Here is a 114651-nt window from a genome sequence, read left to right as displayed (position 1 = left end):
GACCGCGCGCAGGATCAGGGTGGGGAGAGCCGAGTAGGCGAGGGTGGTGCCGGTGGCGACGACCGTCGCGCCCAGGATGATCATCCAGAGGTCGCGGCTGTCGGCGATGCGCACCGCGTAGCCGCAGGCGATGACGGCGGCCCCGAGGGCGAGCGTGATCCGTGGGCCGCGGGACGCGGAGATGCGGGCCGAGACGGGCGAGAACAGCAGCATGGTGATGCCGCCGGGCAGCAGGCACAGGCCGGTGGCCACGATCGACAGGCCGAGCCCGTATCCGGTGGCCTTCGGCGCCTGCACCAGTTGGGCCGTCACCAGGGAGTTGGCGTAGAACGCGAACCCGGTGAGCAGGGCCGCCACGTGCGAGAGGCCCACGCGCGGCCGGGAGACCAACCGCAGGTCCACCAGCGGCAGTTCGGTGCGCAGTTGCTGCCACCACCACACGCCGAGTACGGTCACGGCGGCGACGAACAGGGCCAGCACCGAAGGACTCCCCCACCCCCACTGCCCGCCCTGGGACACCCCGAGCAGGAGGCAGACCAGTCCGGCGGCGAGTCCGAGGGCGCCCAGCGTGTCGAAGCGGCCCGGTTGCCGGACGGGCGACTCCTTGACCGCCCACCACACGGCCGCCACACCCAGTGCGCCCAGGGCGCTGGTCAGCCAGAACATGGTGTGCCAGTCGGCGTACTGCACGACCAGCGCGGCCAGCGGCAGGCCGAGGGCCGCGCCGATGCCGACGGTGGAGCTCATCAGGGCCACCGCGGAGCCACGGCGCTCCGGCGGCAGTTCGTCGCGCAGGATGCTGATCGACAGCGGCACCACGGAAGCGGCGGCGCCCTGGAGGGCGCGGGCCGCGATCAGCACGACGATGTCGGACGACAGGGCGCACATCACCGAGCCGACGGTCATCAGGGCGAGGGCCCCGGTCAGCACCCTGCGCTTGCCGTACATGTCGCCGGCCCGGCCGAGGACGGGGGTGAGGACGGCGCCGGACAGCAGGGTCGCCGTGACCAGCCAGGAGACCGCGCCCGCCGAGGAGTTGGTGAGGCGGGGCAGGTCGGGCAGCAGGGGGACGACCACCGTCTGCATGACGGCCATGAGGATGCCGCCGAACGCCAGCACCGGGATCGCGAGCCGGTCCCGCAGGGCCCTCCGGGCGGAGGGCTCGGCTATCGGTGCGGGCTGGTCCATCGGCGCTCCATGCGAAAAAGAAAGGGTGAATGGCAATTCACCATAGCTGGTGAATTGCCATTCACCCAAGGTGGGGCCGGGGCGGGGCCTACTTGCGGGAGGCCAGCGCCCGGGCGTGCACCGTGCGGGCGACCTTCGGTCCCAGCCAGCGCTTGAACCTGCGCAGCGCCTCCAACTGTCCGGCCGCCCGGTCGATCCGGTAGTAGAGCTGGGGCGGCACGTAGGGCAGCAGCGGCGAGTGGCGCTGGCCGAGCAGGGCGAACATCCGCTCCGGCGGCAGGTGCATGTAGCGCTGCAGGTTCTCGTACCACTGGGCGCTGTAGCGGGCCGCGCTCTGGATCGACAGGAGGGCCGCCTTGCGTTCCCGCTCGTAGTGGGCGAGGGCGTCGGGCAGGTCGGGGTGCTCGCGCAGCGCGTCCGCCAGTGCGATGGCGTCCTCCAGGGCGAGCGTGGTGCCGGCGCCGATCGAGTAGTGCGTGGTGTGGGCGGCGTCGCCGACGAGGACGAGGTTGTCGCGGTGCCAGGTGCGGTTGGTGAGGGTGCGGAAGTTGAGCCACTGGGCGCTGCCGTCACCGGTGGAGCGGCCGATGAGGGCGTGGCCGTCCAGCACGTCGACGAAGAGCTTCTCCAGGAGGGCCAGTCCGTCGGCCTCGTTCGCGGTGTCGAGGCCGAGCCCGGTCCAGGTCTCGGGGGCGCACTCGACCACGCAGGTGCTGCGCTCGGGGCTGAAGCCGTAGCCGTAACACCAGATCCAGCCGTGGTCGGTCTCCACGAAGGCGAAGGTGAAGGAGTCGAAGACCTTGCTGGTGCCGAGCCAGATGTAGTGGTTGCGGCCGGGCCGCAGCTCGGCGCCGAAGTGGTCGGCGTGCCGGGTGCGCAGGGCGCTGTTGACGCCGTCGCCCGCGACGACCAGGTCGGCGTCGGGCAGGTTCCCCTCGGTGATCTCGTGCTCGAACTCCAGCCGGACGCCCAGCGAGCAGGCCCGGGCGGCGAGGATCTCCAGCAGCCGGTGCCGGCCGATGCCGAAGCCCTCGTCGCCGGGCTGCCGTGTCGTCAGGTCACGGACGCGGGCCGTGCCCTCGTTCCAGGTGACGGAGTGCTCGGAAAGCGCGCGGGCCGATTCGGGGTCGAGTTCGTGCAGCTTGTCGCGCAGTCCGCGCCAGTAGGTGACGCCCCAGCCGTAGGTCGAGCCCTCCGGATCGCGCTCGTACACGGTGATGTCGTGGGACGGGTCCTGCCTCTTCAGTAGGATCGAGAGATACAGGCCGGCGGGCCCGCCGCCGACGCAGGCGACCTTCACACGCACCCCTATGAGCTACCCAATGCGGTCAATTGGCAACGCAGAGTAGCAGGAGATGGATGCGGCTCAGGGACGCTCGGGAACGCGTCAGCCCGACCGAGCGACACCGCTCAGAACTCGACCGATCGGACCTCGACCACTCAGAGCAAGACCGATCGGACCTCGACCGGTCAGGCCTCGGCCGTGGCGCACTCCGGGTGACCCCAGCTCTGCCCGTTCTTGCTGATGGGCTCGCCCGCGGCGTAGGAGCGGCCGCAGGAGCATCGGCCGGGGAACTTGGCCTTGATGGTGCGCGAAGCGCCCCCGCGCGGCTTGGTCGCCGCGGAGTTGCGGCGCGGGGCGCCCTTGGACTTGGGGGTGTCCGGGGAGGGCGGCGGCTCGGGTGAGCCGAGTTCGCTGCTCGCGGGTTCCTGGACGATGGCCGCCTGGCTGGCGGCGCGGTCGGCGAAGTCGTTGAGCGGGTCGCCGTCGACCTGGTGGGCGGGGACGTAACGGAAGTCGACCGTGCGGCCGGCGAGCAGCTCGTCGATGCGGACGACCAGTTCCTGGTTGGCGACGGGTTTGCCGCCGGACGTCTTCCAGCCGTTGCGCTTCCAGCCGGGCAGCCAGGTGGTGACCGCCTTCATGGCGTACTGCGAGTCCATCCGCACCTCAAGGGGCACGTCCGGATCGGTCGACGTCAACAGGCGTTCCAGCGCGGTCAGTTCCGCGACGTTGTTGGTGGCCTTGCCGAGCGGTCCCGCCTCCCAGCGGGTCGGGGTCTCCGTCTCGTCCGCGACGACCCAGGCCCAGGCCGCAGGTCCCGGATTTCCCTTCGAAGCGCCGTCGCACGCGGCCACCACACGTTCACCCATGCGCCCGATCATGCCATGGCCGCGAGGGGCGTTCGGCCGGACGCTCACGTACCGGGCTCCCGCGCGGGCAGCCCGCGCAGGAGTACGTCGAGGAACAGGTCGAAGCGGGGTGCGTTCGGGCCCATGTCGTGCCCCAACTGCTGGGAACCAAGCCACTGCACGACCCCGAGTCCGAAGATCTGCCAGCTCTGCTCGGCCATGTCGTCGGAGACACCGGCGAGTTGGAACGCCGAGACGACGCGGTCGCGCAGCCGTCCGAAGGCGTGCGGGTTGTGGCGGTGCGGCATCGCCACGTGGGCGGCGTATCCGGGTACGGCGAGGAACTGGTCGTGCATCCGCCAGGCGAGGTCGGACAGCCACCGCCGCCAGGTGTCGGCGGTGGGCTCCGGCGTCGGGAGGATGCGTTCGACGACGACCTCGCTGACGAGGTCGAGAAGCTCGTCGCGGGTGCCGACCCAGCGGTAGAGGGCCGAGTGGGAGACGCCCAGCCGCTCCGCGATGTCGCGCATCGTCACGGTCCGCAGGTCGCAGCCGAGCGCGGCCTCCACGATCTGCTCTCGGCTCAGGCGAGCGGGGCGGCCGAGCCTGGGTGTCTTCGCGTCCACGGAAGCAGTCTACGAATCCGTCCGACTTACTTAGTGACCATCGGTCACAAATACATTAGGGTCACCTTACTTACCTGTGGGACCTACCTGTGGGATTCATCTGTGAGGAGGGGCGCTGATGTGGGTTCTGGCCGGTCTGATCGCCGCCGTGATGTTCGTCGTGCGCAGGATCCGGCGGGGCGGGTCGAAGGGATCAGCCGGCGGCGGGGCCGCGGTGTTGCTGCTCGCGGCTTTCGGCGTCGCGCTCGCGCAGACGATCGTGCTCGCCGCACTGACGGTGTTCGCCCGCGAACTCGACGTCTCCGCGACCGGTGCGACCTGGCTCCTGACCGCCTTCATGCTCGCCTCCGCCGTCGCGACGCCCGTGGCGGGGCGGCTCGGTGACCTGTTCGGCCACCGTCGTGTCATCGTCACTGGTCTCGCGCTGCTGCTGGCCGGCTCGGTGGTGTCCGCGGTGAGCACCCACCTGGGCTCGTACACCGGAATCGTGGCGGGCCGGGTGCTTCAGGGGCTCTCCGGCGGTGTCTTCCCGTGCGCCTTCGGGCTGGCCCGCCAGCGCGTGCCCGCCGAGCGGCTGGGCGGTGTCGTCGCGGCGCTCAGCGCGATGTTCGGCGTCGGTGGAGCGCTCGGCCTGGTCGCCGCCGGTCCGCTCGTCGACGTCACCGGCCCTGCCGCGCTCTTCTGGCTCGTCGCCGCCCTGGCCCTCCTGGCGCTGGCCGGCATGATCCGTGTGCCGTCGTCGTCCGCGCCGGCTTCCCCCGCGGGCCGGGTGGACCTCGCCGGAGCAACCCTGCTCGCGGGCACCCTGGTCGCCCTCCTGCTCGCCGTCAGCCAGGGCCGCGCATGGGGTTGGTCCTCGCCGGGGATCATCGCGCTGTTCGGCACCGCGGTCGCGCTCGCCACCGCATTCGGGGTCGTCGAGCGGCGGGCCGCGGCCCCCCTGGTCGACCTGCGCCTCTTGATCGGGCCGCGACTGCTCACCACGAACGTGGCCACCCTTGTGGTGGCCGTGGGGATGTTCGCCGCGGTCACGCTCCTGCCGCTGTTCGTCCAGACGCCCACCGCCCTCGGGTACGGCTTCGGCTACTCCCCTGCCCGGACCGGTCTGTTGATGGCCCCGATGGCCGTCTGCATGCTCCTCGCCGCGCCGCTCGCCGCGCGAGTCTCGACCGCCCGGGGCACGCGGGCCGTCTTCCGGGCGGGCGCGGTCCTCGCGGCGATCGCCTTGGCCGGCCTCGGAGTTCTCCACGAGCACATCGTCGAGGTGGTCGTCTGGTGCGCCCTCCTGGGTCTGGCCTACGGCCTTGCCTTCGCCTCGCTCGGCGGCCTGGTCGTCGGCGCCGTCGGCCAGGAGCAGACCGGTGCGGCCACGGGCATCAACACCATCCTGCGCACCGTCGGCGGCGCGATCGGCTCCGTCCTCGCCGCCGTGATCGTGGCATCGTCGGCGACCGCGCCCGGACGACCGGCGGCGGAATCGGGCTACACCACCGCGTTCCTCGTCTCCGGCGCGATCGCACTCGGCGCGGCCGCTATGACCGCGGCCCGTGGCTCTGTGACCACCGACCCGGTGGAAGCGATCCTCTAGACGCCTCTAGACGTCCACGCTCGACGGCATCTCCCCTGCGGTGGTCGTGACGTCGATCACCGAGAAATTCGCGCCCTGCGGATCGCTGAGCGAGGCGAACCGGCCGAACGGACTGTCCATCGGGCCGAATCGGAGGATGCCGCCCTGCTTGGTGGCCTTGGCGACGGCGTCGTCGCAGTTGTCCACGGTGAAGTAGACGTTGATGTACGGCGGTACCTCGGGCGGGAATTCGTCCGTCATCCGCATCCGGCCGAGGACGGTGTTCTCGCCGAGGTCGAACATACGGAAGTCGACGTTGTCGTCCTGCACCTGCTTGGCCGTGTAGCCGAACACGGCGGGGAAGAACGCGTCGGACTTCTCGGGTTCGCGGGTGAAGACCTCGGCCCAGCAGTACGCGCCGGTCTGTTCGGGCGTCGCCTCGAAGCCCTCGTGGAGGCCGCCCTGCCAGATGCCGAAGACGACACCGCTCGGGTCGCGGGCCAGACACATGGTGCCGAACTCGCCGACCTGCATGGGCTCCATCAGGATCTCGCCGCCGTTGTCACGGATCCGGCCGGCGGTCGCGGACGCGTCCGGCGAGGCGAGGTAGAGGCACCACTGCGACTGGCTCTCCTGGCCGGGCATCGGCGGCACGACCGCGGCGACGGCCTTGCCGTCCGTATACGCCTGGGTGTAGTTGCCGTACTCCGACGAGGACTCGCCGAAGGTCCAGCCGAGGACATCGCCGTAGAAGCTCTTGGCGCCCTCGACGTCACCGAACATCGCGTCGGTCCAACAGGGGGTTCCCTCAGGTTGTACGGCCATGATCGCGGCCCTCTCCCGAATCGGTGGTTGGTCCGTTTCCTCACGCTAGTCATCCGTCCGGCCGAGCGCGCGCCGAACGCGGCGGTCCGTCCCAGAATGGACGGAAGGCCCTTCGACGCGACGGACGGGGTGCGGGATGGCGGACGGAACGATGCGCGCGTGGTCGGTGGTGGAGCCGGGGCCGGTCGAGGAGGGGGCGCTCCGGTTCGTCGAGAAGCCGGTTCCGGTGCCCGGTGACGACGAGTTGCTGGTGCACGTGCGCGCGTGCGGGGTGTGCCGGACCGATCTGCACGTCACCGAGGGCGATCTGCCGGTGCACCGGCCGGGGGTGACGCCCGGGCACGAGGTGGTCGGCGTGGTCGCCGGGCTCGGGACGGGGGCCCGCGGTTTCGCCGTGGGCGACCGGGTGGGCGTGGCCTGGCTGCGGCGCACGGACGGGACCTGCGGGTACTGCGCGCGTGGGGCCGAGAACCTGTGCCCGGCGTCGCGCTACACCGGCTGGGACGCGGATGGCGGTTACGCGCAGTACACGACCGTGCCAGCGGCCTTCGCCCATCCGCTGCCCGACGGGGTCGACGACGTGGCGCTCGCCCCGCTGCTGTGCGCCGGCATCATCGGCTACCGCGCGCTGCGGCGAGCGGCCCTGCCACCGGGCGGACACCTCGGCCTGTACGGCTTCGGGGGCAGCGCCCACCTGTGCGCGCAGGTGGCACTGGCCGAAGGTGCGACGGTGCACGTCATGACCCGCGGTACGGCCGCCCGACAGCTGGCGCTCGACCTGGGCGCCGCCTCCGCGCAGGACGCGTACGCGAGCCCGCCGGAGCCGCTGGACAGCGCGATCCTGTTCGCCCCGGTCGGCGACCTGGTCCCGGTCGCCCTACGCGCCCTCGACCGCGGCGGAGTCCTGGCGATCGCCGGCATCCACCTCAGCGACACACCACCGCTGCACTACGAGACCGAGCTGTTCTACGAGAAGGAGGTGCGCAGCGTCACCGCCAACACCCGTGCGGACGCGAGGGAGTTCCTGGAGCTCGCCGCCCGGCACGGCGTACGCGCCACCACGCACACCTACCCCCTCTCGCGGGCGGACGAGGCGCTGAACGACCTCAAAGCGGGCCGTTTCGACGGCGCCGCCGTACTGGTGAACGACCTGTTCTGAGCGCCACGGGTGGCACGTCACCGGCGTGCGAGCGCACCGCCGCCAACTGCCTGCCCCCGCACCGGAGTTTGTGCCTCGGGGACACGAAACCGCCCCCTTCGCGCTGTACCGGGCTGATCGCCACCCCTGTTGCCTTGTACAGGCGGTGCGTACCTGTCAGCCACCGCTTCGTCGCCTTCAACTCCGACCACTCCGCTCACCCCTGTACGCCCTCAGGGAGGGAATGTGTCCGCCCCCGAAAGCGTCCCCGACCCCGCAACCGACGAACCCGTCCCCGCATCCACCGCGCCGGACCTCACCACTCTCAGCACCCAGGCCGCGCGCCAGCTCGCCACGACGACCAAGTCCGAACCACAGATGCAGGCCATCAGTTCGCGATGGCTGCTCAAGTCCCTGCCGTGGGTGGACATCAGGGGCGGCACCTACCGGGTCAACCGGCGCCTCCAGTTGCGGATCGGGCGCGGCCGGGTGCAGTTCGAGCAGAACGGCGCCGACAACATCAAGGTCATCCCCGAGACGCTCACCGAACTGCCCGTGCTGCGCGGCTATCAGGACATCGATGTCCTGAGGGAGATCTCCACCCGGTTCCGGGCGCGCGAAGTGCGGGCCGGGCAGGTCGTGTTCGAGGCCGGGCAGCCGGTCACGGAGACGTACCTGATCGTCCACGGCCGCTTCACCCGCTACACAGAGGGCAAGTACGGCGAGGAGGAGATCGTCGGGGTGGTCGCCGACGGCGACCAGATGGGCGACGAGGCCATCGGGCAGTCCGATCCGCTGTGGCTGAGCTCGGTACGGGCGGAGACGTCGGGCGTGCTGCTCGTGCTCCCCTGGGACGTGGTCCGGGAGTTCACCGACCGGGTGGCGTCGCTCGCCGAGCACCTGGAGGCGTACGCCGAGTCGCAGCGGCTACCGATGAACCGCAAGGGCGAGGCCGATGTGCCCGTGCAGGCCGGCCACGTGGGCGAGCCGACGATCACCGGCGGCTTCGTCAACTACGACCTCGCTCCGCGCGAGTACGAACTCTCGCTCACCCAGACCGTGTTGCGGGTCCACACGCGCGTCGCCGACCTCTACAACGACCCGATGGACCAGACCGAGCAGCAACTGCGCCTGACCGTCGAGGAGATCCGCGAGCGCCAGGAGTGGGAGCTGGTCAACAACCGGGAGTTCGGGCTGCTGCACAACATCGACTACGGCCAGCGGGTCAGCACCTTCACCGGTCCGCCGACCCCGGACGACATGGACGAACTGCTCGCCATGCGCCGCAAGACCAAGGTGTTCCTCGCTCATCCGAAAGCGATCTCGGCCTTCTTCCGGCAGTGCAACCGGCGTGGCCTGGTGCCCGGCACGGCGAGTGTCGACGGGCACGAGGTCCCCGCCTGGCGGGGTGTCCCGATCTTCCCGTGCAACAAGATCCCGGTCAGCCGGCAGCACACCAGCAGCATCATCGCGCTGCGCACGGGCGAGGCCGACCAGGGGGTCGTCGGGCTCTACCAGACCGGCATCCCCGAGGAGTTCCAACCGGGCCTGAACGTCCGGTTCATGGGCATCGACACCGCCGCGATCATCAGCTACCTGGTCACCGCCTACTACTCGATGGCCATCCTCGTGCCCGACGCGGCCGGGATCCTGGAGAACGTCCAGATCGGCCGGACGGCCGACTGACCCGGTGGAGTACGGAATGAGCACGCCCACGTCCACACCGTCCCTGCCCGGCCCGCCCAACCTCGCCCGCACCGTGCGCGCCCGGCGCAGTGGGGTGGTCCCGGGGCTCAGGTACCGGTCCGCCGTTCCCGCCGATCCGGAGAAGGTCGCCGAGGTCGACCGGCGCCTTGAGGCCTGGGCCCGCGGCCTGGACCTGTTCCCGACCGCCTGGAAGGGGGACTTCTCGGGATTCCAGTTCGGCCGGGCCGTGGTCCTCCAGCATCCGGGGGCGGCCGACCTGGAACGGCTCACCGTGGCCGGGCAGTTGCTGCTCGCCGAGAACCTCGTCGACAACCTCTACTGCGAGGAGGACGAGGGTCGCGGCGGATCGCACCGCGGACTGGGCGGTCCGCTGATCATGGCCCAGTCGGCGATCGACCCGTACCACGGCACGCCCGCGCTGGAGGCCCAGTGGCGCGAGGGCATGCAGGCCGACGGTCCGCTGCGCTCGTACCACTGGGCGGTCAAGGACTACGCCGGCTTCGCCACGCCCAGCCAGACCGACCGCTTCGTCCACGACATCGCCCGTCTGCACCTGGGATATCTCGCCGAGGCCGCCTGGGCGGAGACCCGGCATGTGCCCCAGGTGTGGGAGTACCTGGTGATGCGGCAGTTCAACAACTTCCGGCCCTGTCTGTCGATCGTCGACGCGGTCGACGGCTACGAGCTGCCGGAGGCGGTCTACGCCCGTCCCGAGATCCAGCGGATCACGGCGCTCGCCTGCAACGCCACGACGATCGTCAACGACCTCTACTCGTTCACGAGGGAACTCGCCAGTGTCCCCACCCACCTCAACCTCCCGCAGGTCATCGCCGCCAACGAGCGGTGCGGGCTGAAGGCCGCCTATCTCAAGGCCGTCGAGATCCACAACGAGATCATGGCCGCGTTCGAGGACGAGTCCGCCCTCCTGGCCGCCGTCTCCCCGCTCGTGGAGCGCTACGCCCAGGGTCTGTCCGACTGGGTGGCCGGCAACCACGAGTGGCACGCCACCAACACCCACCGCTACCACCTTCCCAACTACTGGTAGGCGCAGCTCCGATGAACGATCAGCAGGACAAAGAGGAGTCACCGTTGACCATCGCCGCCGCCGGCACCCGCAACGCTCCGGTGCCGACCCAGTCCACGTACCAGACCCGCGTCGCGGACTACTGGAACGCCGAGGAGAACCCGGTCAACCTGGAACTCGGCAGGATCGACGACCTCTACCACCACCACTACGGCGTCGGACCAGCCGACCGGTCGGTGCTCGAAGAGACCGACGACGCGCTGCGGCGGGAGCGGATCACCGCCGAACTGCACCGCCTTGAGCACGCCCAGGCCGAACTGCTCGCCGCCCACCTCGGCCCGCTGACCCCCGCCGACCGCGTCTTCGACGCCGGCTGCGGACGCGGCGGCGGCAGCGTCGTGGCGAACCTGCACTACGGCTGCCACGCCGACGGCGTGACGATCTCCGCGAAACAGGCCGCGTTCGCCAACGAACAGGCGCACCAGCGGGACATCGACGACAAGGTGCGCTACCACCACCGCAACATGCTCGACACCGGCTTCCCGACCGGCGCGTACGCGGCGTCGTGGAACAACGAGTCGACCATGTACGTGGAGTTGGAGCTGCTGTTCGCCGAGCAGGCCCGGCTGCTGCGCCGCGGCGGCCGGTACGTCGTCGTCACCGGCTGCTACAACGACACCTACGGACGGGCCTCGCGCGAGGTGTCGCTCATCAACGCGCACTACATCTGCGACATCCACCCGCGCTCGGAGTACTTCCGGGCGATGGCCCGCAACCGTCTCGTCCCCGTCCATGTGCAGGACCTCACCGCGGACACCATCCCCTACTGGGAGTTGCGCAAGGAGGCCGACCACCTGGTCACGGGCATCGAGGACACGTTCCTGAACGCGTACAAGAACGGCAGTTTCCAGTATCTGCTGATCGCGGCCGACCGGGTCTGAACTCCGGTCAGGCCCTGGGGCGTTCGCTCGTTCCGGTGACCCTGGACACCGCCTCCGGGAGGGTGATCGCCGGATCGAACAGCCTCAGTGAGCCGTGGGCGTGCAGCAGCCGCAGGGTGCGCTCGGGGCACAGCAGGGCGAACGCGCCGCCGCCGGCCAGGACGCGGCGGCGCAGGCGCAGCAGCAGGTTCAGGCCGGTGGAGTCCACGAAGGTCACGGGGCGCAGGTCGACGATATACGCCCGTGCGCGCAGGGCCACGACGGAGTCCAGCCAGCTGCGCAGTTCCACGGTGCCGGCGAGGTCGATGTCGCCGTGCAGCTCGGCGAGGAGCAGCCCGTCGGCCGCGGGCAGCGGCCCGGCGCCGCGCGGTGGCCAGCAGGCCCTGCTCACGGGTTCCAGAATGTTCTCGTGCACGTGCCTCGGTCCCCGTCCCCTGCGTACCCCGTCGCGGGCCGGTGCGAGGGCTGCTCCATCCCCGCCTCGCACCGGCCCGCGCCGGGACTCCCCCCGGTCGGCTCCCCCTTGAACCGTGGGCGATTACTGTTCTACCTTCGCCACATGGTCGGGGCATCAACGGCCGCTCATCAGCGACACAACGACCGGGCGGCAGATGGGCCGGGTGATGCGGAATGCGTCCGCACCTCGCACTGATCGAGGACGAGCCCGACTTCGCACTGATGTGCCGTTCCTATCTGGAGCGGGCCGGTTTCGTCGTCACCTGGGCCATGGACGCGCGCGCCGGGAAATCCGTGCTCTACGAGGGCGGCGTCGATCTCGCCGTCCTCGACCTGGGCCTTCCGGACGGCAGCGGCCTCGAACTGCTGCGCGCGCTGCGGTCCACGAGCCGGCTGCCGGTCATCGTCGTTTCGGGGCGCGCGGCGGAGGCCGACCGGGTGGCGGGCCTGGAGATCGGCGCCGACGACTACCTGGTCAAGCCATTCTCCCAGCGGGAGTTGGTGGCCCGTATCCACGCCGTGCTGCGCCGCTCGCAGCCGCCGGACGCGGCGACGGTGCTCCAGGTCGGCTCGCTGCGCGTCGACACCGCGGCCCGGCAGGCGTCCGGCGGGGAGGTGCACCTGGTGCTGCGCCCCAAGGAGTACGCGCTGTTGGAGATGCTGGCGGCGGCGCCCGGCCGGGTGTTCTCGGCCGCGCAGGTGCTGGAGCGGATCTGGGGTTCGTCCTGGCAGCAGCCGGCGACGGTGGTGGAGCACGTGTACCGGCTGCGCGGCAAGCTCGCGGACCTGCCTCCGCCGGCCCCGCGCATCACCACCGTCCGGGGCTACGGCTACCGCCTCGACCCCTGAGTCCCCCGCACCGGCCCCCGGAGGTCCGACCGTGCCCGATGTCCCGGACTTCCGGCTCCTGTTCGACGCGACCCTGTCCCCGCTGCTCGTCCTGGACCGCGACTTCAGCATCGTCGAGGTCAACCGCGCCTACCTGACGGCCACCCGCACGCAGCGGGACATCGTCGGGCACCCGGTCTTCGACGTGTTCCCCGACAACCCGGACGACCCGTCGGCGGACGGGGTCGCCAATCTGCGGCGGTCGTTGGAGACGGTGCGGGCGAGCGGGCGTACGGACACGATGGCACTGCAGCGGTACGACATCCCGACGGATGAGGAGGGTGTCTTCGCCGAGCGGTACTGGAGTCCCGTCAACTCGCCGGTCCTGGACGCCGAGGGGCGGGTCGCGTACGTCATCCACCGGGTCGAGGACGTCACGGAGTTCGTGCATCTGCGCCGGGTGGGGCGCGAGCAGCGGCGGGCGGTCGCCGACGCGCAGATGCGGGCCGAGGGGATGGAGATCGACCTGTTCGTGCGGGCGCGGGAGATCCGCGAGGTGAACGAGCAGTTGAGCTGGGCCAATGCCGAACTGGACGCGGCGGGGCGCCGGTTGCGAGAGGAGCAGCGGGCCAAGGACCGGTTCATCGCCACGCTCTCGCACGAGCTGCGCAACCCCTTGGCGGCCGCCTCCGCGGCGACCGAGCTGCTGGCCCTCGACATTCCGGACGGCCATCCGGCACTGTCCGTCCTGGAACGGCAGTTGGGCACGCTGGCCCGGATGAGCAACGACCTGCTGGACGGCACGCGGGCGGTGACCGGGCACCTGGAGCTGGTGCGCGAGCCGGTCGACCTGCGCTCGGTCGTGGACGGGGCGTGCGCCGACATCCGCGGCCTGTTCGGGCACGAGGGCCGCACGCTCGGCGCCGTGCTGCCGCCGGATCCGGTGATCGTGGACGGCGACCGGCTGCGACTGGCCCAGGTCCTGACGAACCTGCTGTCCAACGCGCTCAAGTACACCCGGCCGGGCGGCCACACGGAGGTCGGTCTGACCGCCCGGGACGGCCGGGCCCGCCTCACCGTGCGGGACGACGGAATCGGGTTCGAACCCGGCCAGGCGGAGGAGCTGTTCGGGGTGTTCATGCGGGCGGCCCCGGCCGGCCCCGACACCCCGGAAGGCCTGGGACTCGGGCTCGCGGTCGTACGGACGGTGGTCGAGCTGCACGGCGGCGAGATCACCGCGCACAGCGAAGGGCCGGGCAAGGGCGCCTCGTTCACGGCGCTCCTCCCGACCACCGACACCACGGCCCCGCAACAGCCCCGCCCCGCGCCCGTCCGAGCCGCCCCACGCGCCCTGTCGATCCTGATCGTCAAGGACAACATCGACCTGGCCGCCACCTACCGCACCCTCCTGGAACGGCAGGGCCACCAGGTAACGGCGGTGCACACGGGCACGGACGCCCTCAACGCCACCGAGTCACGCCCCTTCGACGTCGTCCTGTGCGACCTGGGCCTGCCGGACATGGACGGCTACGCGATCGCCCGCGCACTGCGGTCCCGGCCGGACGGCACCGACCTCCGCCTGATCGCGGTGTCCGGCTTCAGCCAGGGCACCGACCGCGCACTGTCCCGGGCGGCCGGCTTCGACGCCCACCTGACCAAGCCGCTGCCCCTCACCGACCTGCTGGATCTCCTGGAGCATCTCGGCGAGAGCTGACCGGAGCGTCTCGGCAAGGCCTCAACTGCCGCCGTACGTCTTCCCCCTTGGGTCCCGCTGTGCTTGCCTGGTGAGCCGATTTCGGGCTCCGGGGCGGGAGTTGCTGCATGCGGAAGCCGTGGATCGTGGGGGCGCTGCTGTCCGCAGTGCTGCTGCTAGGCGCGTGCGGGGACCCCTCGTCCGGAGCGGCGGCGGCGCCGCCGACCCCCACCCTGCCGGGTACGGCCGCCGCGACCACGCACCAGCCACAGCAGGCCCCCGCCTCCCCCTCCACCTCTCCCCGCGCCCGTCCCGCCGTGGCACCCCGGGTCCTCTACCTCGGCGACTCGCTCGCCATGGAGGCCCAGAACGTGCTCGGCCAGGAACTCCGACGGGACCTGGGAGCGACGTACACGAGCGCCCCGTACTCGGGGACCACACCGTGCGACTACCTGGAAGGCACCGGCGAGAAGTCACTCGTACCCAACGCCGCCAAGGCGGCCGCCCTGGTCCGCGCGCAGCATCCGGACTACGTGGTGCTGCAGTTCTGGGGCAACGCGTGGGCCTACACGTGGTGCATGGACGGGATCACCTACGACGCCGCTCGGAAGACGTACTTCGCGCGCTACGAGGCCGACATGCGCAGACTCACCGCGCAGATCGCCGACGCGGGCGGTGCGCGGCGCCCGAAGATCGTCTGGGTGCTGCAGGGCCCCGACCCGATCACGCCGGACCGGGTCCGGCGGGTGAACGCCCTCTACGAGAAGCAGGCCGCCGCCTCGGGCGACCTCGTCGCCGACGCGGGCGCCACGGTGAGCCCGGCCGGGGCCCGGTACACCTGGTCCCAGTACCTGCCGTGCACGGCCTACGAGCACGGCCACCCCGACTACTGCACCGATCCCGGCGACGACCGGACGGCCCTGCACCTCGACAAGGACTACCTGCACTTCTGTCTGGTCCCGACCACGTCCACGCCGAAGCCGTGCCCGGTCCGCTCCCCCGGCATCCTGCGGATCGGCCGGGAGATCACGCGGGTGATCGGCGAGGACGTGTCCTAGCGCCGAACTCGGTGGACACGGGCGTCGCCGCGCGCTGGGATGTCTCCTCATGTGCGCCATGAAGATGCATGCGGACGAGGTCGACATCCAGGCCTCACTGGTCCGCCGGCTGATCGCCGAACAGTTCCCCGAGTGGTCCGCTCTGTCCGTACGCCGGGTGGAGTCGGCGGGGACGGAGAACGCCATGTTCCGGCTCGGCGACGACATGGTCGTACGGCTGCCCCGGCATCCGCGCGCCGTCGCCGCCATCGAGGACGAACTGCGGTGGCTCCCCGAGCTGGGCCCGCGACTGACCGCCACCGTGCCCCAACCGCTGGGGCGAGGCGTGCCCGGGGAGGGGTTTCCCTGGCCGTGGGGGGTCTACGGCTGGCTCGCGGGCCGCAATCCCGTCGCCGGGGCGGTCGACGAACCGGCGCGACTCGCCGCGGACCTGGCCGAGTTCGTCCACGAGGTGCGCCTGATCGACGCCCTGGACGGGCCGCCGGGGTTCCGTGGCGTGCCACTGGCGAGGCGCGACGAACCCACCCGTTCGGCCATCGCTCAGCTCGCCGGGACCGTCGACACCGACGCGATGACCGCCCTGTGGGAGGAGGCGCTGCGGGCCCCGGTGCACACCGGTCCGCCCGTCTGGGCCCACGGCGACCTGTCGCCCGGCAACGTGCTGGTGGACCAAGGGCGCCTGAGCGCCGTACTCGACTTCGGCGGGGCGGGAGTGGGGGATCCCGCGGTCGATCTCATGGTCGCCTGGAACCTCCTTCCCGCCACTGCCCGGGACGCCTTCCGTACGGCCGTGGGCGCCGACGATGCCGAGTGGGCACGCGGGCGTGGCTGGGCACTGTCGGTCTCCCTCATCCAGCTGCCGTACTACCGGGACACGAACCCGGTGCTCGCGGAGAACTCCCGGCATGTGCTCGCCGAGGTGCTGGCCGAGGTGGTGTAGCGGCCTTCGGGTGCTTCGCCCGTACGGCCCCTCCCGGCGTGCCGACGCCCTGAGCACCGGCGGGAATGGGGGCAGCGGACGGCCGGACGGAACCGGGAGGCCCCATGAGCGCCCCGCAGGATCCCGGCTCGCTCGGGTCGCGGCCCGGCCGGATCGCCCGCGCCACCGCCTCCGCCGTCCTCCTCGTGCTGACCTGCGTCCTGGTCCCAGTGGCCCTGCTGGCCACCTGGGTGCACGACATCGCCCTCGACACCGACCGTTACGTGGCGACCGTGTCCCCACTGGCGACCCGCTCCGGTGTGCGGGACGCGGCCGTGCGGCGGATCACCGACGCCGTCGCCGTGCGCGTGGACGGCACTCAGGCCGTCGGCGACATCTCCACCTGGCTGGAGTCCCAGGGTCTGCCGCCCCGGGCCGCGGCCGCCGTGCGGATGCTGGGTCCGCAGGTGGACGATGCCGTGCACGAGGCGGTGAAGAAGGTGGTGACCCGGGTCGTGCGCAGCGACGCCTTCGCGAAGGTGTGGACGTCCGCCAACCGGACCGCCCACGACTCGGTGGTGCACGCCCTCACCGGCGAGGGCCGGGGCGCGGTGGGTGTCGACCAGGGCACGGTCACGTTGGACGTCGGGGCGGCCGTCGACCGGGTGAAGAAGGAGCTGGTGGCCGAGGGACTGGCGCCGGCGGACAAGATCCCCCGGGTGGACAAGCAGCTGGTGCTCCTCCGGTCCGAGCAGCTGGATCAAATCCGGGGCGGCGCGCGACTGTTGGACGTGGTCGGCAACTGGCTGCCCGTCCTGCTGGTGGTGCTCGGCGCGTCGGGTGTGCTGCTGGCCCGCGGCCGTCGGCGAGCCCTGGCCCGTACGGCGCTGGGGGCGGCCTTCGCGGCGCTGCTCGTGGGGATCGCCCTCGTCGTGGCGCGCCGGTACTACCTCGACCATCTCCCGCCGCAGATCCAGTCGCCGGCCGCCGCCGCGGAGATCTTCGACACCCTGCTCCGCTTTCTGCGGGTCAGTCTGCGCACGGCCGTCGTGCTGGGCGTGGTGATCGCGCTGGGCGCCTATCTGATCGGCCCCGGCAGACTGCCGGTCGCCGTCCGCAGAACGTCCGAGCGCACCGCGGACTCGGCGGCGATCTGGGCGTACGGCCATCAGATCCACGCCGGACGTGCCGGAACCCTCGCGCAGGCGCACCGCCGCTGGATCACGCTCGGCGCGCTGCTCGTGGTGGCCCTGGTCTTCGCGCTGTGGAACGACCCGACGGTGCTGACCGTCGTACTCCTCGCACTGGTCCTGCTGGCCGTCCTCGCCGTGCTCGCTCTGCTGGCGGCCGGCGGCCGGGCCGCCCTCGCCGCGGACGCGGAGGGGTCGGGCCGGTCGCCGGAGGCCACCGAGCCGTAGGGCTACTCGCCCGCGAAGGCCTTCTCCAGGGCGGCGATGTCGAGCTTGCCCATCTTCATCATGGCGCCCATCGCGCGGGTCGCCTTCTCCGTGTCCGGGTCGCTGATCATCGCGTCGAGACCGTCGGGCACGACCTGCCAGGACAGGCCGTAGCGGTCCTTGAGCCAGCCGCAGGGGCCGGGCTCGCCGCCGCCTTCGATCAGCTTGGTCCAGTAGTAGTCGACCTCCTCCTGGTCCGCGCAGAAGATCATGAAGGAGACCGCCTCGGTGAACTTGAACTGGGGGCCGCCGTTGAGCGCGAGGAACTTGTGGCCGTTGGCCGTGAACTCCACGGTCAGCACCGTGCCGGCCGGCTGCATGGCGCCCTCGGTGTAGCGGGCCGCCTTGCCGACGCTGGAGTTCTTGAAGACCGAGACGTAGTAGTGCGCGGCCTCCTCGGCCTGGCCGTCGAACCAGAGACACGTGGTGAATCCGTCGGTGGTCATGTGTACCTCCTGGGCGGTGGAACGGGGTCGATGGAGCGCGGTCTGCGGAACGCGGTCACCTGTGTGGAACGCAGTTATCTGTATCGACCGGTCCGAGCCCCCGAACTCATCGGTCGAGCGGGATTCAATCCCGGTGGCCACACCCCCGCCCCGAACTAGGCTCGCCACCATGACGTCTTCGCCTGCCGACAGCATCCGCCCGTTCCGCATCGACATCCCGCAGCGCGACCTCGACGATCTCCGCGACCGTCTCGACCGCACCCGCTGGCCGGACGAACTGCCCGGCACCGGCTGGGCGTACGGCGTGCCGGCGGACTACCTGCGCGAACTCGTCGGTCACTGGCGGCACGCGTACGACTGGCGGGCCGCGGAGGCACTGCTCAACGAATGGCCGCAGTTCACGACCACGATCGACGGCTCGAACGTCCACTTCGCGCACATCCGCTCGCCCGAGCCGGACGCCACCCCGCTGATCATCACCCACGGCTGGCCGGGCTCGATCGTCGAGTTCCTGGACGTCGTCGGACCGCTCACCGACCCGGCCGCGCACGGCGGGGACCCGGCCGACGCCTTCCATCTCGTGGTGCCGAGCATCCCCGGCTTCGGGCTGTCCGGGCCTCCGGCCGACCTCGGCTGGGAGGCAGGGCGGATCGCCGACGCGTGGGCCGAGCTGATGGGGCGACTGGGCTACGAGCGGTTCGGGGCGCAGGGCGGCGACTGGGGCGCCGCCATCTCCCGCGAGCTGGGCCGGGCCCACCCCGACCGCGTGATCGGCGTACACCTGAATCTGTTGCCGGGCGGCCAGCAGTCCACCGAGCCGACCCCCGACGAACTGGACACGCTCAACACGGAGGAGCAGGAGCGGGCGCTGCTGTCGTGGCGCCGGTGGACCGAGTGGTCGCGCGAGGGCACCGGATACGCCGTCCTGCAGTCCACCCGCCCACAGACCGCGGCGTACGCGCTCACCGACTCGCCGGTCGGCCAACTCGCCTGGATCGTCGAGAAGTTCCAGGAGTGGACGGACTCGGACCGGCTGCCCGAGGAGGCCGTCGACCGGGACCGGATGCTCACCAACGTGATGCTGTACTGGCTGACCGGCACGGCCGGTTCGGCGGCCCGCATCTACTACGAGCGGGCCCACGCCACGGGCCGCGCCGCCCTCCCCACCGAGCCGTCCACCGCCCCGACCGCCGTCGCCGTCTTCCCGGCCGAGCCCCAACTCCCCCTGCGGCACAAGGCGGAGCGGACCGAGAACCTGGTCCGGTGGACGGAGTTCGACCGGGGCGGGCACTTCCCGGCGATGGAGCAGCCGGACCTGCTGGTCGCAGATGTGCGGGCGTTCTTCGGGCAGGTGCGCGAGAAGGACTGAGCCTGGCGAGTCGGTCCGTGGTGCCGAGGACTTCGCCTGCCACGCGGCGAAAGTCCTTGATCGCCTGGTAGAGGATCCGCTCTCGTTCGGCGGCGAGGGCGGTGCCCTCGGCTTTGCGGGTGGTGTTTCCCTCGCGGGCCAGGGCGATGAAAGTGCGTATCTTCTCCTCGGCATCGGACAGGTTCGGATCGCCCGGACGCAACGCGTCGAGGACGGCGTCCATGGCGATGTCGCGGTCATGGAGCGCGCTCAGGTAGCCGGCGTACCCGTCGCGGCGGTGCTGGCGGCGCCACTGATCGTGCTGCGACCGCGCCTGTGCCCGACCGCTCACGATCGCGGTGCCGAGGGTGGCGGCAGAGCCGACGGTGGCGCCGAGCAGCGCGGCGAGTCCCGCGTCCATGGGCTCAGTCTGTCGTTGCGCGTGCCCGTTGAGGTCGGCTCTGCCCCTGGCGAATCTGCCACCGGCAGAGAAATCGCATCGACGCGCGGACCTGGGCCAAGAGTGGAGTCGACGGCAACACCGCCTCGACAGGAGAACCGATGACTTCACTCACCGCACCCCGGGCCGAGGAGGGCGACACCCCGCCCACCCGGTTCGACGACCATCTCGCCGCCCAACTCCTGGGCCAGCGGATCGTGTTCCTCGGTACCGAGGTCAACGAGGCCTCCGCCAACCGGATCTGCGCCCAGCTGCTCCTGCTGTCGGCGGAGGATCCGCGCACCGACATCGGCCTGTTCATCAACAGCCCGGGCGGGTCGGTGCACGCGGGACTCGCCATCTACGACACCATGCGGCTGATCCCGAACGACGTCTCGACGCTCGCGATGGGCTTCGCGGCCAGCATGGGCCAGTTCCTGCTCAGCGTCGGCGCGGCCGGCAAGCGCTACTCCCTGCCGAACGCGCGGATCATGATGCACCAGCCGTCGGCGGGGATCGGCGGCACCACCGCGGACATCGAGATCCAGGCGGACAACCTGGACTTCACCAAGCGGACCATCGAGCGGATCACCTCGGAGCACACCGGACAGAGCCCGGAGACGATCTCCCGGGACGGTGACCGCGACCGCTGGTTCACGGCCGAGGAGGCCAAGGAGTACGGCATGGTGGACCGGGTCCTGGAGTCGCTCGCCGACATCCGCCCGGCCGCCGCACGACGACGGATGGGGCTGTGACATGGGGACCTACACGATTCCGAACGTCGTCGAGCGGACCCCGCAGGGCGAGCGGTCCTACGACGTCTTCAGCAAACTGCTGTCCGAGCGCATCATCTTCCTCGGCACCGAGATCGACGACGGCGTCGCCAACGTCGTCATCGCCCAACTCCTCCATCTGGAGTCGGCGGCCCCGGACAACGAGATCGCGATCTACCTCAACTCCCCCGGCGGCTCCTTCACTTCACTGATGGCGATCTACGACACGATGACCTACGTACAAGTGCCGATCTCGACGTTCTGCGTCGGACAGGCCGCGTCGACCGCAGCCGTTTTGCTGGCCGGCGGGGATCCGGGGCGGCGCTTCGTGCTGGAGCACGCGCGCGTGCTGCTCGGGCAGCCCGCCAGCGGCGGACGGCAGGGCACGGTCTCCGATCTGGCCCTGCAGGCCAAGGAGATGGTCCGGATCCGCTCGCAGGTCGAGGAGGTGCTGTCCCGGCACACCCACCACGACATCGCGACCCTGCGCGCGGACATGGACCGCGACAAGGTGTTCACCGCGCAAGAGGCGGTGGCGTACGGGCTGGCCGACGAGGTGGTGAGCCGACGCCTGGCACGGGTCTGAGGCGCCGGCCCGCGGGCGGTCTCAGGCGACCAGGCACAGTCCGTTGTACGACGAGGTGGACGCGCCGCGACTCCTGAGCTGCCGGCGGCTCTCGATCCGGGTGAGCTCGCCGTGCGCCAACGACAGCAGGTCGCCCAGGCCGAGGCCCAGAGCGTTGGCGGCGGCCGCGAGGACCTCGGAGGAGGCCTCCTTGCGGCCGCGCTCCACCTCGGAGAGGTAGGGCATGGAGATCCGGGCCGCGTCGGCCACGTCCTTGAGCGTGCGCTCCTGCGCGAGGCGCTCGCGCCGCAGGACGTCACCGACCAGGTCGCGCCACAGAGGTTCCCTCGGCGCAGGGGCCACGGGGGCAACCGGTGCCCCGGGGGCCCGCCCCGGCGCTGGGGAGTTGGCCGGCCGCGCGGGGCGCAGGGGGATGACTCGGGCTTCGTTCGGCGCTTGGCTGCTCACCCTCTTCAGCCTAAATATCTTCGACCCCAGGGGAAGAGGTAGGCGTTCTGCTCTGGGAGAATCCGGTAACTGACGACCGCCGCGACCACGGGCATGGGTGTCCCCGAGCCTGCCACTTCACCCATTTTCCGTTTCCACGACGGTTGTTGGGCATGGGACGCCGAACCCGGGGTACCCGCTCTGCGAAGGAACCGAGGCCGGCGGACCGCCGCCGGGCCGAGACTTTCGTGGGAGAGGTAATGGACACCGCCGTGAACCGGTCAAAGGCACAGGTCGTGGAGAGGACCGCCGGGACCAGCACGGGTGGCGCACCGCTGCCGGGAATCGCCGAGCCGCGGGCCGTCGCCCCGCGCGACGCGCGCGAGCTGTCCCGCCAGTTCTTCCAGAGGCTCAGCGAACTGGAAGAAGGCACACAGGAGTTCCAGTACGCGCGCAACACGCTGATCGAGATGAACATGTCGTTGGTCCGATTCGCCGCCGGGCGGTTCCGGGGGCGCGGCGACGACATGGAGGACATCGTCCAGACCGGGATGATCGGCCTGATCAAGGCGATCGACCGGTTCGAACTGTCCAGGGAGGTCGAGTTCACCTCGTTCGCGCTCCCCTACATCGTCGGCGAGATCAAGCGGTTCTTCCGTGACACGACCTGGGCGGTGCACGTACCGCGCCGGCTCCAGGAGTTGCGGGTCGAGCTGGCCAAGGCCCGCGAGGAACTCTCCAGCCGACTGGACCGCGAGCCGTCGGTCGCCGAACTCGCCACCCTCATGAACATCTCCGAGAACGAGGTCATCGAGGGCCAGATCGCCTCGAACGGCTACAACTCCTCATCCCTGGACGCCGCGCTCACCGGCGACGGAGCGGAGGGCGGCGAGTCCGTCCTCGCCGACTTCATCGGCGTGGAGGAGGACGGGCTGCGACTCGTCGAGGACTGCCAGTCACTCGCCCCGCTGATGGCCGAACTCGGCGAGCGCGACCGGCAGATCATCCACATGCGGTTCGTGGAGGAAGCCACCCAGGCGGAGATCGGCGAACGGCTCGGCTGCTCGCAGATGCATGTGTCCCGCCTGATCAAGCGGATCATCTCGCGACTGCGCGAGGGCATGCTGGGCGAACTCGACTGCGCCTGACAGCAACACGGGCTGAACACACTGGAGTGACCGTCTCAGCCGCCGGCCAGGCGGCGGGGGCGGTCACTCGGTATTTGGGGGCGGACAATCTCCGCCTTTGGGCGGGCAGATACTCGCCGCGTGGAACCTCGCCGGTGAACGGCCGCGCGGTCGCCGGTGAGTGGCAGCACAGCGACAGCGCGCACTGCGCGGTACGGCGGCGTCACTCGCCGCCGTAGAACAGCGGTCGGCTCACTCGCCGTTCAACGGCAGCACAGCGCTCACGCGCTTGCCGACCGGCACCCGCTCGACGCTGATCCGGGCCGCCAGCGCGTGGACTATCTCCAGGCCGTGCCGGCCGATGCGCTGCGGGTCCCGGGCGAACCGGTGCGGGAGCGCGGCGCTGCTGTCGCAGACGCACACGGTCACCGCCATGTCGGTGCCCTCCAGCTCCAGGATGTACGGCCCGTTGCTGTGCCGGTCGGCGTTGGTGACCAGTTCGCTCACGACGAGCAGCAGCTCGTCCCGGACGCGGTCGTCGATCATGGCGCACCACTCGGTCCGGAGCTGCTCGACGAAGAGCGCGGCAAAAGACCGTGCTTCGGCGATGCATCCCGGTTCACCCGTGTAGTGCGCGGCGCGCCGCAGCGGTTCCACGGGTACGTCGAACCCCGTCGGTACCACTGCCCCGCCCACGTGCTCGGTCATGCGTTTCTCTCTCGGAAGCCGGACTGGCCGGACGCTGTTGCACCAGTGCTCGTACCCCGAGCCGCGCCGCGCAGTCCCGGTGTGTCCCGTTCGTCTCAGAACGCCGGTGTGGTGGCGGACGACCCCGGAGCACTGTACGTGGACGGGGGCCCCGACGCGGAGGAGCTCGCGGCCGTCGTGTCCGCCGTGTCCGGGGCGAACGGCTCCTGCGAGGCCGACGACCCCGAGGAACCCGACGACTCCGGCTCGCTCGTGGGCGGTTCGGAGGACGGCGTCTGCGAGGAGGGCGACGAGGGCGGGGCGGTCGACGTCGGCGGGCACGGGCTGCCCGAAGGGGTCGGGGTGCCGAGGCTCGCGGTGGGCGAGGAGACGCACGGGGACGGCGACGGGGTCGACGGAGACGAAGGCGTGGTCGGTGTGGACACGCTGACCGACGGGGAGGGGTGGTTCACCGGCGGCCGGGTGTGCTCGTCCTTGTGGCCGGTGTCGCCGCGGTGCCGGGCGATCCACTGGTCGTGGTGGGGGTCGTAGATCACGAAGATGTTGATGATCTGCGGCGCGGGGGTGACCACGACGACGTTCGAGGAGCGGTACGAGGCCCAGGAGTCGCCCGTCGGCTTCGGTGCGGTCTGCTGGGCGACGGGCGGGGTGAGCGGGTTGCCGCACGCGCAGCGGACCCGGGGCACACCGTGGCCGTCGACCAGGACGGCGGTGCCGGTCTGGAGCACGGCCTGGTAGCTCGTCGCGGCGCCGTTGCGGTAGCCGTGGTTGGTGACGCGGGTGTCCATGCGCAGCTGCACGGGCGTGAGGGAGCGCAGGTAGGTGGGGACCTGGGCGGGCTGGATGCCCTCGACCGAGGCGAACGCCTGGTTCTTCGACGGGGTCGCCTGGAGGGACTTGATCTGCTTCTCCACGTCGCAGGCGGAGACGTTGAGGCTGCCGCCGTAGAGTCCGGCGGCGCCGCCGTCGACCCCGCGCACGGCGTTCGCGGGCGTCGATTCGGTGGCCGGGCTCGCGGAGACGGGTGCGGCCGAGCTGTCCTTGGCCGTCGACTCCGTGAACGGGTCGGGGCCGGTCTTGGCCGCGGACTGCAGGAAGACCTCGCCCCCGCTGCCCGAGGCGCTGTCCGAGCCGCCGTCGGATCGGGTGAACACGAGACCCAGCACCACGGCGCCCACCACGACGGCGGTGAGGACCGCGACCCGGGGCGCGGACTTCCACCAGGGGCGGTGGGGTTCCGGCGAGGGTGTACCGCCGCTGCTGCCGGGCGGTTGGGAGGGCGGGCCCGAGGGCGGCTGGGAGGGGCCCGACAGGGGGCCGGAGGGCGGGCCTGTGGGGCGGCCGGATGACGGCGGTTCGACGCTCACGAGGTCTTCTTCCCGACGCGGTTCCTGCGGCTCGCCCCGAGTTTGCCGCAATGTCATGCATTGAGACCATTGTGTGCTCCGGTTCGGTGTAGCTCGCAAGCCGACGCGGACGGCCCTCCCGGCGGGCGGGCCGCGCGGAGGCTGTCTAGCGTGGCGAGAGTGAGCCTCCGAACCCCCTCCCACCAGGCATTCGCCCGCCACGGCTGGCTCCAGGCACTGGCCGCGGTACTGGCCCCGATCCTTGCGATGGGGGTGGTCGCGGCGCTGGGGCTGTGGGCGGCCGGGGCGGCGGATCTTCCGGACGGCGCCCTCCCGCGGGTCGTCGCGGCGACGGTGGTCACTGCGGTGGGCGGCACGATCGAGCTCTCGGGGAACGCCGGCGGGCTCGCCGACACCAAGGCGGGCCTGACGGTCATCCCGCTCTCCGTCACCCTCGCAGGCGCTCTGGTCCTCGCGGCGGGCTTTCTACGGCCGCTGCGGCACCGGGCGGTCGCCGGGGCGCCGGAGCTGGTCGGCTGGGCCCTGAGGATCGCGGTGCTGTGGCTGCTCGCGCTCCTCGGCCTGGCCTTCGGCGCCCGCCAGACCTTCACGCTCTCCCTCGGTGACAGCACACTCGGCGATCTCGGCGACCTCTTGGACGCCTCCCCCAAGGTGGGCTTCACGACGGACGTACCGCAGACCTTGTCCTTCGGTCTGCTGTGGCTTGCGGGCGTGCTGCTGCTGGCCCTTCTGGTCTCGCGCGGGGCACCCCTGCCGGGGCGCCTGCTGCGCTTCCAGGAGTCGGTGCGGCCGGCCGCGTACGCCATGGTCGTGCTGCTTCTCGCCTACGTCGCTCTGGGCGCCGTCATCGCGCTCGTCACCGCGGCGACGAAGGGGCATGCCCCCGAGACGCTCGCCGTGATCCTTCTCGGCCTGCCGAACCTGGTCTGGCTCGCCCTCACCCTCGGCCTCGGCGTCACCTGGAACGGCCGCGTGGAGGGCCCGTTCGGTCTGCCCATGCCGCACGTCCTGGACGAGGTGCTGCGCACCCCGGACGTCTCCACGCTCAACGTGCGCACCCTCGCCCAGTACGACGGCAACGTGTGGTGGCTCGTGGCCGTCGACGCGGTCCTGCTGCTGGCCGCGGCCTTCGTGATGGCGGCCCGTTCGCCCACCCGGGTCCGGGCCTGGCAGCACGCCCTGCACATGGCCGTCGCCCTGGCGCTGACGGTCCTGATGATCTGCCTGGTCGGCCGCGTCTCCGCCCACTACGGCCTCTCGGTCCTCGGCATCGGCGACCTGGGCGGAGACCTGTCCGGCGACCTGTTCCTCAAGCCCGAGGTGTGGACGGCCCTGGGCTTCGCCCTCGCGTGGGGGCTGGTGACGGGCTTCCTGGGCGGACTGCTGGCGAAGCCTGTGCGGCGGCGGGGTGCGCGGGACAAGGCGCGGGAAGGCTGACGCCGTCCATCACCGGCGAGCCCGGAGAACCTACGCGGTCACAGCACGGGTTCCGTCAGGTGGTGGCGGCGCGGAACCTTGCTCAGCTCTGGTGACACGTTCCTCAAGGGCCCGGATGCGGTCGTGGAGATCGATCAAGGTCACGCCGTTGGCCACCATGCCGGGGCGCTGCCAATGCCTCCGCACGAGTCGACATGTCGGTCCTCGGTCACGTCCGGAGCCGGTCCTTCCAAGGTTCCTGAAGCGTCCCTCCGAAGACCGGCTCCGCCCAGCGCGGTGGTGGGGAGAGGCGCTCCGCCCCCTTGTCCACGACCCTCAGATCCACCTCCGTCGGCGGATGGGCGCCGGGCACTTCGCCGGTCGTGGCGGAGCGCAGGGCGGTGATGAAGGCTCCACAGGAGTCGTGGCGGTCGTCAGGGGACTTGGCGAGGGCCTTGGCGAAGACCGCGTCGACCGGGGTGGGGAGGTCGGGGCGGGAGTCGGTCAACGGGGGCGGCTCGTCGTACTGGTGGGCCCACAGGAGCGCCATGTCGTCGTCGCGGCGGAAGGGTGGGCGGCCCGCCATGGACTCGTAGACGACGCAGGCCAGACCGTAGACGTCGCAGCGGCCGTCGACCGGGCGGCCGGAGATCTGTTCGGGTGCCACGTAGTCGAGGGTGCCGACGAACTGGCCGACCGAGGTGAAGCCGGTCAGGGACAGGGACTTCTTGGTCAGGCCGAAGTCGGTGAGGTAGACGTGCTCGGGGTGGTCGCTGTCGGTGCCGCGGGCGACCAGGATGTTGCCGGGCTTCACGTCCCGGTGGACCAGGCCGTGGTCGTGGGCCGCGTCCAGCGCGGAGGCCACCTGCGCGGCGATGCGCAGGGCGGCGGAGGGCGCCAACGGACCGCGCCGGTCAAGGAGATGACGCAGGTCGCTGCCTTCGACGTAGCGCATGGCGATGTACAGGACACCGTCCGTCTCGCCCGCCTCGAAGACGGGCACGATGTGCGGGTGGTCGATGGCCGCGGCGGCCCGGGACTCGTGGGTGAAGCGGAGCCGGAAGGTGTCGTTGCGGGCGAGTTCCGGAGCGAGCAGCTTGAGCGCGACCGCGCGGTCCAGGCGCAGGTCGCGGGCGCGGTAGACGACGGCCATGCCGCCCCGGCCGATCTCCTGCTCGATGCGGTAGCCGGCGACCTGCCGGCCGATCAGCTCGGAGGGGCGGCCCGAGAAGAGGCTCGTGTCACGGGCCATCGGGGCTCACCACCTGGGTGGGGGCGTGGCCGGGGTCCGGTGCCACGGCGCGGGGTTCGTCGTCGGTCGCGTAGGTGCTGAGGCGGGTTCCGTCGCCGTAGACCCAGCGGCCGTGGTCGGTGTCGTAGAGCCATACGGACTCGCCGTCGACGACGATCCCGATCCGCAGTCCCCTGGTGCGGACGCGGAAGGATTCGCCGTCGAGGCCGCCGCCGGCCAACTCCTCGACCGCGACCCGGTAGTGGGCCAGTGTCTGTTCGGCGCGGGCGAGCAGCGGGCGCGGGTCGGCGGTGCGGGCCTCGGGGTCGCCGGTGGTAGGCGGGTCCTGCGGTACGGCGACCAGGTGGCGGCCGTCGACCCAGGCCGACCAGCCGTTGGCGCAGCGGACGTGTCCCCAGTCACCGCGCCGTTCGACCAGCTGGACCGGCAGGAGCGGGTCGAGGGGCATGGTGGGCCGGTCCGGGCCGGGGGCCTCCCAGGCGGGCATGCCGTGCTGGGGGACGACATGGGTGGGTCGGAATCCGGGGGTCGTCATCGCGCCGCCACCCCTACTTCCGCATCACGGCGGGCTCGTGCCGGCGCAGCAGCCGGGAGACCGCCAAGCCGAAGACCGCCGACAGGACGATGAGCATGCCGATGTTGAGCAGCCACACCCCGGCCGAGTGCCGGAACAGCGGGTCGCCGGTCAGTTCGCCCGGCACGATCCGGGACAGTCCGACGGTCCCGGCCATCGCGCCGAGTGCCCAGCGCGAGGGCACCAGCCAGGACAGCTGCTCCAGGCCGGGCACGCCGTGCAGCTTCAACAGGGCGCCGCAGAAGACCACTTGGACGATGGCCAGCAGCACGAGCAGCGGCATCGTCACCTCCTCCTTGCGCACCAGCGCCGAGACCAGCAGGCCGAGCATCATGGCCGTGAACGCCAACAGGGCCACCGCGACGGTGATTTCGACAAGGGGTGACATCACCACGCCTTCGCCGCCGGGCGCGTTGAGGTCGACGCCGAGCAGCGCCACCAGGGTCAGCACGACCGCCTGCAGCACGGTGATGGTGCCGAGGACGACGACCTTCGACAGCAGGTACGCCGATCTGGACAGGCCGACGGCCCGCTCGCGCTGATAGATGGTGCGCTCCTTGACGAGTTCGCGCACGGCGTTGGTCGCGCCGGTGAGGACTCCGCCGACGCACAGGATGAGCAGCGCGTTCATCGCGGTCTCCTGCGTCAGCTTGCTGCCTGCCAGGGCGCGGGCCATGGCGCCCATCACGAACGGCAGCGCGATCATGATGGCGAGGAAGGTGCGGTCGGCGGCGAGGGCGGCGGTGTAGCGGCGGATCAGGGTGCCGAGCTGGGCGCTCCGGCTGCGCGGGCGTGGCGGCGGGGTGATCACGACGGGCCCGGACCGGTCCACGCGGGGCTGCGCCGAGGAGTCGGCGACGTACTGCCGGTGGGAGGGCGAGACGCGGAAGTCTCCCGACCAGTCACGGTCGCGGTCCCGTTCGAAGGCCTCGAAGGCCTCCGGCCACTGTTCGAAGCCGAAGTAGGCGAGGGCGTCCTCGGGCGGGCCGTAGTAGGCGACCTTGCCGCCGGGGGCGAGGACGAGGAGACGGTCGCAGACGTCGAGGCTCAGCACGCTGTGGGTGACGACGATGACCGTGCGGCCGTCGTCGGCGAGGCCGCGCAGCATGTGCATCACCGAGCGGTCCATACCGGGATCCAGGCCGGAGGTCGGCTCGTCCAGGAAGAGCAGAGACGGTTTGGTCAGCAGCTCCAGGGCCACGCTGACCCGCTTGCGCTGCCCGCCGGACAGGCTGTGCACGTGCTGTCCGGCGCGCTCCTCCAGACCGAGTTCGCGGATCACCTCGTCGACCCTGGCCCGCCGCTCGGCTTTCGCGGTGTCCTGCGGGAAGCGCAGTTCGGCGGCGTAGGACAGGGCGCCGCGGACGGTGAGCTGGGCGTGCAGGATGTCGTCCTGGGGGACCAGGCCGATGCGCTGGCGCAGTTCGGCGTAGTCGCGGTAGAGGTCGCGGCCGTCGTAGAGGACGGTGCCGTGGTCGGCGGGGCGCTGGCCGGTGAGGGCGCCCAGGAGCGTGGACTTCCCGGCGCCGCTGGGGCCGACGACCGCGAGCAGGCACTTCTCCCCCACGGGGAACGACACATGGTCGAGCAGGGTCTTGCGGCCCCGGTCGACGGCGACCGTGAGGTCCTGGACGTCGAGCGAGACCTCGCCGGTGTCGACGTACTCCTGGAGCTCGTCGCCGACGAGGCAGAACGCGGAGTGGCCGATGCCGACGATGTCGCCGGGGCCGAGCGGTGCGCGGGTGACGGGCAGGCCGTTGAGGAAGGTGCCGTTGTGGCTGCCCAGGTCGACGATCTCGTAGGTGCCGTCGGGCAGCGCGCGCAGTTCGGCGTGCCGACGGGAGGCGACGAGGTCGTCGACGATCAGGTCGTTGTCGGGGCCGCGGCCGATGCGGACAGTGCGGGCGGGCAGCGGCCGTATGGTGGTGGGCCGGCGGAAGGTGCCGGTGAGGCCGGGCATGGAGACCGCGGAGGGGCGCTCCGGGGCCGGTGCGGGGCGGTCGACCAGGATGGCGCGGGGGCCGTCGGAGGGGTTGCCGAAGCGGATGACGCTGCCGGCGCCGACGCCCCACTCGTGGACGCGGCGGCCGTCGGCGTAGGTGCCGTTCGTGCTGTTCTCGTCCGCGAGGGTCCAGTGGTCGGCCTCGGGGCGCAGCACCGCGTGGTGCCACGAGACCCGGGCGTCGTCGATGACGATCTCGCACATCGGGTCGCGACCGACGTGGTAGTCGTGGCTCGGACTCATCACCGTGGAGCCCGTGTCGGTCTCCAGGACGAGTTCGGGCGCGCTCGGCGCGATCACCCGCTCTGCCATGCGGGAAATTCTACCGATTCGTACCCATGTGCGCCCACCGCGGCCGGCGGGACCGTCGATCAGCCGACGGACACGTACAGTCCCGGCCTCATCCGTTGCATCCGCAGGGCGTCGATCGACTCGGCCATCAGCTCGTACTCGGTGGTGTCGTCATAGAGGGCGATCCGCACCAGCCGCCCGGCGGCCAACTCGTTGGCGACCAGCTCCTGTTGGGTGACATCCCCGCACCAGGCGCGGAGCACGGCGGGCACGTCGAGCACGGTGTCGGCGACGGGGACGAGGGAGCTGGGCGGGAAGTGCTCGGCCTCGGGGAGCGGGTCGAGGCGGTCGGCGATCCAGTTCGCGCGGTCACGTAACCACCACAGGGCGAGAGCGAGGGTGGGGGCGCGATAGGTGCCCAGGGGTACGCCGATGCGCTCGCCCGCGCAGGTGCCGTATGCCGTCACGTGGCATAAGAACTCGTCATGCACGTTCGCTCCCCCGTCGCTTCCTACGCCTGTCGGCAGGCCTCGCTTTCGGTGCGGCTCATGTGCTGTGCTGCGGTGTCGCTCAGGGTTTACCCAACTGCTGTGTGTGATCGCTTCTACGCTCGATGTGAAGTTCCTAACACTTGAGTATGTTCACTTGCGAAACACTGTCACCACGGATTTCCGGCCACTCTCCTGGCATATTCGCAGGTGGAGTTGGCCGAAATATGGGGGGTCCTGCCATTACCTGAGGGGTAATCGACGGACGGTGCGCGGCCGGGCAGGGTGGTCGTACCGGGTCGCCGAGAGCGCGACCACGGGCCCTGACCAGCAACGACCCCCTCGATGGAGGCTGATCGCCATGTCCGCGAACACCGACCGTTACGAGATTGCCGCCGCCCGTTACTTCGAGGCCTGGAATGCGGCCGCGCCCGAGGAGTTGGCCAAGGCGGTCGCCGCCGCGTGGACCGCGGACGGAGGTTACACCGACCCTCTGGTCGACGTCAGCGGGCACGAACAGATCGCGGCCGTGATCGCGGGGGCGCACGAGCAGTTCCCCGGGTTCGCCTTCCGGCTCGCCGGCGCGGTGGACGGTCACCACGACACCGCCCGGTTCTCCTGGGAGTTGGTGAACGAGGCCGACGGCTCGGCGCCGGTGGCGGGCTTCGACGTGGTCACGCTGGACGCGGACGGTCGGATCCGCTCCGTGCTCGGTTTCCTCGACCGGGTGCCCGCCGGGGCCTGAGGGCCGGCGTCCGCGATGAGTTCTCCCGCTCCCGGTGGTCTCCTGAGTACACGGCCGCGCGCCCGACCGCGCGCCCGGCCGCCGGGAGCGAGGAGACGATCATGACGACGACCGAGAAGCTGGCCGAGGAGTTCACCGCCGTCCTGCGCAAGAGTCCGAACGAGGGCGGCTGGACCTATCTGGTCTGGCCGAGGTCGGTGGAGTTCTTCGGCACCCGCGGGCTGGTCAAGGTCCGCGGCACGATCGACGGGCACCCCTTCCGCAGCTCGTTCATGGCGCTGGGCGACGGCACCCACAAGCTGCCCGTCAAGGCCGACCTGCGCAAGGCCATCGGCAAGGTGGAGGGCGACCAGGTGACCGTACGCCTCGAAGAGCGACTCAACTCCTAGCCGCGGACTCCTCCCGATACCGTCGCGGCGCCACGCCGACCGTCCGCTTGAAGGCGTTGCTGAAGGCGCTCTCGGAGGTGTAGCCGACGGAGCGGGCGAGTTCCGCCACGGGGGCGGTGTCCTGTCTCAGGGACCGGGCGGCCAGACTCATGCGCCAGTTCAGCAGGTACGTCAGCGGCGGCACCCCGGCCGCCTCCTTGAACCGTACGGCGAACGTGGTGCGGGACATCGCCGCCGCCCGGGCCAGCTCCTCCAGCTGCCAGGGGTGGGCCGGGTCGCCGTGCATCAGGCGCAGCGCGGGAGCGAGCCGTTCGTCGGCGAGCGCCCGCAGCCAGCCGGGCGGCAGCCCTTCCGCCTCGGTCAGGCAGACCCGCATCACCTGCACGAACATCAGCTGCGAGAGGTGGTCCGAGGCGAACTCGACCCCGGCCCGGCGCGTCTTCATCTCCCCCGCCAACTGCCCGATGAGCCACCGCAGCGCCCCGGCCTCGGCCGAGTCGGCCCGTACGTGGACGAGCTCCGGCAGGGCCCGGCGCAGCAGGTCGCCGCGGTCCCGGCTCAGGTCGATGTGCCCGGACACGCAGACGACGTCCGTCTCGCCCTCGCCGAGCCTGCCCATACGGGTGACCGGGTCCACGGTGACGTCGACGGAGTCCAAGGGCTTGATGCCGGGCCGGCTGCACAGCACGTACGGTTTCGCGCCGTCGGAGACCACGATGTCGCCCTCGGCGAGCCGCACGGCTTCGCCGCCCGCCTCGCGGATCAGCAGGCATTCGCCCCGCACCAGGGCGTTCACCTTCAGCCGGTCGCGACCGCGCAGGTTGACGGCCCAGTCCCCGCCGGCCGTGAAGCCGCCGGAGAGAACACTGTGGGCGTCGGCGACGGCAAGGGCGTCGGACAGCGGGTCTGCGGACATGCTCGAACTATCACGCAAGTAATGCGGATCCTCAAGCATTCATCGTGCGGATCCGGCGTCCTACGGTGGTCCGGACGGCTCACATCGAGGAGAGACCAGACATGACCACCGCACAGCAGCCCGTGCGTTCCGGCTTCGGCGCCACGTCCACCGCCGAGGAGGTGATCAAGGGGATCGACCTGACCGGCAAGGTCGCGATCGTCACCGGCGGCTACTCCGGCATCGGGCTGGAGACGGCTCGCATCCTGCACGACGCCGGCGCCGAGGTCGTCGTACCGGCGCGGGACCCGGAGCGGGCCAGGGCCGCGCTGAAGGACGTGCCCGGAGTCGAGGTCGAGCACCTGGACCTGCTGGATCCGGCGTCGATCGACGCCTTCGCGGAGAAGTTCCTGGCGTCCGGGCGGCCGCTGCACATCCTGGTGAACAGCGCCGGGATCATGGCGACGCCACTGACGCGGGACGCGCGCGGGTACGAGGTGCAGTTCGCGACGAACCACCTGGGCCACTTCCAGCTGGTGGAGCGGCTGTGGCCGGCGCTCGTGGCGGCCCACGGCGCTCGGGTCGTGTCGGTCTCCTCGCGTGGCTTCCGCTTCGCCGGCGTCGACTTCGACGACCTGAACTTCGAGCACCGGCCCTACGAGCCGTTCGTGGCCTACGGCCAGTCGAAGACGGCCAACGCGCTGTTCGCCGTGGAGCTGGACCGGCGCGGGCGGGCCGAGGACGTGCGGGCCTTCTCCGTGCACCCGGGCACGATCATCGACACCGGGCTCGCCAAGCACCTCTCCGATGACGTCCTGCGCGCGAACGGCGCCATGGACGAGGAGGGCCGCCCGGTCCGCGATCCCGACCGCCAGTTGAAGACGGTCCCGCAGGGAGCGGCCACCAGCGTCTGGTGCGCGACCAGCCCCCAGCTCGACGGACGGGGCGGGGACTACTGCGAGAACTGTGACATCAGCCCGCTGGTCGCCGCCGAGGACGAGGACGCCTGGCGGGCCGGCGCGGCGACGCCCGGCGTCCTCGGCTATGCCGTCGACCCAGAGCTGGCGGCCCGCCTCTGGGAGGTCAGCGAGCGCCTTACGGCTTGACGATGGCGTCGATGCGGGCCAGCTCGTCGGCGTCGAAGTCCAGGGCGCGGGTGGCCGCGACGCTGTCCTCGATCTGCTGCGGGCTGCTCGCGCCGACCAGGGCGGAGGTCACCCGCCCGCCGCGCAGCACCCAGGCCAGGGCCAGCTGGGCGAGGGTCTGGCCGCGCCCCTTGGCGATGTCGTCGAGGGCGCGCAGCCGGCCCACCAGGTCCTCGGTGACCGCGTCCGAGTTCAGGAACGGGCTGTCGCTCGCCGCCCGGGAACCCTCGGGGATGCCGTCGAGGTAGCGGGAGGAGAGCAGGCCCTGCTCCAGCGGGGAGAAGACGATGGAGCCGACCTGGAGTTCGTCGAGGGCGTCCAGGAGGCCCTCGTCCTCGGGGCGGCGGTCGAGCATCGAGTAGCGCGGCTGGTGGATCAGCAGCGGGGTGCCCAGCTCGCCGAGGATGCGCGCGGCCTCACGGGTCTGCTCGGCCGAGTAGTTGGAGAGGCCGACGTAGAGCGCCTTGCCCTGCTGGACCGCCGTGTGCAGGGCGCCCATCGTCTCCTCCAGGGGAGTCTCCGGGTCGGGGCGGTGCGAGTAGAAGATGTCGACGTAGTCCAGGCCCATGCGGCTCAGGCTCTGGTCGAGCGAGGACAGCACGTACTTGCGGGAGCCCCACTCGCCGTACGGGCCGGGCCACATCAGGTAGCCGGCCTTGGTGGAGATCACCAGTTCGTCCCGGAGGCCGGTGAAGTCCGCCTTCAGCGCCTCGCCCAGCGCGGCCTCGGCGGCGCCGGGCGGCGGGCCGTAGTTGTTGGCCAGGTCGAAGTGCGTGACGCCGAGGTCGAAGGCGCGGCGCAGGATGGCCCGCTGGGTCTCGACGGAGCGGTCGGGCCCGAAGTTGTGCCACAGGCCCAGCGAGATCGCGGGAAGCTTCAGGCCGCTGCGTCCGGTGCGCCGGTAGGGCATGTCCGCGTAGCGGTCGGGATGTGCGGTGTACAACGCGACTCCAGAGGGGTTGGCACACGAAAAGACGGTTCCGGGGAACCGGGTACCCACTCTCGCGCGACCTGCGGGCAGTGGTCCAACAGGAGAATGCGATGGAACTAAGCGGCTAGGCTTCTCAATCATGGAACTGCGCCATCTCCAGCATTTCGTCGCGGTCGCCGAGGACCAGCACTTCACCCGGGCCGCCGAACGCCTGCTGGTGTCCCAGTCGGGCCTGTCCGCCTCGATCCGGGCACTGGAGCGGGAGCTGCAGACGCCCCTGTTCGTACGGACCACGCGCCGGGTGACGCTGACGGAGGCGGGGCGGGCCCTGCTGGGCGAGGCGGAGCGGATCCTCGCCCAGGTGCGGTCGGCGCACGAGGCGGTCGCGGCCGTCCAGGGCGTACTGCGGGGCACGCTCGCGCTGGGCACCGAGCAGTGCATCGCGGGCGTGCACGTGGCAGAACTGCTCGCCGCGTTCCGGCACCGGCACCCGGACGTCGAGATCAGGCTGCGGCAGGCGGGCTCGGGCGAGCTGGCGGAAGAGGTCGCCGCCGGGCGGCTCGACCTCGCCTTCGCCTACCGGACGCAGGCGGACACCGACCAGCTGCGCTCGGTGGCACTGACCGCCGAGCCGATGACGGTGCTGTGCCACCCGACCCACCGGCTGGCACAGGACGGCGCGGCCGTCACCCCGGACGACCTCGGCGGCGAGGTGTTCGTCGACTTCCACCCGGACTGGGGCCCGCGCCGCACCACCGACACCGCGTTCGCCGCCGCCGGCGTGCGACGCACCGTCGCGCTGGAGGTGAACGACGTGCACAGCCTCCTGGACCTGGTGGACGAGAACCTCGGCATCGCCGTCGTGCCCCGGCACTTCCGGCACAAGCGGGACCGGCTCACCGCGCTGCCCGTGAAGGGCACCGGCGAGACCGTCTACGAGACCGTTGCCCTGCTGCCTCCGCCCCAGGCGACCAGTCCCGCGGCCCGGGCGCTGATGACCCTGCTCGAAACAGGGGGGCTGGCAACACCCCCTGAGGGTGTCCACCCCTCCTGACCGGGCCCGTTCCCGAAAGCAGACTCGTGACTGTTCCTCACGACAACTGCGATCAGGAGTACGGGACATGACCGACCACACACGACGGAACGTGCTGCGCGGCGCGGCGGCGATCACGGCGGCGAGCGGGCTCATCGGCACGGGAAGCCTCCAGGCGGCGGCGGTTACCCGCAAGCCGGAGGTGACGACGCGTCACTTCCCGTTCCTGGAGGGCGCGTTCAAACCGGTCACCGAAGAGCTGACCGCCTTCGACCTGCCGGTCACCGGACGCATCCCGCGCGACCTCGACGGCCGCTACCTGCGCAACGGCCCCAACGTGCTGGGCCTGGAGGATCCGCGCGCCCACCACTGGATGCTCGGCGACGGCATGGTGCACGGCGTGCGGCTGCGCGACGGACGCGCCGAGTGGTACCGCAACCGGTGGGTGCGCTCCTCGCAGGTCACGCAGAAGCTGGGCGAGCCCTACCCGGGCCCGGTGCCCCCGGACGACTTCCCCTGCAACACCCACGTGATCCCCTACCGGGGCCGGATCCTGGCGCTCCAGGAGAGCGGACCGCTGCCGTACGAACTCGACCACGAGCTCAACACCGTGGGCACGTACGACTTCCGGGGCACGCTCGAAGGGGCCTTCACCGCGCACACCAAGTTCGACGCGGTGGCCGGCGAGCTGCACGCGATCGCCTACTACCCGACCTGGGACCACGTCCGCCACCACGTCATCGACCACACCGGTCGGGTCGTACGGACCACGAAGATCCCGGTGGCGGACGCGCCGATGATGCACGACTTCGCGCTCACCGAGAAGTACGTCGTGATCTTCGACCTGCCGGTCACCTTCGACATGGCGGCGGCCGAGCGGGGCGACCTGGTGCCGTACGTCTGGAACGATCAACACCCCATGCGCGTGGGCCTGTTGCCCCGCAAGGGTGGCGCCGTGCGCTGGTTCGAGGTGGACCCGGTCTTCTACTCGCACACGCTCAACGCCTACGACGAGGGCTCCTCCGTGGTGGTCGACATGACGACCTACCCGGCGCCCTTCTACGTCGCCGGACGCGGCACCGACGGTCCCTCCAGCGAGGGCACCGCCTCTCTGGAACGCTGGACGATCGACGTCCCGGGCGGGCGGGTGCGGACCCGGACGATCGACGACCGGCCCCAGGAATTCCCGCGCGTCCGCGAGGAGTTGGTGTCGCGCCGGCACCGGTACGCGTACACGGCGGCGTCCGCCGAGATGACGGCGGCGTATCTGGCCGCCGACGGGACGCCGGACAGCGCCTTCAGCAACGCCCTGATCAAGCACGACCTGCTGCGCGGATCCACCCAGGTCCACCGGCTGCCGCGCGGCGCGGCGGCGGGCGAGGCCGTGTTCGTCCCGCGCCGGGGCGCCAAGGCCGAGGACGACGGCTACGCGATCGCGTATGCGCACAATCCGGACCGCGGGGCGGCGGACCTGGTGATCCTCGCGGCGCAGGACTTCACGGGCGAGCCGGTGGCGCGGATCCATCTGCCGGGGCGCGTGCCGCTGGGTTTCCACGGGAGCTGGATTCCGGACGCGTGAGCGATCGCGATGCGCAATGGTGGTGGCATGCATGCAAAGGACATCCTCATCGACTCCTACAGCCGCATCCAGGAAGAAGTCCACAACACGGTCGAAGGGCTCGCCCCCGACCTCCTCAACACCCGTCCCGCGCCCGACGCCAACTCCATCTCCTGGCTGGTCTGGCACCTCACCCGGGTCCAGGACGACCACGTCGCCGACGCCTTCGGGATAGAGCAGGTCTGGCTCACCCAGGACTGGGAGAAGCGGTTCGCGCTCGACCTGCCCCGCCACGACATCGGATACGGCCACAGCGCCGCGAAGGTCGCCAAGGTGCGGGTCGACGACGGCGAGCTGCTGACCGGCTACTACGACGCCGTCCACGCGCAGACCCTGGGGGTGCTGCGGGATCTGGCGGGCAAGGACCTCGAACGCGTCGTGGACGAGCGCTGGGATCCGCCGGTCACCCTCGGGGTGCGGCTGATCAGCGTCCTGTCCGACGATCTCCAGCACGTCGGACAGGCCGCCTATCTGCGGGGGCTGCTTCAGAGCGAGGCGGAGTAACCCGGCAGGACCACGTCCTCGATGAGGGCCCTGCGCTCGTCGAACGGGATGAACGCGCTCTTGACCGCGTTCACCGTGACCGTGCGCAGGTCCTCGACGGTCCAGCCGGCCTCCTTGACCAGCAGCGACATCTCCCGGGTCATCGTCGTACCGGACACCAGACGGTTGTCGGTGTTGAGGGTGACCCGGAACCCGAGGTCCTTCAGCGCGGTGATCGGGTGCTCGGCGATGGAGGTCGCGGCACCGGTCTGCAGGTTGGACGTCGGGCACATCTCCAGGGCGATCCGGCGGTCGCGGACCCAGCCGGCGAGCCGGCCGAGCTTGCCGTCGACGATGTCCTCGGTGATCCGGACGCCGTGCCCGATGCGCTGGGCGCCGCAGACCTGAAGAGCCTGGTGGATGCTCGGCAGACCGTGCGCCTCGCCGGCGTGGATGGTGAAGGGCACGCTCTCGCGCCGCAACCGCTCGAAGGCGTCGAGGTGGTCGGCGGGCGGGAAGCCGTCCTCGGCACCCGCGATGTCGAAGCCGACGACGCCCGCGTCCCGGAACGCCACGGCCAGGTCGGCCGCCTCACCGACACGGTCGAACATCCGCATCCCGCACAGCAGGGTACCGACCCGCACCGGGGTGCCCGCGGCCGCCGCCTTGGCCATGCCCGCCGCGAGCCCTTCCTGGACGGTCTCGACGACCTCGGGGAGCGTGAGCCCGCCCTGGGTGTTCAGCTCGGGGGCGTAGCGCACCTCGGCGTAGACCACGCCGTCCGCCGCCAGGTCGAGGACGTACTCCTCGGCCGTGCGCAGCAGTCCCTCGCGGGTCTGCATCACGGCGAGGGTGTGCTCGAAGGTGGCGATGTAGCGCACCAGGTCCCCGGAGTTGGCGGCCTCGAAGTACCAGGCGGCCAGCTCGTCGGGGTCGGTGGTGGGCAGGGTGTGTCCGACCGCGGCCGCCAGCTCCACCACGGTGGCGGGGCGCAGGCCGCCGTCGAGGTGGTCGTGCAGGACGGCCTTGGGCAGGCGGCGGAGAGCTTCGGCGTCTATGCGCGTAGATGACATGTGCGGTCGTTCCTCGATCGTTCGGCGAGCAGGTGCGGACGGTGAGCGGGATCAGACGGCGGGCTGGAGCAGGTCCCAGCGGTTGCCGTACAGGTCCTGGAAGACGGCGACCGAGCCGTAGCTCTCGTGCCGCGGCTCCTCCAGGAAGGTCACTCCGGCGGCGAGCATCCGGGCGTGGTCGCGGGCGAAGTCGTCGGTGTGCAGGAAGAACCCGACGCGCCCGCCGGTCTGGTCCCCGACCCGGCCGCGCTGCGCCTCGTCCTTGGCGCGGGCCAGCAGCAGGCCGGTGCCGTGGCCGCCGGTCCCGGGCTCGACGACGACCCAGCGGGAGCCGTCCGGCCGCGGCTCGTCCTCCACCAGCCGGAATCCGAGGGCCTCGGTGTAGAAGCGGATCGCCTCGTCGTAGTCGTCGACGACGAGGGTGACCAGGGCGATGCGACTCATCGGGACCTCTCTGTGCAGGTGCGCGTACAGGCGCGGGCGCGGGCGCGCGGGCGATTGACGGGTGAGGTTATACGTAAAACGCGACGCACGACAAGTATGCCCCACGGGTCGTCCGACCCATGGGGCAAGCCTGGGCGAGAAGGCGGTCAGTCCGTGTAGAACAGCCTGGCGGGAGAGTCGACCAGGATCTGCCGGCGGTCCGCCTCCTCGGGTGCCCAGTCGGCGAGCAGGTTGAGCAGTTCGCCGGTGTCCCGTTGGCCGTCCGTCAGGTGCGGCCAGTCCGATCCCCACACGAGGCGGTCGGGTCGGGCCGCCACGAGCGCCCGGCCCAGGGGCTCGACGCTGGACAGCGGCTTGTCCTTGGCGATGCGGTAGGCCCCGGAGAGCTTGATGTAGCAGCTGCCCCCGTCCAGGACCCGCACCAGCCGGTCGAAGTCCGCCCGCGTCAGCCCGTCCGACTCCTTCATGTATCCCATGTGGTCGATGACGAAGGTGTCCTCGAGGTCGGCGAAGAACGGCAGCAGATCCCGTACGACCGTCCCCGGTGTGTAGAACTGCAGGTGCCAGCCGCGCGGACGGGCCCGGTCGGCCATCCTGCGGACGTACGCGACGATGTCGGCGGTCGGCCAGGACGCCCGCGCGAACAGGTCGAGACGGATCGCCCGCACGCCCAGCTCGTGGTACTCGTCCAACTCCTTGTCGGTGGCGTCCTCTTCGATGCGTACGACACCGCGGCAGCGCGGGCCGGCCTTCTTCAGGACGTCGACGAGCAGGCTGTTGTCGGTGCCGTAGTAGGTGGGCTGTACGAGGACCATGCGCTCGATGCCGAGCCATTCGGTCATCCGCAGATACTGGTCGAGCGTGCCGTCGGGGAATCCGTACAGCGGGTCGGGGACCGTGGGATATCCGGGCTCGAAGACGTGGAAGTGGGTGTCGCAGCTGTTCGGCGGCACCTTGAACCGGGGCTTGGTGTTGCTCTCGGCGGCGCGCATGGGGGCCGGCTGGGGAAGGTCTGCGGTCATCGTCCGTCCTGACTGTCGGGGGGATCCGGGGATGCGCGGGGTGCCGCCGCTACGGGCGGAACGCGGAGAGTGCCTGCTGGGCGTGCGCGTGCGCGGCCTCGTAGAGCAGGGCGCTGTCGGTTCCGGTGATGCGCAGCGGGCACACGCCCAGGGGGACGAGGGTGTCCAGGAGCGCCGGATCGCCGATGCCGCCGAGCACCATGAGCTTGCCGTGCTTGTGGCAGGCGTTGGCCAGCTTCTCCACGGCGTCGCGGACGCGCGGGTCGCCGTACTGCCCCGGTACGCCCAGTTCGGCGGTGAAGTCGTTGGCGCCGAGGGCGAGCATGTCCACGCCGTCCAGGGCGGCGATCTCGTCCGCGGGCGATGGCGCTCGCTATGGGATCGAAGTTGACGGTCTCGGGCGCGTACTTCTCGCTGTAGACCGTCTTCACACCGAGCTTGGTGAGCGCCTTGCGGAACTCCTCGATGGTGACGTCGGTGTTGGGGTCGTCCTGGGTGGGATAGGCGGCGGTCTTGGGCCGCTGGTCGGCCGGCAGCGACTTGATGTACTGCACGAACTGGTCCGGCAGGTCCAGCGAGGTGCTGGGCTGGGCGAAGAACAGGTAGTCGTAGCCGCGGGTGAAGATCTCCTCGGCGCCGCCGGAGGGCTCGACGTAGAGCATCTTGTTGCGCTCGGCCACGGCCGAGGCCGGCAGGTTGAGCTTGGAGGAGAAGGTGCCGAGGAGCAGGTCGGAGCGCTCCTGGCTGATGAGGCGGTTGTAGTTGGTGACGACGGTGTTCTGCTCGAAGCCGTCGTCGAGCACCTTGAGCTCGACCTTGCGGCCCAACAGGCCGCCTTTCTCGTTCAGTTGGTCGAGCCAGACCTTGTAACCCTCGTACGCCGGCTTGGAGGCGTCGGCGACCGGGCCCGACAGCGGGAGCGAGGCACCGATCTTGATGGAACCGCTGCTCGATCCCGTCCCCGAGCCGCACGCCGTGGCGACCAGCAGCACCGCCGCGGTCGCGCTGAGCAGGGCTGTGGGTCGTCCGCTTCGGCCGAATCCTGGCATGACATTCACCTCGAGTTGGTGATCGTGATGGCGAGACGGAAGGCGGCGACCGGAAGCGGTGACGGCTCGTCAAATACGGTTCCGGAGGCGACCGTTGGCGCATGTCCCGTGCGCGTTGAGCGTCTCCCCGGACGTGCCGACACGCCCGGTGATGAGTCCTTCGGCCGGGGCTGCCGCGGGCACCCTTGCCGCTGATGTGCAATGTATACATTGCACGCGAAGACTCGACAAGGGATCGGACAAGGCTTGCCGCAAAAGGCTCGGACTCTAAGATCCGGCGGCGCGAGGCGCCCGGTGCACGCGTCGCGGGACGGGCTCACCCGTCGGCCGGCAGCTCACCCGACGGTCAGCGGGGGCCTTCCCCGTACATCGCCGCCGCTTCCCGGACGTGCTCGGCCGCCGCGGCCTCCGCCCGCTCGGGGTCACCGTCGACGATGGCGCTCACGATCGCGTCGTGCTGGCGGGGTGTGAGGTCGCGGCGCCGATTGATGTTGCTCAGGCTCACGATGGCGAACCGGGCCCAGATGCGGTCGAGCGTGTCCACCAGCAGAGGGTTGCCCGAGAGGCGGGCCAGCGTCATGTGGAAGTCCAGATTCGCCCGCCAGGCGCCTGCCGGATCGCTGGACTCGGCCTGCTCCTCCACTCGACGGGACGCCTCCTTCAGCCCACTGAGCTGCATGGGGGACAACTGCCCGTCACGCTGCGCGGTGGCGGCGAGTTTGGCGGCGAGCGCGTCCAGCGCACCGTGCAACTGCGTTGCGTGCAGCATCTCTTGAGGGGAGAGCGAGCTGACGACCACTCCCCTGCCCGTCGAGCTGACGAGACCGTCGCTCTGCAGTCGGCGCAGCGCTTCACGGACCGGGGTCCGGCTCATGCCGAGGTCGTCGCAGATGCCCAGCTCGGTGAGCCGGTCGCCAGGGGCGTAGTGCCCGTCCAGCAGCCGCTCGCGCAGCCGCCGATAGGCGATCTCGGCCTGGTTGTGCATCCCTGGACGTTCTTCGGAACGGTCACCGGCAGAAGGCATGCACAACGTATACATTGCATCCATTGCCGCGGGCAACGCCCGGCCCGACTCCTGCCCGGATGTTACGCCGAACCGTCGTGCCGCAGCGGGCGCCCAAGACGCCCGCTGCGGTCGTGACGCTGCGGACCGCCGTCAGCAGTAGAGGTTGGCGCCGGGACTGACGCCGAGGATGGACGTGATGCGGTTGTAGGCGTCGACGCGGCTTTGGACCTGGGCGGGGTTGCGGCCGTCGCATTCCAGGGAGCCGTTGATGGAGCGGATGGTCTGGCCGAAGCCGGCACCGTTGACCATGGCGTTGTGGGGGGTCATGGTGCCGGGTCCTGACTGCGTGTTCCAGTACCAGAGGCCGGTCTTCCAGGCGACGGCCGAGTTGTTCTCGACCTGCCAGGGGTTGCCCAGGAGGTCGATGCCCAGGGCGTCGCCGGCGGCCTTGTAGTTGAAGTTCCAGGAGAGCTGGATGGGGCCGCGCCCGTAGTAGGCGGCCTGTCCGGCGGGGCAGCCATACGACTGGCTCCAGTCGCAGTAGTGGGGGTAGTTGGCGGTGTTCTGCTCGACCACGTACACCAACCCGCCGGTCTCGTGGTTGACGTTGGCCAGGAAGGCGGCGGCTTCCTGCTTCTTGACGGTGTCGGAGCCGGTGTTCGCGAAGCCCGGGTAGGCCGAGAGCGCGGCGGTCAGGCCGCTGTAGCTGTAGAACGAATTCCGGCCCGGGAACATCTGGTTGAACTGCGCCTCACTCACCACGAACCCTGCGGCGGAAGCGGTGGGGGCCGACTGGAGGACCAGTGCGGAGCTTCCGAGGGCGAGCGTGGTCAGGAGTGCGGCGATGCGATGCCTGAACAAGGATCAACTCCTTTACGGAGCACGGCCGCACCCGGCGAGGGGTGCGGCCGCGGTGGGGGGTTGTGGTGCCACACTCAACTCCTTTGGTCTGTACCAGTCAAGGGTGTAGACCAGTCAACTGCCGTAGCGAATGCAAAAAGTGGGGCCCCGAAGGGCCCCACTCGGATGCGCTCGGACGCGGTCGGTCAGCTCAGCGGCTTCTGCAGGACCGCCTTGCGGTGGCTGAACGTCTCGATGGAGTAGCGGCCGTGGTAGTTGCCCATGCCGCTCTCCCCCACCCCGCCGAACGGCAGGTCGGAGACGGTGAGATGGGCGAGCGGCAGGCCGTGGCCGACAGCGCCGGAGGACGTCTCGTCGGCGATCCGGGACCTGGTCTCGTCGGACTCGGAGAAGACGTACAGGGCGAGGGGCTTGTCGCGGTCGTTGATGAAGCCGATCGCCTCGTCCAGGCCGGGCACGGTGACGACGGGGAGGATCGGGCCGAAGATCTCGTCCCGCATGACCGTCGACTCGGGGTCGACGTCGGCGAGGACGGTCGGCGCGATGTACTTCACCGCACGGTCGTTGTCACCGCCCAGGACCACGCGGCCCGAGTCGAGCAGGCCGGTGAGCCGGTCGAAGTGCCGCTCGTTGATGATCCGGCTGTACGCGCCGGAGGCCTTCGGGTCGGCACCGAAGAGCCCGTCGACGGCCTTGACGAGGGCCGCCTCCAGGGCGGTGGCCGTCGCCGGGTCGGTCAGGACGTAGTCGGGGGCGACGCAGGTCTGGCCGGCGTTGAGGAACTTGCCGCGCGCCAACCGGTCGGCGACGACGTCGAGATCGGCGTCACGGTCGACGAACGCCGGGGACTTGCCGCCCAGTTCGAGGGTGACCGGGGTGAGGTGCTCGGCGGCGGCGCGCATCACGACGCGGCCGACGGCGCCGTTGCCCGTGTAGAAGATGTGGTCGAAGCGCTCGGCCAGCAGGGCCGTGGTCTCGGGGATGGCGCCCTCGACGACGGCGACCGCGTCCGTGTCCAGGTACTCGGGGATCAGGCGGGCCAGCGCGGCGGAGGTGGCGGGCGCCAGCTCGCTGGGCTTGACGACCACCGCGTTGCCCGCGGCCAGCGCGCCGACGACCGGGGTGAGCAGGAGCTGGAGCGGATAGTTCCAGGGGGCGATGACGAGAACGACGCCGAGCGGGTCGTACTGCGTCCACGCCGTGGTGTCGGCGCCGAGACGCTCCGGTACCGGGGCGGGCTCGGGGCGCAGCCAGTCGGCGAGGTGGTCGAGGGTGTGGTCGATCTCGCGGACCGTGAACCCGATCTCGGTGCGCTGGGACTCGTCGGCGCTCTTGCCGAGGTCGGCGTGGAGGGCCGTGGCCAGGTCGTCGGCGTGCTCCGTGAGCATCTCGCGGAGCCGGCGCAGCTGGGTGGTGCGCCACTCGACGGGCTTGGTGCGGCCGGTACGGAAGGTGGCGCGCAGCCGGGCCACGATGTCGGCGGGCTGCTCGGGGGTGGACTGGTTCACGGTGCCTCGCTGGTGGTGCGCGGGCCCTGCCGGGCCGGGACGGGTGCGGTCGGTGCTACTCGATGTAATTAGCAACCATTAAGGTACAGAAGTCATTCCGGATCGCCGAAGACCACGGCCTGAGTTCCCCCGGTCACCCAAGGTGGCGTCAGGCCGAATCCACGGCCGCCGTCTCTTCGAGCGTGTCCAGCAGCCGGCCCAGCAGCGCCCGCAACAACTCGTCGTCGCCCTCGTTCAGCACCGGCCACCGGGTACGGACCTCGCGGCTGAGCCGGCGCCAGTACGTCTGGCCGCGTGGCGTGAGGTGGGCGAGGATGCGGCGGCGGTCCAGGGGGTCGACGCGGCGGTAGACGAGGTTCTGGTCGACGAGGTGGTCGACCAGCTTGGTGAGCGTCGGCGCGGGCAGAAATGCGGCTTCGGCCACCGCCGTCATGGAGTGGCCCTTGCCGTCGGAGAGCAGGGTGAGCACCCGCCACGCGTCCAGCGAGCAGCCGTCCTCGTCGAGCACGGACTGCAGTCGCCGCGCGGCCACACGCTCCGCACGCGTCAACAGCTGCATCAGGTCCTGGGGTTGACGCGCAGATGAGGCAGGCATCGTTCTCCTCGGTCCCGGGGTGGATCCATCGTACAAGTGCCGTCCCGCAGGCCACAGATACCGTCCCCGCACCGACCGCACCACGAGACGGGCTGGAGTTCACCGGGCGGACCCGGAATCATGACCGCATGTTCCAGCTCGACCCCCACCCGCTCGACTGGTTCACCGTCGACGACACCGTGATCAGCGTGGCCCTGGTCTTCCCCCTCCAGGGTGCCGCCGGAATCTTCGGGCCCACCTGCGAGTTGTGCGCGCGGCTGGCCGCCGAGGAGGTCAACCACGCGGGCGGGGTGCTCGGCAAGGAGCTGCGCCTGCTGCCGGTGGACGGCGGTGCCGAGCCGAATGAAATCGCCGACCGGGTCGAGGCGTTGGTGGACCTGGGGGTCGTGCAGGGGGTCACCGGCTGGCACATCTCCTCCGTGCGGCAGGCACTCGCGCCGCGCATCGCGCACCGGGTGCCGTACGTGTACACGGCGCTGTACGAGGGCGGTGAGCACACCAACGGCGTCTTCCTCACCAGCGAGACGCCGGACGCCCAACTGCGGCCCGCTATACGTCTGTTGGCCCGGGAACGCAAGGTGCGCAGCTGGTTCGTGGTCGGCAACGACTACGTCTGGCCGCGCCGCACCGCGCAGGCCGCGCGCGGCTACGCCCACGAGTCGGGGGGCCGGATCTGCGGGCGGGCCTATCTGCCGCTCGGCACCCATGACTTCGACGACGTGCTGCGCCGTATCGAGCACTCCGAGGCCGACGCGGTGCTGATGCTTCTGGTGGGCAGTGACGCGGTGCGCTTCAACCGCGCGTTCGCCGCGGCCGGACTCGACGCGCGCTGTCTGCGGCTGAGCACGTTGATGGACGAGAACATGCTGATGGCCAGTGGTCCCACGGCCACCGCCGATCTCTACAGCACCGCCGGGTTCTTCGCCTCGCTCGCCAACCAGGACACCCTCGACTTCCACGGCCAGTACGCCGGCCGGTTCGGCATCGACGCTCCGGCGCCCGGCAGTCTGGGCGAATCCTGTTACGAGGGCGTCCTGTTGCTCGCCGCGCTCATCACCCGGGCCAGAACGCTGGACGTCACGGCGATCGGCGCGACGGCCGACTCGGTGTCCTACGAGGGACCGCGCGGCTTACTGCGGCTGCGCGGCAGTCATGTCCGGCAGCGGATCTATCTGGCGCGGGCGGACGGGGTGGACTTCGACGTGCTCACGCAGCTGGACACCGTACGGCCCTAGACGCTGGATCTGCCGGGGACGTCGGACACTCCGGACCCGGTCAGCCGGCGTCGAGTGCCCGCCGGGCGGCTTTCAGATGCGCCCGCTCCGCCGGGCTCCCGGTCAGCTCGGCCGCCGTCTCGTAAGCCCGTGCCGCCTCCTGCGTGCGGCCCAGGCGGCGCAGCAGGTCGGCGCGGACCGCGTGGAAGACGTGGTAGCCGGTCAGGTCGAGGGCGTCGACCAGGTCGAGGGCCGGGGTCGGGCCCGCTGTCTCGGCCACGGCGACCGCCCGGTTGAGGGCCACCACCGGGCTGGGGGCGACCGCCGTGAGCTGGTCGTACAGCCGCAGGATCTGGCCCCAGTCGGTGGCCTCGGCGGACTCCGCGTCGCTGTGGACGGCCTGGACGGCGGCCTGGATCTGGTACTGGCCCGGCTGGTTGCGGCGCAGACAGCGGCGGACCAGGGACTGCCCCTCGGCGATCAGCTCGCGGTCCCAGCAGGCGCGGTCCTGCTCGGGGAGGGGTACGAGCTCGCCGTGCTCGCCCTGGCGTGCGGTCCTGCGGGATTCGACGAGGAGCATCAGCGCGAGCAGGCCGGTGACCTCGGGCTCGTCCGGCATCAGCTCGGACAGGAGGCGGCCGAGGCGTACGGCCTCCGCGCACAGTTCGGGGTCGCCCGCGTATCCCTCGTTGAAGATCAGGTAGACGACGGCGAGGACGCCCTTGAGCCGGTCCGGGAGGTCGGCGTCGCGGGGCACGCGGTAGGGGATCCGGGCGCCCCGGATCTTCGCCTTGGCGCGGACGAGGCGTTGGGCCATGGTCGGCTCGGGCACCAGGAAGGCGCGGGCGATCTGGGGTGTGGTGAGTCCGCCGAGCAGGCGGAGGGTCAGGGCGACCTGGGCCTGGGGGGCGAGCGCGGGGTGGCAGCAGGTGAAGATCAGGCGGAGCCGGTCGTCGCGCACGGGGCCCTCCTCGACCGGTGCGTCGGGCGCGTTCACCAGGGCGGCCTCGGCGTGGCGGGCCTCGCGGGAGGACTCGCGGCGCAGCCGGTCGATCGCGCGGTTGCGCGCGGTGGTGATGATCCAGCCGGCCGGGCTGGGCGGCACACCCGTCTCCGGCCAGCGCTGGACGGCCGTGGTGAAGGCCTCCTGGACCGCTTCCTCGGCGAGGTCGATGTCGCCGAGGAAGCGGACCAGGACGGCGACGGCGCGGCCGTACTCCGCACGGAAGACGGCCGCGACGTCGACGGGTTCGGGCATCAGGCGTCGTCCTGGTGCATGAACGGGCGCACCTCGATGGGCAGGGTGGTGGCCCAGGTCGCCTTCCGGCCCCATTCCAGGGCCGCGTCCAGGTCGGGTGCCTTGATCAGGCAGATGCCTCCCAGGTACTCCTTGCCCTCGGCGAACGGCCCGTCGGTGATCAGGACGTCGCCGTCCTTGGGCCGCAGCACCGTGGCCGTCTCGGGGCCGTGCAGGCCACCGGCGAAGACCCAGGCGCCGGCCTCCCGCAGCTCCGCGTGGAAGGTCTCGATGTTGCGGAAGATCTCCGCCATGGCCTCAGGACCGGGCGGCGTTCCTTCGGTCGGTGTGATCACGCTGAGCAGGTAGTGCTGCATGACGTCCTCCGTCGTGTCGTGTCGTTCGTGGTGTCGTGTCCTTCTCTCACCTCCTACACGAACGACACAGCCCCGGATCGACACCTCGCGCGACGAGATCGCGAGAATCCTTTCCATGACCGTCGAAACCCATCCCCTCATCCCCGTGGCCAGGTCTCTCGCGGACGACCTCCTCGCTCCGCGCGCGGCGGAGGTCGACCAGGGGACCGTGCCCGCGAGCCACATCGAGGCCATCAGGCGGTCGGGGCTGCTCGGGGTGAGCGCGCCGAAGCAATACGGCGGTGCGGGCGCCCCGGACTCCGTGGCGCGGGAGATCGCGGAGATCCTGTCCGGGGCGTGCTGCTCCACCTGGTTCGTGCAGACCCAGCACCACACGCCGGTACGGATGCTGGCGAAGTCCGCCCTCCCGGTCCGGGAGCGGCTGCTGCGCCCGCTGGCGACCGGTGAACTGCTGGCCGGCATCGCGTTCGCGCACGTCCGGGCCTTCCCTAAGGTCCCGGTGCGGGTCACGCCGGAGCGCGGCGGCTGGCGCTTCGACGGGACGGTGCCCTGGTACACGGGCTGGGGCCTCAACGACGTGATGCTGCTCGCGGGTGTGACGGACACGGACGAGGTGGTGTTCGCCTTCACCGAGGCGCGCGAGCAGCCGGGCCTCACGCCCTCCGCGCCGATGCGCCTCGCCGCCCTCACCGCGTCCGTCACGGTCTCCCTGGAACTGGACGGCCTGTGGCTGCCCGACGACGCGGTGGTGCTGCGCACCCCGCAGGAGAAGTTCGCCCTGGTCGACCTGCCCCGTAACACCAACGCCTCCCCCGCCGTCTTCGGGGTGGCGTACGCGGCACTCGGTCTGCTGGCCGGTGCCGGTGAGGAGGAGGCCGCGGGAGCGCTGCGCGGGCGGCTCGACGAAGTGCGGCGCCAGGTCTACGAGTTGGCCGAGCACCCCGTCCCGCACGAGCGCGTCGCGGAACGGCTTGCACTCAAGACACGGGCGTACGACCTCATGCGCGCGGCCACGACGGCGGCGGTCGTGGCCCGCGGCGGCCGGGCGATGGACCTGCGCGAGCCGGCCCAACGGCTGGCCCGGGAAGGGATGTTCCTGCTGGTGCAGGGGCAGACCGTCGAGGTGCGACGGGCGCACCTCGACGCGCTGGCGGAGATCTAGCTCGCGAACGGCACCTGTGCCGACGGCGCGGACTGCTTGCCGAACGGGTGCTGCCACAGCCCCTGTTCGGCCAGGCGCGGCAGGACGCCCTCACCGAACCAGTACGCCTCCTCCAGGTGCGGATAGCCGGAGAGCACGAACTCGTCGATGCCGAGGGCGTGGTACTCCTTGATCCGCTCGGCGACCTCGTCGTGGCTGCCGACCAGCGCGGTGCCGGCGCCGCCGCGCACGAGCCCGATGCCCGCCCACAGGTTGGGATGGATCTCCAGGCCGTCCCGGTTGCCGCCGCCGTGCAGGGCGAGCATCCGCTGCTGTCCCTCGGACTCACTGCGCGCGAGCCCGGCCTGTACGGACTTCACGGTCGCCACGTCGAAGCCCGCGAGGAGCCGGTCCGCCTCGGCCCAGGCCTCCTCGGAGGTGTCACGGGTGATGACGTGCAGCCGGATCCCGAAGCGCAGCGTGCGGCCCTGCTTGGCCGCGAGCCCCCGGATCCAGGCGATCTTCTCGGCGACCTGCGCGGGCGGCTCGCCCCAAGTGAGGTACACGTCCACGTACTTGGCGGCCACCTCCCCGGCGATGGGCGACGATCCCCCGAAGTACACCTCGGGGACCGGGTCCGGCACGCGGGCCAGCTTGGCGTCCTCGACCTGGAGGTGCTCACCGTGCAGGTCGACGGTCTTGCCCTCCCACAACTGCCGCACGATCTCCAGGAATTCGCCGGTACGGCGGTACCGGTCGTCCTTGTCGAGGAAGTCGCCGTAGGCCCGCTGCTCGTGGCTCTCCCCGCCGGTGACGACGTTGAGGAGCAGCCGTCCGCCGCTCTGCCGCTGGAAGGTGGACGCCATCTGCGCGGCGAGCGTCGGTGAGACGAAGCCGGGGCGGAAGGCGACCAGGAACTTCAGGCGTTCGGTGTTCTGGCTGACCATCGCGGTGGTCAGCCACGCGTCCTCGCACCAGGCGCCGGTCGGGGTGAGCGCGCCCACGAAGCCCAGGTCCTCGGCGGCACGGGCGATCTGGCTCAAGTAGGCGACGGTCGGCGGCCGGTCCCGTCCGGAGACGGTGGCCGGGGTGCCGTGGCCGCCACCGACGACGTGCCGGCTGTCGCCGTTGGTGGGCAGGAACCAGTGGAAGGTGAGGGACACGGGGTCTCCGTTCGGTGGGTCGGGCCAGGGCTCTTGTGGAAGGGCCCTAGAGGAGGCCGTGGCGGGGTGGCCGCGTGCCGTTGAGCACGTACCGGCCGATGTGCTGGATCTTCCAGCGGGTCGGGTCGTGCAGGGTGTGGGTGCGGGCGTCGCGCCAATGGCGGTGCAGGTTCAGTGAGTTGAGCGCGGAGCGGGTGCCCGCCACTTCGAAGAGGGCGCCCGCCACCTCGACCGCCGCCTGGGCCGCCCGGACCTTGGCCGCGGCTACCGCGATGGACGCCTCGGCCGCCGTGTCGTCGGTGAGGTCGGCGCGCGCCGCGTCGACCGCGCGGGCGGCCTCGCGCAGCAGCGCCTCCGACGACCACACCTGGAGGGCGAGTTCACCGAACCGCTGGATCAGCAGCGGGTCCTCGGCGGCGCTCTCCAGACCGCTCTCGAACCAGGGCCGGCTCTTCGTCCGGACGAACTCCGCCGCCTCGGCCAGTGCTCCCCCGGCGATGCCCGCGTCGATGGCGGCGTGCAGCAACTGTGCGACGGCACCGTGGAGTTGGGGCCCCTCGAAGGTGAGGTGGTGGGGCAGGACCCGGTCGGCGGGCACCGGGACGTCGGCAAGCCGGACGGTGCCGCTGGCGGTCGTCCGCTGGCCCATGCCGTCCCAGTCGTCGACGACCGTGACGCCGGGGGCGTCCCGCGGCACGTACGCCACGTGCAGCTGGTCGCCCTCCGCGCGGGCCAGCACCGGGATCCAGTCGGCGAAGAGGGCACCGGTCGAGTAGTGCTTGACGCCGGTCAGGACGTACGAGCCGTCCGGCTGCGGGGTGAGCCGGGTCCGGATGTCCTGCACGTGCTTGGTGCCTGCCTCCGACTGCGCGTTGCCGAAGCGGCGCCCCGCGAGCAGCTCCGCGAAGAAGAACTTCTGCTGCTGCGGGGTGCCCTGACGGCGGATCACGTTGACGTACGCGAAGTGGCTCTGCGGGATCTGGGCGAGGCTGGCGTCGGCCGCGGCGAGCAACCGGAAGATCTCCGCGAGGGTGAGGGAGCCGACGTCCGCCCCGCCGTGCTCGGCGGGGACGGTGACGGCGAGCAGCCCTGACGCGGAGAGCCGGTCCAACTCCGCGCGCGGCAGCCTGCGTTCGGTGTCCCGGGCGGAGGCTCCGACGCGGAACTCCGCGGCCAGGGTGGCCGCGACGGCGAGGGCCTCCGCGTCGGCGGCGATGACATGGACGGCGGACATGGCGCTCAGCTCGCCGCCGCGAGGAGCGGGGTGCGGCCCAGCACTGTCGAGAACTGGTCGACCACCTGGACGAGGGCCTCGGTGGCGGTCGGTGCGACGGTCAGGACGCCGTCCTCGCGCACGGTGATGTCCTTGTCGAGGGTGAACCAGCCCTGCACGATGTGGGCCGCGCCCATGGAGCTGAGCACCGGGCGCAGCGCGTAGTCGATGGCCAGGACGTGGGCCGTGGAGCCGCCGGTGGCGAGCGGCAGCACGGTCTTGCCGGCCAGCGCGTACTGCGGGAGCAGGTCGAGAAGCGCCTTGAGGACTCCGGAGTAGGAGGCCTTGTAGACGGGGGTGCCGACGACGACCCCGTCGGCGCGCTCGAAGAGTTCGGTGGCCTCGACGATGGCGGGGTGCCGGAAGTCCGCGCCGAGCAGTGCCTCGGCGGGGATGGTGCGCACGTCGAGCGGTATCACCTCGTGGCCCTGGGCGATCAGACGCTGGTCGAGATGGCGCAGGAGCCGGTTGGTGCGGGAGGAGGCGGAGGGGCTGCCGGAGACGGACAGGACGGTGGCCATGGGTCCTCTTTCGGGGGCGGTCCGGAGGGAAGCGGTCAGCAGGCGTGAACGACGAGCGGACCGTCAGGCGTGCACGGGTACGGACCGGGGCTCCGTGTCCGGGAGTTGGGCCTCCAGCTCGCGCACGAGCGGCAGGACGCGCTTGCCGAAGTACTCGACCTCCTCGTGGTAGTGGAGGAAGCCGAGGAGGAGCAGGTCGACGCCGAGCTTCTTGTAGGCGACGATGCGTTCCGCGATCTGCTCGGGGGTGCCGATCAGCCCCGTACGGAAGCCGTCGTTGTACTGGATCAGGTCCTCGAAGGCGGAGTCCTGCCACATGCCCTTCTTGTCGGCCGTGGACTGTCCCGCCTGCTTGACCGCCGCGCCGAAGCCCTCGACGGCCTCGGTGTCGGCCTTGGCGATGATCTCGCGGAGCGTGTCGCGGGCCTCGGCCTCGGTGTCACGGGCGATGAGGAAGCCATTGAGGCCGAACTTCGGTGCGGTGCGCCCGACTTGGGCCGCCGAGGCGCGTACGTCGGCGATCTGCTCGCTCACTCCGTCGAAGTCCTTGCCGTTGGAGAAGTACCAGTCGGAGACCCGGCCGGCCATCGCGCGGGCGGCGGTGGAGTTGCCGCCCTGGAAGATCTCGGGGTGCGGGCGTTCGGTGGTGTTGAGGGGCTTGGGCTTGAGGGAGAAGTCGCGCAACCGGTAGAAGTCACCGGCGAGTTCGGTGTGGTCCTCGGTCCAGATCTGGCGCAGGGCGCTGATGAACTCCTCGGCGCGGCGGTAGCGCTCGTCGTGCTCCAGCCAGGGCTCGCCGAGGGCGGTGAACTCGCCCTTGAACCAGCCGGAGACGACGTTGACCGCGAAGCGGCCGTTGGAGAGGTGGTCGGCGGTGGCGCCGAGCTTGGCGAGGACGCCGGGGTGCCACAGGCCGGGGTGGACGGCGGCGATGACCTTCAGGCGCTGGGTGGCGAGCAGCAGGGCGAGGCTGAAGCTGGTCGACTCGTGCTGGAACTCGGCGCCGTAGCTGGCCATGTAGCGGACCTGGCTGAGGGCGTACTCGAATCCGTTGTTCTCGGCGAGGACGGCGAGTTCGCGGTTGTACTCGTATCCCCAGTCGGTGCGCTGTTCGATCTTGCTGGTGACCAGTCCCCCACTGACGTTGGGGACCCAGTAGGCGAATTTCAGGGGCGCGGCGGGCATGCGGAACTCCTGTTGCGGAATGTTTTCGGGCACGCCGAATTCGGCTGGAGTGAACTCCGGCGAATTTCAGGCGGGAACGAAAGAAGAGCGGCGGATCACGGGACGGGGGTGACGGGGATCAGGCCGCGGTGCAACAGGAGGCGCTGGAGACGCGCGCGAGGTCGACATGGCGTCGCCGCGTGAGGTCCAGTCGCATCATCATGCCGTCGATCGTGGCAGCCGTCGGCGACGGGCGTCAAGGAAAACCCGACCGGTCTCGTATCGCGGACCATTGATTTTCACGAAGGTGTGACAGGGAAACCCTTGAACGAGCCGGGAAATCGGCCGCATTCTGCGGGCATGCGGACCGAACAACTGGAATACATAGCGGCCGTCACCCGGCTCGGCTCCCTGCGCCGGGCCGCGGAGGAACTGCGCCTGTCCCAGCCCGCGTTGAGCGAGACCGTACGGAATCTCGAACGGGAGCTGGGGGTCGACCTCCTGGAGCGCAAACGGTCCGGCGCGACGATGAGCGCGGAGGGCCGGGAGCTGCTGCCGAAGATCGTCGACGTGCTGGACGCGGTGGACCGGCTGCGGGTGGCGGCCGGCGAGCAGCACCGGATCAGTCGCATGGTGCGGGTGGGCACGGTCAACGCGGCGACCGTGCCGCTGCTGCTGCCCGTCGTACGTGACTTCCGCGCCTCGCATCCGCTCACCCAGGTCGAGGTGGTCGGCGCGCAGCAGACGGACATCCACCGGGCGCTGTCGGAGGGCGGGTTCGATCTCGGTCTGGTCAATCACCTGGACGGCGACGACATGCCCACCGACTTCGAGTCCACCGAGTTGCTGTCCGGGCTGCCGGTGGTGTGCGTGCGCCCGGACAGCCCGTTGGCGGCCCGGCCGACCGTCGCGGTGGAGGAGCTGCTCACCGAGCCGCTGATCGGTATGCGTTCCGGCTATGTGATGCACCGCTATGTCCACCGGCTGTTCGACGGGCGGGACCCGGCCTTCGCGTATTCGACCGACGGCGCCGAGATGGGCAAGCTCATGGTCGCGGAGGGGCTGGGGGCGACGGTCCTGCCCGACTTCAGTGTGGTCGGGGACCCGCTGGAGCGGCTCGGCGCGATCACCTACCGTCCGATCGCCGGCGCCACGGCCCGGGTCCTGCTGATGCTGCGTCGCCGCCGCGCGGAGTCCGTGCCGCAGGCGGCCGGGGATCTGCACGAGGCGTTCGTACGACGGTCGCGGGAGCTGGGCGAGGCCCGCGTCTGACGGGTCCGGGCGCGGACGGAACGGTTCCGGGCGCGACAGGACACGGCCGGTCGGTGACCGGTCGCGGATTCACTCGTTTATCGGAGCGGCACAGCATCGCGTCCCCTCTCCGAAAGCGTCCCGCCCATGCACCTTCGCTCGCGCCGGCGCCCCTCGGCAGGCACCAGGCCACCGTTCCTGGAGGTCGAGTCCCTCCTTGTCGAGCAGTACGGGGAGCTGGTCCGCCTGGCGCATCTCGTCCTGCCCGCGACGATCGGCCGGCACCGCCGGGTTCTCGTGGCGCACTCCTTGGTGCAGCGGGCGCTGACGGGCGTTCGCGCGCTCCCCGGGCACGCAGTTCCGCCCCCGCGTGCGGAGAAGCGTGGAGGTGACCCCGTGGAGCGCTCGCTTCTGCTGGAGGTGCTGCGCGGCTCGCTGTCGTACGGCCGGGGGCCGCGGCTGTGGCCCGCACGGTTCGCGTCTCAGGGGACGCTGCTGCCCGGGCTCCCGCTGGTTGTGGGCCTGCGGCTGTTCCCGCGGTCGGGCGGTGCGGACGAACTCGCCCTGGCGCAGCGCCTGTCCGGTGTGCCGGCGGCGGCTCGGGCCGCGTTCCTGCTGCGCTCGGTGCACGGCATGAGCGACGACGCCGTGCACCAGCTGCTGTCGGACGCCGGTGCGCGGGATCCGGACGCCGCCCTGCGGACCGCGGACGCCCTCGACGAGAGCGTGGGTACGCGGGCCGCCGCGCTGCTGACCTCGCTGGAGTTCGACGCCTGCGCCCTCCAGGCGAGCCCCACCGATCTGCTCCGCCGCAGGCGCCGGGCCCGGCTGGGCCTGGCCGCCCTCGCGCTCCTTGCGGTGACGGGGGTGACGCTGGCGGCGACCACGTCCGGTGGCACGACGTCCCAGGCGGAGGCGCCGGCGTCCGCCGCGGGCAGCGCCCTCCGTCCGGCGGAGCTGGTGCGCACCCCGGCCGGGGTGTGGGACCACACCCCGCGCGTCGACTTCACCGCCTGGCCCGCGCGCGGCGCCCGCGTGCACGACGACGACCTGCTCGGCCGCGCCCTGACGGCATGGACCCGCCCCGCACGGCGGACCCACGTCACCCTCGCCCCCGGTACGACGGCGGCCGTGCCCACGTCCGCGCCGCAGCTGCTGTACGCGGGTGACGTCGACGACCGTGCCGTCGTCCTGCTGTACGACGGTCAACGCCTCGCCCGCTACGACGAGTTCGGCTCCTCCGGTGAACGTGCGGAGCTGAGCGTCGCCCGCGCCGACGACGCCGACGTCACCACGGCGGCGGCAGTGGCCCTCGGCCCGAGCGAGCAGGGCAGGAGCGCCGTCCGCTATCTGCTGGCCCCCTGGGTCGCCGAGGCGCAGACACGCGACCTGCTGCGGCCGGACGTCCTGGCCCGTCCGCTGACCGTGTCGAAGGAGGGGGTCACCGGCCCGGTCGCGACCGTGGCCGCTGGCCGTGGCTGTGCGGGCCGGCCGGCGCTGCAACTGCGGTCATCGTCGCGTGTCGCCGAGCATCACGCGTTCCTGCTCGCCGGACTGGGTGACCTGTCGCCGGTCCACCTCACCTACACCCCGCTGCCCGGGCACGGAACTCCGCCCGCCCGTCAGCCCCGGGAGGCCACCGGTCCGGCGGCGCTGCTGGCGTGGACCCATCAGGCGTGCGGCCTTGGCTCGTTGCGCGGCACCGGCGTCCGGGCCGTCAACGCCTGGGACTTCGCCGAGCAGGAGCTGCCCGAGGGCGGCGGCCACGCCGTGTGGACCTGCGCTCGCGCCGACTCCTGGCGCGGACCCGGCGATGTGACGGTGACGCTCCGCACGAGTCGGGACGCGCAAGCAGCACCGGCCCGTACGGTCGCCGGGGCCACGTCCACCGCCGCCTGCAGCCGGTTCGGACAGCATGTCGTCGCCGCCACCGGGTGGCGGTCTCCGCGCGGGCACTGGTTCGTCGTGGCGGCGGGCAGCCGTGCCGTGACCCGGCTGTCCGTGACGGGTGCGGTGTCGGCCACGAAAGAGGGGCGGACGCTCGCGCTGCCGGCGCCTGGGAAGCCCCGGGTCGGTGTGCGGGCGCGGCTGGCCACGGGCGGGTCGTTGGACGCCGTGGGATCACGCTGACCGAGCGGAACCGACCCCGGTCGGACGCCGCTCCGGCCCGGGGTCAGTCGTCGTCGCCTACCGGGACCACCACGAGAAACGCGTCCGACTTCAGATCCATCACGACCGTCGCGGGTACCCCTGCGGCACGGCGCTGCGCCGCGTACTCCTCCGCTGGCCACGAACCGCGCGGACCTCCCGCTGGAAATCGATCCAACACCTTGGCCCCCATAGCGGCAGACACCTCCATCGTTCGTTCTGCGATGCGCCACGACCTTCGTCGTAGTGACCGCTTGCCCGCGATGTGCACGGACATGTCAGGTGAGCGGAGGGAACCACCTGGACAAGTCGGGTGAGTGGCCGGAGCCGCCCGCGCCCGTCACCCTCCCGAGGGAACCGCGCACCGGCAGGTCGGTGTCCGCGTCCGTCGCCCACACCGGACCGGCAACACTCACGGTCCGCCGTCCCTCTCCCTCCGGAGCCCGCACCATGAACGTCTCGGTCGTCCTGTTCACCTCCGACCTGCGCCTGCACGACCACCCGCCGCTGCGGGCCGCGGGCGAGGACCGTCAGGTGGTGCCCCTGTTCGTGCGCGACCAGGGCGTGGCCGGCGCCGGGTTCGCCGCGCCCAACCGGCTGGCGTTCCTCGCCGACTGTCTGCACGATCTCGACGCCGGTCTGCGTGAGCGTGGCGGCCGGCTGGTGATCCGCTCCGGCGACGTGGTGGACGAGGTGTGCAAGGTGGCCGCCGAGACGGACGCCGACGAGGTGCACATGGCGGCCGACGTCAGCGCCTATGCGCAACTGCGCGAAGGACGGCTGCGGCGGGCGCTGGAGTCGGTGGGGCGGCGGCTGTGCGTGCACGACACGGTGACGACGGTCGTCGCGCCGGGCGCGGTGACGCCCGCCGCCTCGGACCACTTCGCGGTGTTCACGCCGTACTTCCGCCACTGGTCGGGACATCCGCAGCGCACTCCCCTCGCCGCGCCGCGCAGGGTGGGGGTCCCGGAGGGCGTCGGATCCGAGCCGCTGCCCTCCCGCGCCGACCTGTCGGGGCTCTCGCCGGCTCTGTGTCCCGGCGGGGAGGTGGCGGGCCGCAGGCTGGTCACGGCCTGGCTGCGCGGGGGCCTCGCCGCGTACGAGGACCGCCGCGACGACCTGGCGGGCGACGCCACCTCCCGCCTCTCCCCGCACCTGCACTTCGGCACCGTCTCCCCCGTGGAACTCGTCCACCGGGCGCGCCGGGCCGGCGGACCGGGAGCGGAGTCCTTCGTGCGGCAGCTCGCCTGGCGCGACTTCCACCGCCAGGTCCTGGCGGCCCGCCCCGAGGCCGCCCTCGCCGACTACCGGACGAAGGGGGACCTGTGGCGTACGGAGCACGCGGCCCGCGAGGACATCGAGGCCTGGCAGGAGGGGCGTACGGGCTACCCGGTGATCGACGCGGCGATGCGCCAACTGCGCCACGAGGGCTGGATGCACAACCGCGGCCGGCTGCTGACCGGGAGCTTCCTCACCAAGACGCTGTACGTCGACTGGCGCGTGGGCGCCCGCCACTTCCTCGATCTGCTGGTGGACGGCGATGTGGCGAACAACCAGCTCAACTGGCAGTGGATGGCCGGCACCGGCACGGACTCCCGCCCCAACCGGGTCCTCAATCCGGTGACCCAGGCGAAGCGTTACGACCCCGACGGCGCGTACGTCCGGCGCTGGGTGCCCGAACTCGCCCCGCTCGAAGGCGCGTCGGTGCACGAGCCGTGGAAGCTGCGCGGGCTCGACCGCGCCGCGATCGGCGACTACCCGGACCCCGTCGTCGGCCTCGCGGAGGGCCTCGCCCGCTTCCGGCAGGCCCGCGCCCTCGACTGAGGGAACAGGGCAGCGAAGCCCTTATCGCTCCATAACTACACATAAAGGTTAAATAAGAGCAGAATGGCTGTACGCGGCACTTGTCCGCAGACCGCATCAGCCGCGGTCAGGCCTGCAAGTCAAAGGAGACGAGTCATGGCCAACGTCTCGCACACCAGAGGTGACATCACCAGCCACCCTGATGTTTCCGAAATGCGGGCACGGTACGCCCACATGCTCGGTGGTCGCGATGTGGCGCTCATGGACGGCCCGGTGTTCCTGCTCGGCCTCTACTGCGCCGTATCCCCCTGGATACTCCACTACACGACGAGCCAGCCCGCCCTCGTGACCCACAACCTGATCGTGGGCATCGCGATCGGCCTGCTGGGGCTCGGGTTCACCGCCGCTCCGGCGCGGATGTACGGCCTGAGCTGGGCCATGTGCGCGCTGGGCGTGTGGATGATCGTCTCGCCGTGGATCGTCGGCGACAGCCCGGACACCGGCGTCGTGCTGAACAACATCATCATCGGCGCGCTGGCCGTGGTCCTGGGCATGCTGTGCGCCGTCGCGGCGGCGAGGAGCGCCCCCAAGGCGTAGCGCGAAAGGACGGGACGACAGGGCGGTCGGTCCGCGTTCCGCGCGGACCGACCGCGCCGACGTTCGCACCTCTCGCGAGCGCCTCCCCCGGGCGCCCTCTCAGTGCCCCGGGACCAGCCACGGCTCCTGCGGGAGCGGGCTGCCCGTCTCCAGCAGCGACTTGAGGTTGGACAGCACCGCAGGCCAGCCGCCCGACACGTCGGCGAGCTCGCCCTGGTCGTTGAGGTCCTCGTGGGTCACGGTGAGGCGGACGATGTCCTCGTGCGGCTGGATGTCGAAGGTCACGCGGGAGAACCTGTCCTCCCGCCCCTCGTTCTCCGGCGCGCCCCAGGTGGTGACCAGACGGGTCGGCCGCTCGCTCTCCACGACGGAGCCGACCACGTCGGCGATGCCGGAGCCGTCGAGGCGGACGTGTTCCCAGCGTGAGCCCGGGCGCCAGTCCGAGACGTTGCGGTGACCCCAGTAGACGGCGGTCAGGTCCGCGTCGGTGAGCGCGTCCCAGACCTTCTCGGGTGTGCTGCGGATGTAGGTGACGTAGACGAATGTGGGCTTGTCGGTCATGGCTTCCTCGGCTCGTCGTTTCACGGCGCTCAGCACGCTCAGGCGCGGGCGCTCGAACTTGTCGATCCACCGCTCCTGGATCTCGTGGAGCGGGACCGGATTGAGGTAGTGCAGCCTCTCCCGTCCCCGCCGCACCACGCTGACCAGGTTGGCGGCCTCCAGGACTGCCAGATGTTGGGTGACCGACTGGCGCGTCATGTCGATGCGCTCGCACAGCTCACCCAGTGTCTGGCCGTTCTGCTCGTGCAGCCGGTCGAGCAGCCGCCGGCGCGTCTCGTCGGCCAGCGCCTTGAAGACCTTGTCCATCCCTGAGTCACTCTCGGATCGCACACTCAACGTTATGCAGGCAATTACTTGCATGTCAATGCGGGATGGCATCTACGCAGGTCAGCGGGCATCACTCGACGAACGCCGCCAGCTCCCGCCGATGCGCGGCCACCCACTCATAGGCGCCCTTCACCTCCGCCACGGCCCCATCCGCGCGCAGCCCCACCATGGCCGGCTCCCCGTGGTCGGCCCCCGCCTCGATCCCCCGCCAACACCGGTCCTGCCACCACAGAACCGCGTCGAGCAGCCGATCCCGGCCGGTGAGCCCGTACGCGTCGCAGATCAGCCCGATCCGGCGTGCCGCCTCGGGCACGTCCGTCACGCCCGGGCCGAGGTCCAGGTACTGCCAGCAGAGGTGGGCGACGTCGTGGACGCGTTCGCCGGGCGCCGCGAGGTCCCAGTCGATGAAGGCGAGCGGCCGCCATCGGTCGCCGTCGACGGCGTACACCGTGTTCTTGGGCGCGAGGTCGTTGTGGCACACGACCTCCCCGCCCGCCGCCAAGTCCGCACCGGCCGTCAGGTCGTGGAACTCCCGTACCAGCCGCGCGACTTCGGCCAGACCGGCATCGGTGCGGGCCGCCTCCCGTTCCCGCGCACTCACCGCCGGCCGCCCCTCGATGTGGTCGAGGATCTCCCGGTCCTGATCGTCCGTACCGAGGTGGCGGGGCGCCCCCTGCCAGCCGTGCCGCTCGAACAGGGCGAGCACGTCACGGACGTAGTCCGATCTGTCGGAGATGGTGCGGCGCACTGTGGCCCCGACCCGGACCACTCGGTTCACGGCGCCACCACTGAGCACCGTCTCGCCCCCGCCCCTCTCCCCATCCGTTCGGAACGAGATCCACAGGTCCGCCGGCAGCTCTGGCCGATCCGGTACCGGCCTGGCCTCCTCGTGCCACGCGTCGCCCGCGACCTCCGTGGCGACCCGGCGCCAGAAGCGGACCGCCGGTGGGTTGTCATGCTGGAAGGCGATCTCCCAGGCGCCCGGATGCCGGGCGACGATCTCCAGGACGGCGCGCAGGCCGATGCCCGAACGGCGTGCGCCGCGCACCACGAAGAAGCTGTTCAGTACGCGTGTCGCGCTGTCCAGGCCGCGTACGAACGCGAAGCCGACGGGGCGGTCGCCGCTCAGGAACAGGTACGGCGCCCAACCCGGTTCGGTGAGCGCCGAGTTGACGCGTTCGGCGCGGAAGGTGCCGTCCGGGTCGGGCAGGACACCGCGCATCCCGGACAGGTCGTGGCGGAACATCAGCCAGAGGCGTTCGATGACGGTGCGGTCGTCGGGAGTGGCGGGGCGCACGGATACGGCTGGCATGGAACTCCCTTGCAGGAAAGGGGCGTTGGCCGGGAATGCGGGCGGGCACGCAGAAAGCCTCCCCGGCGGACGGTGCCGGGGAGGCTTTCTGAGGTGGCAGGGATTCTAGCGTGTGGTCAGGTGCCCGCGGGTTCCGCGTCCGGGGCCGGCGCGGTGACGTACTCCTCGCTGATCTCCTTCGGGCCGAACGGCCAGACCTTCTCGAACCGCGCCCACAGGAAGAACGCGGCGCATCCGAGGGCGAGCCAGGCCAGGGACCATTCGATGGGATGGCGGCCCGGGGAGTTGCGGTCGGCGTAGCCGTAGATCACGCACCAGCCGATGAACGCGACGATGCTCGGCACCGGGTAGAGCCACATGCGGTAGGGGCGGCGCAGGGTCGGCTGGCGTCGGCGGAGCACGGTGAGCGCGATGATCTGGGCCAGTGCCTGGACGATCACCATCACCGTGGTGAGGAGCTGGATCAGGGTCGCGAGGTCGGTGTGGCGGCCGATCAGGAAGCCGATCGCGGTGATCACGCCCATGGTGGCCAGGCCCAGCATCGGGAAGCGGTGCTTGGGGTGCAGCTTCGCGTACGGCCGGAAGAAGACCCGGTCGCGGGCCGCGTCGTAGGGCACGCGCGAGCCGCCCAGCAGGCCGGTGAAGACGGAGGCGAACGCCGTGATCAGGATCAGGACCGTCACCGTGTCGGCGGCGCCCTTGCCCCAGGTCTCCTCAAGGACCGCCGAGGCGACCGAGGTGGACGCGATGTCGGCCGGGTCGGTCATGCGGTGCCAGTCGATGACGCCCAGCGTGCCGATCTGCAGGAGCAGGTAGATCACCATGATGCCGGCGATCGAGAAGAGGATGGACCGGGGCAGGTTGCGGCCGGGGTCCTTGATCTCGGCGCCCATGTAGGCGGTCGTATTGTAGCCCAGGTAGTCGTAGATGCCGATGGTCAGACCCGCGGCGAAGCCCAGCCAGAAGTGGTCGCTCATCAGGTCGAAGGCGTGCGCCGGGTAGGTGAAGGCGAGGTGCGCGCTGAAGTCCGAGGCCGCGGCGACGATGACCAGGAGCACCGACGTGATCATCACGGCCCACATCACGGCGGTGATGCGCGCGATGTGCTCGATGCCGCGCCACAGCAGGAGCACGACCAGGGCGATGACGCCGAGGCCGATCAGGTCGCCGCCGGTCTGCCCCAGATCCGGTGCCAGGTAGCCGAGGTACTGGACGAATCCGACCACGCCCGTGGACATGATCAGCGGGATGAAGAGCATCGCCGTCCACACGAACAGGAACGGCATCAGCCGGCCCGTGCGGTACTGGAAGGCCTGGCGGAGATAGACATAACTGCCGCCCGAGCCGGGCATCGAGGAGCCCATTTCGGCCCAGACGAGGCCGTCGGCAAGCGCGAGGACGGCGCCGGCGACGAAGCCGATCACCGCCTGCGGGCCGCCGAACGCGGCGACCATCAGCGGGATCGTCACGAACGGGCCGATGCCGCACATCTGGCTCATGTTGATGGCGGTGGCCTGGAACAGGCCGACGCGCCGGACGAAGCCACCGGAAGGTGGCGGGCTACCGGACATGGGGACTCCTGGAGGTGGGCGCGGGGAGGCGGAGTACGGCGGGCCGGCCGTGCGGTGACGGCCGACGGACTGGAGGCGGCGGGTGACCGGCCGACGCCGGTCTCCCTTTCGGCTGCCCGGCGGGGCTGACTGGGCGATAAAGTTAAGGAGCCTTACTTGATGCGTCAAGAGGTAGTCCCCTATGCGTGAGAATGGTGCGATGCCCGCCAGCGACGTCGTAGAGCAGCCGGAACAGCCGTGGAACCGGCAGCGGCTGCGCAGCACCAACGAGCGGCTGCTCCTTGACCGACTGCGCTCCGCGGGCGCCGCCTCGCGCGCCCAACTCGCCCGCGATACAGGCCTGTCCAAGCCGACCGTCTCCAGCGCGCTGGCCGCGCTGGCGGCGGCAGGCCTGGTGCACGAGGTCGGAACACACGCGCCCGAGCGCGGTCGTACGGCCGTGCTGTACGCCCCCGACCCGGCCGCCGGATACGCGCTCGGGGTCGATGTCGGCCGCAGCTGGCTGCGCGTGGCCGTGGCCGACCTCGACGGATCGGTGATCGCCCGCACCGACGTCCGCAACCGCGCCCGCAGCTCCGGCGCCATGGCCGACCTGGTCGTCGGCGCGGCCCGCCAGATCGTCGCGAGTTCCGGCGTCGACCCGGCCGAGGTGGTGCACGGGGTGGTGGGCACGCCGGGCGTGTACGACGAGAAGCGGCGGCGGGTGCGGTACGCGATGCATCTGCCGGGGTGGGGCCGCGCGGGCCTGATCGACCGGATGGGCGAGGAACTGGGCATCCCGCTGGAGGTGCACAACGACGCCAATCTGGCGGCGCTCGGCGAGTACACCTACGGCGTCGGTGCGGGCAGTCGGCTGTTCGCGTACATCCTGATCGGCACCGGTCTCGGGATGGGCGTCGTGGCCGAGGGCAAGCTGTTCACCGGGGCGCACGGGCTGGCCGGCGAGATCGGCTTCCTGCCGTGGCCCGGGCAGCAGAAGCCCGAGACGCTGGAGGACGCGGTGTCGGGGGTGGCCGTCGTCGAGGCGGCGCGCACCTTCGGGATGAGCGGGCAGCTGACGGCCAAGGCCGTGTTCGACGCGGCGCGGCACGGAAACCCGGCCGCGGTGAAGGCGGTTCAGCTGGAGGGCGAGCGGATCGCCCACACGGTCGCGGCGGCGGCCGCGGTGCTCGACCCCGACCTCGTGGTGCTGGGCGGCGGGGTGGGCCACAGCGTCGACCTGCTACTGCGTCCGGTGCGGGAGCAACTGCGGGCACTCACCCCGCTGCGGCCCAAGGTGGTGCCCAGCCGACTGGGCGAGGACGCGGTCCTGTTGGGCGCGGTGGCGACCGCACTGGGGAGCGCACGGGACATGGTTTTCGAGCGCCGCTCGGCCGCATCCTGAGCAACTCCCCCGAGGGCCCCGGTGATTGACACGGCTCATGCGCCGCCCTACTTTGAGCCGAGTTAGTAAAGTTTCCTAACTTGACGACGGCCCTGAACCTGATGACGGCTTGGAGACCCCCGTGTTCCGTCGCCCCACCGCCGGACGCCGCCCGCTCGCCACGACCGCCCTCGCCCTCACCCTGCTCGGCTCCCTCTCGACGAGTGCGTGGACCGAACCGCAGGAGAGTGCCCCCCACATCCGCACCACCCACGTCTCCGCCAAGGCCGGCAGCGCGACCCCCCTCTCCGGCTACGCGATCCAGTCGACCGCCAAGGTGAGCGACCCGCCGGCCACGGTCTCCTCCCCCGGTTACCCCGCGAGCGGCTGGCACCCGGCCGGGTCGCGCTCCACCGTCCTCGCCGCCCTGCTGGCCGACGGCCTGTACGCCGACCCCTTCTACTCGACCAATCAGCAGAAGATCCCGAAGGCCGACTTCCAGGTCCCCTGGTGGTACCGCTCCGACTTCACCGTCGCCGACACCTCCGAGCGCACGTACCTCGACTTCAGCGGGGTGATCTCGGCGGCCGACGTGTACGTCAACGGCAAGCAGGTCGCCACGGCCAAGGACGTCACCGGGGCCTACACGCGGCACGAGTTGGACGTGACCTCGCTCGTCCGCTCCGGCACCAACACGGTCGCCTTCCGTATCCAGCCCAACGACCCGAACAAGAACCTGACCATGGGCTGGATCGACTGGCTCCAGCCGCCGCCCGACGAGAACATGGGCATCGTCCGAGACGTCCTCGTACGCCGCGGCGGACCGGTCGCGCTGCGCGACGCGCACGTGGTGACCGACCTGGCCGTCCCGTCACTGGCGACCGCCGACCTGACGGTCAAGGCGCAGGCCCGCAACGACTCGGACGCGCCCGTCACGACGAAGGTCGCGGGCACCATCGGCGGTACGTCCTTCGAGAAGACGGTGTCCCTCTCCGCGCACGAGACGAAGACCGTCACCTTCACCCCCTCCGAGGTCCCGGGCCTCCACCTGACCTCCCCGAAGGTGTGGTGGCCGGCAGCCATGGGGGAACAGCCGCTCTACAGCCTCGACTTGACCGCCTCCGTCTCGGGCACCGCCTCCGACACCGCTCACCAGACCTTCGGCATCCGCGACGTACAGGCTCCGCTCAACTCCGACGGCGCCCGCCAGTACCGGATCAACGGCCGCAAGCTGCTGATCAAGGGCGGCGGTTGGTCACCGGACGAGTTCCTGCGCTGGGACCGGACCTACGTCGAGGACCGTCTCAAGTACGCCCTCGACCTGGGCCTGAACACCATCCGCCTCGAAGGGCACATCGAGCCGGACGAGTTCTTCGACCTCGCCGACCGCTACGGCATCCTCACCCTCCCCGGCTGGGAGTGCTGCGACAAGTGGGAGGGCCAGGTCAACGGCGACGAGCGGGGCGACCCGTGGACCGCCGCCGACTACCCGGTCGCCAAGGCGTCGATGGCCGCCGAGGCCGCCCGGCTGCGCGACCACCCGAGCGTCATCTCGTTCCTCATCGGCAGTGACTTCGCCCCCGACGCGACCATCGAGAAGACCTACCTCGACGCACTGAAGGCCGCCGACTGGCGGACCCCGGTCGTCGCCGCGGCCTCCGCCAAGTCCTCGCCGGTGAGCGGTAGTTCGGGCATGAAGATGACCGGTCCCTACGACTGGATCCCGCCGAACTACTGGTACGCCAAACGCGAGGGCGGCGCCACCGGCTTCAACTCCGAGACCAGCGCGGGCCCGGACATCCCCACCCTCGACACCCTGCGCCGCATGACGACCCCGGCCGAACTCGACACCCTCTGGAAGAACCCGGACGCCAAGCAGTACCACCGCTCGCCGTCCTCGACCTTCGCCACCCTCAAGCTCTACGACAACGCCCTCACCGGCCGCTACGGTGCCCCGACCGGCCTGACCGACTACGTCCGCAAGGCCCAGCTCGCCCAGTACGAGAACGTCCGCGCCCAGTTCGAGGCGTACGGCCGCAACGCCACCGACATCTCCAAGCCCTCGACCGGTGTCGTGTACTGGATGTTCAACAGCGGCTGGACCTCCCTGCACTGGCAGTTGATGGACCGTTACCTCGACCAGGGCGGCGCCTACTTCGGCGCGAAGAAGGCGGGCGAGCCGCTGCACATCCAGTACTCCTACGACGACCGCTCGGTCGTCGTGGTGAACAGCCGGCACGCGTCGGAGGGCCAACTCACCGCGCGGGCAACCCTGTTCAACACCGACGGCACCCAGAAGTACGACAGGAGCGTGACCGGGGTGACGGTCGCCGGCGACGGCGCCCACAGCACCGCGCTCACCCTGCCGTCGTCGGTGAGCGGACTGTCGACTACGTACCTGGTGCGGCTGACGCTGACCGACGCGTCCGGCAAGGAGGTGAGCCGGAACGTGTACTGGCTCTCCGGCAAGCCCGACACGCTCGACTGGGCCAACACCGACTGGTACTACACGCCGACGACGAGCTACGCCGATCTGAAGGGGCTCAGCTCGATGGCGCAGGCGCCGGTGTCGGCCCAGGGGGCCACGGTGTCGGCGGACGGCACGTCGACCACGACCGTCACGATCCGCAACACGGGCACGGGGAGGACGCCTTCGCTGCTCACGGACGTCCATCTGGTCGACGCCCACGGCACACCGGTGCTGCCGGTGCGGTGGTCCGACAACCAAGTGAGCCTGTGGCCCGGCGAGTCGACGACCTTGACCGCCACCTACCGGACGACGGATCTGCACGGGTCGGCGCCGAACGTGCGGGTCTCCGGCTGGAACACGCCGGAGCGGACGGTCCCGGCGGGTCCGCCGGAACCGTCCGGTCGGCTCAGCTCACGTTGAGCGCGGTGTCGTCGATGACGAAGGACGTCTGGAGGGTGGACCCCTCGACGCCGCTGAACTTGATGGTGGAGGTGGTGCCGGCCAGGGAGGAGACGTCGAAGCTCTTGAGGACGTATCCGGAGGCCGCGTTGAGGTTGGAGTACGTGGCCAGGGTGGTGGATCCGGCGGTGACCGTCAGTTTGTCGTAGGCGGTGCTGGTGGTGGTCTCCGCGGTGTCCACGTGCAGATAGAAGCTGAGGGTGGCCGAGCAGCCGGACGGAATGGTCACCGACTGGGACAGGGTGTCGGTGTGGGCCGATCCGTAGCCGTCGAGCCAGGCCTTGTAGGAGCCGGTGCGGGCGGCCTCGCTGCTGGAGTTGGTGATGACGCCGCTGCTGCCGCTCCAGGTGGTGGCCCCGGACTCGAAGCCGGGGTTGCCGAGGAGTTGGGCGGAGGTGCAGGTGCCGCCGTCGCCGCCACCGTCGTCACCGCCACCGCTGTCGCCCTCACCGGCGAGCCAGGCGGTGGCGTTGAGGGCGAGCGGCGCGTTGGTGGCGCCGGTGTCGTTCCAGCCGTCGTAGAGGGTGTTGCCGGACTGGCCGGTGCCGTCGTCGACCGGTGAGGTGTCGCCCCAGAAGGCGACGCGGCCGCTGCCGAAGGTGCTGGTCGCGAAGAAGGCGCCGGTGTTGCCGGAGTAACCGGAGCGGTAGAGCAGGCCCTTGACCGAGGAGTTGTCGGCGGGCTTCAGCGTGGCCGTGGTGCCGTCGGCGATCAGGCTCTTGGTGACCGTGCCGAAGGAACCGTGCAGCACCGGGTTCGTGCTGTCACTGATGGCGGCCGGGTAGCCGGAGCTGATGTCGAGGGTGTCGATGGAGAAGCCGAACGGGTCGGTCGAGTCGACGCTGTTGTTGGTCATCAGGTCGTTGAAGATCTCGACCGCGTCCTCGCCGTCGTTGTTGCGGTCGGCGCCCGTGTGGTCGGAGATCATGAACAGACCGCCTCCGGCCTTCACGAAGTTCATGATCGCCGTCTTCTCGGCGGTCGTGAACAGGGTGTTTGGCTCGGGCAGGACCAGCGTGTCGAAGTTCGACAGGTCTGTCGTCGACGAACCGCCGTAGGTGAGCGCGCTGGTGGCGGTCTTCAGGCTGTAACTGCCGTTCCTCTGCAGGGCTACGCCCCACGAGGACAGGGCGCCGGTCCAGTCCGTCTCGGCGGACGGGGAGGAGTCCTGGGAGAGCGGGTCGGGCTTGCTGGTGGAGATGATCCAGTCGGCGTTGCCTGCCTCTTCGGCGTGACCGTCGTCGAACAGGATCCGGTGCGTGGTGGCCGCGTGGGCGGGGGTGGCGCTGACCGCGGCCTGGACCGCGGCGCCCGTGGTGAGCAGGCCGAGCGTCGCGAGAGCGGCGGTGAGTCTATGACGTGACCTGGGGAGTCCGAGCATCCGGCTTACCTCCGTGCGGAGTTGGGGGCTATGGGGGGAGAGCGATGCGGGACCGTTACTACGCGCGTAGAAACAGCACATCTGCGCGCGTAGAAATACGACCGGAAGACACCTGCGCGACCAGCCGGTTGAACCGTACATGGCAAGAGCGGGGGTGAACAGGCGTCATCCGGCACACCCGGGCGGACGTTGACCGGACGTTGACCGGTGGTTGAAAAACGGAACGGACTGTCCCAGCCCGCAGCGGGCATTCGGTTAATGCAGAGGTACTTGACGAAGAGGGGCGGAGATGGAGATTTCGGGCATCATCAGTGCCATCGTGATCGGCATCATCATCGGTGTGCTGGGGCGGCTGGTGGTACCGGGCCGTCAGCGCATCGGCATCCTGCTGACGATCGTCGTCGGCATCGTGGCCGCGCTGATCGGTGCGGCGCTCGCCTCGGCGTTCGGCGTGGCCGACACCAAGGGCGTGGACTGGATCGAATGGCTCATCCAGATCGGCCTTGCCGCGGTCGGCATCGCCGCGCTGGACCGGACCAGGGTGCGCCGCTGACCCACACGGCCGGTATCGACCGGCCGCCGACCCGCATGACCGACGCGGACACGGGCGGGGCGTTCGAACGCCCCGCCCGCTCGGCATGTGCTCTCAACGAGCGGCGGCGAACGCGGTGAGCCCGTCACGGGCGGCCGGGTACACGGGCGTCCAGCCCAGCTCCCGCTCCGCCTTGGCCGCGGACACCCGCATGCTCGACCCGAACATCGCGTGCGCGTACGGCATCGGCGCGGTCAGCCACAGCGGCACGGTCATCGGCTTCGGCAGGCCGAACTCCTCGGCCACGCACAGAAGATGGGCCCGGAACCCGAGCGGTGTGCGGTCCACGACGTTGTACGCCTGCCCCGCTCGCCCGCGCTCCACGGCGGCGACCACCGCGCGTGCGGCGTCGGTGAGTTCGACCCACGGCAGGACGCGACCGCGGTCGGCGGGCGCGGGCAACTGCCGCTTGCGCAGCATCGGCAGGAGCGCGTCGGTGCCGCCGGGTCCGTAGAACAGACCGAAGCGCAGCGCGATGCCGGCCAACCCCTCGGCCCCCAGGGTGAGTTGCTCCTTGGTGCGCATGCCCTTGAGGTGCTTCTCCAGCTCCGGCGAGGTGCCGCGCGGGCCGTACGGGTCGTCGTCCTCGGTAACCACGTGGTCACCGAAGTCCCCGTAGCCGTAACCGAAGACAATCGACTCGGCGACGAAGCGGGTGGCGCCGGTGGCCCGCGCGGCTTCGACGAGGTGCGCGGTGCCCTCGATGCGCAGGGCGTCGGTGGCGTACATGTCGCGGTGGCGCATGGGCGGCTTGCGCAGGACGGTCGCGGCGTGGATCACGGTGTCGAAGTGCTGCCCGTCGACCGCCCGCAGCAGACCGTCCCGGTCCATGAGGTCGGCCCGGACGCCGTTCACCTGCCCCCGTCCGAGACCGGTGACCTTGTGGCCCGCCTCGGTGAGGGCCCGGGCGACGTGAACGCCGAAGACGCCACTGGCGCCGGCGAGGAGGATGCTCTGGTTCTTCTGGTGCGTCGTCATGACCGTGCGACGGATCGAGTGACCGTGGATGTGACATCCCGCCGGGGGTGACCCACGTCACCGGAGCGTGCGGACCCCTGTCCGTGCAGGTCAGGAGGATTTGACGCCCCTGCCTTCGCACCCCTACGGCGTGTACACGTAGGGCGTCGTGGTGGTCAGCGGCTCGAAGCCGAGGCGCTCCAGGATCGGGCGGCTCTGGGGGGAGGCGTCGACCTGGAGGTAGCGGTAGCCACGCTCCACGGCGGAGCGGGCGCGGTGGGCGACCAGGGCGCGGTAGACGCCGCGTCCGCGCCAGGCCTCGACGGTGCCGCCGCCCCACAGACCGGCGAACCGGGTGCCGGGCACGAACTCCATGCGCGCCGCGCTGACCGGCTCGTCCCCGGCGAGGGCCACGACGGCGACCACCGTGTCGGGCTCGGAGGTGAGCCGAGCGAGCAGTTGGTGGCGCATCCGGGTGCCGTCGGTGCCGAAGGCCTTCTCGTGCACGTCCCCGACGAGTTCGACGCCCGCCGCGTCGGTGACCGGCAGCAGGCGGATGCCCTCCGGCGGTTCGGCGTCGAGGTCGAGGGAGTTGACCTCGGCGATCATCAGCGTCTCCTCGGGCTCGGCCGTGAACCCGGCGGCTGCGAGCCGCTGTCCCAGGTCCTCGGGCAGGTCGTGCCCGTACAGCTTCCACTCGAACTCGTGCCCGAGTCCGGAGAAGTACGCGACCTGCTCGGCGATCGCTTCGTCCGCGGTCGTCTCGTCGAGGTCGGACCAGACCACACCGTTCCACCCGCGCGCCGAGGCGACCTGCCGCACCACCCGGCCGACCCGCTCGACCCGTGCGTCGGGCCCGTCCGGCTGGGCACCTTCGCGCATATTGCGGTCGAAGAGGGCGAGTACACCGACATGATCCATGGGCTCACTCCAACACCCGGGGGCCAAAGGGGCAACAGTTTTACGAAGACTGCACAGATACGGAGTTCCGGTCCCGGTCCGGCCGCACCGCCGCGAGGTAGGACCGCAGTCGGTCCCGGTTGCGGGCCAGGCAGTCGATGCGGGCCTGGATGCGGTCGACGTGGTCCTGCAGCAGGGCCGCGGTCTCGGGGGTCAGCCGGTCCGCGGGCAGGACGATCTCGTCCGGGCCGGACAGATACGGCAGGATCGCCCGGATCATCTCCGTGGTCAGCCCCGAGTCCAGCAGCCCGCGGATCTGCTGGACGTCCCGGACCGTGGGTTCGCCGTAGTCGCGGTATCCGTTCTCGGTACGGTCCGGGCTGAGCAGGTCCTGCTCCTCGTAGTAGCGGAGGAGTCGCGTGGGGACGCCGGTACGGCGGGACAGTTCGCCGATCTTCACGACCGCTCCCCCATCACAGTTCGCCGATCCTCATGGCCGCCTCCGGAAAGTCGTCCTTGCCTTCACACTGATGTGAGGGTTCGACCATGGTCCCATGTCCACCGCATCCATGGCCAAGGGCACCGGCACCGCTGTGCCCGTCCCGCTGCCGTGGCCGGGCCTGCTCGCCCTGTCCACGGCCGCCTTCACCGCCGTCATGACCGAACTGCTCCCCGCGGGGCTGCTCCCCCGCATGGCACCCGCGCTCGGCGTCTCCGAAGCGCGCGTCGGATTCCTGGTCACCGGGTACGCGGCGGCCTCCTTCGCGGCCGCGATCCCCCTCACGGCGCTGCTGCGCGGGCTGCCCCGCCGGCGCGTACTGGTCGGCGCGTTGGCGGGGTTCGCGGTCAGCAACTCGGTGGTCGCGCTGTCGTCGTCGTACGCCCTCACCTTCGCGGCCCGGCTGCTGGCCGGAGCCGTGGGCGGTCTGCTGTGGGCGATGCTCGTCGGGTACGCGGCCCGGATGGTGCCGGCCGAGCGGCGCGGCCGGGCGATCGCGATCGTGCTCGCGGGGATCACGCTGGCCCTGTCGCTGGGGGTGCCCGCCGGAGCCGCGCTGGCCGGGGCGCTGGGCTGGCGGACGGCGTTCGGGACGCTGGCCGGGCTCGCGGTACTGCTGATCGGCTGGGTGCGGTGGCGGGTGCCGGGCTTCCCGGGCGAGCCACCGGAGGCACGCATGCCGCTCGCGCGGGTGGCCGCGCTGCCGGGTCTGCCCGCCGTCCTGTCGGTCACGCTGTTCCTCCTGCTGGGGCACCAGGTGATGTACACGTACGTCGCTCCGTTCGCCGCGCACGCCGGTCTCGGCCGTCCGGATGCGGTGCTTCTGGTGTTCGGCGCGGCCACGGTGGCCGGCATCTGGCTCACCGGTCTCCTCGTCGACCGGCACCTGCGCGCCGCCCTGTTGACCGCGCTCGCGGTGTGCGCGGGCGCCATGCTCTGCCTCGGTCTGCTCGCCGGGACGCATGCGGTGCTGTTCGGCTCCGTCGCGCTGTGGGGTGTCGCATTCGGCGGGGCGCCCACGCTCATCCAGACCGCGCTGGTCGACGCGTCGGGTCCGGAGGTCGCGGACGTGGCGACCTCGCTGCAGGCGACCGTCTACAACGCCGGCATCGCGGCGGGGTCCCTGACCGGGGGCCTGGCCCTGGACGCCTTGGGACCCGGGGCGCTTCCCTGGACGTCCCTCCCGCTCGTCGCGGCCGCCCTGACAACGGTGGCCCTTGGGAGTCGGTACGCCTTTCCGGCCGCACGGCGGCGGCTGTCGTCCGGCTCTTGATGGGGGACGTCAACTCCTCGGCGCGAGCGGGGAGTTCGAGGCGACCGCCGCTCGACAACGGAGGCCCCACCGGGAGGGGAGGGTGCCGGTGGGGCCTTCCATACGTTCACGCGGGCGCGGTCAGCGCGTCGCCCTCGGCCGGAAGCGGCGGTACAGCGCGGCACCGCCGATGACCAGCGCGGCGCTCGTCACGGCGGCGGGGAGCGCCGGGTCGGCGCCGGTGTGGGCGAGGGTGGGCGCCGCCCACTCCGGGGTGTGCGGCGAGCCCTGCGGGCCCGGGTGCGCCTTGGGCGCGGTGGGCGGCCTGGGCGTCGGGCGGGTCGGGTGGTGGGGGTGGTCGCCGGAGGTGTTCACGGACTCGTTGCCTACGGACGCGTTCCCGACGCCGACCACGCTCACCGAGTTGCCGCTGACGTTCACCGGGAGGTCGATCGGGAGCTGGAGGCCGTTGCCGGAGAGGAGGCCTGGCGAATCCTTTCCGCCGCCTCGGGCCACGCTGCCGCCGGAGGCGGTGGAACCGGGCGCGGTGGACCGGTGTGCGCCGGAGCCGTCCGCACCGGAACGCGGTCCCGCCCCGGCCTTGCCCGCGCTTTCGTTGGCGCAGGTATTGCCCGCGGCCGGGTTCAGGAGCCCGACCACGTTCACGGTGTTCCCGCAGACGTTCACCGGGACGTGCACCGGGAGCTGGATGGTGTTGCCGGAGATCAGCCCGGGTGAGCCGGCCGCGGCACCGTCCGCCGCCGAGTCGGCGTGCGCCGGAACCGTCACGACCATCGCGCCGGAGGCGGCGGCGACGGCGATCACACCGTTTCGGGTAACCCTTCGCATAGGGTCCCTGCCTTCCAGACAAGGGCGCGGGCACAGGTCCCGCGCCGGAGAGGCGGGCGGCTGCCCGCACCGGATAAAACGCGGGCGAACCATCAGAGTTATGGCTAATCGGCCTTTCACCCCATCGAGCGGCACGGTTATCGAACTAGCCGTAAAACGGCCTCAGAGGTGTCGAGAGCGCACAGGGTAGGGCAGTTCGCCTCGCCCCGCTCGCCCGGAGGCGGGGGTTCCGGTGGCCGCTTATCGTGATCGAGGACGCCGTTCCTCCCGGTCCGCAGCGGGCGTCCCAGGAGGCATCGATGCTGGCCAAGCTGTCCACGCGGTCCGCGGTCCGGCGCTGCGCGTTCACCGGAGCCGTCGGCCTGGCCCTGCTCGCCGCCGGCCTGCCCGCGGTGGCCGCCGAGCGCCCGCAGCCCGACCTCTCACGGTTCTACCGGCAGAAGGTCGCGTGGTCGAAGTGCGACGGCATGGACGCGCCCAAGGATCTGCAGTGCGGCAAGGTCACGGTCCCGCTCGACTACGCCAGGCCCGCGGCCGGCACGCTCGACCTCGCGATGGCCCGCTACCGGGCGACGGGTGACAAGCGGGGCTCGGTGCTGTTGAACTTCGGCGGTCCGGGTGGCGCGGGCGTGAACGAACTCGCCGCCGGCGGGGACGAGTTCATGAGTCTGACCAACGCGTACGACGTGGTGAGCTTCGACCCGCGTGGCGTCGGCAGGTCCTCGCCGGTCAGCTGCGGCGACGGCTCCGACGAGGCCGCGGAGACCTCGGACGAGGACGCCGGGATGAGCGATCCGCAGGCCGTACTGCGGCAGTTGCGCACCGCCGCCGCCCAGTGCGCCGAGAACTCGGGGCCGGTCCTCCCCCACATCGGCACGGTGAACGCCTCCCGCGACCTGGACGTGATACGCCAGGCGGTCGGCGACAAGAAGCTCAACTACCTCGGTTTCTCCTACGGAACCCGGCTCGGCGCGGTGTACGCGGCCCAATTCCCCAAGAAGGTCGGCCGGTTGGTCCTCGACGGGGTCGACACACTGACCGAGCCGATGGCGGAGCAGGGGATCGCGGGCGCCGAGGGGCAGCAGACGGCTCTGGAGGACTTCGTCGGCTGGTGCGTGAAGGACGTCGCCTGTCCGTTCGGCCAGGACGCGCGCGACGCCCGCGAACAGGTCGTCCAACTCGTCGAGTCGCTGGACGAGGACCCGGTGCCGACGGACTTCGGCGAGGGGTTCACGGGCCAGGATCTCGTGGGTGCCATCGGCCAGGCCCTCTACAGCCAGGAGATGTGGCCCTCCCTGGAACGCGCCCTCGCCTCACTGGTCGAGGACGGCGACACCCGCGGGGTGATGGCCTTCGCGACCGGCGGAGTCGCCCTTCCCCACCGGGAGGACACGGGCGGCGGCCTGGTCGACGCGAACGACGTACCGCTCGACAATCTTCCGGCGGCGCTGATGGCGATCAACTGCGCGGACGATCCCGATCGCCCCGGCGCCGACCGGATCACCAAGGACCTCGGCCGGCTGCGCGAGGAGTACCAGAAGGCCTCACCGGTGTTCGGCCGCTACCGGCTCACCGAGGTACTGATGTGTTACGGCCGCCCCAAGGGCACGGACTTCATCCGCGACGACGTACGGAACGTGCACGGCCCGAAGATGCTCCTCGTCGGCACCCGCGGCGACCCGGCGACGCCGTACCGCTGGACCACGGAGACGGCGAAGCGGCTCGGCTCCTCTGCGGTGGTGCTGGACAACAAGGGCGAGGGGCACACCGGTTACGCCTCCTCGAAGTGCGTGCACGGCAAGGTGGACCGCTTCCTGCTGTACGGTTCCCTGCCGCCGACCGGGAGTTCGTGCGGGCCCGAGGACGAGGGCACCTGAGCACGGTGCCGCGCGGATCCGGCGTACCCCTCAAAGCTCCCAGTGGGCGAGCCGGTCCATCGCGCCCGCCGTCGACGTGAAGCCCTCCTCGCCGAGCAGCGCTCGCAGTTCGGCGTTGAAGCGGTCGATCTCCGGCTGGGCGGCGGCCAGGGCCGCGACGCCCGCCTCGCTCAACTCCAGCACCACGGCCCGGTGTTCACGCGGGTGCGGTCGCTTCGTCAGCAGGCCGGCCGTCGCGAGCCGGCCGACCAGCGGGGTGACACCGGATTCGCGCAGGCCGAGCGTGCGGGCGAGTTCCTGCTGGGTCAGCCCGGGGCTGTCCCGTACGGCGAACAGCGCGCCCAGCTGTGCGGTGGTGATGCCTGCGGCGGCCAGGCAGCGCCGGTCCGCCGTGGTGCGCAGCCGGTGGGCCGCCCGCTGGAGCAGGAAGAACAGGCGTTGGTCGGGCTCGGACATGGCCCGATGTTGACAGAGGCGGAGGGTTCACGCCACCCTCACTTCATCAGTGAAGTGAGGTGGATCGTGCCTGAGACACTCGACCTGGCACTCGCCCGCAAGGCCCTCGCGGCACAGCCGTTCAGCGCGCTGCTCGGCGCCCGGCTGACGGCGTTCGGGGACGGCGAGGCCACACTCGAACTCGACATCCGCGAGGAGTTGCTCCAGCAGTACGGCAGCGTGCACGGCGGGGTGCTTGCCTACGCGGCGGACAACGCGCTGGCGTTCGCCGCGGCGACGGTTGCCGGGACGCGGCTGATCACGACCGGGCTCACCATCGACTACCTGCGGCGGGCGACGGGCGAGGTGCTGCGCGCCCATGCCCGGGTGGTGCGGGCGGGGCGTACGCAGGCCGTGAGCCGGTGTGACCTGATGACTCTCGACGCGGGCGGTACGGAGACGCTGTGTGCGGTTGCCCAGGGCACGGTGGCGGTGAGCCGGAGCTGAGAGCTCATTGCCGTGGGCCGCGCGACGCTAACAGCGGTTTGTCGCTTTCGCCGTTCACGCTGCCCCTAATGCCCTATCGGCGAAACGGTCCTATCGTGCTGGTATGGAGCACGAGCTGAGTCCCGCAATGCTGTCCGAGCTCCGGCGCCCGCGCCCTTATCCGGCCGTGTCCGTGCTGACGCCGACCCATCGCCGGGAGCCCGAGAACGCCCAGGATCCGGTCCGGCTGCGCAATGTGGTGGCCGAGGCCAAGAAGCAGTTGGAGTCCGATCCCGCGGTGACCCGGGAGCGGCGCTCCGATGTCGTCCACCAGCTCGACCAGGCCCTGGCGGAGGTGGATCTGGCGCACGTCGAGGACGGTTTGGTGATCTTCGCCGCTCCGGGTGAGCACCAGGTGTGGTCGCTCGCGCGGACCGTGCCGGAGCGTGTGGTGCTGTCGGACACCTTCCTGACCCGCAACCTCGTCTCGGCGCAGGCCGCGGAGCGCCCGTTCTGGGTGCTGTCGGTCTCCTCCGACCGGGTCACCCTCTGGAGCGGCGGCGCCGACCGCGTCACCGAGGACACCTCCGGCGGGTTCCCGCTCGTCCGGAACCCGGAGAACTTCGACGCCGAGCGCCAGGAGCGGATCGGCGACATGCCGAGCACCTTCCGCGACGAGGGCACCCGCCACTTCCTGCGCGAGGCCGACGGCGTCATGGGCCTGGTCCTGCGCCGGCAGCCGCGCCCGCTGTACGTGACCGGTGAACAGGCGGCGCTCTCCCTCCTCGACGAGGTCGGCGGTGTCACCAGGGAAGCCGTGCACCTGCCGCACGGCGGCCTCGCGCACGGCACGCCCGACGCCGTGTGGCAGGCGGTACGGCCGTTGGTCGCCGCCGAGGCCCGCCGCGGCACCGACGCCGTGACCCACGCACTCGAATCCGCTCGCGGCCACAAGGCCTTCGCGGCCGGCGTCGACGAGGTCTGGCAGAGCGCCCAGGAAGGCCGCGTACGGCTGCTCGCCGTCGAGGAGAACTACCGCGTGACGGTACGAGACGTCGTCGACGGTCACCTCGTCCCGGCCGCGAGCGACGACCTCGACTCCCGCGAGGACATCGTGGACGAGATCGTCGAGCAGTGCCTGGAGACCGGCGCGGACGTCCGCTTCGTCCCGGACGGCACCCTCGGCGAGGTGCACGGGATCGCGGGCGTACTGCGCTACTGACGGCACCTCCCGCACCGCCACGGCCTCGGCGTACGCTACGCCGAGATCGTCGGCGGAGAGGAAGTGCGCACGTGGGTGACCTGTTGGGCGTTGCGGTACTGGGTGTCGGACACATGGGAGCCGACCACATACGACGCCTCGACCGAGTGGTGAGCGGCGCCAGGATCGCCGCCGTCGCCGATCCCGACCTCGCGTCCGCGAAGGAGGCGGTGGCCGGCCTCGACGGGGTCTCCGTGCACCCGGACCCGGAGGCCGCGCTCGACGCGCCCGGCGTGCAGGCCGTCCTGATCGCCTCACCCGGCCCCGCGCACGAGGAGGCGCTCCTCGCGGCCTTCGCCCGGGGGCTGCCGGTGCTGTGCGAGAAGCCCATGGTCCCGGACTCCGTCGGGGCGCTGCGCGTGGTGGAGGCCGAGGCGCGGCTCGGTCGGCGGCTCGCGCAGATCGGGTTCATGCGGCGCTACGACGCCGAGTACCGGCGCCTCAAGTCCCTGTTGGACGACGGGCGGTTGGGGCGTCCGCTCATGCTGCACTGCACTCACCGCAACGTCTCGTCCCCGCCGGGCTTCACCTCGGCGATGCTGATCAACAGCTCCGTCTCGCACGAGATCGACGCGGCCCGCTGGCTGCTCGGCCAGGAGCTCACCGCCGTGACCGTGCTGCGCCCCCGTCCCGCCGCCGGGGCGCCCGAGGGGCTGCTGGACCCGCAGTTCGTGCTCTTCGAGACCGAGGGCGGCGCCCTGGTCGACGTCGAGGTGTTCGTCAACTGCGGCTTCGGCTACCAGGTGCGCTGCGAGGCCGTCTGCGAGGCGGGCAGCGCGCGCATCGGCGACGAGCACTCGATGCTGGTCACCACCCGGGGCACCGCCGGCGAGGAGGTGCCGCAGGACTACCTCGTGCGGTTCGCCGACGCCTACGACCGCGAGGTGCAGTCCTGGGTGGACGCCACCCGGCGCGGCCAGGTCACCGGTCCGAGCGCGTGGGACGGATACGCGGCCTCCGCGGTCGCCGAGGCCGGGGTCAGGGCGCTGGAGAGCGGCGACCGCACGACCGTCGACCTCGCCCGACGCCCCGACCTCTACGCCTAGTTCAGCCGCTGATACTCGCCGCGCCCGACTCCAGGTGCCCGGTGAACCGGCGTGACCAGGTGGTGTCGGAGTCGACGGCGTAACGGGTGCTCACCTCAGCCGACTCGCCCGTCTTCGTGGCGTCGCCCGGCGAGGGCCTGGTGGACGAGGTTCACGAAGTGGGCGCCGCCACCGGGCGGGGCGTACGGGTGCTCGGAGTAGGCCCGGTTGGGGACCACCCAGGAGACCTGCGGGAGGGTGCCGGCGAGGACGTCCGCCTTGATGGCGGCGGCGATGTCGTCGGGGGTCGAGCCCGTCACCTTGGGGACGGAGGCCATGCCCCGGTCGTAGAGCGGGTCACCCGCCCTGGCGGAGGCGAACTTCTTGAAATAGGCGCAGGCGTTGTCGCCGTAGTTGTCCTGGGCGTTCTGGTAGACCTTCCAGCTCACCCCCGCGCTCTGCAGCGCCTCGGCGTAGTTCTGCCAGGTGAGGCCGGACACCCAGTTGTCGAGCCGGCCCGTGTTCCAGGCGAGTGCTGGGAGGACCAGGAGTACGGCAGGTCGCCGTTGCACTGGGCGAGGGTCTCGCCGTCGGTGCCGCCCGCGTCCGGGGTGGCGCTGAGCTTCCAGGGGTACTGCCGGCCCGAGCCGCCTGGCTGGTCGAAAACCGGGTACCCGCCGCCGAGCGTGATGCCGCTGCGGTCGTCGAAGCCGCGGCCGCCGTTCGGGTCGTGGCGCCCACTGACACGCCCGCCGCCACGGTGGCGCCGAGCCCCACGAAGCCTCTTCGGCTGATCTGTGTCATTCGCCCCGCACTCGTCACCGGCAGGCCCCTGCGGCACACCGCGCGCCAGGGTGCACGGGGTGATCGTCAGGGTCCGTACCCGCGCGATGAGCCGGAGACGAACAGAAGTCGGAGCGGCTCAGACATTGCCGAACAGGGCACTGATCCCGCGGTCGACGGCCGTGTCGAGGTCCTCCTCGCCGGTCGCCACCACGGCGTACGTCCGCAGCAGGAAGCGTTGCAGCGCGTCGGTGTCGAACTGGAGCAGGGCGAGGCCGAAGGGCGAGTGGAACTCCAGGACCGTACGGGCCCGTCCGCAGGGCCAGATGTGCACGTCCCCGGCGCCGGCCGGACCGCGCAGCCCCTCCTCCAGGAGGGAGCGCCCGAAGGTCCAGGTGACTCCGGTGCCGTCCAGCGAGACGTCCGGCGGGAACTCGACGTGCACGGCCAGCGGGTCCGTGGAGCTGTAGCGGAAGGTCGCGGGAACGGGCAGCTCCTGTTCTTCAGCAGTGATCAGACGACCGCGGGCGGGCTGCTCAAGAGTGATGTCCATGCTGTTACGACCCCGAAGGTGCCGTTTGCATTACGTCGAAGCGCCTATCAATTTCTGTGACCTGCATCACACGACCCAAACGGACCCGGGTGTACCGGATCCCCTGGTCAGATCATCCAGAACAAGAGACCATCGAACGCGCGCCTGAATGTCCACCCGGCATCCACAGCGACCCATCAACTCGCGTACCACGCCTACGACTTGACCGTCGGACGGCATACCGCAGTCGCAGGGCACCACCCACCCGCGAAGACGCTGACATATGCCAGAAGCACCACCGCATCGTGTGTTGCCAAATCCCTTACAGCGCGTCGCGGGCTGTGCGACAGTCGTAACCGTCCCTCCGTCAGCCCCGGCCGTACCGTCCCCGCATCGGAGTGCGTCATGTCGTCCCCTCTCTCTGCGGATCACCCAGCCGCCCAGCCGCCGGGAAGCGGCTCGGTCGACGCGCTGATATCGCAGACCCGACGGCTCAAGGGCGAGGTGGACGCCGTACGACGGGACGCGCGGACCGACGCGGCGGAACCCAGGGAGCGCTGGGAGCGCGCGCTGTACGATCTCGCGCTGCACCAACTCAGCGACCTCGACACGCACTTGGCGCAACTGCGGGACGGCCTTCCGCAGGCACCACCCGACGCCGCCGAGGCGGTGTCCCAGATACGGGCCGTGCCGCCCGCTCCCCGGCGCGGCTCGCTCCTCAGCCGGGTGGGCAGCGCCGAGTGGAACCTGCTGACGGACGAGGCGAGTTGGTCCGGCGAGCTCTATCAGATCCTCGGCCGTGACCCCGAGGCCCCGCCACTCACCCTCGACGAGCTGCCCTCCGTGGTGCTCGACGAGGACCGGGCCGGGCTGACGGCGATGGTCACGAGCTGTCTCGTCGACGCCAAGCCCATCGACGGGGAGTTCCGCGTCGTCCGCCCGGACGGCGAGGTGCGGACCGTGCACATGATGGGCGAGCCCGTGCTCGACGCCGACGGCAGCACCGTCTCGATGTGGGCCGTCCTGCGGGACGTCAGCGAACTGCGGCGCAGTCAGCGTGCGGTGAGCGAGACCCGTGACTCGCTCCAGCACCAGGAGCAGCGCGCGCGGACCGAGCACCGGCTCGCGGTCGAGCTGCAGCAGGCCGTGCTCCCGACCTGGCGCGGCTCCCCGCGCCTGGTGCATCAGGACCCCCAGCCCCTCGACCTGGCGGCGCACCATCTGCCGTCCTCGACGAGCGCGCTGATCGGCGGCGACTGGTACGACGCGCTCCAACTGTCCGACGGACAGACGCTGTTGAGCGTCGGCGACCTCACCGGACACGGCGTCGCCGTCGCCTCGGGCATGGCGATGCTGCTGGGCGCCGTACGGGGCATGGCGATGGCCGGCACCGAGCCGGGCCAACTGCTGTCCCTGCTCAACCAGTTACTCGACGCCACCGTCCAGCCCGCCCTGGGCAGCGCGGTCTGCTGCCGCTACCGCCCGGAGACCCGCACCCTCACCTGGGCCCAAGCAGGACACCCCGCCCCGCTGCTGTTCCGCAACGGGACGGGGCGCATGCTGCACACACCGGCCGGCGTCCTGCTGGGCGCGACCTCCGGCGCCTCCTACGCGCAGGCGGAAGAGGCCCTCGAGGTCGGCGACCTGCTCCTGCTGCACACCGACGGACTGGTGCCCGGGCGAGGCCGCCCGGAGACCGCACAGCAACTCCTCGACCTGGCCCCGCGCTTCGACGCGGCGCGCACCGCACAGGACTGCGTGCGGACGGTCGTGGAGGAGTTCGGCGGATCCGGGCGTGAGGACGACGCGTGTGTGCTCGTCGCCAAGGTGACGTCGTAGGCGGCGACACCGTCGGCACGGGCCCCGGTTGGCCGCCCGTCCAGATCTATTCAGCGCACAAACCCCCTATGCCCGTGCGCTGTTGCCTCCGTTCGCCCTCTTCGGCAGCGCCAGTTTGATCTCCTCCCGCAGCTCGCTGATCTTCGGGTAGCTGGAGTACTCGGCGGTGAGCCGGTACATCTGGCGCAGCCGGTCCCAGGTGCGGTGGGAGGAGTTGGATCCCATCGACATCAGGGCCAGGCGTGCGTAGCGGTCGGCCTGCTCCGGGTCGTCGGCGATGAAGCAGGCGGAGGCCATCGACAGGAAGTCGAAGATCTTCGACCGCTGCCGCCCGTCGACCCGCAGCGCCAGGGCCTTCTCCGCGTAGTGCTGGGCGTGCGCGGCGGCGCTCGGATCGTGCTCGGCCAGCGTCCGGTAGGCCAGAGCCTGCATGCCGTACAGGTCCTCCTCCTTGAACATCTGCATCCAGCTGGGCGGCGGCACGTCCGCCCCGTCGGAGACGAAGAGGTCCTCCGCCTGGCCGAGAGTTCGGCGCATCGCCTGGCCCTTGCCCATGGAGGCCTGTGCCCAGGCTTCGATGGTGTAGAGCATCGCCCTGGTGCGGGGCAGCACTTCTTCGCCCGAGCCGGACTTGGCGAGGTTCATCAGGTCGAGCGCGTCGTCGGGCCGGCCCAGGTGCACCATCTGGCGAGCCGCTCGGGAGAGCGCCTCGCCTGCGCGGGGCCGGTCACCACCCTCACGCGCGGCATGGGCGGCGATGACGAAGTACTTCTGGGCCGTGGGCTCCAGGCCGACGTCGTGCGACATCCAGCCCGCGAGGACGGCGAGATTGGCGGCGACGCCCCACAGGCGCCGCTGGAGATGGTCGGGGTGACGGTAGGCGAGCATGCCGCCCACCTCGTTGAGCTGGCCTACGACCGCCTTGCGTTGCAGCCCGCCGCCGCGGGCCGCGTCCCAGGCCCGGAACACCTCTACCGAGCGCTCCAGTTCCTCGATCTCCTGCGACCCGATGGGGGCGGCCTCATAGCGGTCGAACCCAGCGGGGTCGGCGTGCAGGGGATCGTCGAAACGGGGGGCGTCGGCCGCGAGGGCCGGATCGGAGTGCAGCCAGTCATACATGGCACTGGTGAGTGCGGATCCCGCGGCGAGCGCGGCACCCGCGCCCACCAAGCCGCGTCGGTTGAGCATGAGGTCCATTCCCGTGAATTCGGTGAGGACCGCGGCGGTTCGCTCGGGCGCCCACGGCACACCGTCGGGATGTTCAGCGCTCCCGCCGTCCTGCCGTCTCCCCGCACGCCCGTGCCGGACCAGACCGAGGTCCTCGATGGTCACGACACGGCCGAGACGCTCGGTGAACAGAGCCGCCAACACCCGCGGCACCGGATCGCGCGGGACTTCGCCCGTGTCGATCCACCGCCGCACTCGCGAAGTGTCGGTCGACAGCTGGGGGTGGCCCGTGGCCGCCGCCTGCCGGTTGACCAGCCTCGCGAGCTCACCCTTGGACCAGCCGGCCAGGCCGAACAGGTCCGACAAGCGGGAGTTGGGTTGTCCACTCACGTCAAGCCCCCAGGTTCTCGGCTGAGTTGAACATAGCCCGGTGCACGTTGCCGGGCGACTATTCGCCACGGTTCGCCAGGGTGCGCCAGATGGTGTGCCACTGCACATCTGGTGTCAGGTAGGAACGCGCCACCCCGACCCGGTCACCGAGGGACATTCCCCAGGGTGCATCCGAGGGGCCGGGCCGGGTAGCGCACCGTCGTCGCAGGCACACGAAGGGATCTGTTTCGCCCATGTACGCAGCATCGTCCTCCGTGTCCGCCCCGCCCCGGTCGCTGCACCCCCGTCCGGCGGGCAGCGGCCCTTACCTCGACCCCGCCGCGCGTCCCGCGGCCCCCGCGCTGGGCGCGGGCCGGACGCGGCGTGTTCCGGGGCTCGGCACCCAACCGCTCAGCGGGAGACTCGACTTGTCCGGCCCTCAGGGCGCCCAGCTGCGCACGGCGCTCGCGTCGGTGCACCGGATCTGCCCGGAGTTCGCTCCGGTCCAGGTGCTGCGCCGCAGCGGACGCTCCGTGCTCCTGGTCGGCACGACCGGGCGCAGCACGGCCGTCGCCAAGTGTTTACTGGACCACTCCCCCGCCTGGGCGGAGCGGATCCGCCACGAGATAGCCGCCTACCGCTCGTTCGTCCGGCACCGCCCCCCGGTGCGCGTCCCGCGGCTGATCGCGGCGGACCCGGACAACTGCACGCTGGTGATCGAGCGGATGCCCGGACGCGTGGCTGCACTCCAGCGCCACCCCACCGAGGCCCCGCCCCGTGCGGACATCCGGGCGGCGTTCGGCGCGATCTGCCGACTGAACGCATGGCGGCCACCGGCCGGCACGTTCGACGCCCCCCTGGACTACGCGGCCCGTATCTCCCGCTACCACGAGCTGGGTCTGCTCACCGACCGCGACATGGGCGACCTGCAGAAGCTGCTGCACGGTATCGCGCACTCGGCGGGCCGCCAGGGCATGGGCCAGTTCTGCCACGGCGACGCTTTGCTGTCGAACATTCTCCTGTCCCCGGCCGGTCCAGTGCTGGTGGACTGGGAGCACGCGGGCTGGTACCTGCCCGGATACGACCTGGCGACGCTCTGGTCGGTCCTCGGCGACGCACCGGTGGCCCGCCGACAGATCAGCCAGCTCGCGCAGTCCGCCGGCCCGGCCTCCCGGGACGCGTTCCTGGTGAACCTGATGCTCGTACTGACCCGTGAGATCCGTACCTACGAGACGGCCGTGCAGCGTTCGATGCACGACTCGACCCCGGCGGCACCGGGAGCGGCCCACCCGGGCGCTGCGCCGTCCGGCGAGGAACAGCGGCTGCTGCTGAGGCGGCTGCACGACGACTGCCAGCTGGCCCGCCGGGCCGTGCGCGCGGCGGTCGGCACTCGCTGACGGGGACGACGATCCGCGGTGCGCCCAGAACGGTGGCGTGCCGCGGATTTTCGTATGCGCCGCCGGGTGGATCCGCACATGGCCGTTCAAATGTCCCCACCTCGGCTCCTGCACCCATTGGTATACGCCACTGACGCACCGCAGGCCCGTGAGCCTGCGCCAAGAAACTCCTTTGCCCTCGTGTTGACGTGGGAAATCTGGTTGCCCTGGGCATGATTGACGGATCGTCTGCAAGCCGGTACCACTGAGCCACCGCCCGGCCCTGCACGCCCCGCCACGCTCGTTCGTCCCAGGAGGCTGCATTGCGATCCGCCCCCGACCCCACGTCCACGCCCGGCAACAGACGCGCCCGCAGGACCGCGGGCGCTCTCGTCTCGGCGGCCCTGCTGCTGCCCCTGATCGGCGCGGCCCCGGCGGCCGGCGCCGGGTCCTCCGCGGACCGGCTGCAGCTGGCGTTCAGTTCGGCCGCCGCCGAGTACCACGTGCCGCAGAGCGTGCTGCTCGGCGTCTCCTATCTCCAGTCCCGTTGGGACGCGCACGCCGGGGCGCCGAGCGTCACCGGCGGCTACGGCCCGATGCACCTCACCGACGCCCGTACCGCGCTCGCCACGGCCTCGCACCACAGCGAGGGCGCGGAGGACGCCCGCGGCGACAGCGCCCGCGCCGCTCTGCACCCCGACACGAAGGTGCCGGCGAACTCCGAACTCCCGGCCCGCCTCAAGACCTTGACCAAGGCCGCCGAACTGACCGGACTCAGCCAGGCCGAGCTGCGTACCGACCCCTCGGCCAACGTGGCCGGCGGTGCCGCGCTGCTGGCCGAGGCGCAACAGAAGCTGGGCGAACCCCTCAGCGCCGATCCGGCCGAGTGGTACGGAGCGGTGGCCCGCTTCTCCGGCGCGGACGACAGCGCCACGGCGGCCGCGTACGCGAACGACGTCTACGACGTGCTCCGCACCGGCGAGGACCGCACCACCGACGCGGGTCAGCAGATCGCCCTCGCCGCGCAGCCCGGCCTGGCCCCCGACACCGCGCAGCTGAAGCGGACCGGCCTGCGCACCCTGTCCGCCGCCGGCACGGAGTGCCCGAGGTCGGTGTCCTGCGAGTGGATCCCGGCGCCCTACGAGGAGTTCGGGGACAACGACTACGGCAACCACGACCTGGGCGACCGCCCGGCCTCGCAGAGCATCAAGTACATCGTCATCCACGACACCGAGGGCACGTGGGACGGCGTACTGAACCTGGTCCAGGACCCCACCTACGTCTCCTGGAACTACACGCTGCGCTCCACCGACGGCCTCATCGCCCAGCACGTGAAGGCCAAGGACGTGGCCTGGCACGCGGGCAACTGGTACGTCAACGCCAAGTCGATCGGCCTGGAGCACGAGGGCTTCCTGGCCGCGCCGGACGCCTGGTACACGGAGGCGATGTACCGCTCGTCGGCCCGCCTGGTGAAGTACCTCTCCGCGAAGTACCGCATCCCGCTGGACCGGCAGCACATCCTCGGCCACGACAACGTGCCGGGCCCGACCACGTCGACCGTCCCCGGCATGCACACCGACCCCGGCCCCTACTGGGACTGGCGCCACTACTTCGACCTGCTGGACCGCCCGTTCAAGGCCACCGCCGGCAAGAAGGCCGGTCTGGTCACCATCCGCCCCGACTACGCCACGAACCAGCCCGCGTACACGGGATGCGTCACCAAGGGCCAGCCGTGCGCGTCCCACGGATCCAGTGAGGTCCGCCTGTATTCGGGCCCCGGCGAGACCTACCCGCTGATCAAGGACATCGGCCTCGGCACGACACCGACCACCGACGTGAACGACCTTTCCTCACGGGTCTCCACCGGCCAGCAGTACGCGGTCGCCGGCCGCGACGGCGACTGGACGGCGATCTGGTACCTGGGCCAGAAGGCCTGGTTCAAGAGTCCGAAGAAGGCCCCGGTCGCGGTCGGCGCGCGCGGTCTGGTGGTGACCCCGAAGCCCGGCCTCGCGAGCGTCCCGGTCTACGGCCGCGCCTACCCGGAGACGACCGCCTATCCGACGGGCGTCCCCGCACAGGCGATCTCACCACTGCCGTACACCATTCCGGCGGGCCAGAAGTACGTCGTCGGCGACAAGCTGCCGGGCGAGTACTACTACGCGGTCACCTTCACGACCGACTCGCACAAGGTCGTGGTCGGCAAGGATCTCTACTACGAGATCCAGTACGGCCACCGGGTCGAGTTCGTGCGGGCGGCGGACGTGAACGTGGTGCCGTCGCGGAAGTAGCCGGTCAGCCCTGCTGGAACAGCTCCGCCGGGAGCGGTTTCAGCAGGGCGTACAGGTCGTCCGTGATGGGACGGTCCCAGGCGGCGATGGTCACCAGGACGTTGTCGCTGCGGTCGAACTGGACACAGGAGATCCGGCTCTCGGAAAGCTTGAGCCGGCGCACGATCAGCAGGTTGTCGCCCTGCATCACGGGCATGTCCTCGGCTCCCGTGACGGTGACCTCCTCCTCGTTCTCCAGCGCGACCAGCAGCTGGGCCACCTCGAAGGGGACCTCGCCCTCGGCGACGTCACGGGCCGGAGATCCCTCGGGCAGGTTGCCGATGATCATCGCGGGGCCGCGGCCGCCGAACAGGTCGTAGCGCAGGAAGACGCCTTGGCAGCTGCCGTCGGGCGCGGGCAGCAGACCGGCGCCCAGATTGCCGGGCCAGTCGCCCGGGTCCATGGCGAGTACGTCGAATTCGGGCCCGGCGGGAGTGGCGCTGCGGCGGCGGAGGAACGACATGCGCCCATGGTAAGGGGCCGGGAGGCAGTCGTGCGGCTCAGGTCGGCTTCAGGGCCGCCGCGAGACCGGTGCCTTCGGTACCCATCTTTCGGTACACCGCGGACAGCAGGCGTACCGCCGTGGGCTCGTCCACGCGCAGCTCCCTCGCGATGTCCGCTTCGGTGCTGCCCTGGGCGGCCAGGTTGGCCGCCGCGCGTTCGCGGGCGGTGAGGGTGTCGGTCTCGGTGCTGTGCAGGCGGCGGGGGCGCAGGCCGGCGGCGACGAGTTCGGCGCGGGCCGAATCGACCAGGCCGTCGGCACCGCACTGGACGGCCGCGTCGAGGCCTCGGTAGAGGTGTTCGGCCGCTTCGGTGGGGCGGCCGGTGCGGCGCAGTTCGGTGCCGAGGGCGACCAGGGCGCAAGCGAGTTCGTAGGCGGCCGGTGAGCGCTCCAGGTGGGTGACGGCCTCTTCCAGGTGCTTCACGCGGGTCGAGCCGGAGGAGACCTCGGCGGCGGCGCGCAGGGCCTGGCCGATGGCGGACGGGGCGCCGAACTGACGGGCGCGCAGGACCGCTTCGAGGACGGTGGCGACGGCGCGTTCGGGGGCGTCGGGGCTCTCGGCGCGGGCGAGGTGGAGCTGCCAGGGGCACCAGGCCGGGTTGCGGATGCCACGGGGGTCCAAGCGGCGGCCGGCGGCGGCCAGTTCGGCGGCGGCGTCCTTGTGCAGGCCGCGGGCGAGCAGGAGTTCGCCGTACACGGTCTGGGAGTCGGGGAAGACGACGGCGGCCGGGAAGGGCGGTCCGAAGGAGTAGTGCTCGGCGGTTTCGGTGGCCTCGGCGACCTGGCCGCGGGCGAGGAGGACCTCGATGAGGATGCCGACGGCGTACCAGTGCGCGGGGGTACCGGGGCCGACGCGTTCGGCGATCCTGAGCCCGGCGCGGACGAAGTCCTCGGCCTCGGCGAGCCGGCCGCGGCGGTAGCGGAGGTAGGCGAGGAGCGTGTAGGCGAAGGAGAGGTGGGCACCGCGCCAGCCCTGTTGTTCGTAGTCGGCGATGCCGGCGGCGAAGAGTTCCTCGGTGCGGCCGGGGCGGTCGGCGTACATGAAGGCGAGGGCGACCAGGACGGGCACCTCGAAGCCGCGGTCCGGTTCCGCCCAGCGCAGTCCGCCGGCCAGGGCGCGTTCGGCGTGGTGGAGGGCGACGTGGGCGGGCTCGCCGCGCAGGATCGCGTCCCAGGTGCGCAGTCCGATGATGTACCGCTCGGTGAGGTCGTTGCCCTTGAGCCGGTCGGCGAGCTTGGTGAGGCGGCGGGAGCGGGAGGGGTGGTCGGGTTCGTCGGCGCGGAAGGCGTCCCACATGAACTGCTCGGCGAGCATGCGCAGCCGTACGCGGGCGTCGTCGGTGACGCGGATCTCGCGGGCGAGGGTGTCGGAGGACTCGGCGAGGCGGTCGCTGTGGGCGAGGACCTGGGAGAGCCGGTAGACGATGTTGTGGCGCAGGTCGGGGTCGCCGATGGACTCTTCCAGGGCGGCGCGCAGGTGGTTGACCGTGGTGGCCGGTTCGGTGAGCAGGGAGGCGGAGCCCAGTTCGTACAGGACGGCGGCCCGGTCCTCGAAGGGCGGGGGTTCGCGCAGGGCGCGGGCCAGGTAGCGGCGGGCCGCGTCGGGGGCGCCGGCCCGGAGGGTCTCCTCGGCGGCGGCGCGCAGTTGGTGCACGACCCAGGTGTCGCCGTCGGGGTGGGTCTCCAGGAGGTGACGGGCGGCGGCCGACGGGCCGAGGCCGTCGTTGATCACGCACCAGGCGGCCTGGCCGTGCAGGGCGACGCGGACGCCCTGCGGGATGGCCCGGTAGACGGCGGTGGCGATCAGCGGGTGGACGAACTCCAGGGTGTCGCTGCCGGCGAGGATCCGGGCGCCGCGCAGGGCGTCGGCGGCGTCGGCGGCCTCCTCGTGGCCGAGTCCGGCGACGGCCGCGGCCAGGGTGGGGTGGATCTCGGTGCCGAGGACGGCGCAGGCCCAGGCGAAGCGGACGGTGGAGGTGCCGAGACGCTCGATGCGGGCGACGAGGCCACTGCCCTTGACGGCGGCGGCGAGGTCGCGCAGCAGGTGGGCGCCGGTGCCGGTCGGGGTCAGGTCGCGGTCGCGGACCTTGGCGAGGAGTTCGACGGTCTCGAAGGGGTTGCCCGAGGTGACGGCCCAGCATTCGCGGCAGAAGGCGTCGTCGGCGTCCGTGCCGAGTGCCTCGCGGACCAGGCGGGCGACGGCGGCGGCGCTGAGCGGCTCCAGGTCGAGGGGGCGTCCGCCCGCGCGTCCGGGCAGTTCCCTGAACGACTCGGCGTGGTCGGGGAGTTCGTCGGGGCGGTAGGCGACGACGATCAGCAGCGGGAGTTGCTCGGCCCGGGGCGCGAACGCGGCGAGCCAGCGCAGGGATTCGGGGTCGGCCCAGTGGGTGTCGTCAAGGACGAGGACCATCGGGGCGCGCTGCACGGCGAGGTGGGTGAGCACCCAGTCGAGGCCGTCGCTGAGGCCCTGCGGGTCGGGCGGGGCGCCGTAGGCGGGCGCGCACAGGCCGAGGGCGGGGCCGACGATGTCGTACCAACTGCCCATCGAGGCACGGAGATCGGCCTCCGCCGACCCGGCGAACTGGGGTTGCAGCAGCTGGCGGGCGACGTGGAAGGCGACGCGTTGTTCCTGGTCGCCGCCGCGGGCGGACAGGACGGTGCAGCCGCGGGCGGCGGCGCGGCGGCGGACCTCGGCGAGCAGGGTGGTCTTGCCGATGCCGGCCCGTCCGGCGACGGCGAGGAGGGCGCCGCGCGGGCGGGCGGCGGGCTCGGCCCCGTCCGTGCGCAGGCCGGTGAGCGCAGCCAACGCCTCGTCGACCGCGGCGAGTTCACTCTCGCGTTCGAACAGAGTCCTGCCGCTCCGTGCGCTGCGCTGCGCCATGGTCGCACCCCCTGCCACGGCGATGCACCCACGCGGGGAGCGAGCGCGCACCGTGACCTACAGGCAGCTCAGAGTACGCCTCGCGGTGTGCGTGCGGCCGACCTCCACGGAAGTCGTTTCAGGTGGTGAGGCCGGGGAGTTCGGAGTCGGCCGCCGTTCGAAGCCGTGCCGCCACTCTGCCCCCTCACACCTCTCCCGCCGCGGGCGGCACCACCGCCACCGGGCTGGCCGCGTGCAGCAGGACCGCCTGGGTGACCGAGCCCAGCATGCGGGCGGGGGCCAGGAGACGGCGGCGGTGGCGGCCGACGACGACCAGGTCGGCGTCCTTGGAGGCCGCGACGAGGTGGCCTGCCGCGTCACCCGGGGCCGCGAGGGCGTCGGCGCGGACGTCCGGGTGCTCTGCGCGGTACGGGGCCAGGAAGCCCTCGGCGAGGGTCCAGGTCTCGTTCTCGATGACGTCCTGGTCCATCGCGGGCGGTACGAGTTCGCCGGCGGTGGCCCAGGTCTGCACCGGCCAGGCATAGGCGGCGATCACCTGGAGGCGGGCACCGCGCAGCGCGGCCTCGGCGAACGCGAAGGAGAGCGTCGCCTCGTCGGGGCTGTCCACCTGGAGGCCCACCACCACCCGCGGACCGGGCTCGGCCGGCAGCTCGTCGTGAACCTCTCGCCCGGGCCGCGGTACGACGACCACGGGGCACTCGGCGTCGCGCGCTGCGGCCATGCCGTTGGAGCCGAGCAACAGGCTGGCGAAGCCGCCCCGGCCACGGGAGCCGAGCACCAGCAGTTGGGCGGAGGTGCCCAGTTCGGGCAGGACGGCGGCCGAGACGCCCTCCAGCGCCACGTACTCCGTCGACGGCAGGTCGGCCCGGTCGTCGAGGTGTCCGCGCACCTCGACGAGGACCGGGTCGTCGTCCGCCTCGGGCAGCCCGGCGACCAGGACACCGGGCTGGGTCCAGGCGGCGTACTGCCGCACGTGCACCACTCTTAGCGCCGCCCCGCGTCTGCGGGCGTCGTCGGCGGCCCAGTCCAGGGCACGCAGGCTGTCGTCCGAACCGTCGACCGCCGCGATGACCGGCAGTGCGTTCATGGGTCCTCACCTCCGGAGTACGACCTTCCGCTCTCGGGGGCCAGCCTCGCGCAGAGGCCGGCCCGGCAGAGCCCTGAAGATCGCGTGTCCGGAAAAACGGGCGGAACACCCCCCGGATCGGCCCGCCGGCTCTGTTGCTGTGCCCTGAAGCCCAGGCGGGGGCAGTGTCGATTCGGACGGAGGTACCAAGAGTGAAGTCGCCGAACTTGCACCTGGCACAGGGCGAGTCGCTGACACGCTGGTTCAGGTGACCGGATCAGCGCACTGAGCTGCGCTGTTGGGGTTGCGGGGGCCTTCGGACGGGCCTCGGGGCGGGACGGCGTCGGAGCAGTTGCTGGGGGGCGGGCGTGACAGTTCAGCAGGCCGTTGGCGGCTCTGGTTCCGCCGCTCGTGGACCGGACGGCGAGGTACCGCGCCGGGTGCCACGTCATGTCGCGTGCGTGATGGACGGAAACGGCCGGTGGGCGGCTCAGCGGTCGCTGCCGCGTACCTCCGGTCACCGCGCCGCGGAGACGACCGCCATCGACGTCATCGAGGCGGCGAGGGCGGCCGGAGTCGAGTGGCTGAGCATGTACGCGTTCTCCACCGAGAACTGGGGGCGCCCGAGTGCCGAGGTCGACTACCTCATGCGGTTGGTGCGCCGGGTGGTGCGCAAGCACGCCCCGCTGCTGCACGCGCGGGGGATCCGCTGTCGCTTCCTCGGTGTCACCGATCCCCGCATTCCCCCGGCGCTGGCCCGGGACTTCGCCGACCTGATGACGCTGACCGGCGACAACCGCGGCCTGACACTGACCGTCGCCTTCGATCACGGCGGGCGCCGGGACATCGTCGAGGCCGCGCGATCGCTGATCCGCGACGGCGTGCCGGCCGACGGCGTGACCGAGCAGACGTTCGCCGCGCATCTGCCCTTTCCCGACACTCCCGATGTGGACCTGGTCATCCGTACCTCGGGTGAACAGCGCATCTCCAACTTCATGCTGTGGCAGGTCGCGTACGCCGAGTGGGTCTTCCCACCGGTGCTGTGGCCCGACTTCCGCGCACCGCACTTCCTGGAGTGCCTGCACGCCTACCGGCAACGCGAACGCCGTTTCGGCGGCGTCCCGCCCCACCCGAACGGAGAACTTCGATCGTGACCGACGCAGGTTCCGGCATCCCCGACAGCACCGGTATCGGACCCGCCGACCGGGCCGGCGACTCCCAACGGCCCAACAGCGGTGGAGACTTGGCGCCCTTACTCGGCCCGGGCTCGCAGTTCGACGAGTTCTTCAACGATCCTCGCTGGGCGCTGGCCGTGGTGCGGGCGACCGTACTGGAGGCCGCGCATCCGCAGATCGGCGCCGCCCTGATCGACAACTCCACGTTCGTGGCCCACCCCTGGCGCAGGCTGCACAACACCTTCCTGAGCCTGCGGCGCATGTTCGGCGCCGACGACAACGTACGGCACCGGGAGGCGGCGCGGCTCAATCGTCTGCACGCACGGTTGAACGGGACCGACGCCCGCGACCGGCCCTACGACACGATGGACCCCGAGGCGCGCGCCTGGGTGGTGGCGACGCTGTTCGAGAGCACGGTCACCATGTTCCGGCTGAGCGGGCAGCCCCTGGAACAGCGGGCCATGGAAAGGCTGTACGCCGAATTCCAGGCGTTCCTCGCCGTCCTGGGAGACGAAGCCGGTCAGCTGCCCGCCACGCTCCACGAGTTCTGGCGCTACTACGACCGTGTGGTGGAGGAGGAGCTGGAGAACACGGAGGCGATGCGCATCATCCTCTACAAGCTCTTCGACCACCTTCCCGCTCCGCCCCTGCTGAACGGTCTGCCCACCCTGTGGGCGGTCGGCCGCGCGGTCGGCGGTCCGGTCATCGGAGCCATCACCGTGGCCTCGCTTCCCGAGCCGTTCCGCCGCCGGGCGGGACTGCCCGAACTGCCCGGCGTCCAGACGCTGATGCAGAGTGCCTACCTGGCCGTCGGTCTGGCCCGCTTCATGCCCGACGGCTGGATCCAGGCCGAGAACATCGCCGACATGCTGGCGCTCTCCCCCGACAGCGACGACCCTCGCGCACGGACAGTCCGCGCTCTGCACCAGAGGATGAAGCGAGTCGGCGCCTTCCTCAGGCTCGTCACCCCGTTCGCCCCGGAACCGGAGCCCGGCGCACACGGAGGGATCCAGCGCGGCGCCGAGGAGTTCTTCCGGGAGGTGCTGGACCAGACCGGCGACGGCTACCTGGACTGGCCGGACCTCGCCGCCATGGCCCGCGAGCTGTCCACCCGCCTCGACCTCGACGAGCCCGAGGAGACCAGGCTCTACAACGCCTACGCCGACTGGTGGCGGGAACTCCAGAGCGCCCTCGACGCCGACGGCGACGGCCGCGTCAGCGCCCAGGAATACGCCACGGGCGCTCCGTCCCTGGCCGGACCCGCACTGATCAGAGTGGCGGAGGTCCTCTTCGACGTCACCGACAAGGACGGCGACCAGCGCATCGACGCGGACGAGTACCGGTCCCTGTTCCAGACAGCGTTCCACCGCGACACCACCGCCACCGGCGGCGCGTACACCCGCAGCGCGTTCGTCAAGGACTTCCTGTCCTTCATGTCCGGCCGACAGCGCTCGACCCCGTACGACCCGCTGCTCGCCCAGGCGTGACCACCCTCCCGACGCCGTGTACGGCACGCGGTCCGGCCGCCACCCCTGCGGGTGAAGGCCGGACTGAAGGTGTCCCTGCGTGCTTGCCGCGAACCCGTCGGCTCAGGTGAGGTCGAATTCACCTTCCCTCGCGCCCGACACGAAGGCGCCCCATTCCGCGGGTGTGAAGATCAGGGAAGGGCTCTCCGGGCGGCCGCTGTTGCGCATCGCGATGAATCCCTCGACAAAAGCGATCTGGACATCCCCCAGGCCACGGCTGCTCGAGTGCCAATCGGCCTCACTGAGGTCCAGCTCCGGCTTGTCCCAGCCCACGAGTGGGTGCTGCTGGATGGTGCTCTCGGCCACGTCCGTGCTCCTCCCGATTGCGTCGTCCGCGGCCAGCCTAGCGATCGGTCACGACTGCCAACAGGCCACGTGAGGGGGACCTTTTGGGAGTCTTTCAGGAGGCGGGCGGCTGCGAGCCCACGAGCCACATCGAGAAGAACTGCGATCCGCCGCCGTAGGCGTGCCCCAGCACCCGCCTGGCCCCCTCCACCTGGTGTTCCCCGGCGAGGCCCCGCACCTGGAGCGCCGCCTCCGCGAAGCGGATCATGCCGGAGGCGCCGATGGGATTGGTCGACAGGACACCGCCCGACATGTTGACGGGCAGGTCACCGTCGAGCTCGGTCACCCCGGCCTCGGTGAGTTTCCAGCCCTCGCCCTCGTCGGCGAAACCGAGGTTCTCCAGCCACATCGGCTCGTACCAGGAGAACGGGACGTACATCTCCACGGCGTCGATGTCCCGGCGCGGGTCGGCGATCCCGGCCTGCCGGTAGACGTCGGCGGCGCAGTCCTTGCCGGCCTGCGGGGACACGGCGTCCTTGCCGGCGAAGAGGGTGGGCTCGCTGCGCATGGCCCCGCCGTGCATCCAGGCGGGCGGCCGGGGCGCGCGGGCGGCTCCGGCCCGGTCGGTGAGGACCATGGCGCAGGCACCGTCGGAGGACGGGCAGGTCTCGGAGTAGCGGATCGGGTCCCACAGCATCGGGGAGGCCTGGACCTTCTCCAGCGTGATGTCGTGCTCGTGGAGATGCGCGTACGGGTTCTTCAGCGCGTTGCGCCGGTCCTTGTACGCCACCAGCGAGCCGACCGTGTCAGGCGCGCCGGTGCGCCGCATGTACGCGCGCACGTGCGGCGCGAAGAAGCCGCCGGCGCCGGCGAGCAGGGGCTGCTGGAAGGGGATGGGCAGGGACAGGCCCCACATGGCGTTGGACTCGGACTGCTTCTCGAAGGCGAGCGTGAGAACCGTGCCGTGCACGCGGGCCGCGACGAGGTTGGCGGCGACCAGGGCCGTCGACCCGCCGACCGATCCGGCGGTGTGCACCCGCAGCATGGGCTTGCCCACGGCTCCCAGCGCGTCGGCGAGGTACAGTTCCGGCATCATGACGCCCTCGAAGAAGTCGGGCGCCTTGCCGATGACGACGGCGTCGATGTCGGCCCAGCTCAACTCGGCGTCGTCCAGGGCCCGTCGGGCCGCCTCCCGGACGAGTCCGGCGATCGACACGTCCCGCCGGGCCGCGACGTGCTTGGTCTGGCCGACGCCTACGACGGCCACGGGCTCCTTGCTCATCGGGGATCCCCTTCGAGTACGGCGACCAGGTTCTGTTGCAGACAGGGCCCGGAGGTGGCGTGGGCGAGCGCCCGGTCGGACTCGCCCCGGTGGATACGGGCCGCGGCCTCGCCGATGCGGAGCAGCCCTGCGGCCATGACCGGGTTGGCGGCGAGCGCCCCGCCGGACGGGTTGACGCGCACGCTGTCGTCGAGGCGCAGCGCCTTGCGCAGGACGACCTCCTGCGAGGTGAACGGTGCGTGCAACTCGGCGGTGTCGACGGGCCGTTCGAAAGCGCCGGCCCGCTCGGCGGCGAGGCGGGTGGAGGGCGAGTCGGTCAGATCGCGCACGCCCAGCCCGTGCGCCTCGATGCGGTGATCGATGCCCCGGATCCAGGCGGGCCGCTCGCACAGGTCCCGGGCCCGCTCCCCCGCCGCGAGGATCACGGCGGCGGCCCCGTCGCCGATGGGCGGGCAGTCGCCGGTACGGAGGGGACGTACGAGATAGTCGCCCTGCGGGACCGAACCGCGCAGCTGCGCATGGGAGTTGGTGGTGGCGTCCGTGCGGCTGCGGGCGGCGACGGCGGCGAGCGCGGGTTCGTCGGTGTCCCCCGCGTCGATGAGCGCCTGTGCCTGGAGGGCGGCCAGGGCGACCGAGTCGGGCCACAGGGGGGCCACGTAGTACGGGTCCAACTGCCGGGTCAGGACGTCGCGTACGGAGCCGGGCGAGGACTTGCCGTAGGAGTAGACGAGCGCGGTGTCGGCGTCCCCGGTGAGGAGCTTGGTCCACGCCTCGTACAGGGCCCACGCGCCGTCCATCTCGACGTGCGACTCGGAGATCGGCGGCCAGGCCCCGACGCCGTCGAGGGCGAGGGTGAAGGAGAAGGCGCGCCCGGCCAGGTAGTCGCTGGAGCCGGAGCAGGTGAAGCCGATGTCGGCGGTCTTGAGGCCGGTCTGGTCGAGTACGGCGTGCAGCACCGGCATGAGCATCTCCACCTCGGAGAGCTCGTCGCTGGTGCGCCGGTGGTCGGTCTGGGCGAAGGCGACGACCGCGATCTCACGCGTCACAGCAGCTCCTTGTAGGTGTCGTACTCCGCGTCGACCTCGCCGGTGGGCCGGTAGTGGTCGGGGAAACGGGATCCGTCGGTCCACACCGGTTCGACGCGCAGGCCCATCCGCACCTGGTCGTACGGGATGCCGCCGATGCGGGCGTGCAGCGCGAGGTCGGCGCCGTCGAGGGCGATGTGGGCGTAGACGTAAGGGACTTCGATGTCCAGGTTCTTCGCCTTGATGTTGACGATGCAGAAGGTCGTGACCGTGCCGCGGGGACCCACCTCCACCTGCTCCGAGGTGGCGACACCACAGGTGGGGCACGCGCCCCTCGGCGGGACGTACACCTTCCGGCAGGACGGGCAGCGTTCGCCGACCATGCGCCGGTCGGAGAGGGCGTGGATGTACGCGGACTGGGCGCGGCCCGGCGAGTAGGTGTAGTCGAGCCGTGCGGCGGCGACGATGCCAGTGATCGCGTCCTCGAACTCGCCGCTGTGGCCCGCCGGTTGCTCCGGTTCGCCGTCGTACGGCTCGAAGCAGGCGATGTCGGTGATGGCACCGGTCCGTTCCTCGGCCCAGCGGACACGGACACGCATTCCGGTGCGCACGGCGTCGGGACCGGGCACGTCGAGGGCGTGCAGCAGGGCGGTGTCGGCGCCGTCGAGGCGCACCAGGACCCACGCGAACGGTGTGTCGAGAGGCTGCCCGCGCCGGGGCTCGTGATTCCAGGCCCAGGTCGTGACCGTGCCGGTGCCGGCGACCTCGACGAGGTCCCGGATCTCGTCGGCGGTGACGGGGTCGTACTCGACGGGCGGTACGAGCACACGACCGTCGACGGTCTTCACTCCGAGGAGGACTCGTTCGCGTAGTCCGGTCAGAAAGGCGCTCTGGACGGGCCCGAGGGAACGGGTGAAGGGGAACTCGACGGCGAGGGGAGCTTTGAGGACTTGGGGCATCGTGGGCGTGCCTCCTCAGGAGGTCGGCGTACTTGGAACGGGCGGCGACTGTGCAGGACCCAGGGGCGCGGGGAACTGCGCGACCAGCCACGCATGGCCTGCAGCTTCCAACCGGCCCAAAACGGCGCATTGCCTACTCACGCCTATAAACCGGCGACCGCTTCTCCGCGAAGGCCCGGGCGCCCTCCTTCGCGTCAGCGGTGTCGAACACCGGCCACCCCCGCTTGAGTTCGTCGGCCAGCCCCTCCGTCTCGGTCATCTCGGCGGTCGCGTACACCGACGCCTTCACGGCCTCCACGGCAAGTGGCCCGCAGGCATTGACCTGTTCGGCGATCTCCAGCGCCCGGTCAAGGGCAGTTCCGTCGGCCACGACATGCCCGACCAGCCCTACGGCTGCAGCCTCCCGCGCCGAGTACGCGCGCCCGGTGAGCAGCATCTCCAGAGCGTGCGTGCGCGGAATCTGCCGTTGCAGACGGACCGTTGAGCCGCCGATCGGGAACAGCCCGCGTTTGACCTCGAAGAGCCCGAAGGTCGCCGACTCCCCCGCGACCCGGATGTCGGTGCCCTGGAGGATCTCGGTGCCACCGGCCACGCAATAACCCTCGACCGCGGCGATCACCGGTTTTCGCGGACGGTGGTGGCGCAGCATCGCCTTCCAGTGCAGGTCCGGGTCGGCCTTGAGGCGGTCCCGGTACTGCTCGCCCGCCATGCCCTTGCCGGCCAGCGCCTTGAGGTCCATGCCGGCGCAGAACGCGCCGCCCGCGCCGGTCAGCACGATCGAGCGGACCGTGTCGTCCGCGTCCGCCTCGATCCAGCCGTCGTACAGGCCGACGAGCATGGACAACGAGAGCGCGTTCTTGGCTTCGGGCCTGTTGAGCGTGAGCACCAGTGTGGCGCCTTCGCGCCGCACGGTGAGGTGTTCCGTCCCACCCATTGCCGTCTCCCCTCTCCAGGAACGAGAACAGGTTGCAGTAGGCGGGGAGGCACTTCAAGAGTTTTCTGACAGACAGTCAGATTTCTTCGCGCGAACTCTTCACAGTTGCCCTGCCCTTTGCTCTGATGACCGGCGAACCGACAGCTGTCAGGGCACGCCCGTGGTCAGGAGGAGCGGTGGAGTACAACCTTGCGGACCTGTTCGAGTCGGTCGTCGACGCGGTGCCGGACCGCGAGGCCCTCGTCTACCTCGACCACCCGGGCACGGGCGCCGAACGCCGGTTGACGTACGCCGAGTTGGACGTGGCGGCGAACCGGATCGGCCACCATCTGATCGACAGCGGGCTGCGCCCCGGAGAGCACCTCGGGCTGCACCTCTACAACGGCGTCGAGTACCTGCAGACCGTGCTGGGCTGCCTCAAGGCACGGATCGTCCCGGTCAACGTCAACTACCGCTACGTCGAGGAGGAGTTGGTGTACCTCTACCGGGACGCCGACCTGGCGGCCCTGGTCTTCGACGCGGAGTTCACCGACCGGGTGGCGACGGCCATGCCGCAGTGCCCCAAGCTGCGGCATCTCGTGCGGGTGGGCAGCGAGGGCGACGAGGTGCCCGGGGTGGCGTCCTTCGCCGAGGCCGAGGCGGGCGGGTCGCCCGAGCGGGGCTTCCCGGCGCGGTCGGGCGACGACCAGTTCATCATCTACACCGGCGGCACCACCGGGATGCCCAAGGGCGTGATGTGGCGCCAGGAGGACCTGTTCTTCTCGGGGCTCGGCGGTGGCGCGCCGACCGGCGAGCCGGTCAAGAAGCCGGAGGAACTGGCCGAGCGGGTCGCGGCCGGCGGCTCGGGAATCACCTTCTTCCCCGCTCCCCCGCTGATGCACGGCACCTCCACCCTCACCTCGTTCATCGGCTTCAACTTCGGGCAACGGGTCGTGATCCACCGCAAGTTCGTGCCCGAGGAGGTACTGCGGACGATCGAGAAGGAGAAGGTCACCAGCATGTCCCTGGTGGGCGACGCGATGCTGCGGCCACTGATCGACGCGCTGGCCGGCCCCCTCAAGGGCACGGACTGCTCGTCCATGTTCAGCGTCTCCTCGTCCGGCGCGATCATGTCGGAGACCGTGCGCCGGCAGTTCCAGGAACTCCTCCCGAACACCATGCTGTTGAACAACTACGGCTCCTCCGAATCCGGTTTCAACGGCACGGCGACGGCGGACTCGGGCGCCGGGCAGAGCTTCCGCATCAAGGTGAACTCCCGTACCCAGGTGGTGGATCCGGCCACCTACGAGCCGGCCGCACCGGGCGAGGTGGGCCGCGTCGCGCAGTGCGGCCATGTGCCGCTCGGCTACTACAACGACCCCGCGAAGACCGCCCAGACCTTCTTCGAGAAGGACGGCGAGCGCTGGGTGCTGCTCGGCGACATGGCCACCGCCGACGAGGAGGGCGTGGTCACCGTCCTCGGCCGTGGCTCGCAGTGCATCAACACCGGAGGCGAGAAGGTGTACCCGGAGGAGGTAGAGCAGGCACTCAAGTCCCATCCGGACGTGTACGACGCCCTGGTGGCCGGAGTGCCGGACGCCAAGTGGGGCAACCATGTGGCGGCCGTGGTGCAGTTGCGCGAAGGCGCGCCGCGTCCGTCCCTGGAGGACATCCAGTCGTACTGCCGCACGCATCTCGCCGGTTACAAGATCCCGCGCCAGCTGGTGCTCACGGACTCGATCCGGCGCTCGCCGAGCGGCAAGGCGGACTATCGGTGGGCCAAGGAAGTGGCGGTGGCGGCGGTTCCGTAGGGCCGCGGTCGGGCGGGGCATCGGGGCCGGGTCGGACGGGCGTACTCTTTTGCGCGCGGTTGACCCGGGAGTGTGAACGCGGGGTTATCCAGGGCCGTACGCGAGGTTGGCGGCCCTGGCCTGCGGGCCCGGTCGCCGTGCCATCACCGCACCTTGCACGGAAGGACCTCCGGGTGTCGCACCTCACGCCCCCCAGCCAACTGCCGGACGCGGACGCGTCGGCAACCGACCCCGCGGGGGAGGCATCGCCCACACCCGAGGCAACCGGCCCCGAGCCGGACACCTCGGCGGACGCTGGGCCTACGGGCGAGGAGGCGACCGGGGCGACGGACGAAGGGACCGGGCCTACGACGGACGCGGCGGCGCAGACGGACGAACCTGACGTACGCCCCGCGGCGGAGGAGGAGACGGCCGACGGCGCGGAGGACGGGAAGTCGGCCGCCGTCGCAGCCGGCGATTCCGCCGACGAGGCAGCGGGTTCCACCTCCACAACCACCGACGAACCCGCCCTCAAGGACACCGCCTCCCCCACCCGCCCCGGCTGGTTCGGCTGGCGCCGTCGTTTCCCCCGTACCGCACGTGGCGTGCGGGTGGGCACGACCGTGCTGGCCGGTGCGCTGGTGATCGAGGCGCTCGTCATGCCCAACCGCTTCGACCGGATGCCCCTTGAGGCGTTCTTCCGCCTGCCCGTCGAGGCGATCATCGTCGCGGCCGTCCTGCTCGTACTGCCGTCGACGGCGCGGCGGATCACGGCCGTCGTCGTGGGCGCGTTGTTCGGGCTGTCCACGGTCCTGAAGTGCCTCGACATGGGCTTCTACCAGACCCTGGCCCGGCCCTTCGACCTCGTCTTCGACTGGGTTCTGCTGAACGACGGGGCGGACTTCCTCAAGGACTCGCTCGGCCGCTCGGGTGAGGTGCTGGCGGTGATCGGGGTGATCGTCCTGTTCATCGCCGTACTCACGTTGAGCGCACTCGCCATGGTGCGGGTGGCGGACGTGCTGGCCCGGCACCGCCCCGCGGCCGTCCGCACCACGCTGGTCCTCGGCATCGCGTGGATCATCTGCTTCACCATGAGCGTGCAGGTCGGCGGTGTCGTGATGGCCACCAGGGGCTACACGCAGTACCTCGGCAACCGTGTGCAGTACGTCCGCGACGGCCTCGGTGACGCCGACGTCTTCAAGAAGCAGATCCCCGTCGACGCCTTCGCCAAGACCCCGCCCGACCAGCTGTTCACCGGACTGCGCGGCAAGGACGTGCTGTTCACCTTCATCGAGAGCTACGGCCGGGTGGCGCTCGACGATCCGACGATGGCGCCGGAGATGGACGCGACGCTCCAGGCGGGCGACGCCAGGCTCAAGTCGGCCGGTTTCGCCTCGCGCAGCGCCTGGCTCAGGTCGCCCGTGACGGGCGCCGGCAGCTGGCTCGCCCACTCGACGTTCCTGTCCGGCCTGTGGATCAAGAACCAGCAGCGGTACCGGACCCTGACCACGGGCGACCGCGCGACCCTCACCAGCTACTTCCAGAAGACCGGCGCCTGGCGCACGGTCGGCATCGTCCCCGGCGTGCGCAAGACCTGGCCCGAGGGCAAGTACTTCGGTCTCGACAACATCTACGACTCCACGCACCTCGGCTACAACGGTCCGTACTTCAGCTGGACGCCGGTGCCGGACCAGTTCAGCCTGGAGTCCTTCGAGAAGCTGGAGTACGGCAAGAAGAACCGCGACCCGATCATGGCGGAGATCATCCTGGCCTCCAGCCACAACCCCTGGTCCCCCATCGCCCACACGATCCCTTGGAGCGACCTCGGCGACGGCTCGGTCTTCAACCAGATCAAGAAGGAGGGCACCAACCCGACGGAGGTCTGGAAGAGCGCGAAGCGCGTGCGGACCGAGTACCGCAAGGCCATCCAGTACTCCGTGGACAGCCTCACCCAGTGGATGCAGCGCTACGGCAACAAGAACACCGTCCTCGTCTTCCTCGGCGACCACCAGCCCGTCCCGACGGTCACCGGTGGCACCGCCGACAAGGACGTGCCGATCACCATCGTCGCCCACGACCCGAAGGTGCTGGACAAGATCGCCAACTGGGGCTGGACGGACGGCATCAAGCCCGCCGACAACGCACCGGTGTTGGGCATGGACAAGTTCCGGGACCGCTTCATGACGGCGTTCGGAAGCACTCCCGCGAACTGACCCTCACCCCGCCAGGAACGTGGAGACGCGGCGCGTGAACCACTCGGGGTCGTCCAGCCACGGATAGTGCCCGGCGCCCGGCTGGACGGCGAGTTCCGCGTTCGGGAAGACGTCGGCGGCCCCGCGCGCCAGTTCGGGCGTGGGGCCTCCGTCCAGCCCGCCGGCGAGGACGAGGACCGGTGCGGCCAGCCGGGCGAGGGCGGCTCGGGTCGCGGACGGGTCGTAGGCGCCCTCGGAGCCGTAGACCTCGCCGGCCTCGTCGTTGAACTCCCTGTCGGCGCCCGCCTCGTGGCGCTGGGCGGCCTCGTCCCAACGGCCGTAGAAGAAGCCCGAGAATGCCGGATCGAAGTCGCCCGTCCCCTCCAGCCAGGCCTCGAACGGCGGGAACGCGTCCGCGAACCACGGCTCGCCGCTGCGCAGCCGGGCGGCGGCCAGCCGGTCCTCGGCGGTGGCCGGCATCCCCAGCGCCCAGGGCGTGGCGGTGACCAGCACCAGCCGCGCGATCCGCTCCGGGTACCGCTCGGCGTAGCGCATCGCCAGGCTGCCGCCCGCCGAGTGCGCGAGCAGGTCCATCCGCTCCAGGCCCAGGTGGCGGCGGAGCGCCTCCACGTCGGCCACGAGCCGGTCGCAGCGGTACGTCGTCGGGTCGGCCGGCACCGCGGAGTCGCCGGTGCCGCGCAGGTCCAGCAGCACCAGCCGGCGGTGTGCGTCGAGTCCGCCGAGGTCGCCCAGGTAGGCGGAGGCCCGCATCGGGCCGCCGGGCAGGACGACCAGTGGCTCGCCCTCGCCGCGCAGGTGGAAGGCGAGCTGGGTTCCGTCGGGCGCGGTGAAGGTCGGCATGCCGCCGATCGTGCTGGCCGGTGCCGTCGTATCGCAATGGATTTCTCCGGCCGGGTACCGCAACGGATTTCTGCCGTCGGACCCCTTGCCCGCACCGGACCGGGCTGGGTTACTGATCCCCGACAGAGCGACCGAATGATCGGTTGTCCGTAATGATGCGATTGACCGGTGTGGCGGACGAGGGAGAAGCCCGATGGCGGATGCGACGGAGCTGCTGGACTCGGGGGAACGGCTCGACCCGGAGGCGCTGCACACGCTGCAACTGGAGCGACTGCGGGCGAGCCTGCGGCACGCCTACGAGAACGTGCCCTTCTATCGGACGTCCTTCGACCGGGCAGGCGTGCGTCCCGACGACTGCCGGGCGCTCGCCGACCTGTCCCGCTTCCCGTTCACCGCCAAGGCCGACCTGCGCGCCAACTACCCCTTCGGTATGTTCGCCGTGCCCGAGGACCGCATCCGCCGCATCCACGCGTCCAGCGGCACCACCGGCCGTCCCACGGTGGTCGGTTACACCGAGAACGACCTCTCCCTGTGGGCCGATGTGGTGGCCCGCTCGATCCGCGCGGCGGGTGGCCGGCCGGGTGACAAGGTCCATGTGGCGTACGGATACGGTCTGTTCACCGGCGGCCTCGGCGCGCACTACGGCGCGGAGCGGCTCGGCTGTACGGTCATCCCCGCGTCCGGCGGTATGACGGCCCGTCAAGTGCAGCTGATCCAGGACCTCCAGCCGCAGATCATCATGGTGACACCGTCCTACATGCTGACACTCCTGGACGAGTTCGAGCGGCAGGGCGTCGATCCGCGGGGCACCTCCCTGCGGGTCGGGATCTTCGGCGCGGAGCCGTGGACCGAGCAGATGCGCTTGGAGATCGAGGAGCGGTTCGCGATCGACGCGGTCGACATCTACGGGTTGTCCGAGGTGATCGGCCCGGGGGTGGCCCAGGAGTGTGTGGAGACCAAGGACGGGCTGCACATCTGGGAGGACCATTTCTACCCGGAGATCGTCGATCCCATCACCGGCGAGGTGCTCCCGGACGGTGAGGAGGGCGAGTTGGTCTTCACCTCGCTCACCAAGGAGGCGATGCCGGTGATCCGTTACCGGACCCGGGATCTGACGCGGCTGCTGCCGGGCACGGCCCGGGTGTTCCGCCGGATGGAGAAGGTCACGGGGCGCAGCGACGACATGGTGATCCTGCGCGGGGTGAATCTCTTCCCCACGCAGATCGAGGAGATCGTGCTCCGCACACCGGGCGTGGCACCGCACTTCCAGCTCCGGCTCACCCGCGAGGGCAGGCTCGACGCCCTCACCGTGCGGGCCGAGGCCCGTCCGGGCGCGGGCCCCGAGATCCGGGACGCGGCCGTGCGGGCCATCACGGCGGCCGTGAAGGACGGGATCGGGGTGTCGGTCGCGGTGGAGATCGTCGAGCCGGAGTCGCTGGAGCGGTCGGTGGGCAAGATCCGCCGGATCGTGGATCTGCGTCAACAGTCGTCGAGTTAGCAGGGGACGAGGGGGCGGATGCCGGACAGGTCGTGGGCGGTCACGCTGTTGCGGTCGGCGACCGCGCGGCCCAGCGCGTGGTGCGGCCACAGTCCGCCGGCCAGCCGACGGCTCAACTCGCCCCATTCCAGGGCCTCGGCGGCACGGGCCTTGTAGAAGTTCAGGGCGTAGCCGCCGGTGTGGATCCGCAGCAGGCAGAACCCGCCGGGGTACTCCTTGACGGCGCTGACCTCCTGCTGGGTCACGTGCGGGGCGGACGTGAGGACGGTGCGTTTGTTGCGGTGGGTGTGCCCGGCGTGGTGGAGGAAGACTCCGGGGGCGGAGGCATAGGCGTCGACGATCGCGCGGGCCTGGCGGCGGTTCATGCGCTGACCGCCGGTCACCGGGAAGACGGAGTCCCGTACGGTCAGCGGGTGGTGGCCGAAGACCACGGTGGGCTGGTCTCCGTTCTCCCGCAACCTGCGCCGCAGCCAGGCCAGTTGCTCGGCACCGAGCCCTCCCGAGTCACCGCCGTTGCCCTGCTTCTCGTATGTGTCGAGGCCGACGATCCGCAGGCCGCCGACCTCGTGGGAGAAGTACCCGGGCCCCTCCTCCATGCCGGCCCCGCGTCGGAAGGTGGCTTCCAGGCGCCCATGGCGGTCGTGGTTTCCCCGTACGACGAAGTAGTCCCGGCCGTGCTCGCCGAAGCGGTCCAGGATCCGGCCGGCCGCCGCGAGGTCGTGCGGCGCGCCGCCGGCCGAGATGTCACCGGCGGCCAGCAGCAGATCGGCGCCGCGTCTGCGGGCCTCGTCGACCAGGGCCAGGCTCATGACCTCCGGGTAGGGCGTGCGGCCCAGCGGCTGCGTGATCCCGCGGATCAGGGGCATCCCCGCCACCAGGCCGGCCGTGGTCTCGCCGACGTGCAGGTCGTTGCAGAGGGCGATCGACATCAGGTGCCGGCCGGACGGGGGTAGCGGGGTGGTGAAGGAGTACGGACCGCCGTGCGAGCCGAGTCCGTGCAGCGAGGTGCCCACCGCGTTGCCGCGCACCAGGTGCAGTGGGGTGGGTGTGGCGGTCACGCCACGGGAGCGGGCCTGGTAGTAGTACGTCTGCCCCGGCTCCAGGCCGGTCAGCTCGACGTGGTGGTGGGCCGTGGGCCGGTCCGAGCCGGCGACGCGGGTCAGGCGGCCGGGGTGGGTGCCGTAGACGACCTCGCCCTCGGTGACGACGGGGAGCAGCCGGCCGCGGCCGTCGGGGACACCGGTGTGCCAGGTGATGACGGCGTGGTCCTCGGCCAGGGTGACGAGTTCGAGGTGGATGGCGGCGACGTGGTGCGAGCGGCGGGGGCGGGGAATGTGCACGGCTGCCGCGATCGCCTTGAGCAGGGCGGGGGCGATCAGGGCGCCGGAGCGGAACACTTCGCAGGGACCGGGGAGAGCGGCGAGGGGGACGGGGAGACAGCAGCGCATACCTAAGTGTGCCCGTATGCGGTGAACGAACGCTGTGGCAAGGGAGGCGGTGCCAGGTATGACATACGGCACTTTGTGGCATCAGGGCTGATCGGTGAACCGGTCCCGCAGCTCCCGCTTGAGGATCTTCCCGCTGGCGTTGCGCGGGAGTTCGGTCACGAAGACCACCCGCTTCGGTGCCTTGAAGTGCGGAAGCTGCTCGCGCGCGTGCTCGATCAGTTCGGCCTCGGAGACCTCGCCGCGCGGGACGACGACGGCCGTGACGGCCTCGATCCACCGTTCGTCGGGCAGGCCGACGACGGCGACCTCGGCGACGGAGTCGTGCGTGTACAGAGCGTCCTCGACCTGGCGGGAGGCGACCAGCACACCACCGGAGTTGATGACGTCCTTCACGCGGTCGACGATCGTGTAGTAGCCGTGCGCGTCGCGCACCGCGAGGTCGCCGGAGCGGAACCACCCGTCCCGGAAGGCGGCGGCCGTCTCCTCGGGCTTGTCCCAGTAGCCGTCGCACAACTGCGGGGAGCGGTAGACGATTTCACCGGAGGTGCCGTCGGGGACGTCCTTGCCGTCCTCGTCGACCACGCGCGCGTCGACGAACAGAACGGGCCGACCGCAGGAGTCCATACGGCCCTTGTGCTCGCTGGGCGCCAGGACCATGGACAGCGGGCCGATCTCGCTCTGCCCGAAGCAGTTGTAGAAGCCGAGCTTCGGGAGCCGTTCGCGCAGCCGCTCCAGGACCGGCACCGGCATGATCGACGCGCCGTAGTAGGCCTTGCGCAGTCCGGACAGGTCACGGGTCGCGAAGTCCGGGCGGTTGGCCAGGCCGATCCATACGGTCGGCGGGGCGAACAGGCTGTCCACGCGGCCGGCTTCGATCAGCTCGAAGAGCCGGTCTCCGTCCGGCGCGTCGAGGATGACGTTGGTGGCGCCGACGGCCAGGTAGGGCAGCAGGAAGACGTGCATCTGCGCCGAGTGGTAGAGGGGCAGGGAGTGCGCGGGGCGGTCTCCTGCGCTGAGGTCGAGGGCGGCGATCGCGCTCAAGTACTCGTGGACCAGCGAGCGGTGGCTCATCATCGCGCCCTTGGGCAGGGCCGTGGTCCCCGAGGTGTAGAGCAGCTGCACCAGGTCCTCGGTGCGCGGCTCGGGGCCGTCGTACACGGAGGCCGTGGGCAGTTGCGCCAGCAGTGAGTCCTCGGCGTCACGCAGGGGCAGCGTGCGGACGCCGTCGGCGAGCCGGCCGGCCAGATCGGGGTCGGCGAGGACGAGGGCGCTGCCGGACTGGCCGACGAGGTAGGCGAGGTCGTCGCCGGTCAGGTTCTGGTTGACCGGCACGTGCACAAGGCCCGCGCGGGCGCAGGCCAGGAAGGCGATCAGATAGGCGTCCGAGTTGTGGCCGTAGGCGCCGACCCGGTCGCCGGGCGCAAGCCCCTGACCGAGCAGGACGCTAGCCGCGCGGGAGACGGCGTCGTCGAGTTCCTCGTACGTCCATGTGCGGTCGCCGTACTCGATCGCGACCCGTGCCGGGGTGCGCCGGGCGCTGCGTCGCAGCACCTCGTCAACCGTGCTGCCCTGTCCCTGCGTCATGACTCATGATCCTCGGCCCGTCGCCGGGGCAGGTCAAGCACCGAGGGGCCGCGGACATACACCCGTCGTAACGCTCAACCACTCCTTCCCCCAAAGACGTTGGGAGGCACGACTTGCGCACCCGCCTGAGACGACTCGCCATCGCGGCCGTCGCTCTGCTCACCGCCTCGACCGCGCTGCCGGCCGCCGCGGCCGAGCGGCACAGCCACCAGGAACACCCCTCGCACGGCGGGCTGTCCGCCGTCATCCGCTACACCGAGTACGGCATTCCGCACATCCTCGCCAAGAACTACGCGGACCTCGGCTTCGGCACCGGTTGGGCGCAGGCCACCGACCAGGTCTGCACCCTCGCCGACGGCTTCGTGACCCTGCGCGGCGACCGCTCCCGTTTCTTCGGCGCGGACGCGACGACCGAGGGTTCGCTGTCCACGGCCGAGGACAACCTCTCCAGCGACCTGTACTTCCGGGGCGTCCAACAGACCGGCACGGTGCAGAAGCTGCTCGCGCGGCCGGCGCCGCAGGGCCCGAGCCGCCAGGTCAAGGACCTGATGCGGGGCTTCGCCGCCGGATACAACGCCTGGCTGAAGCAGAACCGGACCACCGACCCGACCTGCAAGGGCGCCGCCTGGCTGCGGCCGATCACCACGTTGGACGTCGCCACCCGCTTCTACGCGCTCTCCGTGCTCGGCGGCCAGGGCAGCGCCGTGGACGCCATCACCGGGGCCCAGCCGCCCACCTCCTCCTCCCAGGACAGCGCGACCGCTCCGGACGCCCAGGCCCTCATCAAGGCCGTGCGCGCGAGGACCGCCGACGCGGACATGGGATCGAACGCGGTCGCCTTCAACGGGGACACCACGGCGAACGGCCGCGGCCTGCTGCTGGGCAACCCGCACTACCCCTGGCAGGGCGGACGCCGCTTCTGGCAGGTGCAGCAGACCATCCCGGGCGAGCTCGACGTCGCCGGTGGATCCCTGCTCGGCTCGCCGACCGTCTCCATCGGCTACAACTCCCGGATCGCCTGGAGCCACACGGTCTCCACCGGCGTCCCGTACAACCTGACGCAGCTGACACTCGACCCGGCCGACCCCACCGTGTACTTGGTGGACGGCAAGCCGGAGCGGATGACGAAGCGGACCGTGACCGTCGCGGTCAAGGGCGGTACGCCGGTCACCCGGACCCAGTGGTGGACCCGCTATGGCCCGGTCGTCGACTCCCCCGACGGCGAACTCTCCCTGCCGTGGACCACCACGTCGGCGTTCGCGATGAACGACCCGAACGCCGCGAACCTGCGGTTCGCCGACACCTCGCTGGGCTTCAGCAAGGCACGCGACACGGCGGGCGTCCTGAAGTCCCTGGCCCGGCACCAGGGGCTGCCGTGGGTCAACACCATCGCCGCGGACTCCTCGGGGCACTCGCTCTTCAGCCAGTCGCAGGTGCTGCCCCGGATCACGAACGAACTGGCGGCCCAGTGCTCCACGCCGCTCGGCAAGGCCGTCTATCCGGCGGCCGGGCTCGCGGTTCTCGACGGCTCGCGCGGCGACTGTGTGCTCGGCAGTGACGCCGACGCCGTCCAGGCCGGGATCTTCGGACCCTCCCGCATGCCGACGCTCAAGGACGCCCCGTATGCGGAGAACTCCAAGAACATGATCAAGGCGTGTTTGATGTGCGTCGCTGACCTGCTGGGAGACCCCGCTCCACCAGTCTAGGCCGCGACCCTCTCCACGAGAAAAGACGTCTTTAGGGCTAGTTCTCCGAGGCGTGCGTCGCGAGAGATGATGAACGGTACGTCGTAGACGTGCTGGGTGTACTCCGGCAAGCGGCCAGGCTGGAGGACGGATAGGCCGAGGCGTCGTAGACGCCGCCGTCGGTCAGGGAGACGGTGTGCTGCTGGTGCCCCCGGAGCAGGAGTGGCACGTGGGGTGCCTGGAGCCGTCTCAACCTCGTTGACCGGATGTTGTGGCGCGCAGCACGGGCGGATTGAGCAGCCATGCCTGTCCTCGGCGGTAGAGAGCGGCTGGACGGCCGGTAGGAGGCAGCCGCTGATCTCCCGTCGGCTGCACGAATCCGGTGGTGTTGAGGATCTTGCGGCGGAAGTTGCTGGGATCTAGTTCCTGGCCCCAGATCACTTGGTACACCGTTCGCAGGTCTGTGAGCGTGAAGGTGTCCCCGCAGAAGGCGGTGGCCGCAGCGGTGTACTCGATCTTCCGACGGACCTCTTCCAGGGCCTCTGTCAGGATGGTCTGATGGTCGAACGCCAGGGTGAGCGTGCCGTCCCCCAAGCGTGCCGCGGGTGCCCAGAAGGCGCGTGCGGCGTCCGTTCCACCGGTGGGGATCGGTAGGTCGGGACCGAGTGCGAGGTAGGCGACCGTGACCACTCTGCCCCGTGGGTCGCGTCCTGGGTCTGCGTAGGTGCCGAGCTGCTCCAGGTGCAGCTGGCTTCCGTCGATGCCGGCTTCTTCCGCCAGCTCGCGCAGGGCGCCGTCGCGCAGGTTCTCCTTCTTCTGTACGTATCCTCCGGGCATCGCGGGCATGCCTCGGAAGGGGTCCAGGCCGCGCTCGACCAGGAGCACCATCAGCTGGTCGTCTCTGAGGGTGAAGATCGCAAGGTCCACGGTCAGCCAGGAGGGTCCGACCTCGTCTGAGTCTTTCAGCCAGTCGTCCACCGCACCCCTAAAGGTCTCATTGACTTAAACTACTCCGACACTTATGGTCATGGCAACCATAACTGTAGGAGCCGGGGGTAGGACATGACCACGTCCGACGCGCCACCAGCACAGGAGACAACGCTCGGGCCCACGGCCGCCACCCGTCATCTGTGTGCCGGTGTGTACGTGGACGAGCGTTTCCGTGACCTTGTGATCGACGAAGTCTGCACTGCGCCGCACCGCAGGGTCGCCCCGTCCTACGGCTTCGACGTCGTCCCGGTCATGCAGCACGCATGGCGTGCCGCTGCGCTCAGGGCCCTCCCCCGCACCACGGTCCTCGCCGCGTTTACCGGCCCCCTGCTCACGGGCAGCGTTCCCGCGGCCGTCCTCATCGCCAGTGGTTTCAGTCTCCTCTTGCTGCTGCGTCTGGCCGTACTGCTGCGAAGCGTCGACAGTCAGCCGATGGCTGCCGGCAGGTCCCGACGTCGCGTCCCGGATCCCTTAGAAGCACATCGTTTTCTCCTCAGGTTCCTCCTCCCGCGCGTCGTCACGCCCAAAGCACGCGTAGTCAAACGCGTTACCGTGGCCGCGCTGTGGCTGGCCCTGGCCATCCTGGCCATCGGTCTCCTCTATCCCGGGCAGGCCCTGACGGCGCTTCTGCTGGCCGCGGCGCTTACGCTCGTCTACCTGACTGTCGGAGCCATACGCCAGCTGATCCTCAACCGCATACTGCGTGCACGTGTTCTGCGTCCCTCGCGTCTGTCCGGCCGCCAGCGGGCAGCCGATCGGCAGCAGCACCACATGTGTGCTGTGTACCGCCGTTCCCGGCACACCGACGAGGAGGACGACGACTCCGCCATGTTCACGCTCTTCGGTGACGCATCGCCGTTCATCGGTGCCGGCGAACTCGTCTACCAGTGGAATCCGCCGATGAGCATGCAGTTGCTGCGGGCCGAATCTGACGATGAACCGCTGCATGAGCGTGAGTTCGCGGTGCCGCCCTTCGAGGCGCATGAACTCGTGGAGTACTTACGCGCAGCAGTGCTGCCTCTGAACGCCGACAGCCACGATGTCCGATTGCCCGCCGAGGTCCGGGACCGTGTTTACGTCGCCGAGACCGATGTGGCCGTCGACCGGTCACTGCTTCCGTATCACTTCACCCGCAGTGAACTGCGCTCCATCATCAACACGCCGGAATCGAAGCAGCACTACTTCCTCGAGATCATCACACCTGCCGACGGGTCCGAATTCGTCGCGACCGTCCTGCTGCACGTCAGCCTGCAGGGACGCACTCTGAGCCTGTCGACGGCAGCTTGCGTACTCGCCCACACGCCGCGCTCATTCCAGCGAGCTGAAGAGTTCGGCCATCACGGCGCTGCGGCCGTCATCTGGGCAGCCTTCAACGAACTGAGCGCGCTGCCCAACGATATCCAGCACTCATGGCGGATCTTGCGGTACTTCTACACGCTGGCCAAGGCCGCCGTCCTGCCTCGCGATCTCACCACAATGCCGATCCGCAACATTCTGATCGGCAGCCGCGTGAGCATACGGGAAGAATCATCTCAGACCTGGACCAAGGTCCAACTGGAGAAGAGTGACATCCTCGGACGCCTCAAAACCATAGAGCAGCGACTTCTCAGCGCCGCCAGCGACTTCCTCCAGAGCCGGGAGGTCGACACGTCCGGGTTCAACGACCGTGCGCTCAAGATCATCAACAGCGGGATTTTCAACTTCGGCGACAACAACAGCTTCACCAACAATGCCGTAGGGGACGCATCTCAGGTCAGCGTCCCCGCGAACCAGCCCGCGTCGGCCGAGAACGGAGCAGCAACATGACCAACAACAAAGGCATCATCAACCGCGGCAACAACAACACCTTCAGCACCATCGCCATCGGAGAGAAGGCTCAAGCCTCCACGACCACCCCCCAGTCCTCGGCCGAGCCCGCCACCGAGGCAGACAGTCCCTGGGACCTCGGGATCGTCACCATCCTCAGCGAGGAACTCCGCTCCGTCATCGACGCGTTAAAACTCCACCGCCACAAAACACCCGACGGCCTCTACTTCTACCAGGCCGAACACACCGTCTCCGACGCCACGTTGCGTATCGTGGCCACACAAACGCAAAGCCAGGGCCAGCGGTCCACTATGGCCGCCCTGGAGAACCTCCGCCGCCACTACAACCCACGTCTGTGGGCCCTCGTCGGCATCGCCGGAGGTATCCATGACGAGCACGCCCGCATCGGCAACGTCATCGTCTCCACCGACGTCGTCTACTACGAAAATCGCAAGGTAAACCCTCATGGGGACATCCGCCGCCGCGGAGAGCACCGTCAGGCGCCCGCACACATCGTCCACGCTGTGAACGCCTACTTCACCGACCACGGGACACCGGCACATATCGACGGCCAGATGACCGCACATGCAGACGAGCAGTACGAGATCTACCCCGGCGTCATCGGGTCCGGCGAGGCCGTCATCGCCGACCGGGCCAGCGACATCCGCACCTACCTCAGCGCCTATCACGAAAAGGTTCTCGCCGTAGACATGGAAGCTGGCGGTCTCAGCCAGTACTGGCAGGAAAACTCGGTCCACGGCGCTACCAACCCCGGCTGGATCGTCATCCGCGGCATATCCGACAACGCAGACGAACACAAAGGCCACAGCCACCACGAACTCGCGAGCCGGAACGCCGCCCACGTCGTCAGCCGCCTGATCCCCTACCTCTGCTGACCCCGCCCCGAGCACCGGCACAATCACAAGAGAACTCCCCCGACCGGAGCCTCCATATGAACGCCTTCCTGCTCGGCATCCTCAGCTCCCTCGCCACCAGCGCCCTCCTGCTCGCCCTCAGCCTCCTGCGCGCAGCACGCCCCCTATGGCGGCTCACCGCCGCCTGTTCCTGGTTTACCGGCACAGGACTCCATCGCGTCTACCGCCGCCAAGCTGCCGCAGAGCAGGCCATGGGCCAGGACCTCGCCCGTGCCCAGTGGGTAAAAGTCCTGGCAGGACGCGGCAACATACTCACTCGCGAAGCCTTCACCCCCCTGTGGTCCGACACCATCTCCCCCGCCTCCGTCCAGATCCTGCTCCCCGACCCCGACACTCCACTCGATTCCTGGCTCGACCGCCGCTCCCACAACATCGCCCGCTTCGACCCGGGCTTCACCCCTGACCTGCTCAGAAGCCAGGTCCGAGCAAACATCGACTACCTCACCCAAGCCGCGCACGCACATACCGGCATGCGGCTGCGTCGCTACAACCTCCCCCACGCCTGCCGCGTCATCGCCACCGACAAGGCCGCCTACCTCACCTTCTACAGCGACAATGCCCACGGCAGGAATTCGCCCTGCCTGTACGCACGCTCACCCGGCCTCCTTTACACCATCGCCCTCCAACAATTCGACACCACGTGGGCGAACAGCACCGAGGCCCCAATCACGCAACATCCCTAAGGGCTTGCAGATCATTGAGGGTTTTCAGAGTGGCCCCCGGACGGGTGACAGCGGGACCGTAGGCAACGGACAGGGCTCCCGTGCCGTTGAGAGAGGTGTCTAGGTC

The 114651-nt window shown here is 70.8% G+C and carries 101 protein-coding genes and 3 pseudogenes (1 of these 104 only partly in view); 47 read left to right on the top strand and 57 right to left on the bottom strand.

The window, feature by feature from the left end; genetic code table 11:
• From M2283_RS41155 to M2283_RS41140, 4 genes are all read right to left on the bottom strand, one after another.
• Positions 1-1188, bottom strand: the 5' portion of a protein-coding gene (locus tag M2283_RS41155; protein WP_280881672.1) for an MFS transporter. It extends 297 nt beyond the left edge of the window; 1188 of the gene's 1485 nt are visible here — the first part of the coding sequence; the start codon lies at positions 1186-1188; its stop codon lies off the left edge, out of view.
• Between the two features lie 88 nt (positions 1189-1276).
• Complete coding sequence (locus tag M2283_RS41150) at positions 1277-2494, bottom strand: FAD-dependent monooxygenase (protein ID WP_280881671.1); 1218 nt, start codon at positions 2492-2494, stop codon at positions 1277-1279.
• Between the two features lie 164 nt (positions 2495-2658).
• Entirely contained in the window at positions 2659-3354 is a 696-nt protein-coding gene (locus tag M2283_RS41145) for a ribonuclease H family protein (protein WP_280881733.1), read from the bottom strand.
• Between the two features lie 32 nt (positions 3355-3386).
• Positions 3387-3947: a TetR/AcrR family transcriptional regulator gene (locus M2283_RS41140; RefSeq protein WP_280881670.1), complete on the bottom strand. Its 561-nt coding sequence runs from the start codon at positions 3945-3947 to the stop codon at positions 3387-3389.
• A 118-nt stretch (positions 3948-4065) separates the two neighbouring features.
• On the opposite strand from M2283_RS41140, the gene M2283_RS41135 reads away from it, so the two are divergent.
• On the top strand, positions 4066-5535 hold the full coding sequence (locus M2283_RS41135; RefSeq protein ID WP_280881669.1) for an MFS transporter: 1470 nt from the start codon (positions 4066-4068) through the stop codon (positions 5533-5535).
• Positions 5536-5541: 6 nt separating this feature from the next.
• Here M2283_RS41135 and M2283_RS41130 read toward each other — a convergent pair whose 3' ends face one another.
• Positions 5542-6339, bottom strand: a complete 798-nt coding sequence (locus M2283_RS41130) for a VOC family protein (RefSeq protein WP_280881668.1) — start codon at positions 6337-6339, stop codon at positions 5542-5544.
• A 151-nt stretch (positions 6340-6490) separates the two neighbouring features.
• Here M2283_RS41130 and M2283_RS41125 point away from each other — a divergent pair, with 151 nt between their 5' ends.
• The 4 genes from M2283_RS41125 to M2283_RS41110 all read left to right on the top strand — a co-directional run bounded on the left by M2283_RS41125 (position 6491) and on the right by M2283_RS41110 (position 11149).
• Complete coding sequence (locus tag M2283_RS41125) at positions 6491-7498, top strand: zinc-binding alcohol dehydrogenase family protein (RefSeq protein ID WP_280881732.1); 1008 nt, start codon at positions 6491-6493, stop codon at positions 7496-7498.
• Positions 7499-7723: 225 nt separating this feature from the next.
• On the top strand, positions 7724-9163 hold the full coding sequence (locus M2283_RS41120) for a family 2B encapsulin nanocompartment shell protein (protein ID WP_280881667.1): 1440 nt from the start codon (positions 7724-7726) through the stop codon (positions 9161-9163).
• Positions 9164-9179: 16 nt separating this feature from the next.
• Positions 9180-10229, top strand: coding sequence for a family 2 encapsulin nanocompartment cargo protein terpene cyclase (locus M2283_RS41115; RefSeq protein ID WP_280881666.1), 1050 nt, complete (start codon positions 9180-9182; stop codon positions 10227-10229).
• A gap of 44 nt (positions 10230-10273) precedes the next feature.
• Positions 10274-11149, top strand: coding sequence for a geranyl diphosphate 2-C-methyltransferase (locus tag M2283_RS41110; RefSeq protein ID WP_280881731.1), 876 nt, complete (start codon positions 10274-10276; stop codon positions 11147-11149).
• 7 nt (positions 11150-11156) lie between these two features.
• Here M2283_RS41110 and M2283_RS41105 read toward each other — a convergent pair whose 3' ends face one another.
• Positions 11157-11564, bottom strand: a complete 408-nt coding sequence (locus M2283_RS41105; RefSeq protein WP_280881665.1) for an STAS domain-containing protein — start codon at positions 11562-11564, stop codon at positions 11157-11159.
• A 215-nt stretch (positions 11565-11779) separates the two neighbouring features.
• Here M2283_RS41105 and M2283_RS41100 point away from each other — a divergent pair, with 215 nt between their 5' ends.
• The 5 genes from M2283_RS41100 to M2283_RS41080 all read left to right on the top strand — a co-directional run bounded on the left by M2283_RS41100 (position 11780) and on the right by M2283_RS41080 (position 17521).
• Positions 11780-12454 carry a response regulator transcription factor gene (locus tag M2283_RS41100; RefSeq protein WP_124001349.1) on the top strand — a complete coding sequence of 225 codons (675 nt, stop codon included), beginning with the start codon at positions 11780-11782 and terminating at the stop codon, positions 12452-12454.
• A 31-nt stretch (positions 12455-12485) separates the two neighbouring features.
• On the top strand, positions 12486-14147 hold the full coding sequence (locus tag M2283_RS41095; protein ID WP_280881664.1) for an ATP-binding protein: 1662 nt from the start codon (positions 12486-12488) through the stop codon (positions 14145-14147).
• A gap of 107 nt (positions 14148-14254) precedes the next feature.
• Positions 14255-15184 carry an SGNH/GDSL hydrolase family protein gene (locus M2283_RS41090; protein ID WP_280881663.1) on the top strand — a complete coding sequence of 310 codons (930 nt, stop codon included), beginning with the start codon at positions 14255-14257 and terminating at the stop codon, positions 15182-15184.
• A gap of 64 nt (positions 15185-15248) precedes the next feature.
• Positions 15249-16124, top strand: coding sequence for an aminoglycoside phosphotransferase family protein (locus M2283_RS41085; RefSeq protein WP_432423200.1), 876 nt, complete (start codon positions 15249-15251; stop codon positions 16122-16124).
• A 104-nt stretch (positions 16125-16228) separates the two neighbouring features.
• Positions 16229-17521, top strand: coding sequence for a hypothetical protein (locus M2283_RS41080; protein ID WP_280881661.1), 1293 nt, complete (start codon positions 16229-16231; stop codon positions 17519-17521).
• A gap of 2 nt (positions 17522-17523) precedes the next feature.
• Here the strand turns inward: M2283_RS41080 and M2283_RS41075 are convergent, their stop codons facing one another.
• Complete coding sequence (locus M2283_RS41075) at positions 17524-18006, bottom strand: VOC family protein (protein WP_280881660.1); 483 nt, start codon at positions 18004-18006, stop codon at positions 17524-17526.
• 169 nt (positions 18007-18175) lie between these two features.
• Here M2283_RS41075 and M2283_RS41070 point away from each other — a divergent pair, with 169 nt between their 5' ends.
• The 3 genes from M2283_RS41070 (at position 18176) to M2283_RS41060 (ending at position 21152) form a co-directional block, all read left to right on the top strand.
• Positions 18176-19375: an epoxide hydrolase family protein gene (locus tag M2283_RS41070; RefSeq protein ID WP_280881659.1), complete on the top strand. Its 1200-nt coding sequence runs from the start codon at positions 18176-18178 to the stop codon at positions 19373-19375.
• Positions 19376-19915: 540 nt separating this feature from the next.
• Complete coding sequence (locus M2283_RS41065; protein ID WP_280881658.1) at positions 19916-20548, top strand: ATP-dependent Clp protease proteolytic subunit; 633 nt, start codon at positions 19916-19918, stop codon at positions 20546-20548.
• A 1-nt stretch (position 20549) separates the two neighbouring features.
• Positions 20550-21152 (top strand): ClpP family protease, encoded by a 603-nt coding sequence (locus M2283_RS41060; protein ID WP_124001343.1) that lies wholly within the window; start codon positions 20550-20552, stop codon positions 21150-21152.
• 21 nt (positions 21153-21173) lie between these two features.
• Here M2283_RS41060 and M2283_RS41055 read toward each other — a convergent pair whose 3' ends face one another.
• Positions 21174-21599 (bottom strand): helix-turn-helix domain-containing protein, encoded by a 426-nt coding sequence (locus tag M2283_RS41055; RefSeq protein WP_280881657.1) that lies wholly within the window; start codon positions 21597-21599, stop codon positions 21174-21176.
• 239 nt (positions 21600-21838) lie between these two features.
• Between M2283_RS41055 and M2283_RS41050 the strand changes: the two genes are divergently transcribed.
• Complete coding sequence (locus tag M2283_RS41050; protein WP_280881656.1) at positions 21839-22726, top strand: RNA polymerase sigma factor SigF; 888 nt, start codon at positions 21839-21841, stop codon at positions 22724-22726.
• A gap of 231 nt (positions 22727-22957) precedes the next feature.
• On the opposite strand, the gene M2283_RS41045 is transcribed toward M2283_RS41050, so the two are convergent.
• Both M2283_RS41045 and M2283_RS41040 read right to left on the bottom strand, forming a co-directional pair.
• Entirely contained in the window at positions 22958-23413 is a 456-nt protein-coding gene (locus tag M2283_RS41045; protein WP_280881655.1) for an ATP-binding protein, read from the bottom strand.
• Between the two features lie 95 nt (positions 23414-23508).
• Positions 23509-24780 (bottom strand): DUF6777 domain-containing protein, encoded by a 1272-nt coding sequence (locus M2283_RS41040; RefSeq protein WP_280881654.1) that lies wholly within the window; start codon positions 24778-24780, stop codon positions 23509-23511.
• 159 nt (positions 24781-24939) lie between these two features.
• Here M2283_RS41040 and M2283_RS41035 point away from each other — a divergent pair, with 159 nt between their 5' ends.
• Positions 24940-26217: a streptophobe family protein gene (locus M2283_RS41035; protein ID WP_280881653.1), complete on the top strand. Its 1278-nt coding sequence runs from the start codon at positions 24940-24942 to the stop codon at positions 26215-26217.
• Between the two features lie 208 nt (positions 26218-26425).
• On the opposite strand, the gene M2283_RS41030 is transcribed toward M2283_RS41035, so the two are convergent.
• The 4 genes from M2283_RS41030 to M2283_RS41015 are packed head-to-tail and all read right to left on the bottom strand — an operon-like array spanning position 26426 to position 30806.
• Positions 26426-27448 (bottom strand): serine/threonine-protein kinase, encoded by a 1023-nt coding sequence (locus M2283_RS41030; RefSeq protein ID WP_280881652.1) that lies wholly within the window; start codon positions 27446-27448, stop codon positions 26426-26428.
• Positions 27438-27983 (bottom strand): hypothetical protein, encoded by a 546-nt coding sequence (locus M2283_RS41025; protein WP_280881651.1) that lies wholly within the window; start codon positions 27981-27983, stop codon positions 27438-27440. The genes M2283_RS41030 and M2283_RS41025 overlap by 11 nt, the downstream gene beginning before the upstream one ends.
• Before the next feature lie 13 nt (positions 27984-27996).
• The gene (locus M2283_RS41020) at positions 27997-30336 is read right to left on the bottom strand and encodes an ABC transporter ATP-binding protein/permease (protein ID WP_280881650.1); all 2340 of its coding nucleotides are present in this window, start codon (positions 30334-30336) and stop codon (positions 27997-27999) included.
• Between the two features lie 59 nt (positions 30337-30395).
• Positions 30396-30806, bottom strand: coding sequence for a hypothetical protein (locus M2283_RS41015; RefSeq protein ID WP_280881649.1), 411 nt, complete (start codon positions 30804-30806; stop codon positions 30396-30398).
• A gap of 358 nt (positions 30807-31164) precedes the next feature.
• Between M2283_RS41015 and M2283_RS41010 the strand changes: the two genes are divergently transcribed.
• Together M2283_RS41010 and M2283_RS41005 are read left to right on the top strand one after the other, a co-directional pair.
• A complete protein-coding gene (locus tag M2283_RS41010; protein ID WP_280881648.1) occupies positions 31165-31548 on the top strand; it encodes a nuclear transport factor 2 family protein in 384 nt (127 codons plus the stop codon).
• A 101-nt stretch (positions 31549-31649) separates the two neighbouring features.
• Complete coding sequence (locus M2283_RS41005; protein ID WP_280881647.1) at positions 31650-31937, top strand: DUF1905 domain-containing protein; 288 nt, start codon at positions 31650-31652, stop codon at positions 31935-31937.
• Here M2283_RS41005 and M2283_RS41000 read toward each other — a convergent pair.
• The gene (locus M2283_RS41000) at positions 31927-32853 is read right to left on the bottom strand and encodes an AraC family transcriptional regulator (RefSeq protein WP_280881646.1); all 927 of its coding nucleotides are present in this window, start codon (positions 32851-32853) and stop codon (positions 31927-31929) included. The two genes, M2283_RS41005 and M2283_RS41000, sit on opposite strands and share 11 nt — an antisense overlap.
• A gap of 101 nt (positions 32854-32954) precedes the next feature.
• On the opposite strand from M2283_RS41000, the gene M2283_RS40995 reads away from it, so the two are divergent.
• Positions 32955-33938, top strand: a complete 984-nt coding sequence (locus M2283_RS40995) for an oxidoreductase (RefSeq protein ID WP_280881645.1) — start codon at positions 32955-32957, stop codon at positions 33936-33938.
• Here the strand turns inward: M2283_RS40995 and M2283_RS40990 are convergent.
• Entirely contained in the window at positions 33928-34920 is a 993-nt protein-coding gene (locus M2283_RS40990; protein WP_280881644.1) for an aldo/keto reductase, read from the bottom strand. The two genes, M2283_RS40995 and M2283_RS40990, sit on opposite strands and share 11 nt — an antisense overlap.
• A 127-nt stretch (positions 34921-35047) precedes the next feature.
• Here M2283_RS40990 and M2283_RS40985 point away from each other — a divergent pair, with 127 nt between their 5' ends.
• From M2283_RS40985 to M2283_RS40975, 3 genes are all read left to right on the top strand, one after another.
• A complete protein-coding gene (locus M2283_RS40985; RefSeq protein WP_280881643.1) occupies positions 35048-35962 on the top strand; it encodes a LysR substrate-binding domain-containing protein in 915 nt (304 codons plus the stop codon).
• 67 nt (positions 35963-36029) lie between these two features.
• Positions 36030-37520 carry a carotenoid oxygenase family protein gene (locus tag M2283_RS40980; RefSeq protein ID WP_280881642.1) on the top strand — a complete coding sequence of 497 codons (1491 nt, stop codon included), beginning with the start codon at positions 36030-36032 and terminating at the stop codon, positions 37518-37520.
• Positions 37521-37547: 27 nt separating this feature from the next.
• Positions 37548-38063: a mycothiol transferase gene (locus M2283_RS40975; protein WP_280881641.1), complete on the top strand. Its 516-nt coding sequence runs from the start codon at positions 37548-37550 to the stop codon at positions 38061-38063.
• Here M2283_RS40975 and M2283_RS40970 read toward each other — a convergent pair.
• The 8 genes from M2283_RS40970 to M2283_RS40935 form a co-directional block, all read right to left on the bottom strand.
• Positions 38045-39115: an adenosine deaminase gene (locus tag M2283_RS40970; RefSeq protein ID WP_280881640.1), complete on the bottom strand. Its 1071-nt coding sequence runs from the start codon at positions 39113-39115 to the stop codon at positions 38045-38047. The genes M2283_RS40975 and M2283_RS40970 overlap by 19 nt on opposite strands.
• A gap of 51 nt (positions 39116-39166) precedes the next feature.
• Positions 39167-39559 carry a VOC family protein gene (locus tag M2283_RS40965; protein ID WP_280881639.1) on the bottom strand — a complete coding sequence of 131 codons (393 nt, stop codon included), beginning with the start codon at positions 39557-39559 and terminating at the stop codon, positions 39167-39169.
• A gap of 146 nt (positions 39560-39705) precedes the next feature.
• Positions 39706-40581 carry an amidohydrolase family protein gene (locus M2283_RS40960; protein WP_280881638.1) on the bottom strand — a complete coding sequence of 292 codons (876 nt, stop codon included), beginning with the start codon at positions 40579-40581 and terminating at the stop codon, positions 39706-39708.
• Positions 40578-41630, bottom strand: a complete 1053-nt coding sequence (locus tag M2283_RS40955) for an ABC transporter substrate-binding protein (RefSeq protein WP_280881637.1) — start codon at positions 41628-41630, stop codon at positions 40578-40580. Before M2283_RS40955 ends, M2283_RS40960 begins: the two co-directional genes overlap by 4 nt.
• A gap of 346 nt (positions 41631-41976) precedes the next feature.
• The gene (locus tag M2283_RS40950) at positions 41977-42615 is read right to left on the bottom strand and encodes a GntR family transcriptional regulator (RefSeq protein WP_280881636.1); all 639 of its coding nucleotides are present in this window, start codon (positions 42613-42615) and stop codon (positions 41977-41979) included.
• A 171-nt stretch (positions 42616-42786) separates the two neighbouring features.
• A complete protein-coding gene (locus tag M2283_RS40945) occupies positions 42787-43497 on the bottom strand; it encodes a chitinase (RefSeq protein ID WP_432423196.1) in 711 nt (236 codons plus the stop codon).
• Positions 43498-43682: 185 nt separating this feature from the next.
• A complete protein-coding gene (locus M2283_RS40940) occupies positions 43683-45005 on the bottom strand; it encodes an aldehyde dehydrogenase family protein (RefSeq protein ID WP_348538957.1) in 1323 nt (440 codons plus the stop codon).
• Positions 45006-45153: 148 nt separating this feature from the next.
• Complete coding sequence (locus M2283_RS40935; protein WP_280881634.1) at positions 45154-45600, bottom strand: MarR family winged helix-turn-helix transcriptional regulator; 447 nt, start codon at positions 45598-45600, stop codon at positions 45154-45156.
• Between the two features lie 128 nt (positions 45601-45728).
• Between M2283_RS40935 and M2283_RS40930 the strand changes: the two genes are divergently transcribed.
• Positions 45729-46835: a substrate-binding domain-containing protein gene (locus M2283_RS40930; protein ID WP_280881633.1), complete on the top strand. Its 1107-nt coding sequence runs from the start codon at positions 45729-45731 to the stop codon at positions 46833-46835.
• Positions 46836-46875: 40 nt separating this feature from the next.
• Here M2283_RS40930 and M2283_RS40925 read toward each other — a convergent pair whose 3' ends face one another.
• Positions 46876-48072, bottom strand: coding sequence for an RNA polymerase sigma factor (locus M2283_RS40925; protein ID WP_280881632.1), 1197 nt, complete (start codon positions 48070-48072; stop codon positions 46876-46878).
• Positions 48072-48428 carry a YciI family protein gene (locus M2283_RS40920; RefSeq protein WP_280881631.1) on the bottom strand — a complete coding sequence of 119 codons (357 nt, stop codon included), beginning with the start codon at positions 48426-48428 and terminating at the stop codon, positions 48072-48074. Before M2283_RS40920 ends, M2283_RS40925 begins: the two co-directional genes overlap by 1 nt.
• Positions 48429-48543: 115 nt before the next feature.
• Between M2283_RS40920 and M2283_RS40915 the strand changes: the two genes are divergently transcribed.
• Complete coding sequence (locus tag M2283_RS40915) at positions 48544-49590, top strand: acyl-CoA dehydrogenase family protein (protein ID WP_280881630.1); 1047 nt, start codon at positions 48544-48546, stop codon at positions 49588-49590.
• Here M2283_RS40915 and M2283_RS40910 read toward each other — a convergent pair.
• From M2283_RS40910 to M2283_RS52035, 5 genes are all read right to left on the bottom strand, one after another.
• On the bottom strand, positions 49587-50732 hold the full coding sequence (locus M2283_RS40910) for an LLM class flavin-dependent oxidoreductase (protein ID WP_280881629.1): 1146 nt from the start codon (positions 50730-50732) through the stop codon (positions 49587-49589). The two genes, M2283_RS40915 and M2283_RS40910, sit on opposite strands and share 4 nt — an antisense overlap.
• Positions 50733-50778: 46 nt before the next feature.
• Complete coding sequence (locus M2283_RS40905) at positions 50779-51966, bottom strand: SfnB family sulfur acquisition oxidoreductase (RefSeq protein ID WP_280881628.1); 1188 nt, start codon at positions 51964-51966, stop codon at positions 50779-50781.
• 5 nt (positions 51967-51971) lie between these two features.
• A complete protein-coding gene (ssuE, locus tag M2283_RS40900; protein WP_280881627.1) occupies positions 51972-52526 on the bottom strand; it encodes an NADPH-dependent FMN reductase in 555 nt (184 codons plus the stop codon).
• 63 nt (positions 52527-52589) lie between these two features.
• Entirely contained in the window at positions 52590-53711 is a 1122-nt protein-coding gene (gene sfnG, locus M2283_RS40895) for a dimethylsulfone monooxygenase SfnG (RefSeq protein ID WP_280881626.1), read from the bottom strand.
• A gap of 118 nt (positions 53712-53829) precedes the next feature.
• Positions 53830-53907 (bottom strand): putative leader peptide, encoded by a 78-nt coding sequence (locus tag M2283_RS52035; RefSeq protein WP_351520955.1) that lies wholly within the window; start codon positions 53905-53907, stop codon positions 53830-53832.
• Positions 53908-54050: 143 nt separating this feature from the next.
• On the opposite strand from M2283_RS52035, the gene M2283_RS40890 reads away from it, so the two are divergent.
• Both M2283_RS40890 and M2283_RS40885 read left to right on the top strand, forming a co-directional pair.
• A complete protein-coding gene (locus tag M2283_RS40890; protein WP_280881625.1) occupies positions 54051-54962 on the top strand; it encodes a LysR family transcriptional regulator in 912 nt (303 codons plus the stop codon).
• A gap of 126 nt (positions 54963-55088) precedes the next feature.
• Positions 55089-57071: a hypothetical protein gene (locus M2283_RS40885; protein ID WP_280881624.1), complete on the top strand. Its 1983-nt coding sequence runs from the start codon at positions 55089-55091 to the stop codon at positions 57069-57071.
• 43 nt (positions 57072-57114) lie between these two features.
• Here the strand turns inward: M2283_RS40885 and M2283_RS40880 are convergent, their stop codons facing one another.
• On the bottom strand, positions 57115-57300 hold the full coding sequence (locus tag M2283_RS40880; RefSeq protein ID WP_280881729.1) for a hypothetical protein: 186 nt from the start codon (positions 57298-57300) through the stop codon (positions 57115-57117).
• Between the two features lie 239 nt (positions 57301-57539).
• Here M2283_RS40880 and M2283_RS40875 point away from each other — a divergent pair, with 239 nt between their 5' ends.
• Complete coding sequence (locus tag M2283_RS40875; RefSeq protein WP_280881727.1) at positions 57540-58913, top strand: cryptochrome/photolyase family protein; 1374 nt, start codon at positions 57540-57542, stop codon at positions 58911-58913.
• 135 nt (positions 58914-59048) lie between these two features.
• Entirely contained in the window at positions 59049-59489 is a 441-nt protein-coding gene (locus tag M2283_RS40870; protein ID WP_280881623.1) for an SPW repeat protein, read from the top strand.
• A 99-nt stretch (positions 59490-59588) separates the two neighbouring features.
• On the opposite strand, the gene M2283_RS40865 is transcribed toward M2283_RS40870, so the two are convergent.
• The 4 genes and pseudogenes from M2283_RS40865 to M2283_RS40850 all read right to left on the bottom strand — a co-directional run bounded on the left by M2283_RS40865 (position 59589) and on the right by M2283_RS40850 (position 63260).
• Positions 59589-60356 carry an ArsR/SmtB family transcription factor gene (locus M2283_RS40865; RefSeq protein ID WP_280881622.1) on the bottom strand — a complete coding sequence of 256 codons (768 nt, stop codon included), beginning with the start codon at positions 60354-60356 and terminating at the stop codon, positions 59589-59591.
• Positions 60357-60447: 91 nt separating this feature from the next.
• On the bottom strand, positions 60448-60978 hold the full coding sequence (locus tag M2283_RS40860; RefSeq protein ID WP_280881726.1) for a phosphotransferase family protein: 531 nt from the start codon (positions 60976-60978) through the stop codon (positions 60448-60450).
• A gap of 210 nt (positions 60979-61188) precedes the next feature.
• Positions 61189-61689, bottom strand: a pseudogene (locus tag M2283_RS40855) (GNAT family N-acetyltransferase); the annotation flags it as partial.
• Positions 61690-61805: 116 nt separating this feature from the next.
• Positions 61806-63260: an APC family permease gene (locus M2283_RS40850; RefSeq protein WP_280881621.1), complete on the bottom strand. Its 1455-nt coding sequence runs from the start codon at positions 63258-63260 to the stop codon at positions 61806-61808.
• A 199-nt stretch (positions 63261-63459) separates the two neighbouring features.
• Here M2283_RS40850 and M2283_RS40845 point away from each other — a divergent pair, with 199 nt between their 5' ends.
• Positions 63460-64644, top strand: coding sequence for an ROK family protein (locus tag M2283_RS40845; RefSeq protein ID WP_280881620.1), 1185 nt, complete (start codon positions 63460-63462; stop codon positions 64642-64644).
• A gap of 121 nt (positions 64645-64765) precedes the next feature.
• Positions 64766-67513: a glycoside hydrolase family 2 protein gene (locus tag M2283_RS40840; protein WP_280881619.1), complete on the top strand. Its 2748-nt coding sequence runs from the start codon at positions 64766-64768 to the stop codon at positions 67511-67513.
• On the opposite strand, the gene M2283_RS40835 is transcribed toward M2283_RS40840, so the two are convergent.
• Positions 67500-68933, bottom strand: coding sequence for a hydrolase (locus tag M2283_RS40835; RefSeq protein ID WP_280881618.1), 1434 nt, complete (start codon positions 68931-68933; stop codon positions 67500-67502). The two genes, M2283_RS40840 and M2283_RS40835, sit on opposite strands and share 14 nt — an antisense overlap.
• A gap of 289 nt (positions 68934-69222) precedes the next feature.
• On the opposite strand from M2283_RS40835, the gene M2283_RS40830 reads away from it, so the two are divergent.
• Entirely contained in the window at positions 69223-69486 is a 264-nt protein-coding gene (locus M2283_RS40830) for a GlsB/YeaQ/YmgE family stress response membrane protein (RefSeq protein ID WP_280881617.1), read from the top strand.
• 93 nt (positions 69487-69579) lie between these two features.
• Here the strand turns inward: M2283_RS40830 and M2283_RS40825 are convergent, their stop codons facing one another.
• From M2283_RS40825 to M2283_RS40815, 3 genes are all read right to left on the bottom strand, one after another.
• On the bottom strand, positions 69580-70503 hold the full coding sequence (locus M2283_RS40825) for an NAD-dependent epimerase/dehydratase family protein (RefSeq protein WP_280881616.1): 924 nt from the start codon (positions 70501-70503) through the stop codon (positions 69580-69582).
• Between the two features lie 123 nt (positions 70504-70626).
• Positions 70627-71403, bottom strand: a complete 777-nt coding sequence (locus tag M2283_RS40820; protein WP_280881615.1) for a GNAT family N-acetyltransferase — start codon at positions 71401-71403, stop codon at positions 70627-70629.
• 40 nt (positions 71404-71443) lie between these two features.
• Positions 71444-71842, bottom strand: coding sequence for a MerR family transcriptional regulator (locus tag M2283_RS40815; protein ID WP_280881614.1), 399 nt, complete (start codon positions 71840-71842; stop codon positions 71444-71446).
• A 94-nt stretch (positions 71843-71936) separates the two neighbouring features.
• Between M2283_RS40815 and M2283_RS40810 the strand changes: the two genes are divergently transcribed.
• The gene (locus M2283_RS40810) at positions 71937-73154 is read left to right on the top strand and encodes an MFS transporter (RefSeq protein ID WP_280881613.1); all 1218 of its coding nucleotides are present in this window, start codon (positions 71937-71939) and stop codon (positions 73152-73154) included.
• Positions 73155-73274: 120 nt separating this feature from the next.
• On the opposite strand, the gene M2283_RS40805 is transcribed toward M2283_RS40810, so the two are convergent.
• Positions 73275-73982, bottom strand: coding sequence for a chaplin (locus M2283_RS40805; protein ID WP_280881612.1), 708 nt, complete (start codon positions 73980-73982; stop codon positions 73275-73277).
• 299 nt (positions 73983-74281) lie between these two features.
• Here M2283_RS40805 and M2283_RS40800 point away from each other — a divergent pair, with 299 nt between their 5' ends.
• Positions 74282-75859, top strand: a complete 1578-nt coding sequence (locus M2283_RS40800) for an alpha/beta hydrolase (RefSeq protein ID WP_280881611.1) — start codon at positions 74282-74284, stop codon at positions 75857-75859.
• Between the two features lie 30 nt (positions 75860-75889).
• Here M2283_RS40800 and M2283_RS40795 read toward each other — a convergent pair whose 3' ends face one another.
• A complete protein-coding gene (locus M2283_RS40795; RefSeq protein WP_280881610.1) occupies positions 75890-76315 on the bottom strand; it encodes a MarR family winged helix-turn-helix transcriptional regulator in 426 nt (141 codons plus the stop codon).
• A gap of 66 nt (positions 76316-76381) precedes the next feature.
• On the opposite strand from M2283_RS40795, the gene M2283_RS40790 reads away from it, so the two are divergent.
• From M2283_RS40790 to M2283_RS40780, 3 genes are all read left to right on the top strand, one after another.
• Positions 76382-76801, top strand: a complete 420-nt coding sequence (locus M2283_RS40790) for a PaaI family thioesterase (protein ID WP_280881609.1) — start codon at positions 76382-76384, stop codon at positions 76799-76801.
• Between the two features lie 103 nt (positions 76802-76904).
• Positions 76905-78002 carry a chemotaxis protein gene (locus M2283_RS40785; RefSeq protein ID WP_280881608.1) on the top strand — a complete coding sequence of 366 codons (1098 nt, stop codon included), beginning with the start codon at positions 76905-76907 and terminating at the stop codon, positions 78000-78002.
• Positions 78003-78073: 71 nt separating this feature from the next.
• Positions 78074-79087, top strand: coding sequence for a Gfo/Idh/MocA family protein (locus M2283_RS40780; protein WP_280881607.1), 1014 nt, complete (start codon positions 78074-78076; stop codon positions 79085-79087).
• A 128-nt stretch (positions 79088-79215) separates the two neighbouring features.
• Here the strand turns inward: M2283_RS40780 and M2283_RS40775 are convergent.
• A pseudogene (locus M2283_RS40775) lies at positions 79216-79870 on the bottom strand (alkaline phosphatase family protein); the annotation flags it as partial.
• Between the two features lie 118 nt (positions 79871-79988).
• A complete protein-coding gene (locus M2283_RS40770; RefSeq protein ID WP_280881606.1) occupies positions 79989-80402 on the bottom strand; it encodes an SsgA family sporulation/cell division regulator in 414 nt (137 codons plus the stop codon).
• A 384-nt stretch (positions 80403-80786) separates the two neighbouring features.
• Here M2283_RS40770 and M2283_RS40765 point away from each other — a divergent pair, with 384 nt between their 5' ends.
• Positions 80787-82220, top strand: coding sequence for a PP2C family protein-serine/threonine phosphatase (locus M2283_RS40765; RefSeq protein WP_280881605.1), 1434 nt, complete (start codon positions 80787-80789; stop codon positions 82218-82220).
• A 66-nt stretch (positions 82221-82286) separates the two neighbouring features.
• Here M2283_RS40765 and M2283_RS40760 read toward each other — a convergent pair whose 3' ends face one another.
• Positions 82287-83777, bottom strand: coding sequence for a DNA-binding protein NsdB (locus M2283_RS40760; protein ID WP_280881604.1), 1491 nt, complete (start codon positions 83775-83777; stop codon positions 82287-82289).
• 233 nt (positions 83778-84010) lie between these two features.
• Between M2283_RS40760 and M2283_RS40755 the strand changes: the two genes are divergently transcribed.
• Both M2283_RS40755 and M2283_RS40750 read left to right on the top strand, forming a co-directional pair.
• The gene (locus tag M2283_RS40755; RefSeq protein ID WP_280881603.1) at positions 84011-85153 is read left to right on the top strand and encodes an aminoglycoside phosphotransferase family protein; all 1143 of its coding nucleotides are present in this window, start codon (positions 84011-84013) and stop codon (positions 85151-85153) included.
• A gap of 302 nt (positions 85154-85455) precedes the next feature.
• Positions 85456-87420, top strand: a complete 1965-nt coding sequence (locus tag M2283_RS40750; protein WP_280881602.1) for an N-acetylmuramoyl-L-alanine amidase — start codon at positions 85456-85458, stop codon at positions 87418-87420.
• 4 nt (positions 87421-87424) lie between these two features.
• Here the strand turns inward: M2283_RS40750 and M2283_RS40745 are convergent, their stop codons facing one another.
• The 3 genes from M2283_RS40745 to M2283_RS40735 all read right to left on the bottom strand — a co-directional run bounded on the left by M2283_RS40745 (position 87425) and on the right by M2283_RS40735 (position 91929).
• Complete coding sequence (locus tag M2283_RS40745; protein WP_124001281.1) at positions 87425-87922, bottom strand: hypothetical protein; 498 nt, start codon at positions 87920-87922, stop codon at positions 87425-87427.
• A 37-nt stretch (positions 87923-87959) separates the two neighbouring features.
• Positions 87960-90842, bottom strand: a complete 2883-nt coding sequence (locus M2283_RS40740) for an ATP-binding protein (protein WP_280881601.1) — start codon at positions 90840-90842, stop codon at positions 87960-87962.
• A 184-nt stretch (positions 90843-91026) separates the two neighbouring features.
• On the bottom strand, positions 91027-91929 hold the full coding sequence (locus tag M2283_RS40735; protein WP_280881600.1) for a universal stress protein: 903 nt from the start codon (positions 91927-91929) through the stop codon (positions 91027-91029).
• A 419-nt stretch (positions 91930-92348) separates the two neighbouring features.
• Here M2283_RS40735 and uppS point away from each other — a divergent pair, with 419 nt between their 5' ends.
• A complete protein-coding gene (gene uppS / locus M2283_RS40730; RefSeq protein ID WP_280881599.1) occupies positions 92349-93062 on the top strand; it encodes a polyprenyl diphosphate synthase in 714 nt (237 codons plus the stop codon).
• 35 nt (positions 93063-93097) lie between these two features.
• Positions 93098-94570, top strand: coding sequence for an oxygenase MpaB family protein (locus M2283_RS40725; protein WP_432423199.1), 1473 nt, complete (start codon positions 93098-93100; stop codon positions 94568-94570).
• 102 nt (positions 94571-94672) lie between these two features.
• Here the strand turns inward: M2283_RS40725 and M2283_RS40720 are convergent, their stop codons facing one another.
• From M2283_RS40720 to M2283_RS40700, 5 genes are all read right to left on the bottom strand, one after another.
• Positions 94673-94915: a DUF397 domain-containing protein gene (locus M2283_RS40720; protein ID WP_124001278.1), complete on the bottom strand. Its 243-nt coding sequence runs from the start codon at positions 94913-94915 to the stop codon at positions 94673-94675.
• A 94-nt stretch (positions 94916-95009) separates the two neighbouring features.
• On the bottom strand, positions 95010-96176 hold the full coding sequence (locus M2283_RS40715) for a thiolase domain-containing protein (protein ID WP_280881598.1): 1167 nt from the start codon (positions 96174-96176) through the stop codon (positions 95010-95012).
• A complete protein-coding gene (locus M2283_RS40710) occupies positions 96173-97222 on the bottom strand; it encodes a thiolase domain-containing protein (protein ID WP_280881597.1) in 1050 nt (349 codons plus the stop codon). Before M2283_RS40710 ends, M2283_RS40715 begins: the two co-directional genes overlap by 4 nt.
• Entirely contained in the window at positions 97219-98160 is a 942-nt protein-coding gene (locus M2283_RS40705) for a Zn-ribbon domain-containing OB-fold protein (protein ID WP_280881596.1), read from the bottom strand. Before M2283_RS40705 ends, M2283_RS40710 begins: the two co-directional genes overlap by 4 nt.
• Positions 98161-98293: 133 nt before the next feature.
• The gene (locus tag M2283_RS40700) at positions 98294-99094 is read right to left on the bottom strand and encodes a crotonase/enoyl-CoA hydratase family protein (protein WP_280881595.1); all 801 of its coding nucleotides are present in this window, start codon (positions 99092-99094) and stop codon (positions 98294-98296) included.
• Between the two features lie 176 nt (positions 99095-99270).
• Here M2283_RS40700 and M2283_RS40695 point away from each other — a divergent pair, with 176 nt between their 5' ends.
• Both M2283_RS40695 and M2283_RS40690 read left to right on the top strand, forming a co-directional pair.
• Positions 99271-100884: an acyl-CoA synthetase gene (locus M2283_RS40695; RefSeq protein WP_280881594.1), complete on the top strand. Its 1614-nt coding sequence runs from the start codon at positions 99271-99273 to the stop codon at positions 100882-100884.
• Positions 100885-101057: 173 nt separating this feature from the next.
• On the top strand, positions 101058-103076 hold the full coding sequence (locus tag M2283_RS40690; protein WP_280881592.1) for a sulfatase: 2019 nt from the start codon (positions 101058-101060) through the stop codon (positions 103074-103076).
• 3 nt (positions 103077-103079) lie between these two features.
• On the opposite strand, the gene M2283_RS40685 is transcribed toward M2283_RS40690, so the two are convergent.
• The gene (locus M2283_RS40685; protein ID WP_280881591.1) at positions 103080-103916 is read right to left on the bottom strand and encodes an alpha/beta fold hydrolase; all 837 of its coding nucleotides are present in this window, start codon (positions 103914-103916) and stop codon (positions 103080-103082) included.
• Between the two features lie 193 nt (positions 103917-104109).
• Between M2283_RS40685 and paaK the strand changes: the two genes are divergently transcribed.
• Positions 104110-105414 (top strand): phenylacetate--CoA ligase PaaK, encoded by a 1305-nt coding sequence (gene paaK / locus M2283_RS40680; protein WP_280881590.1) that lies wholly within the window; start codon positions 104110-104112, stop codon positions 105412-105414.
• On the opposite strand, the gene M2283_RS40675 is transcribed toward paaK, so the two are convergent.
• Both M2283_RS40675 and M2283_RS40670 read right to left on the bottom strand, forming a co-directional pair.
• Positions 105411-106811 (bottom strand): metallophosphoesterase family protein, encoded by a 1401-nt coding sequence (locus tag M2283_RS40675; protein WP_348538956.1) that lies wholly within the window; start codon positions 106809-106811, stop codon positions 105411-105413. The genes paaK and M2283_RS40675 overlap by 4 nt on opposite strands.
• A 132-nt stretch (positions 106812-106943) precedes the next feature.
• Positions 106944-108446, bottom strand: coding sequence for an acyl-CoA synthetase (locus M2283_RS40670; RefSeq protein WP_280881588.1), 1503 nt, complete (start codon positions 108444-108446; stop codon positions 106944-106946).
• Between the two features lie 113 nt (positions 108447-108559).
• Here M2283_RS40670 and M2283_RS40665 point away from each other — a divergent pair.
• Positions 108560-110089 (top strand): annotated as a pseudogene (locus M2283_RS40665) (penicillin acylase family protein); the annotation flags it as partial.
• Positions 110090-110380: 291 nt separating this feature from the next.
• Here the strand turns inward: M2283_RS40665 and M2283_RS40660 are convergent.
• Complete coding sequence (locus tag M2283_RS40660; RefSeq protein WP_280881587.1) at positions 110381-111109, bottom strand: NUDIX hydrolase; 729 nt, start codon at positions 111107-111109, stop codon at positions 110381-110383.
• An 84-nt stretch (positions 111110-111193) separates the two neighbouring features.
• On the opposite strand from M2283_RS40660, the gene M2283_RS40655 reads away from it, so the two are divergent.
• The 3 genes from M2283_RS40655 to M2283_RS40645 are packed head-to-tail and all read left to right on the top strand — an operon-like array spanning position 111194 to position 114545.
• Positions 111194-112927, top strand: a complete 1734-nt coding sequence (locus M2283_RS40655; RefSeq protein ID WP_280881586.1) for a hypothetical protein — start codon at positions 111194-111196, stop codon at positions 112925-112927.
• The gene (locus tag M2283_RS40650) at positions 112924-113823 is read left to right on the top strand and encodes a hypothetical protein (RefSeq protein ID WP_280881585.1); all 900 of its coding nucleotides are present in this window, start codon (positions 112924-112926) and stop codon (positions 113821-113823) included. Before M2283_RS40655 ends, M2283_RS40650 begins: the two co-directional genes overlap by 4 nt.
• A gap of 56 nt (positions 113824-113879) precedes the next feature.
• The gene (locus tag M2283_RS40645) at positions 113880-114545 is read left to right on the top strand and encodes a hypothetical protein (protein WP_280881584.1); all 666 of its coding nucleotides are present in this window, start codon (positions 113880-113882) and stop codon (positions 114543-114545) included.
• The last annotated feature ends 106 nt before the right edge of the window (positions 114546-114651 follow it).

Origin of the sequence: Streptomyces pseudovenezuelae (assembly GCF_029892565.1) — a bacterium.
Taxonomy (GTDB): Bacteria; Actinomycetota; Actinomycetes; order Streptomycetales; family Streptomycetaceae; genus Streptomyces; species Streptomyces pseudovenezuelae_A.
This window is presented reverse-complemented; position numbering and strand designations above follow the sequence as displayed.

Bases quoted from the DNA above. Each gene is read 5' to 3' on its own strand.
- M2283_RS41100 (WP_124001349.1), top strand. From the start codon at position 11,780: ATGCGTCCGCACCTCGCACTGATCGAGGACGAGCCCGACTTCGCACTG.
- M2283_RS41080 (WP_280881661.1), top strand. From the start codon at position 16,229: ATGAGCGCCCCGCAGGATCCCGGCTCGCTCGGGTCGCGGCCCGGCCGG.
- M2283_RS40705 (WP_280881596.1), bottom strand. From the start codon at position 98,160: ATGCCCCAAGTCCTCAAAGCTCCCCTCGCCGTCGAGTTCCCCTTCACC.
- M2283_RS41025 (WP_280881651.1), bottom strand. From the start codon at position 27,983: ATGACGACCCCCGGATTCCGACCCACCCATGTCGTCCCCCAGCACGGC.
- M2283_RS41130 (WP_280881668.1), bottom strand. From the start codon at position 6,339: ATGGCCGTACAACCTGAGGGAACCCCCTGTTGGACCGACGCGATGTTC.
- M2283_RS40960 (WP_280881638.1), bottom strand. From the start codon at position 40,581: ATGACCGCAGACCTTCCCCAGCCGGCCCCCATGCGCGCCGCCGAGAGC.
- M2283_RS40765 (WP_280881605.1), top strand. From the start codon at position 80,787: ATGTCGTCCCCTCTCTCTGCGGATCACCCAGCCGCCCAGCCGCCGGGA.
- M2283_RS41030 (WP_280881652.1), bottom strand. From the start codon at position 27,448: ATGGCCCGTGACACGAGCCTCTTCTCGGGCCGCCCCTCCGAGCTGATC.
- M2283_RS41115 (WP_280881666.1), top strand. From the start codon at position 9,180: ATGAGCACGCCCACGTCCACACCGTCCCTGCCCGGCCCGCCCAACCTC.
- M2283_RS40905 (WP_280881628.1), bottom strand. From the start codon at position 51,966: ATGTCCGCCGTCCATGTCATCGCCGCCGACGCGGAGGCCCTCGCCGTC.
- paaK (WP_280881590.1), top strand. From the start codon at position 104,110: ATGGCGGATGCGACGGAGCTGCTGGACTCGGGGGAACGGCTCGACCCG.
- M2283_RS52035 (WP_351520955.1), bottom strand. From the start codon at position 53,907: ATGCGACTGGACCTCACGCGGCGACGCCATGTCGACCTCGCGCGCGTC.
- M2283_RS41135 (WP_280881669.1), top strand. From the start codon at position 4,066: ATGTGGGTTCTGGCCGGTCTGATCGCCGCCGTGATGTTCGTCGTGCGC.
- M2283_RS41085 (WP_432423200.1), top strand. From the start codon at position 15,249: ATGCATGCGGACGAGGTCGACATCCAGGCCTCACTGGTCCGCCGGCTG.
- M2283_RS40805 (WP_280881612.1), bottom strand. From the start codon at position 73,982: ATGCGAAGGGTTACCCGAAACGGTGTGATCGCCGTCGCCGCCGCCTCC.
- M2283_RS40715 (WP_280881598.1), bottom strand. From the start codon at position 96,176: ATGAGCAAGGAGCCCGTGGCCGTCGTAGGCGTCGGCCAGACCAAGCAC.
- M2283_RS40745 (WP_124001281.1), bottom strand. From the start codon at position 87,922: ATGTCGTTCCTCCGCCGCCGCAGCGCCACTCCCGCCGGGCCCGAATTC.
- M2283_RS40670 (WP_280881588.1), bottom strand. From the start codon at position 108,446: ATGACGCAGGGACAGGGCAGCACGGTTGACGAGGTGCTGCGACGCAGC.
- M2283_RS41090 (WP_280881663.1), top strand. From the start codon at position 14,255: ATGCGGAAGCCGTGGATCGTGGGGGCGCTGCTGTCCGCAGTGCTGCTG.
- M2283_RS40875 (WP_280881727.1), top strand. From the start codon at position 57,540: ATGAACGTCTCGGTCGTCCTGTTCACCTCCGACCTGCGCCTGCACGAC.
- M2283_RS40965 (WP_280881639.1), bottom strand. From the start codon at position 39,559: ATGAGTCGCATCGCCCTGGTCACCCTCGTCGTCGACGACTACGACGAG.
- M2283_RS40950 (WP_280881636.1), bottom strand. From the start codon at position 42,615: ATGCACAACCAGGCCGAGATCGCCTATCGGCGGCTGCGCGAGCGGCTG.
- M2283_RS40880 (WP_280881729.1), bottom strand. From the start codon at position 57,300: ATGGAGGTGTCTGCCGCTATGGGGGCCAAGGTGTTGGATCGATTTCCA.
- M2283_RS40650 (WP_280881585.1), top strand. From the start codon at position 112,924: ATGACCAACAACAAAGGCATCATCAACCGCGGCAACAACAACACCTTC.
- M2283_RS40995 (WP_280881645.1), top strand. From the start codon at position 32,955: ATGACCACCGCACAGCAGCCCGTGCGTTCCGGCTTCGGCGCCACGTCC.
- M2283_RS40970 (WP_280881640.1), bottom strand. From the start codon at position 39,115: ATGTCATCTACGCGCATAGACGCCGAAGCTCTCCGCCGCCTGCCCAAG.
- M2283_RS41060 (WP_124001343.1), top strand. From the start codon at position 20,550: ATGGGGACCTACACGATTCCGAACGTCGTCGAGCGGACCCCGCAGGGC.
- M2283_RS40955 (WP_280881637.1), bottom strand. From the start codon at position 41,630: ATGCCAGGATTCGGCCGAAGCGGACGACCCACAGCCCTGCTCAGCGCG.
- M2283_RS40920 (WP_280881631.1), bottom strand. From the start codon at position 48,428: ATGCAGCACTACCTGCTCAGCGTGATCACACCGACCGAAGGAACGCCG.
- M2283_RS40700 (WP_280881595.1), bottom strand. From the start codon at position 99,094: ATGGGTGGGACGGAACACCTCACCGTGCGGCGCGAAGGCGCCACACTG.
- M2283_RS41020 (WP_280881650.1), bottom strand. From the start codon at position 30,336: ATGGCAGAGCGGGTGATCGCGCCGAGCGCGCCCGAACTCGTCCTGGAG.
- M2283_RS41000 (WP_280881646.1), bottom strand. From the start codon at position 32,853: ATGTCCGCAGACCCGCTGTCCGACGCCCTTGCCGTCGCCGACGCCCAC.
- M2283_RS40800 (WP_280881611.1), top strand. From the start codon at position 74,282: ATGCTGGCCAAGCTGTCCACGCGGTCCGCGGTCCGGCGCTGCGCGTTC.
- M2283_RS40810 (WP_280881613.1), top strand. From the start codon at position 71,937: ATGTCCACCGCATCCATGGCCAAGGGCACCGGCACCGCTGTGCCCGTC.
- M2283_RS40825 (WP_280881616.1), bottom strand. From the start codon at position 70,503: ATGACGACGCACCAGAAGAACCAGAGCATCCTCCTCGCCGGCGCCAGT.
- M2283_RS40740 (WP_280881601.1), bottom strand. From the start codon at position 90,842: ATGGCGCAGCGCAGCGCACGGAGCGGCAGGACTCTGTTCGAACGCGAG.
- M2283_RS41010 (WP_280881648.1), top strand. From the start codon at position 31,165: ATGTCCGCGAACACCGACCGTTACGAGATTGCCGCCGCCCGTTACTTC.
- M2283_RS40925 (WP_280881632.1), bottom strand. From the start codon at position 48,072: ATGCCCGAACCCGTCGACGTCGCGGCCGTCTTCCGTGCGGAGTACGGC.
- M2283_RS40835 (WP_280881618.1), bottom strand. From the start codon at position 68,933: ATGCTCGGACTCCCCAGGTCACGTCATAGACTCACCGCCGCTCTCGCG.
- M2283_RS40795 (WP_280881610.1), bottom strand. From the start codon at position 76,315: ATGTCCGAGCCCGACCAACGCCTGTTCTTCCTGCTCCAGCGGGCGGCC.
- M2283_RS40830 (WP_280881617.1), top strand. From the start codon at position 69,223: ATGGAGATTTCGGGCATCATCAGTGCCATCGTGATCGGCATCATCATC.
- M2283_RS40915 (WP_280881630.1), top strand. From the start codon at position 48,544: ATGACCGTCGAAACCCATCCCCTCATCCCCGTGGCCAGGTCTCTCGCG.
- M2283_RS40685 (WP_280881591.1), bottom strand. From the start codon at position 103,916: ATGCCGACCTTCACCGCGCCCGACGGAACCCAGCTCGCCTTCCACCTG.
- M2283_RS41075 (WP_280881660.1), bottom strand. From the start codon at position 18,006: ATGACCACCGACGGATTCACCACGTGTCTCTGGTTCGACGGCCAGGCC.
- M2283_RS41045 (WP_280881655.1), bottom strand. From the start codon at position 23,413: ATGACCGAGCACGTGGGCGGGGCAGTGGTACCGACGGGGTTCGACGTA.
- M2283_RS40735 (WP_280881600.1), bottom strand. From the start codon at position 91,929: ATGAACGCACTGCCGGTCATCGCGGCGGTCGACGGTTCGGACGACAGC.
- M2283_RS40975 (WP_280881641.1), top strand. From the start codon at position 37,548: ATGCATGCAAAGGACATCCTCATCGACTCCTACAGCCGCATCCAGGAA.
- M2283_RS40890 (WP_280881625.1), top strand. From the start codon at position 54,051: ATGCGGACCGAACAACTGGAATACATAGCGGCCGTCACCCGGCTCGGC.
- M2283_RS40935 (WP_280881634.1), bottom strand. From the start codon at position 45,600: ATGCCTGCCTCATCTGCGCGTCAACCCCAGGACCTGATGCAGCTGTTG.
- M2283_RS40850 (WP_280881621.1), bottom strand. From the start codon at position 63,260: ATGTCCGGTAGCCCGCCACCTTCCGGTGGCTTCGTCCGGCGCGTCGGC.
- M2283_RS41050 (WP_280881656.1), top strand. From the start codon at position 21,839: ATGGACACCGCCGTGAACCGGTCAAAGGCACAGGTCGTGGAGAGGACC.
- M2283_RS40885 (WP_280881624.1), top strand. From the start codon at position 55,089: ATGCACCTTCGCTCGCGCCGGCGCCCCTCGGCAGGCACCAGGCCACCG.
- M2283_RS40655 (WP_280881586.1), top strand. From the start codon at position 111,194: ATGACCACGTCCGACGCGCCACCAGCACAGGAGACAACGCTCGGGCCC.
- M2283_RS41005 (WP_280881647.1), top strand. From the start codon at position 31,650: ATGACGACGACCGAGAAGCTGGCCGAGGAGTTCACCGCCGTCCTGCGC.
- sfnG (WP_280881626.1), bottom strand. From the start codon at position 53,711: ATGCCCGCCGCGCCCCTGAAATTCGCCTACTGGGTCCCCAACGTCAGT.
- M2283_RS40820 (WP_280881615.1), bottom strand. From the start codon at position 71,403: ATGGATCATGTCGGTGTACTCGCCCTCTTCGACCGCAATATGCGCGAA.
- M2283_RS40870 (WP_280881623.1), top strand. From the start codon at position 59,049: ATGGCCAACGTCTCGCACACCAGAGGTGACATCACCAGCCACCCTGAT.
- M2283_RS40930 (WP_280881633.1), top strand. From the start codon at position 45,729: ATGTTCCAGCTCGACCCCCACCCGCTCGACTGGTTCACCGTCGACGAC.
- M2283_RS40645 (WP_280881584.1), top strand. From the start codon at position 113,880: ATGAACGCCTTCCTGCTCGGCATCCTCAGCTCCCTCGCCACCAGCGCC.
- ssuE (WP_280881627.1), bottom strand. From the start codon at position 52,526: ATGGCCACCGTCCTGTCCGTCTCCGGCAGCCCCTCCGCCTCCTCCCGC.
- M2283_RS40785 (WP_280881608.1), top strand. From the start codon at position 76,905: ATGGAGCACGAGCTGAGTCCCGCAATGCTGTCCGAGCTCCGGCGCCCG.
- M2283_RS41070 (WP_280881659.1), top strand. From the start codon at position 18,176: ATGACGTCTTCGCCTGCCGACAGCATCCGCCCGTTCCGCATCGACATC.
- M2283_RS40985 (WP_280881643.1), top strand. From the start codon at position 35,048: ATGGAACTGCGCCATCTCCAGCATTTCGTCGCGGTCGCCGAGGACCAG.
- M2283_RS41065 (WP_280881658.1), top strand. From the start codon at position 19,916: ATGACTTCACTCACCGCACCCCGGGCCGAGGAGGGCGACACCCCGCCC.
- M2283_RS40980 (WP_280881642.1), top strand. From the start codon at position 36,030: ATGACCGACCACACACGACGGAACGTGCTGCGCGGCGCGGCGGCGATC.
- M2283_RS41145 (WP_280881733.1), bottom strand. From the start codon at position 3,354: ATGATCGGGCGCATGGGTGAACGTGTGGTGGCCGCGTGCGACGGCGCT.
- M2283_RS40865 (WP_280881622.1), bottom strand. From the start codon at position 60,356: ATGGACAAGGTCTTCAAGGCGCTGGCCGACGAGACGCGCCGGCGGCTG.
- M2283_RS41125 (WP_280881732.1), top strand. From the start codon at position 6,491: ATGCGCGCGTGGTCGGTGGTGGAGCCGGGGCCGGTCGAGGAGGGGGCG.
- M2283_RS40845 (WP_280881620.1), top strand. From the start codon at position 63,460: ATGCCCGCCAGCGACGTCGTAGAGCAGCCGGAACAGCCGTGGAACCGG.
- M2283_RS40770 (WP_280881606.1), bottom strand. From the start codon at position 80,402: ATGGACATCACTCTTGAGCAGCCCGCCCGCGGTCGTCTGATCACTGCT.
- M2283_RS40755 (WP_280881603.1), top strand. From the start codon at position 84,011: ATGTACGCAGCATCGTCCTCCGTGTCCGCCCCGCCCCGGTCGCTGCAC.